100 protein-coding genes and 1 pseudogene (1 of these 101 only partly in view) are annotated in these 115,343 nt (G+C 43.6%); 76 read left to right on the top strand and 25 right to left on the bottom strand.

Going from position 1 to position 115,343, the window contains the following annotated elements; translation table 11 throughout:
* Both AC5W2J_RS00795 and AC5W2J_RS00790 read right to left on the bottom strand, forming a co-directional pair.
* On the bottom strand, nt 1-772 hold the beginning of the coding sequence (locus tag AC5W2J_RS00795) for an ABC transporter permease (RefSeq protein WP_496057577.1). 902 nt of this gene lie to the left of the window's left edge; 772 of the gene's 1,674 nt are visible here — the first part of the coding sequence; it begins with the start codon at nt 770-772; its stop codon lies off the left edge, out of view.
* 117 nt (nt 773-889) lie between these two features.
* A complete protein-coding gene (locus AC5W2J_RS00790; RefSeq protein WP_496057576.1) occupies nt 890-1,912 on the bottom strand; it encodes an ABC transporter substrate-binding protein in 1,023 nt (340 codons plus the stop codon).
* Nucleotides 1,913-2,297: 385 nt separating this feature from the next.
* On the opposite strand from AC5W2J_RS00790, the pseudogene AC5W2J_RS00785 reads away from it, so the two are divergent.
* Nucleotides 2,298-2,405: pseudogene (locus tag AC5W2J_RS00785) on the top strand (YkvA family protein); the annotation flags it as partial.
* Between the two features lie 121 nt (nt 2,406-2,526).
* Here AC5W2J_RS00785 and AC5W2J_RS00780 read toward each other — a convergent pair.
* The 4 genes from AC5W2J_RS00780 to AC5W2J_RS00765 form a co-directional block, all read right to left on the bottom strand.
* Nucleotides 2,527-3,324, bottom strand: a complete 798-nt coding sequence (locus tag AC5W2J_RS00780; RefSeq protein ID WP_496057575.1) for a sugar phosphate isomerase/epimerase family protein — start codon at nt 3,322-3,324, stop codon at nt 2,527-2,529.
* Nucleotides 3,325-3,431: 107 nt separating this feature from the next.
* On the bottom strand, nt 3,432-4,703 hold the full coding sequence (gene kynU, locus AC5W2J_RS00775; protein ID WP_496057574.1) for a kynureninase: 1,272 nt from the start codon (nt 4,701-4,703) through the stop codon (nt 3,432-3,434).
* Nucleotides 4,704-4,804: 101 nt separating this feature from the next.
* Nucleotides 4,805-5,704, bottom strand: a complete 900-nt coding sequence (locus AC5W2J_RS00770) for an LCP family glycopolymer transferase (protein WP_496057573.1) — start codon at nt 5,702-5,704, stop codon at nt 4,805-4,807.
* Nucleotides 5,705-5,799: 95 nt separating this feature from the next.
* The gene (locus AC5W2J_RS00765) at nt 5,800-6,738 is read right to left on the bottom strand and encodes an LCP family glycopolymer transferase (protein WP_496057572.1); all 939 of its coding nucleotides are present in this window, start codon (nt 6,736-6,738) and stop codon (nt 5,800-5,802) included.
* Between the two features lie 267 nt (nt 6,739-7,005).
* Here AC5W2J_RS00765 and AC5W2J_RS00760 point away from each other — a divergent pair, with 267 nt between their 5' ends.
* Together AC5W2J_RS00760 and AC5W2J_RS00755 are read left to right on the top strand one after the other, a co-directional pair.
* Nucleotides 7,006-8,334, top strand: coding sequence for a 6-phospho-beta-glucosidase (locus AC5W2J_RS00760; protein WP_496057571.1), 1,329 nt, complete (start codon nt 7,006-7,008; stop codon nt 8,332-8,334).
* A gap of 189 nt (nt 8,335-8,523) precedes the next feature.
* A complete protein-coding gene (locus AC5W2J_RS00755; RefSeq protein WP_496057570.1) occupies nt 8,524-9,507 on the top strand; it encodes an aldo/keto reductase in 984 nt (327 codons plus the stop codon).
* A 90-nt stretch (nt 9,508-9,597) separates the two neighbouring features.
* On the opposite strand, the gene AC5W2J_RS00750 is transcribed toward AC5W2J_RS00755, so the two are convergent.
* Nucleotides 9,598-9,885 (bottom strand): hypothetical protein, encoded by a 288-nt coding sequence (locus AC5W2J_RS00750; RefSeq protein WP_496057569.1) that lies wholly within the window; start codon nt 9,883-9,885, stop codon nt 9,598-9,600.
* 208 nt (nt 9,886-10,093) lie between these two features.
* Here AC5W2J_RS00750 and AC5W2J_RS00745 point away from each other — a divergent pair, with 208 nt between their 5' ends.
* The 5 genes from AC5W2J_RS00745 (at nt 10,094) to AC5W2J_RS00725 (ending at nt 16,671) form a co-directional block, all read left to right on the top strand.
* Entirely contained in the window at nt 10,094-11,395 is a 1,302-nt protein-coding gene (locus AC5W2J_RS00745) for an L-lactate MFS transporter (protein WP_496057568.1), read from the top strand.
* A gap of 146 nt (nt 11,396-11,541) precedes the next feature.
* Entirely contained in the window at nt 11,542-13,152 is a 1,611-nt protein-coding gene (dcuS, locus tag AC5W2J_RS00740) for a DcuS/MalK family sensor histidine kinase (RefSeq protein ID WP_496057567.1), read from the top strand.
* The gene (locus tag AC5W2J_RS00735; RefSeq protein WP_496057566.1) at nt 13,149-13,865 is read left to right on the top strand and encodes a response regulator; all 717 of its coding nucleotides are present in this window, start codon (nt 13,149-13,151) and stop codon (nt 13,863-13,865) included. Before dcuS ends, AC5W2J_RS00735 begins: the two co-directional genes overlap by 4 nt.
* 229 nt (nt 13,866-14,094) lie before the next feature.
* On the top strand, nt 14,095-15,756 hold the full coding sequence (locus AC5W2J_RS00730) for an SLC13 family permease (RefSeq protein ID WP_496057565.1): 1,662 nt from the start codon (nt 14,095-14,097) through the stop codon (nt 15,754-15,756).
* 243 nt (nt 15,757-15,999) lie between these two features.
* Nucleotides 16,000-16,671, top strand: a complete 672-nt coding sequence (locus tag AC5W2J_RS00725) for a type 1 glutamine amidotransferase domain-containing protein (RefSeq protein ID WP_496057564.1) — start codon at nt 16,000-16,002, stop codon at nt 16,669-16,671.
* Between the two features lie 66 nt (nt 16,672-16,737).
* On the opposite strand, the gene AC5W2J_RS00720 is transcribed toward AC5W2J_RS00725, so the two are convergent.
* Nucleotides 16,738-16,941, bottom strand: a complete 204-nt coding sequence (locus AC5W2J_RS00720) for a hypothetical protein (protein ID WP_496057563.1) — start codon at nt 16,939-16,941, stop codon at nt 16,738-16,740.
* Between the two features lie 355 nt (nt 16,942-17,296).
* Here AC5W2J_RS00720 and AC5W2J_RS00715 point away from each other — a divergent pair, with 355 nt between their 5' ends.
* The gene (locus tag AC5W2J_RS00715; protein ID WP_496057562.1) at nt 17,297-18,679 is read left to right on the top strand and encodes an MFS transporter; all 1,383 of its coding nucleotides are present in this window, start codon (nt 17,297-17,299) and stop codon (nt 18,677-18,679) included.
* Between the two features lie 89 nt (nt 18,680-18,768).
* Nucleotides 18,769-20,220, top strand: coding sequence for an aldehyde dehydrogenase (aldA, locus tag AC5W2J_RS00710; protein ID WP_496057561.1), 1,452 nt, complete (start codon nt 18,769-18,771; stop codon nt 20,218-20,220).
* A gap of 188 nt (nt 20,221-20,408) precedes the next feature.
* Here the strand turns inward: aldA and AC5W2J_RS00705 are convergent, their stop codons facing one another.
* Entirely contained in the window at nt 20,409-20,873 is a 465-nt protein-coding gene (locus AC5W2J_RS00705) for a tryptophan-rich sensory protein (protein ID WP_496057560.1), read from the bottom strand.
* Nucleotides 20,874-21,117: 244 nt separating this feature from the next.
* Between AC5W2J_RS00705 and AC5W2J_RS00700 the strand changes: the two genes are divergently transcribed.
* Entirely contained in the window at nt 21,118-22,002 is an 885-nt protein-coding gene (locus AC5W2J_RS00700) for a sulfite exporter TauE/SafE family protein (protein ID WP_496057559.1), read from the top strand.
* A 37-nt stretch (nt 22,003-22,039) separates the two neighbouring features.
* Here AC5W2J_RS00700 and AC5W2J_RS00695 read toward each other — a convergent pair whose 3' ends face one another.
* Nucleotides 22,040-22,897 carry a Cof-type HAD-IIB family hydrolase gene (locus AC5W2J_RS00695; protein ID WP_496057558.1) on the bottom strand — a complete coding sequence of 286 codons (858 nt, stop codon included), beginning with the start codon at nt 22,895-22,897 and terminating at the stop codon, nt 22,040-22,042.
* Nucleotides 22,894-23,670, bottom strand: a complete 777-nt coding sequence (locus AC5W2J_RS00690) for a DeoR/GlpR family DNA-binding transcription regulator (RefSeq protein WP_496057557.1) — start codon at nt 23,668-23,670, stop codon at nt 22,894-22,896. The genes AC5W2J_RS00695 and AC5W2J_RS00690 overlap by 4 nt, the downstream gene beginning before the upstream one ends.
* Nucleotides 23,671-23,850: 180 nt before the next feature.
* Here AC5W2J_RS00690 and cobT point away from each other — a divergent pair, with 180 nt between their 5' ends.
* Nucleotides 23,851-24,885: a nicotinate-nucleotide--dimethylbenzimidazole phosphoribosyltransferase gene (gene cobT, locus AC5W2J_RS00685; protein WP_496057556.1), complete on the top strand. Its 1,035-nt coding sequence runs from the start codon at nt 23,851-23,853 to the stop codon at nt 24,883-24,885.
* A 299-nt stretch (nt 24,886-25,184) separates the two neighbouring features.
* On the opposite strand, the gene AC5W2J_RS00680 is transcribed toward cobT, so the two are convergent.
* The gene (locus tag AC5W2J_RS00680) at nt 25,185-25,757 is read right to left on the bottom strand and encodes a superoxide dismutase family protein (RefSeq protein ID WP_496057555.1); all 573 of its coding nucleotides are present in this window, start codon (nt 25,755-25,757) and stop codon (nt 25,185-25,187) included.
* Nucleotides 25,758-25,861: 104 nt separating this feature from the next.
* Nucleotides 25,862-26,308: an Lrp/AsnC family transcriptional regulator gene (locus tag AC5W2J_RS00675; protein WP_496057554.1), complete on the bottom strand. Its 447-nt coding sequence runs from the start codon at nt 26,306-26,308 to the stop codon at nt 25,862-25,864.
* 159 nt (nt 26,309-26,467) lie between these two features.
* On the opposite strand from AC5W2J_RS00675, the gene AC5W2J_RS00670 reads away from it, so the two are divergent.
* From AC5W2J_RS00670 to AC5W2J_RS00655, 4 genes are all read left to right on the top strand, one after another.
* Nucleotides 26,468-27,016, top strand: a complete 549-nt coding sequence (locus AC5W2J_RS00670; RefSeq protein WP_496057553.1) for a chromate transporter — start codon at nt 26,468-26,470, stop codon at nt 27,014-27,016.
* Entirely contained in the window at nt 27,016-27,549 is a 534-nt protein-coding gene (locus AC5W2J_RS00665; protein ID WP_496058208.1) for a chromate transporter, read from the top strand. The genes AC5W2J_RS00670 and AC5W2J_RS00665 overlap by 1 nt, the downstream gene beginning before the upstream one ends.
* A 219-nt stretch (nt 27,550-27,768) precedes the next feature.
* Nucleotides 27,769-28,452, top strand: coding sequence for a response regulator transcription factor (locus AC5W2J_RS00660; protein ID WP_496057552.1), 684 nt, complete (start codon nt 27,769-27,771; stop codon nt 28,450-28,452).
* Complete coding sequence (locus AC5W2J_RS00655) at nt 28,445-29,866, top strand: HAMP domain-containing sensor histidine kinase (RefSeq protein WP_496057551.1); 1,422 nt, start codon at nt 28,445-28,447, stop codon at nt 29,864-29,866. Before AC5W2J_RS00660 ends, AC5W2J_RS00655 begins: the two co-directional genes overlap by 8 nt.
* A gap of 94 nt (nt 29,867-29,960) precedes the next feature.
* Here the strand turns inward: AC5W2J_RS00655 and AC5W2J_RS00650 are convergent, their stop codons facing one another.
* On the bottom strand, nt 29,961-31,472 hold the full coding sequence (locus AC5W2J_RS00650; protein ID WP_496057550.1) for a UDP-N-acetylmuramoyl-L-alanyl-D-glutamate--2,6-diaminopimelate ligase: 1,512 nt from the start codon (nt 31,470-31,472) through the stop codon (nt 29,961-29,963).
* Nucleotides 31,473-31,966: 494 nt separating this feature from the next.
* Nucleotides 31,967-33,025 (bottom strand): FUSC family protein, encoded by a 1,059-nt coding sequence (locus AC5W2J_RS00645; protein ID WP_496057549.1) that lies wholly within the window; start codon nt 33,023-33,025, stop codon nt 31,967-31,969.
* Nucleotides 33,026-33,189: 164 nt separating this feature from the next.
* Between AC5W2J_RS00645 and AC5W2J_RS00640 the strand changes: the two genes are divergently transcribed.
* The 7 genes from AC5W2J_RS00640 (at nt 33,190) to AC5W2J_RS00610 (ending at nt 42,096) form a co-directional block, all read left to right on the top strand.
* Nucleotides 33,190-34,206 (top strand): zinc-binding alcohol dehydrogenase family protein, encoded by a 1,017-nt coding sequence (locus AC5W2J_RS00640; RefSeq protein WP_496057548.1) that lies wholly within the window; start codon nt 33,190-33,192, stop codon nt 34,204-34,206.
* A gap of 171 nt (nt 34,207-34,377) precedes the next feature.
* The gene (locus AC5W2J_RS00635; RefSeq protein ID WP_496057547.1) at nt 34,378-35,757 is read left to right on the top strand and encodes an FAD-dependent oxidoreductase; all 1,380 of its coding nucleotides are present in this window, start codon (nt 34,378-34,380) and stop codon (nt 35,755-35,757) included.
* 195 nt (nt 35,758-35,952) lie between these two features.
* Nucleotides 35,953-36,963, top strand: a complete 1,011-nt coding sequence (locus AC5W2J_RS00630) for a zinc-binding alcohol dehydrogenase family protein (RefSeq protein WP_496057546.1) — start codon at nt 35,953-35,955, stop codon at nt 36,961-36,963.
* 16 nt (nt 36,964-36,979) lie between these two features.
* Complete coding sequence (locus tag AC5W2J_RS00625; protein ID WP_496057545.1) at nt 36,980-37,918, top strand: NADP-dependent oxidoreductase; 939 nt, start codon at nt 36,980-36,982, stop codon at nt 37,916-37,918.
* A 29-nt stretch (nt 37,919-37,947) separates the two neighbouring features.
* Nucleotides 37,948-38,391: a hypothetical protein gene (locus AC5W2J_RS00620; protein ID WP_496057544.1), complete on the top strand. Its 444-nt coding sequence runs from the start codon at nt 37,948-37,950 to the stop codon at nt 38,389-38,391.
* 146 nt (nt 38,392-38,537) lie between these two features.
* Nucleotides 38,538-40,268 (top strand): ABC transporter ATP-binding protein, encoded by a 1,731-nt coding sequence (locus AC5W2J_RS00615; protein WP_496057543.1) that lies wholly within the window; start codon nt 38,538-38,540, stop codon nt 40,266-40,268.
* Nucleotides 40,261-42,096, top strand: coding sequence for an ABC transporter ATP-binding protein (locus AC5W2J_RS00610; protein WP_496057542.1), 1,836 nt, complete (start codon nt 40,261-40,263; stop codon nt 42,094-42,096). Before AC5W2J_RS00615 ends, AC5W2J_RS00610 begins: the two co-directional genes overlap by 8 nt.
* Before the next feature lie 38 nt (nt 42,097-42,134).
* Here the strand turns inward: AC5W2J_RS00610 and AC5W2J_RS00605 are convergent, their stop codons facing one another.
* Both AC5W2J_RS00605 and AC5W2J_RS00600 read right to left on the bottom strand, forming a co-directional pair.
* Complete coding sequence (locus AC5W2J_RS00605; RefSeq protein WP_496057541.1) at nt 42,135-43,136, bottom strand: LLM class flavin-dependent oxidoreductase; 1,002 nt, start codon at nt 43,134-43,136, stop codon at nt 42,135-42,137.
* 15 nt (nt 43,137-43,151) lie between these two features.
* Nucleotides 43,152-43,481, bottom strand: coding sequence for a tRNA-binding protein (locus AC5W2J_RS00600; protein ID WP_496057540.1), 330 nt, complete (start codon nt 43,479-43,481; stop codon nt 43,152-43,154).
* Nucleotides 43,482-43,602: 121 nt separating this feature from the next.
* Here AC5W2J_RS00600 and AC5W2J_RS00595 point away from each other — a divergent pair, with 121 nt between their 5' ends.
* Entirely contained in the window at nt 43,603-44,637 is a 1,035-nt protein-coding gene (locus AC5W2J_RS00595) for an aldose epimerase family protein (RefSeq protein ID WP_496057539.1), read from the top strand.
* A 153-nt stretch (nt 44,638-44,790) separates the two neighbouring features.
* On the opposite strand, the gene AC5W2J_RS00590 is transcribed toward AC5W2J_RS00595, so the two are convergent.
* Complete coding sequence (locus tag AC5W2J_RS00590) at nt 44,791-45,342, bottom strand: GbsR/MarR family transcriptional regulator (RefSeq protein WP_496057538.1); 552 nt, start codon at nt 45,340-45,342, stop codon at nt 44,791-44,793.
* 263 nt (nt 45,343-45,605) lie between these two features.
* Between AC5W2J_RS00590 and AC5W2J_RS00585 the strand changes: the two genes are divergently transcribed.
* Genes AC5W2J_RS00585 through AC5W2J_RS00575 form a run of 3 tightly spaced genes read left to right on the top strand, consistent with a single transcriptional unit; the run spans nt 45,606 to nt 48,664 of the window.
* Entirely contained in the window at nt 45,606-46,835 is a 1,230-nt protein-coding gene (locus tag AC5W2J_RS00585) for a quaternary amine ABC transporter ATP-binding protein (protein ID WP_496057537.1), read from the top strand.
* A complete protein-coding gene (locus tag AC5W2J_RS00580; protein ID WP_496057536.1) occupies nt 46,795-47,634 on the top strand; it encodes an ABC transporter permease in 840 nt (279 codons plus the stop codon). Before AC5W2J_RS00585 ends, AC5W2J_RS00580 begins: the two co-directional genes overlap by 41 nt.
* Before the next feature lie 58 nt (nt 47,635-47,692).
* Nucleotides 47,693-48,664 (top strand): glycine betaine ABC transporter substrate-binding protein, encoded by a 972-nt coding sequence (locus AC5W2J_RS00575; protein WP_496057535.1) that lies wholly within the window; start codon nt 47,693-47,695, stop codon nt 48,662-48,664.
* A 65-nt stretch (nt 48,665-48,729) separates the two neighbouring features.
* On the opposite strand, the gene AC5W2J_RS00570 is transcribed toward AC5W2J_RS00575, so the two are convergent.
* Together AC5W2J_RS00570 and fdxA are read right to left on the bottom strand one after the other, a co-directional pair.
* On the bottom strand, nt 48,730-49,467 hold the full coding sequence (locus AC5W2J_RS00570; protein ID WP_496057534.1) for an SDR family NAD(P)-dependent oxidoreductase: 738 nt from the start codon (nt 49,465-49,467) through the stop codon (nt 48,730-48,732).
* Nucleotides 49,468-49,706: 239 nt separating this feature from the next.
* Nucleotides 49,707-49,946: a 4Fe-4S ferredoxin gene (gene fdxA / locus AC5W2J_RS00565; RefSeq protein ID WP_496057533.1), complete on the bottom strand. Its 240-nt coding sequence runs from the start codon at nt 49,944-49,946 to the stop codon at nt 49,707-49,709.
* Between the two features lie 233 nt (nt 49,947-50,179).
* Here fdxA and AC5W2J_RS00560 point away from each other — a divergent pair, with 233 nt between their 5' ends.
* Both AC5W2J_RS00560 and AC5W2J_RS00555 read left to right on the top strand, forming a co-directional pair.
* Nucleotides 50,180-51,955: an SLC13 family permease gene (locus AC5W2J_RS00560; protein WP_496057532.1), complete on the top strand. Its 1,776-nt coding sequence runs from the start codon at nt 50,180-50,182 to the stop codon at nt 51,953-51,955.
* A 37-nt stretch (nt 51,956-51,992) separates the two neighbouring features.
* Entirely contained in the window at nt 51,993-52,562 is a 570-nt protein-coding gene (locus tag AC5W2J_RS00555; protein ID WP_496057531.1) for a TetR/AcrR family transcriptional regulator, read from the top strand.
* Between the two features lie 270 nt (nt 52,563-52,832).
* Here the strand turns inward: AC5W2J_RS00555 and AC5W2J_RS00550 are convergent, their stop codons facing one another.
* A complete protein-coding gene (locus AC5W2J_RS00550) occupies nt 52,833-53,228 on the bottom strand; it encodes a single-stranded DNA-binding protein (protein ID WP_496057530.1) in 396 nt (131 codons plus the stop codon).
* A gap of 298 nt (nt 53,229-53,526) precedes the next feature.
* Between AC5W2J_RS00550 and AC5W2J_RS00545 the strand changes: the two genes are divergently transcribed.
* The 19 genes from AC5W2J_RS00545 to AC5W2J_RS00455 all read left to right on the top strand — a co-directional run bounded on the left by AC5W2J_RS00545 (nt 53,527) and on the right by AC5W2J_RS00455 (nt 82,243).
* Entirely contained in the window at nt 53,527-56,646 is a 3,120-nt protein-coding gene (locus tag AC5W2J_RS00545; protein ID WP_496057529.1) for an efflux RND transporter permease subunit, read from the top strand.
* A 121-nt stretch (nt 56,647-56,767) separates the two neighbouring features.
* Nucleotides 56,768-57,646, top strand: coding sequence for a UTP--glucose-1-phosphate uridylyltransferase GalU (gene galU, locus AC5W2J_RS00540; RefSeq protein ID WP_496057528.1), 879 nt, complete (start codon nt 56,768-56,770; stop codon nt 57,644-57,646).
* Nucleotides 57,647-57,758: 112 nt separating this feature from the next.
* The gene (locus AC5W2J_RS00535; RefSeq protein WP_496057527.1) at nt 57,759-59,033 is read left to right on the top strand and encodes a nucleotide sugar dehydrogenase; all 1,275 of its coding nucleotides are present in this window, start codon (nt 57,759-57,761) and stop codon (nt 59,031-59,033) included.
* A gap of 66 nt (nt 59,034-59,099) precedes the next feature.
* Nucleotides 59,100-59,825: a WecB/TagA/CpsF family glycosyltransferase gene (locus AC5W2J_RS00530; RefSeq protein ID WP_496057526.1), complete on the top strand. Its 726-nt coding sequence runs from the start codon at nt 59,100-59,102 to the stop codon at nt 59,823-59,825.
* Between the two features lie 377 nt (nt 59,826-60,202).
* Nucleotides 60,203-61,990, top strand: coding sequence for an N-acetylmuramoyl-L-alanine amidase (locus AC5W2J_RS00525; protein WP_496057525.1), 1,788 nt, complete (start codon nt 60,203-60,205; stop codon nt 61,988-61,990).
* A gap of 80 nt (nt 61,991-62,070) precedes the next feature.
* Nucleotides 62,071-64,227: a S8 family serine peptidase gene (locus AC5W2J_RS00520; RefSeq protein WP_496057524.1), complete on the top strand. Its 2,157-nt coding sequence runs from the start codon at nt 62,071-62,073 to the stop codon at nt 64,225-64,227.
* Nucleotides 64,228-64,242: 15 nt separating this feature from the next.
* A complete protein-coding gene (locus tag AC5W2J_RS00515; protein WP_496057523.1) occupies nt 64,243-66,504 on the top strand; it encodes a cell wall-binding repeat-containing protein in 2,262 nt (753 codons plus the stop codon).
* 71 nt (nt 66,505-66,575) lie between these two features.
* The gene (locus AC5W2J_RS00510; protein WP_496057522.1) at nt 66,576-67,679 is read left to right on the top strand and encodes a glycosyltransferase; all 1,104 of its coding nucleotides are present in this window, start codon (nt 66,576-66,578) and stop codon (nt 67,677-67,679) included.
* Nucleotides 67,680-67,846: 167 nt separating this feature from the next.
* Nucleotides 67,847-68,905 carry a glycosyltransferase family 4 protein gene (locus AC5W2J_RS00505; protein WP_496057521.1) on the top strand — a complete coding sequence of 353 codons (1,059 nt, stop codon included), beginning with the start codon at nt 67,847-67,849 and terminating at the stop codon, nt 68,903-68,905.
* Nucleotides 68,906-69,009: 104 nt separating this feature from the next.
* Nucleotides 69,010-70,542 (top strand): murein biosynthesis integral membrane protein MurJ, encoded by a 1,533-nt coding sequence (murJ, locus tag AC5W2J_RS00500; protein WP_496057520.1) that lies wholly within the window; start codon nt 69,010-69,012, stop codon nt 70,540-70,542.
* Nucleotides 70,543-70,547: 5 nt separating this feature from the next.
* Nucleotides 70,548-71,435, top strand: a complete 888-nt coding sequence (locus AC5W2J_RS00495; RefSeq protein ID WP_496057519.1) for a PIG-L deacetylase family protein — start codon at nt 70,548-70,550, stop codon at nt 71,433-71,435.
* A 31-nt stretch (nt 71,436-71,466) separates the two neighbouring features.
* Entirely contained in the window at nt 71,467-72,909 is a 1,443-nt protein-coding gene (locus AC5W2J_RS00490; protein ID WP_496057518.1) for an O-antigen ligase family protein, read from the top strand.
* Nucleotides 72,910-72,962: 53 nt separating this feature from the next.
* Entirely contained in the window at nt 72,963-74,078 is a 1,116-nt protein-coding gene (wecB, locus tag AC5W2J_RS00485) for a non-hydrolyzing UDP-N-acetylglucosamine 2-epimerase (RefSeq protein ID WP_496057517.1), read from the top strand.
* Nucleotides 74,079-74,468: 390 nt separating this feature from the next.
* On the top strand, nt 74,469-74,759 hold the full coding sequence (locus AC5W2J_RS00480; protein ID WP_496057516.1) for a hypothetical protein: 291 nt from the start codon (nt 74,469-74,471) through the stop codon (nt 74,757-74,759).
* A 257-nt stretch (nt 74,760-75,016) separates the two neighbouring features.
* Nucleotides 75,017-75,622: a hypothetical protein gene (locus AC5W2J_RS00475; protein ID WP_496057515.1), complete on the top strand. Its 606-nt coding sequence runs from the start codon at nt 75,017-75,019 to the stop codon at nt 75,620-75,622.
* Between the two features lie 41 nt (nt 75,623-75,663).
* Entirely contained in the window at nt 75,664-76,623 is a 960-nt protein-coding gene (locus AC5W2J_RS00470; protein WP_496057514.1) for a GNAT family N-acetyltransferase, read from the top strand.
* Nucleotides 76,624-78,432: 1,809 nt separating this feature from the next.
* The gene (locus tag AC5W2J_RS00465) at nt 78,433-80,226 is read left to right on the top strand and encodes an ABC transporter ATP-binding protein (protein WP_496057513.1); all 1,794 of its coding nucleotides are present in this window, start codon (nt 78,433-78,435) and stop codon (nt 80,224-80,226) included.
* A gap of 58 nt (nt 80,227-80,284) precedes the next feature.
* Nucleotides 80,285-81,319 carry a glycosyltransferase family 2 protein gene (locus AC5W2J_RS00460; RefSeq protein ID WP_496057512.1) on the top strand — a complete coding sequence of 345 codons (1,035 nt, stop codon included), beginning with the start codon at nt 80,285-80,287 and terminating at the stop codon, nt 81,317-81,319.
* Between the two features lie 30 nt (nt 81,320-81,349).
* Nucleotides 81,350-82,243, top strand: a complete 894-nt coding sequence (locus AC5W2J_RS00455) for a sulfotransferase domain-containing protein (RefSeq protein ID WP_496057511.1) — start codon at nt 81,350-81,352, stop codon at nt 82,241-82,243.
* 788 nt (nt 82,244-83,031) lie between these two features.
* Here AC5W2J_RS00455 and AC5W2J_RS00450 read toward each other — a convergent pair.
* The 3 genes from AC5W2J_RS00450 to AC5W2J_RS00440 all read right to left on the bottom strand — a co-directional run bounded on the left by AC5W2J_RS00450 (nt 83,032) and on the right by AC5W2J_RS00440 (nt 86,056).
* A complete protein-coding gene (locus AC5W2J_RS00450; protein WP_496057510.1) occupies nt 83,032-83,838 on the bottom strand; it encodes a hypothetical protein in 807 nt (268 codons plus the stop codon).
* 110 nt (nt 83,839-83,948) lie between these two features.
* On the bottom strand, nt 83,949-85,151 hold the full coding sequence (locus AC5W2J_RS00445; protein ID WP_496057509.1) for an LCP family glycopolymer transferase: 1,203 nt from the start codon (nt 85,149-85,151) through the stop codon (nt 83,949-83,951).
* A gap of 272 nt (nt 85,152-85,423) precedes the next feature.
* Nucleotides 85,424-86,056: a YigZ family protein gene (locus tag AC5W2J_RS00440; protein WP_496057508.1), complete on the bottom strand. Its 633-nt coding sequence runs from the start codon at nt 86,054-86,056 to the stop codon at nt 85,424-85,426.
* A 278-nt stretch (nt 86,057-86,334) separates the two neighbouring features.
* Here AC5W2J_RS00440 and AC5W2J_RS00435 point away from each other — a divergent pair, with 278 nt between their 5' ends.
* From AC5W2J_RS00435 to AC5W2J_RS00375, 13 genes are all read left to right on the top strand, one after another.
* Complete coding sequence (locus AC5W2J_RS00435) at nt 86,335-87,483, top strand: sensor histidine kinase (protein ID WP_496057507.1); 1,149 nt, start codon at nt 86,335-86,337, stop codon at nt 87,481-87,483.
* Nucleotides 87,484-87,559: 76 nt separating this feature from the next.
* Nucleotides 87,560-88,264, top strand: a complete 705-nt coding sequence (locus AC5W2J_RS00430; RefSeq protein WP_496057506.1) for a response regulator — start codon at nt 87,560-87,562, stop codon at nt 88,262-88,264.
* A 102-nt stretch (nt 88,265-88,366) separates the two neighbouring features.
* On the top strand, nt 88,367-89,215 hold the full coding sequence (locus AC5W2J_RS00425; protein WP_496057505.1) for a DegV family protein: 849 nt from the start codon (nt 88,367-88,369) through the stop codon (nt 89,213-89,215).
* Between the two features lie 344 nt (nt 89,216-89,559).
* Nucleotides 89,560-90,963 (top strand): ATP-dependent helicase ComFA, encoded by a 1,404-nt coding sequence (locus AC5W2J_RS00420; RefSeq protein ID WP_496057504.1) that lies wholly within the window; start codon nt 89,560-89,562, stop codon nt 90,961-90,963.
* A complete protein-coding gene (locus tag AC5W2J_RS00415) occupies nt 90,953-91,711 on the top strand; it encodes a ComF family protein (RefSeq protein ID WP_496057503.1) in 759 nt (252 codons plus the stop codon). The genes AC5W2J_RS00420 and AC5W2J_RS00415 overlap by 11 nt, the downstream gene beginning before the upstream one ends.
* Entirely contained in the window at nt 91,708-92,118 is a 411-nt protein-coding gene (locus AC5W2J_RS00410; RefSeq protein ID WP_496057502.1) for a TIGR03826 family flagellar region protein, read from the top strand. Before AC5W2J_RS00415 ends, AC5W2J_RS00410 begins: the two co-directional genes overlap by 4 nt.
* Nucleotides 92,119-92,195: 77 nt before the next feature.
* Nucleotides 92,196-92,456 carry a flagellar biosynthesis anti-sigma factor FlgM gene (gene flgM / locus AC5W2J_RS00405; RefSeq protein ID WP_496057501.1) on the top strand — a complete coding sequence of 87 codons (261 nt, stop codon included), beginning with the start codon at nt 92,196-92,198 and terminating at the stop codon, nt 92,454-92,456.
* Between the two features lie 28 nt (nt 92,457-92,484).
* Nucleotides 92,485-92,967, top strand: coding sequence for a flagellar protein FlgN (locus AC5W2J_RS00400; protein WP_496057500.1), 483 nt, complete (start codon nt 92,485-92,487; stop codon nt 92,965-92,967).
* A gap of 27 nt (nt 92,968-92,994) precedes the next feature.
* Nucleotides 92,995-94,605 (top strand): flagellar hook-associated protein FlgK, encoded by a 1,611-nt coding sequence (gene flgK, locus AC5W2J_RS00395; RefSeq protein ID WP_496057499.1) that lies wholly within the window; start codon nt 92,995-92,997, stop codon nt 94,603-94,605.
* A 21-nt stretch (nt 94,606-94,626) separates the two neighbouring features.
* Nucleotides 94,627-95,736, top strand: coding sequence for a flagellar hook-associated protein FlgL (gene flgL, locus AC5W2J_RS00390; RefSeq protein ID WP_496057498.1), 1,110 nt, complete (start codon nt 94,627-94,629; stop codon nt 95,734-95,736).
* Nucleotides 95,737-95,796: 60 nt separating this feature from the next.
* Nucleotides 95,797-96,258, top strand: a complete 462-nt coding sequence (gene fliW / locus AC5W2J_RS00385) for a flagellar assembly protein FliW (protein ID WP_496057497.1) — start codon at nt 95,797-95,799, stop codon at nt 96,256-96,258.
* Entirely contained in the window at nt 96,259-96,495 is a 237-nt protein-coding gene (gene csrA / locus AC5W2J_RS00380; RefSeq protein WP_496057496.1) for a carbon storage regulator CsrA, read from the top strand.
* 367 nt (nt 96,496-96,862) lie between these two features.
* Nucleotides 96,863-97,588: a response regulator transcription factor gene (locus AC5W2J_RS00375; protein WP_496057495.1), complete on the top strand. Its 726-nt coding sequence runs from the start codon at nt 96,863-96,865 to the stop codon at nt 97,586-97,588.
* A 76-nt stretch (nt 97,589-97,664) separates the two neighbouring features.
* Here the strand turns inward: AC5W2J_RS00375 and AC5W2J_RS00370 are convergent, their stop codons facing one another.
* Nucleotides 97,665-98,129: a competence protein ComK gene (locus AC5W2J_RS00370; protein ID WP_496057494.1), complete on the bottom strand. Its 465-nt coding sequence runs from the start codon at nt 98,127-98,129 to the stop codon at nt 97,665-97,667.
* Between the two features lie 296 nt (nt 98,130-98,425).
* Here AC5W2J_RS00370 and AC5W2J_RS00365 point away from each other — a divergent pair, with 296 nt between their 5' ends.
* The 15 genes from AC5W2J_RS00365 to AC5W2J_RS00295 all read left to right on the top strand — a co-directional run bounded on the left by AC5W2J_RS00365 (nt 98,426) and on the right by AC5W2J_RS00295 (nt 115,315).
* Nucleotides 98,426-99,253 (top strand): flagellin N-terminal helical domain-containing protein, encoded by an 828-nt coding sequence (locus AC5W2J_RS00365; RefSeq protein ID WP_496057493.1) that lies wholly within the window; start codon nt 98,426-98,428, stop codon nt 99,251-99,253.
* Between the two features lie 152 nt (nt 99,254-99,405).
* Nucleotides 99,406-100,014 carry a DUF8042 domain-containing protein gene (locus tag AC5W2J_RS00360; RefSeq protein ID WP_496057492.1) on the top strand — a complete coding sequence of 203 codons (609 nt, stop codon included), beginning with the start codon at nt 99,406-99,408 and terminating at the stop codon, nt 100,012-100,014.
* Nucleotides 100,001-101,881, top strand: coding sequence for a motility associated factor glycosyltransferase family protein (locus AC5W2J_RS00355; RefSeq protein WP_496057491.1), 1,881 nt, complete (start codon nt 100,001-100,003; stop codon nt 101,879-101,881). The genes AC5W2J_RS00360 and AC5W2J_RS00355 overlap by 14 nt, the downstream gene beginning before the upstream one ends.
* 316 nt (nt 101,882-102,197) lie before the next feature.
* A complete protein-coding gene (locus AC5W2J_RS00350) occupies nt 102,198-103,382 on the top strand; it encodes a DUF2920 family protein (RefSeq protein WP_496057490.1) in 1,185 nt (394 codons plus the stop codon).
* A 319-nt stretch (nt 103,383-103,701) separates the two neighbouring features.
* A complete protein-coding gene (locus AC5W2J_RS00345; protein ID WP_496057489.1) occupies nt 103,702-103,905 on the top strand; it encodes a YjfB family protein in 204 nt (67 codons plus the stop codon).
* 176 nt (nt 103,906-104,081) lie between these two features.
* Entirely contained in the window at nt 104,082-104,432 is a 351-nt protein-coding gene (locus AC5W2J_RS00340; RefSeq protein ID WP_496057488.1) for a flagellar protein FlaG, read from the top strand.
* Nucleotides 104,433-104,583: 151 nt separating this feature from the next.
* A complete protein-coding gene (fliD, locus tag AC5W2J_RS00335; protein ID WP_496057486.1) occupies nt 104,584-106,602 on the top strand; it encodes a flagellar filament capping protein FliD in 2,019 nt (672 codons plus the stop codon).
* 33 nt (nt 106,603-106,635) lie between these two features.
* Entirely contained in the window at nt 106,636-107,148 is a 513-nt protein-coding gene (fliS, locus tag AC5W2J_RS00330; RefSeq protein ID WP_496057485.1) for a flagellar export chaperone FliS, read from the top strand.
* Nucleotides 107,145-107,501 (top strand): flagellar protein FliT, encoded by a 357-nt coding sequence (fliT, locus tag AC5W2J_RS00325; RefSeq protein WP_496057484.1) that lies wholly within the window; start codon nt 107,145-107,147, stop codon nt 107,499-107,501. Before fliS ends, fliT begins: the two co-directional genes overlap by 4 nt.
* Before the next feature lie 240 nt (nt 107,502-107,741).
* Nucleotides 107,742-108,122 carry a DUF8042 domain-containing protein gene (locus AC5W2J_RS00320; protein WP_496057483.1) on the top strand — a complete coding sequence of 127 codons (381 nt, stop codon included), beginning with the start codon at nt 107,742-107,744 and terminating at the stop codon, nt 108,120-108,122.
* A gap of 242 nt (nt 108,123-108,364) precedes the next feature.
* Complete coding sequence (locus AC5W2J_RS00315; protein ID WP_496057482.1) at nt 108,365-109,789, top strand: NAD-dependent succinate-semialdehyde dehydrogenase; 1,425 nt, start codon at nt 108,365-108,367, stop codon at nt 109,787-109,789.
* 179 nt (nt 109,790-109,968) lie between these two features.
* Complete coding sequence (gene hpf / locus AC5W2J_RS00310) at nt 109,969-110,556, top strand: ribosome hibernation-promoting factor, HPF/YfiA family (RefSeq protein WP_496057481.1); 588 nt, start codon at nt 109,969-109,971, stop codon at nt 110,554-110,556.
* 235 nt (nt 110,557-110,791) lie between these two features.
* Nucleotides 110,792-113,326, top strand: a complete 2,535-nt coding sequence (gene secA / locus AC5W2J_RS00305) for a preprotein translocase subunit SecA (RefSeq protein ID WP_496057480.1) — start codon at nt 110,792-110,794, stop codon at nt 113,324-113,326.
* Nucleotides 113,327-113,415: 89 nt separating this feature from the next.
* A protein-coding gene (prfB, locus tag AC5W2J_RS00300; RefSeq protein WP_496057479.1) for a peptide chain release factor 2 occupies nt 113,416-114,520 on the top strand; the annotation gives its coding sequence in 2 pieces (ribosomal slippage) (nt 113,416-113,487 and nt 113,489-114,520; 1,104 coding nt in all).
* Nucleotides 114,521-114,535: 15 nt separating this feature from the next.
* Nucleotides 114,536-115,315, top strand: coding sequence for an SDR family oxidoreductase (locus AC5W2J_RS00295; RefSeq protein WP_496057478.1), 780 nt, complete (start codon nt 114,536-114,538; stop codon nt 115,313-115,315).
* Nucleotides 115,316-115,343: the final 28 nt, after the last annotated feature.

The raw sequence follows: 115,343 nt of genomic DNA, 5'->3' as shown, positions 1-115,343 counted from the left end.
CCAGTGCAGCTGCTCCAAGAAGAGACGCCAGGACAGCAGCACGTGAAAAAGCCTGTGGTCCAAATCCTGCTATTTCCTGATAAATAGCGGTGCTCAGCACAGGAATGTTGGCTGGAATTCCGAGAAAAGCAGGAATTCCAAAGTTGTCGAGACTTGCTAAGAAGGCAAGCAGTCCGCCGCCGGCCAGTCCGGGAAGTGCGAGCGGCCAGTATACGGTACGAAATGTTCTCCACTTCCCTGCACCGGAAACTCTGGCAGCTGCATCGAGTTCTCTTGGAATACGACGCAGGACACTTACGGTGAGCAGGTAAACTAAAGGAAAGTGGGAGATGCTTAATACAAAAATGATGCCTCCCATACTGTACAAATTAACAGGAGAGATATCACCGGGCAGCCGTTCCAGAAAAGCCGCCGCCCAGCCATTACTGCTGAAAAGCTGGGTCCATGCCAGCGTAATAATATAAGAAGGAATGACAAACGGCAGCAGAATAAAGAGGTGCATAGCCGTCTTGCCGCGGACATCACTATAAGCAACAATGATCGCTGCCAACAGTCCTCCTCCGGCGGAAAGTAAGGTGGAAGCCCCAACGATTACTACCGTATTCCAGAGAGTGGTCCAGGTGGAGGACTCCCGCCAGACTTCCTGGTAAACGGAAAAAGTAAACCCTTCTTCTCCTGAAAAGCTGAGTTCAACGAGCCGAAAAAGCGGAAGTACAAAAAAGATAAATATTAATAGAAGAGCCGTGCCGCCAAACAGTCTGCGCTTTGTCAAAACAGATAGGGGAAAAGAGAGGGGTGATGTTCCCCTCTCTTTTCTGAAAACAGTAGAACCGGACATAGGACAGCACCTTTCTTGTCTGAAAATAAAAACTGCTTGTTTTAATACGGTCTACTGCGCTCCTGTTACATCGCTGAAGGTCGATTTGTCTTCTTCCCGGGAGTCGAGCAGTGTACTCACATCTTCAGACATGATCTGCAGGTCATCCATTGTTTTCAGACCTTCCGGAACCTCCACTTCATCACGAAGCGGTGTATATCCCATATCCGCGGCAAGTGTCTGCCCTTCTTCAGAGAGAATAAAGTCAACAAACGTCTGGGAAGCTTCTACGTTATCGGACGCGGCTGTGATGCCGACCGGTTCCGTAATGACCGGGACGCCCTCTTCCGGATAAACAAGCTCAACAGGGGAGCCTTCTGCTTTTGCGTTAGCAGCGATAAAGTCAACGACCATCGCATATGATTTCTCACCGGATGCTACAGATTGAAGAGCACCGCCATTACCCTGAACAATCGTTACGTCGTTATCGGAAAGACCTTCAAAATACTCCCATCCGAGGCTGTCTTCCCGGCTCATTACGCCTGCATTATAGGCAGCAGCCCCGGAGTATAGGGGACTCGGCATAACGGTCTGCCCGTCAGCTTCACCGGCGGCGAGGTCTTTCCAGGAATCAGGCAGGTCATCCACTTCGTTTGTATTAACAGCAAGTATCGTAGCCATTGCTTTAGTGCCAAAATACATATGGTCCGGATCTACGAACTCTTCAGGTAGGTCTGCTGCTTCCGGAGACTCATAGGCTTGAAGGAGCTCCTGTTCTTTCAGGCTTTCAAATGTAACACTGTCCGCAAGAAGGAGAACATCAGCCTCTACGGAACCGGCCTGATCCTCCGCCTGCACTTTACTTACTACTTCCTCTGTTCCGGAACGGTACAGGCTGACATTGATATCGGGATACTCTTCATTAAAGGCTTCAACCAATGCATTAGCATCTTCATCCGGCTGGGAAGTATAAAAAGATATATCTCCTGCCGCCCCGCTATCACCGCTGTCAGCTTCTGAATCGGCACTGCCGCCACAGGCAGCAAGTGTTAAAAGAGCGGCCCCGGCTGTAAATGTAAAAAGAACTTTCTTCATATGTATAACCTCCTCGTTTATATTCATCATAAATGTGGAATATGTAGAGAAGGTTACGTTGATGTAAGGATTCATAAAGTTCACGTAAATATATAAAAATAAAAGAAGGTGCTAGGGGGCTGGATTCATGTTTGATCGATTTAAAGGCAAAAAGGAGAAAGACTTGAATAAAGAAGATTACCAAAAAGGATATAAGAAGTTCGAAGGGGAAGCAGAGGAATACTACGAAGATAAAAAGAAATCAAAAGGGCTTTTGAAAAAAGCAAAAAATAAGGCAGAGGACAAAAAGGAAGAAAGAAATCTGTCCGATGTCTGGGAAGATCTTCAGCTTATGCTGCAGATGTTTCGTGCCTGGATCAAAGGCGACTATAAAGAGCTTGATAAAAAATCCATTATTATGGTGATCGCGGGTATCCTGTATTTTGTGTCCCCGATTGATTTAATACCGGACTTTATTCCGGTTATCGGCTTCTTCGATGACGCAGCGGTTATTGGATTTATCATTAACCGCCTGACCGACGAAGTAGATCACTTCCGCCTGTGGAAACAAAAGCAGAAAAAATAAACAAAAAAGAACGCGGAGACATGTCTCCGCGTTCTTTTTTGTACTGAGACTAAGAGGATACAAAAGAGCGGCGGTGTTCCGGAAGAACGTGCAGGCCGGACTTTTGCAGGTAGTCCAGGTGTTTGTACAGTAAATCGTTGTTTTCAGATTGATCAAGTCCTTCCAGAACAACAGGAAGATTTGTTCTGGACAAAATGCTGAGCATATCCGGAAGGTGAAGTCTTCCTTCCCCGAGCGCGACATGGTATTTATCAAGCGACGTATCGCTGAGGTGTATTTTGTTGACCCGTTCTAATTTTTTTAAATAATCATAAGGGTTAATCGTTAAGGGAACATGAGCGGTATCAAATGTTATTTTCACTTCTTCGGGAAGGAAATGGCTTAAGGCATTCATCTGTTCGGGTTCACAGAACAGTTCCTTTGGCGTTTCCTCCATCTGCTCCAAAGAAAGCGTGCAGCCATGTTCTGCTGCTTTCATGGCAAGCTCTATATAGACGTTCAGGCTGTGATTCATCAGGCCGGGAGTGCTCTGGCGGCCGGGATGGACGGTCACATTGTGCGCGCCCAGCTGCTTAGCCAGAACAAAGGATTTGGAAATCTCACGAACGGACTGTTCCCGGATTCCTTTATTGATTGAATGAATGTTAATATCCCAGCTGCAGGCGTGCAGTGTTAATTCCAGGCCGAGTTCCTGTTTAAGGGAAAGGATATGAGCGGGTGATTCCTGCTGCAGCCAAAACTGTTCTGCCCAGATTTCAACCCCTTCCATACCGAGATAGGAAGCTTCCTGAAGAATGTCCGCGAATGGTTTACCCCACATTAATGAAGATGAAAAATAACATTTCATTCTTTTCCTCCTCCAACTCTAGTCTATCTTTCTAAAGCAATCATACAACGTAAATATCAAGCTGGTATGAAGAGGAGGTAAGGAAATATGAAGAGTTTGTAAAGGTATCAGCTGACGATATCGCGCGTATTGTCATACTGTTTATGTGCTTCTGTGCTCATGATGTTTTCCAATATCGTAATGGTGTGCCAAACGTCTTCGAAAGAAGTATACAGCGCAACCGGAGCCAGGCGGATGCCGTTAGGCATGCGGAAATCCGGGATCACGCCTTCATTTTTCAGAGCTTTGCAGATACCTGCAGCCTGCGGGTGTTCAATAAAAAGATGGGCACCGCGTCTTTTGTGTTCAGACGGGCTGACGATGGAAAAGTTACGGCCGGCCAGCTTTTCTTCTATCAAGCGGCTCATGTAATCTGTCAGCTGAAGAGACTTTTTCCGGATGGCATGAATGCCCGCCTCTTCTGTCACTTCAAGAGAACCAAGCAGCGGAGCCAGGCTTAATATGTGCGGCGTTCCAATCTGGTACGCTCCTGCGTCAAGTGCAGGCGTCATCGTATGCTCCATATCGAACTGCTTTTCTTTAGCGGATCCAAACCATCCGGATAGTCCGGGCATACGGCCGCTGTGTTTTTCATGAACAAATAGGGCACCGACACTTCCCGGTCCGCCGTTTAAGTGCTTATACGTGCACCAAAATGCAAAGTCAGCTCCCCAGTCATGCAGCTGATGAGGCACTGCGCCGGCAGAATGGCTGAGATCCCAGCCGATAATAATATCTTTTTCCCTGGCGGCTGCAGTAATTCGTGCCATATCAAGCACCTGGCCGCTCCGGTATAGGACTCCCGGCAGAATGACCACGGCTGTTTCGTCGGTCATTGCAGCAATAATGTCCTTTTCCTCCAAAGTGAATCCATCCCGGCTCTCTATGAGAATAAGCTCATCTTCCACCGCCAAGCCTTTCTGCTCAATTTGGCTTTGGATCGCGTAAATATCAGAAGGGAAAGTGAGAGAGTCTGCCAGTATTTTTGTTTTCCGGCCTGCCGGTTTATAAAAAGTAGCGAGCAGCTGATGGAGGTTGACAGTTGTTGACCCGGTAGCAATAACTTCGTCTGGAAGTGCACCGACCAGGCCTGCCATCTGCCGGCCCAGCTTTTCGGATAAATAAAACCAGGCATGATCGCCTGAAGTCCATCCGTTAATTCCCCGTGTTTTCCAGCTTTCCATCAGCTTCAGCGTTTTTATTTCCGCTCGTTTAGACATCAGGCCAAGTGAATTGCCGTCCATATACAAGACGCTGGGCTGAAGATAAAATTCATCCCTGAACGAATGCAGAGGGTCCCGGCTATCCATTTTTTTCGCATAGTCGAGGCTTAGATCCATCGAATCTTCCTTTCGGGTGCAAGTTGGTTTCAGTATAGCAGGAAACAGGCAGAGCAACACAAAAAACCCCTCTTTTCCAAGAGGAGAAGAGGGGCTGACAGCTATTCTGCGTTCAAGTGTTCATTTAATTCAGTAGAAATTTCCTGCACGGTTTCATCTGGGATTTCCATATAATAAACGCCGTCAATGGTTGCATCTTCTCCACGCATCTGCGTTTCTTCAAGATTGTGGCGTGCAGCTCTGTAGTTGGATTGAACTTGTCTCATTTCTTCAAAAGTGAAGCTTGTTTTCGCATTATCTCCCAGAATATCAAGGAAATTATCCACTTTTGTGATGTTGGAAATCTGTGCACCTTCGTTAATAACAGCATCAATGACCTGGCGCTGGCGTTCATTGCGTCCGGCATCGCCCTGCGGATCTTCATAGCGCATTCTTACAAAAGCAAGTGCTTCTTCCCCGCTGAGTTGAATTTCTCCTTCAGGAAACGTAAAGCCGCCGTATTCAAAGGAGAGTCCGTTATTTACGGTTACACCATCTACCATATCAACTGTGTCGATAAAACTTTCCATATTTACCGTGGCATAGTAATCGATCGGAACATCGAGAAAATTCTCAACGGTATCCATAGCAAGCTCGGCACCGCCGAACGCATAGGCGTGATTAATTTTATCCTGTCCGCGGCCTTCGATCTCCACGCGGCTGTCGCGGGGGATACTGACCATTTTAATCGACTCCAGTTCCGGATTGATCGTCATGACGATCATCGTATCGGAGCGGCCCGTAGTGCTTTCTTCCGAGTCAATCCCCAACAGCAGCAGGGAGATGGGATCTCCATTACTAAGGTCGGGTTCTCCTTCACGCAGTTCGCTTGATCTTCCAATAGGGTCATGCATCTGCTCGGCCGTATCGGCCGTTGATTGAAATAAATAAAAGAGGTAGGCTGCAATGCCAATGACAACAACACCAAATATAACAGCAGTAATAATTAAGAATTTTTTCATACGTTTCTCCTATTCGCTGATTTTTACCTGCTTTATTTCTATCATAATCTTTTAGGCACATTTTTCAATATGTTTCCAGAAATGCAAAGAAAATATTAAAGTTCCAAATGTCCCCGTAATTCATCGGATACCTGGTTTTTCAACTGCTCATCGAGCTCCAGATAGTAGATATCATCGCGCATTATGCCTTCTCCTTCGAGTTCGAGCGTATTAATCTCGTGACGGGCGTCCCTGTAATCAGACTGCAGCTCCCGCATGTCAGCAAAGGTCAAGCTGGTGCGTACGTTATCTTCTACGACAGTCAGATAGTCCTGAATACGTGTGACAGAGGAGATTTGGGCGCCTTCCTGAATAACGGCATCGAGTACCTGCCGCTGACGCTCCGTTCGTCCAAGGTCTCCCTGTGGATCTTCATAGCGCATGCGCACAAACGAAAGAGCTTCTTCTCCATCCAACGTAATTTCGCCTTCCGGATAAGTATGATTATCCTGTTCAAAGGCAAGATTATTGTCAACGGTCACTCCGCCCAGAATATTAACGATATCTTCGAAGCTCTGCATGTTTACGGTGGCAAAATGATCCACCGGTACATCGAGCAGTTCTTCGACGCTGTCCATCGCCATTTCGGCGCCGCCGAATGCATACGCATGATTGATCTTATCGTCGGTGCCGCGGCCAACCATTTCAGTCAGCGTATCTCTTGGGATGCTGACCATTTTAATAGATTCTTTTCCGGGATTAACGGTCAGCAGAATCATCGTGTCGGAACGCCCGCTTGTGGATTCATGATCATCAATGCCCATAATAAGAAATGACAGCGGCTGCGGATTCCCCTCATTGTCTTCTGAGGAAGCAGCGTCTCCGGTATCAGTGCTGTCTGCAGACTGCTCTCTGCGCTCGCTTTCCCGTGTTACCGGTTCATGAATATCATCAGCTGTTGTACTCAGCTGATCGTACAAATAAAGAGCATATCCGCCGCCGGCAAGCAGCAGCATCGCGAATATGCTTCCAAAGATAACCATAGGTCTGCTCATATGTAGTAATTACGCTCCAATCTAAAAATCTGAAAATATACAATAAAGGCAAGTATAATCTACTTTGTACTTAATGAAAAGATACGGCAAAGGTAAATAAAAGTTTCAATATATGGAAGGAACAGTAATCTGTACCTATATAATATTTCTCATATAACGGTTTCCGGTAGAAAGTGGAAAATAAATGTATATAGATTAAAGCGGTTTCCTATTAAACTATATATAAGAAAAGCGGTTATATTATGGATGATTTCGGGAGGTGTCTATATGAAAAGAGGGTTGAAAATAGCCGTAATTGGCGGGGGGTCAAGCTATACCCCTGAATTGGTGGAAGGGATGATTAAGCGGCACCATGAACTGCCGGTTCGGGAGCTGTGGCTTGTAGATGTACCGGAAGGAGAAAGGAAATTAAATATCGTGGGAGCTCTGGCCAAACGGATGGTAAAAAAAGAGGACATAGCTATGGATATTTATTTGACGCTGGATCGAAGGCAGGCGCTGAGCGGTGCCGATTTTGTTACAACCCAGTTTCGGACCGGGCAGCTGGCTGCCCGCCGGAAAGATGAAGCGATTCCGTTGAAATATGGCGTAATCGGTCAGGAAACCAATGGACCGGGCGGCCTTTTAAAAGGCCTTCGTACGATTCCGGTCGTATTGGAGATTACAAAAGAGATGGAAGAGCTGTGCCCGGACGCCTGGCTTGTCAATTTCACTAATCCTGCCGGAATGATAACAGAAGCAGTTCTGCGCCATTCCAATATAAAAAAAGTGGTCGGCTTGTGTAATGTTCCGATAGGAATGAAAATGGGACTCGCTGAAGTACTTGAAGTAGAAGCAGACAGGCTCGATATACAGTTTGCCGGCTTAAATCATATGGTGTACGGACTCGATATTTTCCTGGATGGTGTCAGCATAAAAGACGAAGCGCTGGCCGCAGCGGCAGACCCGGATAAGCAGGCGACGATGAAAAATATTGCCGCACTCGGGTGGGAGCCTGATTTTATTAAAGGACTTGGGGTGCTTCCCTGTCCCTACCACCGCTATTATTATAAGACCGATGAAATGCTGGCAGAAGAACTCGAGGCGTCCAGAACGACCGGGACACGGGCGGATGTGGTTAAAGGAGTAGAGTCCGAGCTTTTTGATCTGTATCAAAACGTGGAGCTGGAAACAAAACCAGAGCAGCTTGAAAAACGTGGTGGTGCCTATTACAGTGAAGCCGCCTGCAGCTTAATCAACTCCATCTACAACAACAAACAGGATATTCAGCCGGTAAACACGAAAAACGCAGGAGCTATTTCCGGGATTCCCTGCGATTCGGCAGTAGAAGTAAATTGTGTTATCACGAAAGACGGGCCTAAACCAATAGCTGTCGGAGATCTGCCTGCAGCAGTTAATGGACTCGTCCAACAGATAAAATCATTTGAAAGAACGGCAGTGGAAGCGGCCGTAACAGGGGATTACTATACAGCGCTGACTGCGATGGCAATTAATCCGCTTGTTCCGTCAGACACGATTGCCAAACGTCTTCTGGATGAAATGCTCGAAGCCCATAAAGAATACCTTCCGGCTTTTTTTCATTCGGAAAAAGCATAAGAAAGCCCTCATAACTGGTGGGGGTTTTTTCTGTTGATTATACGTGCTGCATTTTCAAAAAGAGAGTAGGTGGATAAATAGAAAAGAAGATTAATCTGGTGTAAACCTTCAGCGGCGTGATGTTTATTTTTCATAAGCAACGGTAATGAGGAGAAAAGATTGTTTTATAAAATAAAGGAGGAAACAAAATTGAAACACGATATAAAAGGAAAAATAGGACTAGGTACTGCTCCACTTGGAAACATGTACCGCAAGATCTCTGAAGAAGAAGCGGCTGCCACAATAGAATCGGCCTGGAACCAGGGAATCCGCTATTACGACACCGCTCCGTTCTACGGTGCCGGCCTTTCAGAAAGCCGGTTAGGGGATGCATTAGCTGCGCATAAGCGCGAAGACTACATGCTGAGTACGAAAGTAGGCCGTGTTATCTCTGATGAAACAGAAGAGAAAAGCGGGTTGTTTGAGCTTGGCAATCCAAATAAAATCATTACAGACTTCAGTGAAGATGCCACGCTTCGTTCGATTGAGCAAAGCCTGGAGCGTCTGAAAACCGATAGATTGGACTTTGTGTATGTACACGACGTATCTCCGGATTTTCTCGGTGATGATTGGAAGGAACACTTTGAGACAGCCAAAACGGGTGCATTTAAAGTTTTGACCCAGCTTCGTAAAGAGGGTGTCATTACTTCATGGGGACTTGGCGTTAATACAACAGAGCCTATTGAAATGGCTCTGGAACTTGAAGATACGCTTCCTGATTTATGTCTGCAGGCGACGCAGTATACGCTGCTAAATCATGATGGGGCTCTAGAGCGCCTGATGCCTGCGGCTGAAGAAAAAGAGGTGGGTATTGTAGTTGGAGCGCCTTATAATTCAGGTGCCCTTGTTGGAGGATCCCACTATAATTATCAGCAGATAACGCCCGACATTAAAAAGAAAGTCGAGCAGATGCAGGAAATAGCAAACCATCATAAAGTAGATCTGAAAGCAGCTGCTCTGCAGTTCTCCCTGGCTCATCCGGTAACAAAAGCAGTTATCCCGGGTTCAAGCCGGCCAGATCGTATGGCTGAAGATATTAAAGCAACAAAAGAAGAGATTCCGGCTTCTTTCTGGTCCGACTTAAAGGACCGCGGTCTTGTCTCTGAAAAAGCACCGCTCCCAGCTGGTAAATAAAAAATAGTATCCGGCTGATCATAGGAAAAAGCCGTCCCGTTCAAAACAACGGGACGGCTTTTTTTTGATGGATATCTTTCCTGGTGCTTCTTATCTTGATCTGGCAGCATCGATCAACAGAATACAGCCGGTGATAATATGCATTACCATGCCGACAAAAGGAATAACGGCAATGATAGAAGTGACAATACCAAATATGCTGCCCGTCGTACTGGTCATTTCTCTTCTGGCCAGCAGCAGGGTAATAATGTGAAGAATCAGCATAATGCCCAATGGGCTGTATCCGAATCCCAGAACGATCGAAGCTCCAAGTAAGGGGATTCCCAGCAGAAGCTCAAACGCTCCTGTCAGCCATTTCATCGTGTTAGATAAATCCAATATACTCACCGCCTCTTTTTTCTCTTACATGCAGTGTACTATTTTTTGTATAATGAGAACACTGCAGACACTTGGTTCCTCTGTTATTAAGAGTTTCTTTAAACTAAACGTCTCTTTTGTTAAATAGTTACGTCAAATGTGACAGAAACGTTTCAGTAAGCAGGATTTAGGGAAAGAAAAACTAGTTATCTATTAAGGGGGATGAAAGATGGAAACAAACAAGAATCGATGGCTGATTGCTTTATCAGCAGTAGCTATCCACCTGTCTATCGGATCGGTGTATGCATACAGCGTCTATCAGAATCCACTGAATGACACTGTGGGCTGGGCGATATCCGATGTGAGCCTGGCATTTACAGTAGCTATTTTCTTTTTAGGGATGTCCGCTGCATTTTTAGGATTTTTCGTAGAAAAATATGGCCCGAGAATATCAGGTTTTGTGGCAGCAACTTTATTTGGAATTGGAACCCTGGGAGCCGGCTGGAGTATTCAGCTTGAAAGTCTTCCTATGTTTATTGCTTTTTATGGCGTGATTGGTGGAATCGGATTAGGTATTGGATACATAACTCCTGTTTCAACATTAGTAAAATGGTTTCCGGATAGAAGAGGGCTTGCAACCGGTATGGCCGTCCTTGGTTTTGGTGCCGGTTCGCTTATTACAAGCCCGATAGCCGAGTTTTTAATGGGAGCCGTCAGCATTCCGGGCACCTTTTATATCCTTGGTATTGCCTACATCATTATGATGGTAGCCGGTGCCAGCTATCTGAAAAGACCGCCGGAAGGCTGGAAGCCGGCAGCAATGATTGAAAAAGAGAAACAGCAGAAAGAAGACAGCAAAGACGATACAGAAGAAGAAAAGAAAGAAAAGAAAAAGGCCGAACCTGCGGGAGATTTATCGCAGCTTAAAGCAAATGAAGCGATTAAGACGCTCCGGTTTTACCTCTTGTGGCTGATTATGTTTATTAATATATCAGCTGGTATCATGCTTTTAGCTGTTGCATCGAGCATGACGCAGGAAATAACCGGATCGACAGCCGCCACGGCAGCGACAATAGTAGGTATTATGGGTCTCTTTAATGGCCTGGGCCGGATCGTCTGGGCTTCTGCATCGGACTATCTGGGACGAACGAACGTATTTACTATATTCTTTGCGATACAAGTAGCCGCATTTTTCGTGCTGCCTCTCGTGACGAATGTCGTTTTATTCGCTATCCTGCTTTGTATTATCATTTCTTGTTATGGGGGCGGGTTTGCCTGTCTGCCGGCATATATCGGAGACTTATTCGGTACAAAGCAGCTTGGAGCCATTCATGGTTACCTGCTTACTGCATGGGCGATGGCCGGTATTGCCGGACCAACCATTGTATCTACAGTAGTGGAAGCAACCGATAGTTACGCTATCTCCTTTTATATTGTCAACATCATGCTTATTGTCGCCTTAGTATGTGCGATACTTCTACGCTTTAATGTGAAGAAAGTACGCCGCCAAAGCCAGGCAGAAGCAGCATAATATTCAGATACAGCGCCGGGTCTCTTATGACCCGGTGTTTTTTTTATACGCTTAGAAAGAGGAGTTCAAAACATGAGTTATTTTTCTCAAAGGAAAAATCCCCCGTGGTACAATAGAAGCATTATATTAGCAGAGGTGCGATAGATATGCTGCGTAAACCAAATGAAAGAAGACCCCTTCCGTTAACCACCTGGATTACGTTTCTTGTACTGGCGGTTTTAATATTATCTTTAAGTGTGACAAGTGTCCTGGTGGCAGTAGAAGCTGCCTCTACTACGAGAGAAGACCAGGCAGCGCAGGCTACGAACCTGGCCATTTCTGTATCGCGGTCGCCTCTTACAGTCGAAGCGCTTGTTTCCGGACAGGAAGAACATGCTGACTTGCAGCAGTATACAGTGGATGTACAGGAAGCGGCTGGAGTAGAGTACATAGTAGTAATGGATATGGAGCATATCCGTCTGACGCATCCAAATGAAAGCCGTATTGGAGAGCGGTTTGTGGGCAATGATGAAGATGCTTCCTTTAACGGGGAAACCTACACCTCAATTGCCGAGGGAACGCTTGGAGAATCGATGCGTGCTTTCGTTCCCGTCTGGGATGGAAGTACTCAGGTTGGAGTCGTAAGCGTAGGGATTTTAATGGATAATATTAACAGCGAAGTTCTTTCAAGCCAGCGTGACATTTATATTGGAAGCGGAGCAGGCCTCTTAATAGGCATAGCCGGAGCAGTATGGCTGGCCCGGAGAATAAAAAAGACCATGCACGGCATGGAGCCTGCGGAAATTTCCCAGTTGGTGGAAGAGCGTGAGTCGATGCTTGCATCTGTAAGGGAAGGCATTATTGCGATTGACCAGGACGCCACTATTATCTTAGCCAACCGGGCAGCAGCGACCATGTTTAAAAAAGCAGGCATCTACGGGGAGCCGGTCGGACGCCAGGTCAAAGAATTTCTTCCAAAATCGAGATTGCATGAAGTGCTGGAACACGGGCATTCAGAATTTGATGAAGCACAGGATTTAAACGGCATGGACATTGTCGTTAACCGGGTTCCTGTTTATGCAGAGGGCCGGCTGGCAGGTGCTCTGGCAACGTTTCGGGATAAGTCAGAACTTACCGCTGTCATTAAGCAGCTAAGCGGCGCAAAAGCTTACGCGGAAACACTCCGGGCTCAGACACACGAATTTATGAATAAGCTCCATGTGATGTCTGCTATGATTTTTACAGAATCGTATGAAGAATTAAAAGGGTATATTGAACAGATTTCCCATACGTATCAGACAGAAGTAGGCTGGGTTACCAGGTATATCAGCGATCCCGTGATTGCCGGATATTTGATGAACAAGCTGAACTACTTTCAGGAAACCGGCGTGATCGTTTCGATGGAAGGAGATCAGCCATGGCCGCTGCTCGAAGAACCGGAATATCTTGATACGGTTATTACCGTTATCGGAAATCTCACGGACAATGCGTATGAAGCAGTAAAAGGAGTAGAAGAAGGAGAGATCGTTATAGAAATAGACTACCAGAAAGACGTGCTCCATTTTTCTATAGAAGACAATGGTCCGGGAATTGAAGAAGAAGAGCTTGATGATTTATTTGTAAGGGGCTTTTCTACGAAGGGAACCGATAGAGGGTACGGGTTGTATTTGTTAAAAAATGCGCTGGATACTGTAGGGGGCACATTGGATGTTACTTCTGAGCCGGGTCAGGGATCTGTATTTCATGTGACAATACCATTTAAGGAGGCAGCTGTATGATTCAGGTCCTGATTATTGAAGATGACCCGATGGTAGCAAAGTTTAATAGAATCTACACAGAAAAAATACCGGGTTTTCAAGTGGCTGCCGAGGCTTCCGGCATCGAGCAGGGCTGGAAAGCTCTGGAGGAGCATGCCATTGACCTGCTGCTTTTGGATGTATACATGCCGGGGGGGAATGGTATCGACATGCTTGTCAGTCTGAGAAAAAAAGAGGTGCCCGTCGACGTGATTGTGGTTAGTTCCGCCAACGACCGGTCCTCTATTCAGCGGGCTCTCCGTTACGGAGCGTCGGATTACTTAATAAAGCCATTTGACTTTGACCGTTTCAAAACAGCTCTCGTCCGCTACAAAGAAAAAACGGCCTGGATGAAAGAGGCGCCTTCCCTGGAACAGGAAGCACTGGATCATTTCATTATTAATCAGAAAAATAAAAATAAGGACTCCCAGATGCTTCCAAAGGGCTTGACAAAAGTTACTTTTCAGCGAATTATAAAACAGATAGAGAATAAAAGCGGAGACTGGTTTTCCACTGCGGAACTTGCAGAGGATACCGGTATTTCCAGAGTGTCTCTCCGGAAATATCTGCAGTATTTAGAAAGCATGGAGGTGCTGCTTACTGATGCAAGCTATGAGGGGACGGGACGTCCACTCCGCCGGTATAAGGCAAATCCGGATAACGAATCCTTTTTTAACGACTCGAAGGAAAAGTAAGAATGTTTGCGCACTGTTGAAGAAAAGCGGAAGTTCTTCCGGTCAGACAGCGGAATGCAGGCATTCCTTGCAGCCCGTCCAGAATCCGGGAAACAGGACGCCTTCTTCCACTTTTCTTGCTTACTTTAGTTACATAAGGGTTCGTTTAGTTACATAAGGTATACAAAGAGGCTGCTATCCGGTAGATTTAAAGAAAACGTTTACATTTTGCAGAGAGAGGGTGGGTACCATGATTGAATCAGTACAATCCGTGTGGAGAAGTCTTTGGAAATCGCATCACCAGACGAAGCGGCTTTTGAAGTTCTCCCAGGTTGATAAAGCAGGAGAAATAGCAGGTTCTACAGACAGAAAAGATGGATCGTCAGCGCCGGCAGGCACAGGGGGGCCGGACGGGAATAACCCGAAATCTGCCTACACTAGAGCACAGCTCGTCGGCCTTATGCTTGGTCCTTTATTATTTTTAATGGCTATGTTTTTCTTTAACCCTGCCGATCTGGCTTATGAAGGCCGCGCAGTTTTAGCGGTAACGCTGTGGGTGGCAACATGGTGGATTACAGAAGCGATTCCAATTCCGGCAACATCGTTACTGCCTATTATTCTACTTCCGATTATTGGGGCAATGGACAATGAGACAGTCGTTTCCGCTTATGGTAATGATATTATATTCCTTTTTCTCGGCGGTTTCTTTATTGCTACAGCAATGGAAAAATGGAACCTTCATAAACGTATTGCACTTTTCATTATCAACTTAATCGGTGTCAGCACAAACCGTATTATTCTCGGGTTTATGCTTGCTACAGGATTCTTATCCATGTGGGTATCCAATACGGCTGCTGTTATGATGATGGTGCCGATCGGTCTTGCCATCGTGTATCAGGTAACAGAAGCATTAAAGCATGAGGAAGGCCATGATAGTGACTTAAAGAAGTTTGAGAAAGCCATTATATTTGGTATCGGTTATGCCGGTACGATCGGTGGACTTGGTACGTTGATTGGTACGCCGCCGAACAGCATTCTTGCGGGTACCGTTAATGAGTTATACGGGGTGCAGATTTCATTTGCAGGCTTTATGGCATTTGCTGCACCACTCGCTGTTATTATGATGTTTGGAACATGGGTATACTTAACCAAAGTGGTTTATAAAATTCAGCTGAAGCAGCTTCCAGGCGGACGTGAACTCGTTCACTCTGAAATTAAAAAGCTCGGACAGACAGCCTATGAAGAGAAAGCTGTGCTCTCCGTATTTATCTTCGCCGCCTTTATGTGGATTACACGCTCCTTTTTGTGGGACGGTCTTCTTCCGGAGCTGACAGACGGCATGGTAGCTATGATAGCGACTATACTGCTGTTCACGATTCCGGCGTCAAAGAAAAACGAAAGCAGAATTCTGGAATGGAAAGACTCCAAAGAAATTCCATGGGGCATCCTGCTTCTGTTCGGTGGTGGTCTTGCGCTGGCAGCCGGTTTCAGCGGCACCGGCCTTTCCGAATGGATCGGGGAGCAGCTCACTGTTCTTGAAGGAGCTAACCTGCTGTTAATCATCTTTGTTTCTGCTACGTTGGTGCTTTTCTTAACAGAAATCACTTCCAATACAGCAACAGCAACAATGATTCTTCCAGTAGTAGCCGCACTTTCAGTAGCATTGGGTGTTCACCCGTATGCATTGATGGTTCCATGTGCGCTTGCTGCAAACTGCGCCTTTATGCTTCCTGTAGGAACCCCGCCGAACGCGATTATATTCGGTACCGGAAAGCTAACGATTCTCGAGATGGTGAAAAACGGTTTCTGGATCAACATCGTTGCCGTTATCATTATTACGCTGGCCGTTATGTTCCTGCTTCCACTAATGTGGGGCATTGATTTATCAACGATTCCGTCAGAATTTCAATAATCTAAACTAAAAAAGAAGACGCCCCGGGGTGTCTTCTTTTTTTCAAACCAGGAGGATTTGCAGACAACCTGCCTGTAGAAAATGGATACGTGGCGCTTCCTGGTACTCCCGGTATTGGCTTTGAGGAAAAGGCCAATCTATATGAACTGCTTCAGTCCATTGCAAAGCAGAATGTTTTTTATTACGGCAAACAGGGTAATTAGATTTAATACGTAACGTATGATTTATAATGGAGGGTTTATTATGGCACGAGTACTTGCAGTATTATCAAGTGGACACAAAGATGAAGCAAATAATTACGAAACAGGCTGGTGGGCAGAAGAACTATTTGCCCCGCTTGAGCTTTTGGAAAAAGCAGGGCATACCGTCGAGATTGCCTCCCCGTTAGGCGGGAAGCCGGTATTGGATAAAGTAAGCTTATTGGAAGATTATGATCCGGAAGGAAAATATAAAAAAATATATGAATCCGGACGGGCGGATGACACGATGAAGCTATCCGATGTTGATCCCTCTTCCTATGATGCTGTTCTTATTGTAGGCGGTCACGGAGCCATGTATGATCTGGCCAAGGACGAATCTCTGCATGATGTTATTACGAGCATTCACAGCAATAAAGGCATTATTGCAGCAGAGTGCCACGGCCCCGCTCCGCTCATTTGGGCGAAGAAAGCGGATGGCACCAGCTTGATAGATGGCAAAACCGTCACGGGCTATCCTGATGAAATTGAACCGGAAGGCCTGCTCGACATCCTGCCGTTCAGTTTGGAGCAGGAGCTGACGAAAACAGCAAACTATGACAAAGGCAGCCTTGAAAAGAAAGCCCACGCTGTCTGGGCGGACGAGCAGATTGTAACAAGCCGTGATCCCTTTTCATCTGAACTGATGGGGGAAGAATTGGTAAAAGCACTCAAATAAACAGAGAAAAAGCCATTCCCTTTAGTTAGGGAATGGCTTTTTGTGTGTTAATAAACAACTGTTAAATTATGAAGACTTTAACTCTGGAAAAATGCTGTTGTCCGGCTGAAGTGCTTCGTAAGCAGCTAAAATACGCTTAATGATAACTAGACGCTGTTCCGGATCGATGTGATCCTGACCCAAAATAGCATTCGATAGTTCAATATAGCTCGTAGTCGGATTTTCCGAAGAGCGAAGTAGTTCTTCATACAATGATTGTTGATTTAACAATTGTTTATTACCCCCTTAATAGTATATGTCTGTGTGTTATGCCTGATTTAATAAATATATCTTATCATGGTATTTATATGGAAAAATGTGCTAATAGTCGCGATTGTTTTTACTGAAATAAGTGAAAAAAAGGGATAATACGTATAATATTCACCCAATAAGTAGAAAGTACCCACTATAAAGAACAAATATTTTGAACAAAAAACGGTATTTTTTATAGTAATAAATGGTTTTGCTGCCTATTAATCATGTTCTTCTGATACACTGTTTTGTGATTCGATTTGTTTAACTACTTTATGTATCAGGGTTTTAAATCCAATTAGCTGGCTTATTTGAATGAAAAGAGGGTTCTTGTATGGATGAAATGAAGCCCGATTCAATAGTTTATAAAAGAAAATTAGTTCTATTTGCCCTGTTTTTAAACGTCCTCATTATGGTGATGAACACTTCCATGTTTACGGTAGCTGTTCCGGTTATTACGGAAGACTTTCAAATTAATACGGCAGCAGCTTCATGGATTGTAACCAGCTACTCTGTCTTTTTTGCCATTGGGGTGGTTATTTACGGCAGACTTGGTACGAATGCCGCGATTCCTTTTTTACTGACGGTCGGACTGCTGCTTTTAGGAGCGGGCTCCATTCTTGGCATGATTGCACAAACATACCCGATGCTGATTCTTGCCCGGGTCATTCAGGCGGCAGGCACCTCCTCCGTCTCGGCTTTGGGCATGCAGATGATCACACGCTATTTTCCCGTGCATGAGAAAGCAAAAGCAATGTCTATCTATGCCTCGGCCTCTACACTCGGTTTCGGACTGGGTCCGCTTGTCGGGGGGCTGCTGACAGAGTACTTTGGCTGGAGTTTTTTATTTATGATAAGCGTGCTGGGGGCATTAATGATCCCTATTTACCGGAAAAACGTACCTGCTGAAGTGCCGGGTGGATCATTGTTTGATATTCCCGGCTTTCTGCTGCTGAGCACAGCAGCAGTCAGTGCGCTTCTGTTTGTCTCGACAGGAAGCCTGTTTTTCCTCGGAGGCGCGGCGGCGTTCGTTCTTTTTTTAATTCATATTAACAGGGTAAACGATCCTTTTATCGCACCGGCTCTGCTTAAACAGAGTATTTACATGTTGAGTCTTGCTATTGGTTTTTCTGTCTTTTTTATTCATTTTGCTATTTTATTTATCACTCCTTTACTGCTTGCTGATATTTACAGCTTAAATACAGCAGCGATAGGGTGGATTATTTTTCCCGGCGCTGCAGGATCCGCCGTGCTGATGATTCTTATCGGCAGAATGGCCGAAAAAACAGGCATTCTTTTCATTATTGGTGCCGGGACTGTATGTGTGACGGTCGCTTCTGTTTTGTATACCGGCTTTGGCGGCCATGCCCCTTGGCTGATGGGATTTTTCTTTTTGATTTCCAGTCTCGGATTTTCCTGCATTACGATGGGGGTGCCGAATTATTTATCCGGGAAATTAAACCCGGCCGCATTTTCGTCTGGATTTGGGCTGCTTCAATTAACTCAGTTTATTGGTGGTGCTTTCGGTGTAGCTGTTTCCGGCAAGCTGCTCGGCTGGAGCCGCATGGGTGAGAATCCTCTCTTACCGGTATGGAGCGGGGAGGGTGCCGCCTACAGCAACAGCTACGCTTTTCTTATTGCTATGGCCCTGCTGTCTGTCGTTTGTTTCTACTTCTTCTACAGACAGGCTGGACGGTTTCGGTCAGAAACGTTTTAATTTCGGGGCACGTGGTATATATACTAGAGCACTCTTATAAGAAGTAAGCAGCTGACGAACAAAAACAATACTGGGAGGTATTTATTAGTATGGACGTAACATACCAGCATTATATCAATGGAGAATGGGTTCCATCTGAACACAGCGACACTATAGATGTAATAAATCCAGCAACAGAAGAAGTTATTTCCACCATCCCATCCGGCACGAAAGAAGAAACCGAAAAAGCAGTAGCAGCCGCAGATGAAGCATTTGACAGCTGGGCCGCGACTCCGGTAGCGGAAAGAGCCCAGTACTTGTTAAAAATTGCGGATAAGCTCGAGTCCCAGAAAGACCACTTTATTAAAACCCTGACAGAAGAAAACGGAAAAACAATGGACACGTCAGAAGCAGAATTAACCGTGGCTATTGAGTACTTCCGTTATATGGCGGGCTGGGCCCGTAAATACGAAGGCGAAATTCTTGAGAGTGACCGCCCAAATGAAAATATCATGGTATTTAAAAAACCGATTGGTGTAGTCGGCGGCATTATTCCGTGGAATTTCCCTGTGTTTATTCTGGCGCGTAAAGTAGCACCTGCTTTATTAACAGGGTGTACGATTGTTATTAAGCCGGGCCAGGCGACACCAAATACAGCCGGTGAATTTGCTAAGCTTATCCACGAACTGGATCTGCCTAAAGGTGTATTTAATATTGTACACGGCAAAGGGTCTACAGTAGGAAATACGCTTGCCTCTCATCCAAGAATAGGCATGATTTCCATGACAGGAAGCTTTACGGCAGGATCTGCTGTAATGGAAGCAGCGGCAAAGGGCATTACGAAAGTAAACCTTGAGCTCGGCGGTAAGGCCCCGGCTATCGTATCCAAGCATGCCGATGTGGATCTGGCAGTGGAAAACGTGTACGCGTCCCGTACAATAAATAACGGACAAGCGTGTACCAACGCAGAGCGCGTATATGTGCATGAAGATGTGGCAGAAGAATTCACCCGTAAAATTACGGAAAAAATGAAAAATGCCAAAGTCGGTAATTCCATGAAAGAAAAGAATATCGATGTAGGTCCGCTTGTGAATCAGGATCAGGTTGATTCAGTAAGCGAAATGGTGGAAAATGCGGTGAAAGCCGGAGCGAAAGTAGAAACCGGCGGCAGCCGTACAGATTCCGATAAAGGCTTTTACTATCAGCCAACTGTTTTAACCGCTGTAAAGCAGGATATGGAAATTATCCAGGAAGAAATCTTCGGACCTGTTCTTCCAATTATGACGTATAAGAATTTTGATGATGCAATCAAGATGGCCAACGATACCGTATTCGGCCTGTCGTCTTCTATTTTCAGTGAAAATATTCATGAAATTATGAGAGCAGCCAATGAATTGAAGTTCGGTGAAACATTTGTAAACCGTGAAAACTTCGAAGCAATTCAAGGTTTCCACGCCGGCCGGAAACAGTCCGGACTGGGTGGAGCTGACGGAAAGCACGGATTGGAAGAACACTTGGAAACGCATGTTGTCTACATGCAGTACAAAAACGACATTAACTAATCAAACAACAAGCAAAAGCCGTTTCTCTAAAAAGAGAAGCGGCTTTTTTACGTGTCCGGAATTTGATTAGAGCTGTGTTTCTACACTCATTGCTTTTTTAATGAATCGAAACAGAAGAGTGGAAAATTAATACGCGGTGACTCCGCCTGGATAATTCTTTAGCATAAACATACGGATCCCTGCTCTATTTACCTGCCTGGATTAAGTTTCCATAAACCGTAGGTCCAGTACAAATCATACAAAACCCATAGAACATAAAGAAAAAATAAAAAGGCAGAAAGGTTGTCGAAACGCAGGAGGGCAATTAACAAAATAATGCAGGGGACAAGGTAAATAACGATACCCGCAAACCCGTTAAATGTGCTTTTAGGTTTGAAAAAAGCAATGTTCCATACTTCATTTAAGACCAAAATAATGATGGAAAAAACAACAATAAACGTACTTGACGCATCGAGGGCTCTATACAAAATGATCCCCATTACCATGTAATACAGTATTCCGACAATCATGAAAAGCTTTAGGGAGGCATTAAAAAATTTTGGTCTTTTTAACTGCTCAAACCATGAGAATTCCTGTTTGCCAATCAATAAATTTCCCAGTACGGCTGTAATGACAATGATGAAAAAGGTGAATATTAGAATTCCATAATTCATAAACACTTCCCTCCTTATTCCTGCTAATGAAGTAAATGATAGGCTGAGGAAAAGCTGTCGTAATACTGGTTACTAATAATATACCCGCATTATCTGGTTTCATACAAAAATTATTTTTAATTGCTTATTTAATAGATAATGCGAAAAAAGACCTATAGATATCTTTTAGTAATCCATATAAAATCATATAAACCCTATAAGGATAATAGGGATTAATCCAAAAATAGAATAGGAGTGCAGGACGTTGCGTAAATTAATTATCTTTTCCATTGTAGGTTTTCTGGCCCAGCTTATAGATGGGGCGCTCGGTATGTCGTACGGCGCAACGTCCACTACGCTTCTGCTTACGTTCGGTATGGCACCTGCCATTGTATCAGCTACTGTTCACCTTTCGGAAATAGCAACGACTGCGGCCTCAGGAGCATCGCATTTGTATTTTAAGAATGTGGATAAGGAAATGCTGTTCAAGCTTATTCTGCCGGGAGTGGGAGGAGCTTTTGCCGGTGCCGCCCTTCTCAGCAGCATTCCAGGGGACGTTATAAAGCCTTTTATTTCTATTTTCTTATTGTCGCTTGGTGTTTATATTATGTACCGGTTTCTTTTTAAAATGAATAAAGCGGTAACGGTAAAGCCGGGCCGGAACAAAACGGTATTTCTGCTGCCTCTTGGAGCGGTCGCCGGTTTCTTCGATGCTGTTGGAGGCGGGGGGTGGGGGCCTATTAATACGCCGGTTCTATTATCCCAGCGCGGGCTTACCCCGCGAAAAATAATTGGTACGGTCGATACGAGCGAATTTTTCATCGCTGTTTCTGCCTCTCTTGGTTTTCTTATCTTTCTAGGCTGGTCCCAGCTGAACTGGGCGCTGATCGGTGCTTTTGTTATCGGAGGCGTCATTGCCGCTCCGATTGCCGCCTACCTGGTGCGAATTGTACCGGCTCATCTGCTGGGAGTACTTGTAGGAGGGTTCATTATTTTGACAAATGCCCGTACGCTGTTAACGACCGTTCATGTGTCGGAAGAATGGAGTGTGGTGATTCATCTGGCCATTCTGGCTTTCTGGATCGGGGCAATTGCCGTGACCGTCAAAAAAGCAGGAAGTGGGAATCCAGGCGAGCCCAAAACAGTATAAAATAAACCCGGCGCACCCAATGCGCCGGGTTTTGCTGTTAATCGATAAGTTGATGAAGCACGTGGGCCACGCCGTGTTCGTCGTTGCTTCGCGTCACTTCTGTGCTGATATGCTTTACTTCTTCAAGTGCGTTGGCCATCGCAAAGCCCCGCCCGGCTGCAGTGAGCATCGATACATCATTCAGACTGTCTCCGATAGCGGTGGTCTGCTCCATAGGCACTCCGAGCTCCAGCGCAAGGCGCTTCAGCATTTTTCCTTTAGAGGCAGTATGATGTTCCAATTCAAAATTATGTTTGGAGGAACTTACCAGAGTGAGTTCCTTCCGGTCTTCAAACTCTTTCCAGCCTAGTTCAAGTTTCTGCGGCTCAAAAGAAAAGGCAAGAATATTGAACAGGTCAATGGATTCATCAGCGAGCTCCCTGTGGCTGTCAATGAAGGAAAAACCAAACTGACTGTACTGTTTGCGTGCCGACTTTAGAAGGGCATCCTTCTGTATTCCGGGGTTGGCACTGGCAATGCGGTCCATTTCAATTGTTAAAATATCGCGGCTGTCCTGCGCCGTGTAAATAGCATTATTGCTGAATACTTCATAGTAGAAACGATTTTTTTCCAGCCAGTCGAGCGCAGAGAGCGCTTCCTGCTTATCGAGCGGGATTTTTATATGCTCAGTATAATCAGGAGTGTGAAGGGTGGCGCCGTTGGCTGCAATAATCCATGTGTTAATGCCTGTGCCTTCAAACAAGTACTTTACGTCAAAATGGGCCCGGCCGGTTGCAATAACTACTTCTATATTGTTCTGCTGGGCTTTGCGGATGGCGTCCAGGTTTTCCGGGCTGATCCTGCTGGCACTGTTTAAAAGCGTTCCATCTAAATCAACAGCAACTAATTTTTTCATTGGTTGTCTTTCCTTTCTTCACTGACAAGAAGTTCCACCCGGTTTTGGCTCAGAAGCTTTTGAAAAGCCGGAGAGGGGGGCTTGTCGGTAATCAATACGTCCATTTCAGAGAGATCGGCAAATTTGTAATAAGACGTTACCCCTATTTTTGAATGGTCGGCAAGCGCAATCCGGCGCTTCGCCTGTTTGATCATTTTGCGCTTCACCATGCCGTCCTCTTCATGTGCAATAGTCAGGCCGTTTTCAGAAATGCCGACAACTCCAAGAAATGCCGTATCGGTGAAATACTCACTTAACTTATCCGTGACAGATTCGCCATGCAGAAACTGCTGCTCCTTGTGCAGCTCTCCTCCCAAAATCTGAATGCGGACATTCGGTTTTAACGAAAGGATAGCTGCCTGGTGGGTGGAATTCGTAATAACCGTGCAGGACTGATCGCTTATATACTCTGCGCATGCCTGCACCGTAGTGGAAGCGTCCAGAATTACCTTGTCTTCATCGTATACAAGAGAAGCAGCGATGCGTCCAATGTTCTTTTTTTCAGTAGACACTGTCTGCAGGCGCTGCTGGTAGTCGCCTACCTGGTTATGCCTGCTCGGGAGAATAGCGCCTCCCCGTGTACGGATAATGCGTTTTTCTTCTTCTAAGCGGACAAGGTCACGTCGGGCGGTATCTTTAGATACGTCGAATAAATCGCAGATAACTGCTGCCGACACACGCTCATGCTCTTCAAGGTAATCTATAATCGCAATCAGTCTTTCTTCTTGATACATGGCTGCCTCCTGGATAAGTGAAAGTAAGTGATACACTGATAATATCACAAGTTTTATTAAGTGGGTATAAGCATTTGTAATGATTTTTTCATTGTAAAAAAAGAAGCTCATCTAATAAGAAAAGGATTGCTACAATAAGAATAGAACATGTATACATAAAAAATGAGGAGCATGCCTGAAATGCAGACATTTACCATTCCACCTTTTAACAAAGAAGCAGCAGAAAAAGCATACACCTATATACAAACGTTAACGAAGCCGCCGGGAAGCTTGGGAAAGCTGGAAGATATAGCCGTTCAGCTTGCCGGTATTACAGGAACACACGGGGCGTCCGTAAAAAAAGCAGGCGTACTCGTGTTTGCAGCTGATCACGGCATCACCGAAGAAGGGGTGTCTGCTTTTCCGCAGAGCATTACCGGCCAGATGGCTAAGAACTTTCAGCACGAAGGAGCGGCCGTTAACGCCTTTGCCAGGGATAAAAACGCTGCGTTTCAGCTGGTTGATATTGGCATGGCGGCGGAACTCGATCCTCATTTCATCGGCATCAGCCGCAAAGCAGGGAATGGCACGAAAAATTTCAGGAAAGAATCTGCAATGACAAAACAGCAGGCAGAAGCTGCAGTCCAGATTGGCAGAGAGGAAGCCGCTGTTTTTATAGAAGCGAATGACCTGGAATGCTTCATTACCGGAGAAATGGGAATAGGAAATACCACGTCAAGCAGCGCGGTGCTGGCCGCTTTGTATCAGGTTGATCCGTCAGAAGTCACCGGTGCAGGAACAGGGCTGGATGACAAAGGCATTGCACAAAAGGAAACGATTATCCGTGAGTCACTGGCTGAAAGAAAACCGGACCCGGCTGACATATGGAGCGTTCTGGCTGAGGTAGGCGGCTATGAAATAGCAGGAATGACAGGGGCTATGCTGGAAGCAGCGCAAAGGAGGGTTCCGGTCATTGTGGATGGATTCATTAACACGACGGCTGCACTGGCCGCTGTGAAATTATGTCCGGACATCAAACCTTATTTATTTTCAGGACACCGTTCTGCGGAAAAAGGCCATGATTTTGCTATTGAAAAGCTGGGGCTGGAGCCGATTCTGGACCTTGGAATGAGGCTGGGGGAAGGAACAGGAGCGCTGCTTGCCCACGCTGTGCTGGAAGCTTCGGCAGCAATGATAAGAGACATGGCAACTTTTGATGATTTAGCCGGGTACTAAAAAAGACCGCCCTTAAAGGCGGTCTTTACAGGCTATTGAAAAGAGAGTAAGTGCTTATATTATTCAAAAAAATGATATCGGCGGAAGCTTTCGACAGGCCATGCCTCAGCTAAAGAGGAAAGAACGATCTCTTTATCTTCACCGATGGCTGGTCTGTCTGAGTCGCCGTCGAACTACTTTCTTATACGTATCATTTAATCCCTACTAAAAAGATACTGACATAATGTATAGATATACAAAATGGAATAACTTTCTCGAGAAGCTCAAAAGACCGCCCTCAAAGGTGGTCTTTTGCTTTATTATTCAATAACGCCGCAGGCAATGCGGTCTCCTGCATCACCAGCAGGCTGTGTTTCATAGTCGTCTTCATTTTCATGGATCACAAGGGCTGTATTGCCATCGTCAAATAAGGAATTATCTTCTTGACGATCTACAATAATATCATTAGAGGCATCAAGCTCCGTCGTTACTTCTCCATTTTCATCGGTTTCGATGTTTGGAAGGTCTCCTGCGTGAGGGCCGCCTTCTGATTCCGTGCCGTGCTCGGCATCAGTTGGATTGAAATGATCACCCGCTGATTCAAAGTCCGGTGCTGTACATTCGCCGGTTTCATGGATATGAATACCGTGCGTACTATCAGCTGGAAGACCGGAAAGGTCCAGCTGAACGGTTACATTTCCATCTTCCGACTGAACAATTTCTGCCGTACCGGCATCCGCTTCGTCACTTGTCATCAGATTAACTGATGCCGTGTACTGACCGCCTTCTGATGCAATTTCATCCTGTTCATCTTCTGCACCGCTGTTTCCGCAGGCAGCAAGAATGAAAATGAACGCTGCTGCAAAAAGAAACAGTATGTTTTTTCTCCACATGTTTTTCTCCCCTTTATAAGTATTCCTATGTTTATGTTTTCACTTAAATGGAGAGGTTTAAACGACAATTCACAAATATGCCACAACTTACAAGCATATCACTTTTAAAGCTTCAGGCCGGATCGGCTTTTAAATCGTCTTAAAAGGATATGGCTTTCCACGCGGGTGATGCCTTCGAGTGCATAAAGCTCTTCGTTTATAAATAATTCGAGCCGTTTAAAATCGTCGACGAGTACATGCATGTGCAGGGTGCTTGGCCCGGTCATTTGGTAACAGCTGGCAACATTTGGGTTGTCTACGAGCGTTTCTGCTACTTCCACGAGCGATGCGGGTTCACAGTCCACTTCAAAAAAAGCTGAGACCGTTTTTCCGATTTTTTCCGAATTGACTACTACGCTGAACCGTTCGATAATGCCTTTTTCTTTTAGCTGCTGGACCCGGTCTCTTACGGACACACGCGAAATATTTAAACGTCTGCCAATTTCCACATAGGACATGCGGCCGTCTTCGACTAAACAATCAATGATTCCCTGATCTAATTTGTCGAGCATGAGAACACTCCTTCTTTTTGCATACTATTATTGTTCATTTTAACATAAAGTAAATAAATAATATAAAAATCAAACAAAAAGAAGTTATTATTGGATAGAATACAGCCGTTAGTTATTCTGTGTTAAGATAATGAAAACAAAAGTAAGGGAGGTAGTTATATGCAGTGGCGGATATTTTTAGCTTTTTTTCGTGTAGGGATGCTTGGGTACGGCGGCGGCCCGGCCTCTATTCCTTTAGTACATAAAGAGGTAGTCGAGCATTATAAATGGATGACCGATGAAGAATTCGGGGATGTGCTTGCGCTTGGCAATACGCTGCCGGGACCGATCGTGACAAAGCTTGCCGGTTACATCGGCTATAAAAAGGGCGGAGCACTTGGCGCCGTGAATGGGGTTATCGCTATTGTAGGACCGACTGCTGTGTTGATGATTGCCCTGTTTGCTGTATTGGCCAACTTTCAGGATGCTGCCTGGGTGAACGGCATTACAAATGGGGTACTTCCGGTCGTTACCGTCATGATGGGCGTGCTTACGTGGAGCTTTATTCAAAAATCCACGAAAGACCTGGGCTGGGTGCGGGTGTTGTTTTTTATTCTATTCGGCCTGCTTATTATTAGTGTCCTTAATGTTCATCCTGCAATCGTTATCATTCTTTTGATTGCTGCAGCCTTGTTTCAAAAGGATAAAAAGAAGGAGGGGACCGCGTGATCATTTACTGGGAAATCTTTGTAGCTTTTTTTCTGCCGGGTATTCTTGGATATGGCGGCGGGCCGGCTTCGATTCCGCTGATTCAATATGAAGTTGTAGAGCGGTATGGATGGATGAGCGTAGGAGAATTCAGTGAAGTGCTTGCCATCGGAAATGCGCTGCCGGGACCTATTGCCACAAAAATGGCGGCTTATATCGGTTATGAAGCAGGAGGCGTGTTCGGGGCCGCTGTAGCTCTATTTGCAACGATTGCACCTTCACTTATTTTAATGCTGCTTCTAATGGGGCTGCTGTACGCATATCGGCAGTCACCGAAAGTGAAAAGGCTGACAACCTATGTACGGCCGATTATCGCTGTGCTGCTCGGTATTTTGACCTTTCAATTTCTGGAAAGTGCGCTGGACGGAGCCGGTACGGTGCAGACTATTCTTTTAATTATAGGCAGCTACCTGCTGATGGAGAAGTGGAAAGTGCATCCCGCTTTCGTTATCATTCTTTCTATTTTGTACGGTATTTTATTTCTGGGCAGCTAAAAATATAAATCTTTTTTTATTCGACATACACCGGACACATTAAGCCTTTATATTATATTCATACCCCCTTTTAAATAATATATAAGAGAGAGTCTCCGAACGCCATCGGAGGCTCTCTCTTTATATCTGCGTTCATTTAAAGAAAATTTTGATTTTACCCCGTTTATTTTTTACGTGTATAAAAAAGTTGGTATACTGGAAAAAAGTGAGGGGACCTATATGGAAAAAATACTTATAGTAGAAGACGAAGCTTCGATCAGCCAAGTATTAAAAGCCTACCTGCAAAAAGCCGGGTTCGAAACCGAACAGGTTTATCATGGGGATGAGGCCGTAAAAGCTTTTGATCATAAACGACCGGATCTGGCTCTGGTTGATGTGATGCTTCCGGGTCGTGACGGCTGGGAGATTCTTAAACATATAAGAGAAAAAAGCGCCTGTCCTGTGATTATGCTGACGGCACTGGGAGATATGGATTACCGCTTGAAGGGACTCGATGAAGGGGCGGATGATTACATACCAAAGCCGTTTGACGGAAAAGAAGTAGTAGCCCGTGTGAAAGCCGTTCTCAGGCGCTCAGGCACCACGTTGTCTGAAGAAGACGTTCAGCATTTCGGGAGCCTGACGGTCTATACGAAAGCACACCGCGTTACATTAAATGGGGTGGATATAACGTTTTCCCCGCGGGATTTATCGTTATTTTTATTTTTGGCCGATCATCCGAATCAAACGATGGAACGCGAGCAGATTATCTACCACGTATGGGGCATGGATTATGAAGGCAGCGACCGGGCCGTCGACCTTTCTATTAAAAGAATCCGCCAATCCTTAAAACACTGGCCTTCTTCAGAAGGAGAAATAAAGACACTGCGGGGATTGGGGTATCAGTTCTGTGTTTATGAATAAAAACCGGAAAGTGTCCATTCTCCGCTACTGGACGACTCTCTATTTACTGACCCTGCTAATCGGACTGCTTATTATTGCAGCGCTTTCTTTATTCTGGATCCGCCAGACGACCGTAGATCACCGGCTTAACGTAACGCAGCTGGTAGCTCAGGAAATGGCAGACCGTGTGGCGACAGAGGGGGACGAAAGCGGGACACTCCCGAGGGAGGAAGTGCCTGATTTTTTTCAGGACAGGCAGAGCGTACTTAATATTGAAACCAACCCGCTTATTTATATTGTAGATAACAACGGGGATTCGATTACCAGCAACGCTATCCGGGGATTTGAACCGGAGCTTGCTTTTCCCGCCAGCGTTCTTGAAAAAGAGGATTCGATCCAGCGGTTAAATATTGATATGATAGGAAACTCTTTTTTAGTAAAAGCACCGATTATTCAAGATGGCACGAATATCGGCTGGGTCGTTATAATTCAGCCGGTAAATGAAGTGGCTCAGTTAAATCAGGAATACGGCCTGGTAGCTATTATGGTTGTAGCGCTCGCTCTATTGGGCTGGCTGACCATATATATTTTATCACGCAGGCTGTCTTACCCTGTAAAGCGGGTCTCGGGTGCCGCGAAGCTCGTAAAGGAACAGAATTACAACTTTACGCTGCCGGAAAATATCCGGGAAAAAGAAATCCATGACCTGGTCGATTCTTTTAAAGAAATGTCCGCCAGGCTGCAGCGCCTCGAAAAGCTGCGGACAGAACTGCTGGCAGGGGTGACTCATGAGTTGAAAACCCCGGTTACTTCCATCAGCGGCCTTCTGCAGGCTGTAAAAGATGACGTAGTAACGGATGAAGAAGCTGTGGAATTCATTGATATTTCATTGAAAGAAACAGAACGGATGAAAACGATGGTGGCAGATCTTCTCGCTTTTAATACTTTTAGTGCCAATGGCGTCAACGTGGTAATGGAAGAAAGAGAGATGGGGGCTCTGGTACAGGAGGTCATTCATCAATGGAATATTACAAACAAAGAGAGCCGGACAACACTTCAATTAGATGTGCCGGAGGAGAATATATACGTTCAGATTGACTCTGCCAGGCTTCAGCAGATTATGATTAACCTGCTGAATAACGCGCAGCAGTCCTTTGGACCGGAAATGGAAGGTACGATTCACGTAAATGTGAAACAAGAAAACGGGCAGGCCTATATTGAAGTAACAGACAGCGGCAAAGGAATAGAAGAAAAAGAGAAAGAATATATTTTTGAACGGTTTTTCCGTGGAGAAAATAAAAAATATGAGACGCATGGACTTGGCCTTGGACTTGCTTTCAGCTTGATGATTGCCCAAAGTTTAAATGGAGATTTGATGCTGAAAAGCAGCCGGCCGGGGGAAACTATTTTTGTGCTGTGCTTTCCAACTGAATAAGATATAATAAAAAATCTGCATTAGTATGTACAAAAGGACGGTCCATAAAAACTGGACCGTCCTTTTGTATAGATGAAAAAATAAAAACATTTATTCATGAGCTTGAGACAATGTTTTGAGCTTTCTCTTTGTCGAAGAAGTCCTGAATAACCTGCAGTTCATCGTAAGGAACCTGCTCGCCATTGACATGCTGATAACCGCCGAAGCCTAAGCCGGTTATCAGTACGAGATCCCCTTCTTCTGAAAGCGAAAGGGAGCGGTGAATCGCATGTTCGCGGAGGGGCTCCTTGTAAACATTCGCAGCATGAGGGTCGCTGAAGCCGGATACTACATCATCAGCTACTTTTTCCCGGTCTGTAAAGCCGGGGTGATCAACGCTGACCACAAAAGCATCTGCTTTTCCCTCCGCGGCCTTTGCCATTTTAGGTCTTTTTAGAGGATCTCTTAGACCAATGCCGGTCAACATTAGGATAAGCCTGCGGTGTTTAAGCTTCTTAGCGGCTTCTATAACAAGTTCAAGTGCATCCGGGGTGTGGGCATAATCGAGAATTATTTTGTAGCGCGGGTAATGATCGATTATCTGGAACCGTCCTTCCGGGCCTTCAATGAAAGGAAGCTGGGCAATAATCTGCTCTTCTTCCATTCCTAAATGCATACAGGCGCAGACAGAAGACAGCAGATTGGAAATGTTGTAAGCACCAAAAACAGGAACATGAATGTCATACCGGTTGTTCCCGGTCACTACTGTCAACGATGTACCGGTTTCATCCGGTACAATATGCTCAGCGTATACATCAGCTTTCTTTTCGATGCTGTATGTTAGCAGCGGACCTTTAAATACAGCAAGAATATCTTCAGCCATGCCCTCGTCATCAAGGTTTACTACAGCTTGTTTGGACTGTTTGAACAATTTAAGCTTGGACTGCTTATATTGATTCATCGTGTTGTGAAAATCAAGATGCTCGGGTGAAAGGTTGGTATGAATACCGACATCAAACATAATACCGTGAAGACGCTGTTGTTCGATAGCAATAGACGTTGCTTCAAGTGAAACCGCTTTTGCCCCATTTTGGTATATTCTTTCAAAAATCGCGTGCAGATCAGGTGACTCCGGCGTTGTAGGTGTGTTCTGCTTGAAAGTGAGTTTGCTCTGATGGTCCCACATACCTGCTGTTCCCATAATGCCGGTAGGTACGGCTAAACGGTTAAGAAGAGTACGTGTATAGGCAGTTACGGTCGTTTTTCCATTTGTACCTGTAACGCCTATTGTTTTCAAGGACTGATGAACAAAATTATGGAAAAATATTGAAAATTCTGCCATTGCAACTTTCGAATCAGCTACGTGCAAAAACGTAACCGATGGATAAGTATTAGTTAATTTTTCCAAGAATGGTCCGTTTGAACCGACAATTATCGATGCGCCATTGTTGATGGCTTCCCGTGCATACTCATGTCCGTCCGCCTGAGAACCGATAATACAAAAGAAGGCAGAATTTGTTTCAGCCTCTGAAGAGTTGTAGCACAGGGAGTCGACCTCCGTCTGTTCTGGTCCCCATATAGACGTAATGGATAGGTGCTGCTGTGCAGTAGTTAGTGAGAAAAACATAGTCACGACTCCTTTTATGAATTAACGTGCCTTTTAAGCACTTTCCTGGTGTATAAATAACGTATACGAAAATAAAGAGCGATCGGATCACTTATTATGTATAAATTGTTTTTACTATACTGAATACCCTGTCCTACCCCTGTAAAAACGTTTTAGAAAGGTTATACAAAAAAACAGGACGTTAGACCGACACACGCTCAACATAAACCAGCTTTTCTAAGTATAAACGCTATCCCTTTAATAATCCAATGATTAAAAGTAAGGATTTTCGGCCTGTTGGATAAACTTTTCTCACATAAAGTTTACAAAAGAACGGGACTCAGGTATAAAAAGAACATACTGATACGATAAGGATAAGAAAATACCCGCTCATTTATCTGGAAAAGCCGTTCTTGTCTCGATTGTTTTTCTGCGGCTGGTCCGGATATCTATTTGTATATAGAAAAAAGCAGCAGTCCATTCGGGAAAAGGAGGCTGCTGCGCAGTAATGTCTATTAGGAGAAGGTGGACGTATCCAGGTCATACTGCTTGTGAATCTGTTCCAGCTCTTCGAGTACATCATGGATGGAAAGCAGTACATACAAAATAATAACTTCCCCGGAAAAGTGATGGTGGTAGGCGGATTCGTTTGTTTCCGGCCATTCGAGCTGCACCTGGCGGAACGTCCGGTCCAGCTGTTCGATAATCGTATAGTGCGCCGCTGGTATGTTTCTGCTTTTCTGCTCGAGGACGTTGGCAATCGAGTGTACGGCCCGGTTGACAACTTCCTGTTTTTCCGGAAATAGAGTAAATTCATCGTCTTTAACCATAAATAAACTGTGCGTATGGTAAATAATTCGTTCGAGCGCATAGAGCTGCTCTTTTTGATACGTGAAAAACATCATGTCCCGGTCGCTGTAACGGTGGTATTTCCATTCTTTTTTCTGATGGGAAATCAGTTCAATGGAAGCACTCAGCTGCCTCTGCATATCAGAAAAACGTTTTCTGGTGTAATTTTTAGATTCGCTGCTTTCAACAATTTCAGCTGTTTTCTCAAGGAGAAGCCGCCCGGACTGCGAAAACAGCACTTCATTTTTCTCGGCCACCATTCTTGAAAAGTGGGGTGGGAGAATCATAAGATTAACAATCGTGGAAACACTGATTCCAATAAGCGTTGTGCCGGCCCGTTGAATAAATTCAATGAGATATGGCGCTTCTGCGACAGGTATCATTAATACAGCTGTAAGAGTAGCAACAAGAATTCCGGCTTCGAGGCGGAGCTTATAGCATATGTAAATGGTCAGTACAGCAGCCAGAGTAAATGCAAGAGCCGTCTGGCCGAATAAAAACAAAGAACCAAGCGACAGCGCGGTACCGATTAAAGTAGCGGGAAAGCGCTGCAGTCCTTTTTGAACGCTGTCAGCCGCGGTTGGTTCCAACGTGACTATGGCCGCAATAACAGCAAAAGCCGGCGGGAGGTCAAAGAGCCGGCAGATAAGAACAGTGAAAAAAACGGCAAGTGCTGTTTTTATCATCCGCTCCCCTCGTATTTTGGAAACCCATTTTTTTATCATTGTAAAACGCCTTCCTGCACGAATATCTTTTTTCAGTATAAAGGAAAAAAATAAAGATGTCCCGTCGCTTTAAGGAAAACGGTTTCGGAATGTTCTTAAGTAAGGTACTCTAAAACATAAGAAAAGAATTGTTCCAGCAAATTTACTTAGATGGAGGGACAGCTATGAAAGCAGTAGGTTTTTATCAATATCTTCCTATAGAAGAAAAAGACAGTTTTCTAAATGTGGAGGTGCCGGACCCGGTACCGGGGACCCATGATCTGGTTGTTCGTGTAAAAGCAGTTTCCATAAATCCTGTAGACGCAAAAACACGAATGTCGAAAGGACCGGACGTTAAAGAAGAGGAGCCGCAGATTATTGGATGGGATGCATCAGGTATCGTAGAAGCTGTCGGAGAGCACTGCCAGATTTTTAAGCCGGGTGATGAAGTGTTCTACGCCGGAGATAAGTCACGGTCCGGAGCCTATGGAGAAAAACATATAGTGGATGAGCGTATCGTCGGCAAAAAACCAAGGCAGCTCAGTTTTGCCGAGAGTGCGGCCGTACCGCTTACCGCAATCACTGCCTGGGAAGGCATGTTCACCCGGCTTGGCATTGATTCGGAGAAAGACCAGTACAAGTCCATCTTAATTATCGGCGGAGCAGGCGGAGTCGGATCCATTGCGATCCAGCTGGCCAAATGGGCCGGAATGCAGGTTATTGCGACTGCTTCCAGGCCGGAATCAGTAGAGTGGTGCAGAAAAATGGGAGCGGATGAGGTCATCAATCATCGGGAGCCGCTTCTGCCCCAGCTGGAAGCCCTCGATTTGGAAAGTGTGCCTTATATTTTCTGCCTGAATGATACCGCCTATCATTGGAAGAACATGGTGGACTCGATCGCGCCGCAGGGGAAAATATGTTCTATCGTTGGAACGAAGGAAGCGCTCGATCTTTCCCAGCTTCAGCATAAAAGCGTAACGTTTGCCTGGGAGTATATGTTCACCAGGCCGATGCATCAGACAGACGATATGATTGCCCAGCACCGGCTCCTTACAGAAGTCAGCGAACTTCTCGATAAAGGAGCCCTGCAGACCACGTTGACAGAAACGCTGTCTCCGCTGGAGGCTGATACAGTGAAAGAAGCGCATAAGAAAATAGAGTCTGGAAAAATGATCGGAAAGCTTGTTATAGAAGTACAGTAAAAGGGGACCGCGGCATTGATTATGCTGCGGTTTTTTTCTATGTGTGAACTTTATGTGAAAACATTCACAAATACTTGCGGAACAAATAAAGGCGTACTATACTAAGGTTACAAATAAATGTGAATAACTTCACAATCTCATGTGAAAACATTCACAACAGGAGGAACTACAATGGAAATAGCAGTTATTGGCTGCACCCACGCGGGTACGGCAGCCATTACCAATATGATCGAAATGTATCCGGAAGCCGACATTCATGTATTTGAGAAAAATGATAATATATCCTTTCTATCCTGCGGCATCGCTTTATACGTTGGTGGAGTGGTGAATGACCCGGACGGATTATTTTATGCCTCTCCCAAAGGAATGGAAGACCTCGGTGTTCATATGCATCTTGAGCATGAAGTGCTCGACACGGATACCATAAATAAAACGCTGCTGGCCAAAAATCTGCAGACAAACGAAACAACAGAATATCAGTTTGATAAGCTTGTAATTACGACAGGATCATGGCCGATCACCCCGCCGATTCCGGGCCGGGAGCTGGATAACATTATGCTCTGCAAAAACTTCAATCATGCCCGGCATATTATTAAACAAGCAGAGTATGCAGAGCATATTACAATCGTTGGGGCCGGATATATTGGTATTGAGCTCGTGGAAGCATTTGAAGAAGCCGGCAAAAAGGTTACTTTGATTGACGGGGAAACGAGAATTTTAAATAAATACCTTGATCCGGAATTTACTGCCCCGGTACAGGAGTCTTTGGACGCACGCGGCGTAAATATGGTGCTCGGGGAAACGGTCCGCGAATTCAAAGGAGAAGAAGGAACGGTCCGGAAAGTAGTAACGACGAACGGAGAATACGAAACGGATATGGTTGTTATGTGCATCGGCTTTCGTCCCAACACGGATTTATTCCGCGGGGAAGTGGACATGCTCGACAATGGGGCAATTATTGTAGATAAGTATATGCAGACAAGCCAGCCGGATGTGTTTGCGGCAGGAGACTGCTGCACTGTTCCGTATAACCCAACCGGGGGCAATGCGTACATTCCGCTTGCTACAAATGCCGTCCGTATGGGAACGCTTGTCGCGCACAACCTGGAAGGTCCTGTGCTGGCACATCCCGGTACTCAGGGAACTTCCGGTTTAAAGATCTATGAGCACCAAATGGCATCCACCGGAATGACAGAGATGGCAGCCAGACAGGCTGGCTTCCATACCGGAGCGGCAGTAGTGGAAGATGATTACCGGCCGGCGTTTATGCCCGATAACGCAGTGATTAAGCTGAAAATCGTGTATGACATGGAAACGCACCGGCTGCTTGGCGCCCAGGTTATTTCCGAAGCAGACTTTACCCAGTCCATTAATACGCTGAGCGTGGCTGTTCAGCAGCAGATGACAGTAGAGCAGCTTGCAATGAATGACTTCTTTTTCCAGCCCCACTTTAACAAGCCCTGGAACTATTTAAATATGGCGGGTCTGCAGGCGATGAAAGATCTAAAGACGCAGGCATCCTTCCAAAAAACGGCGCAGGCCGCATTATAAGCACCTGTATTAAAATAAAGATAAAAAAGCACGGCTTCCGGCCGTGCTTTTATTTATGTCTAAATAAAGGCAGTATAAAAATTCATACTGTAAAGAATAGTCATTAAGGTTTCAACCTCCAGGAAAAAAGGTAAATTATTTAAGATGAACGAATGAAACAAATTGGAAATGCGCACAAGAGAAAGGATGTACATCATGAATGCAGTTGGATTTTTTGAATCTCTTCCTATCAATAACGATGATAGCTTACAAAATATAACAAAAGATAAACCGAAAGCCGAGGATCATGATATCCTCGTACGAATAAAAGCAGTATCTGTTAATCCGGTGGACACCAAAGTCAGAATGTCAAACGAAGAAAAAACCAGAGAGGCACAGGTACTTGGTTTTGATGCGGCTGGTATAGTGGAAGAAGTAGGCGAACGCTGCCAGCTTTTTAAACCGGGCGATGAAGTATATTACGCTGGAGATGTGAGCAGGCCCGGCACTAACAGCGAATTTCATCTGGTGGATGAACGAATTGTCGGCAGAAAGCCGAAAAGCTTAAGCTTTGCAGAGAGTGCGGCGATGCCTCTTACAACGCTTACGGCCTGGGAAGGCCTGTTTGAACGGATGGGCATCTCAAGTGAAACAGATAAGCGCCAGCCGGTACTGATTCTTGGAGAGGCCGGCGGTGTAGGTTCTGTAGCCATCCAGCTGGCCAAGCTTGCCGGACTGGAAGTGATCGCTACTGCTTCCCGGCAGCCATCCGCAGACTGGTGCAGAGAATTAGGCGCAGATCACATCATTAATCATAAAGAAGAGCTGCTTCCACAGCTCCAGCAGGCAGGTTTTCCGGACGTACCTTATATTTTCTGCCTGAACGATACAGCCGGTCATTGGGAAAGCATGGCAGAAATTGTGAGTCCGCAGGGAGTGATCTGCTCGATTGTGGAAACAGAAGAAAAGCTTGACCTTACACTGCTTCAGCATAAAAGCGCAGCTTTTGTCTGGGAGTTTATGTTTACGCGCTCCTCTTATATGACAGATGATGTACGGGAGCAGCACCGTATTTTAAACGAAGCTGCTGAAATGATGGATAAAGGAGTGCTTCGCTCGACCCTGTCGGAAACCCTTTCTCCTATAGACGCTGAACAAATCAGAGAAGGCCACCAAAAAGTAGAATCAGGAAGAATGATTGGAAAAGTAGTGATAGCAGAAGACTAGAAGGAGGGTGCAGGACATGAAAGCCATCGTAATTGAGCAGTATGGAAGTGAAAATGAATTTAAAGAAGTAGAGATGGATAGACCGGTGCCTAAAGCCGATCAGGTATTAATTGAAGTAAAAGCGGCTTCTGTCAATCCAATTGATTGGAAAGTAAGAGAAGGATATTTAAAAGACAGGCTTCCTCTTCGATTTCCAGTCATTTTAGGATGGGACGCAGCCGGAGTGATTGTGGAGACAGGAAGCGGCGTATCTGCTTTCAAAAAAGGCGATGCCGTGTTTGCGAAGACAGAAATGAATGAAAATGGAGCGTACGCAGATTATACGTGCATAGAAGAAGAAAAGCTGGCTAAAATTCCGGAGCGGCTGAGTTTCTCGGAAGCCGCTTCTGTACCGCTTGCCTGCCTTACCGCATGGCAGGTGCTGAATGATGTGGCGGATGTACAGGATGGCGATAACGTATTAATTCTCGGCGGAGCCGGGGGCGTAGGAAGCTTTGCCGTGCAGATTGCCAAGCATAAAGGCGCGTATGTAGCCGCGACGGCCGGCGGGGAAAACCAGGGATTTTTAAAATCAATAGGGGCAGACCGTCCCATTGATTACAAAAAGGATAACCCGGCTGACCTGCTCAATGAGGTGGATTTAATATTTGATCTTGTAGGCGGTCCGACAGCAGAAAAGGCCCTTCCTGCTTTAAAAGAAGGCGGGATGATTGTTTCTGTGATAGGAAATCCGGATACGGAAGCCGCCCGGAACAGAAACATCCGCACCGCGTATCATTCTATTCAAGCCAGCGGAAAACAGCTGCAGGAAATTGCCGCACTGCTTCAGCTTGATATGATTGTTCCGGTCGTAACAGAAGTGCTGCCGCTGACCGCTGAGGGAGTAAAACAGGCTCATCAGTCCAGTCAGGACGGTCATGTCCGCGGCAAGCTTGTCCTCAACAACCAGAAGTAAATTGTGTTACCACAACTAGGAGGGATTCCATGTTTGGACTAGATAAGAACAAAAACGCAGAAGGCGTTATTGCATGCAGTTTTCCGTTTGTTAAACCAAAAGCAAAAAAAGAAATGGACGGGCAGGTTCGGGTAAATTATGTCCCTGTTGAGGTCCGCATTGGAGAAGATTACACTATAGATGACGATGCCAGCCTGGAAGTGTATTTCTCGGAAGACGATGACCAAAAATCAATTGAAGACATGATTGAAGTGCTGTCCACCTGCGTGTACAACAGCATTATTAAACAAATGTATGTAAACGAAGAGCTGCCTGCGCAGGAGCATATTAAGTTTTTTGAAAAGCATACAGACAATACAATCGATACGAAAAAGGTCGTCAATGAAATAAAAATGTCATGGAACGAATCAGAACAATGCTACGGCCCCGAGGGTGAAGTAGAAAAGAAAGTGCGCGAAGACATGATGAAATAAGCATGAACCAGGCAGAATCCGTATCGCGGGTTCTGCCTTTTTTACGAAGAAATAAACCGCAGGTCTCTGCTTTTGAGGGATGCGAACGGGTATGGTAAAATACTTAGACACTCGAAGAGAATAAACAACAGAAGGGAGGAAGAAAAGTGCGCAGGATCCTGACGTTTTTAAAGCCTTACAAAATAGGCGTGGTCATTGCTTTATTTGTCATGCTTGTGGAATTGTCCGTGGAGCTGCTGCAGCCGTTTATTATAGCCAGGATTATTGACGAAGGCGTCATGCAGGAAGATCTGGGAGTCGTCTTTCAACTCGGGGCGCTTCTCGTCGGGATGTCCGTGGTCGCTTTTGCGGGCGGGATTATCAGTTCTTTTTACGCCGCTCATATCAGCCAGAGCGCGGGCCTTGATATTCGAAGCCGCGTGTACCATAAAGTCCAGGCCTTTTCTTTCTCCCACTTTGCAGCTTTTCAGACATCAACGCTTTTAACGAGAATGACCAATGACGTTACTTCCATCCAGCAGACGATCTTTATGAGCCTGCGCTTTTTTCTTCGTGCACCGCTTCTTGTAGCGGGAAGTGTCGTCATGGCGCTGATCGTAAACTGGCAGCTGGGACTGCTTTTTTTAATTACGGTTCCGATCATTCTGGGATTTCTTTTCTGGGTAATGAAGCGGGCGGACAAGATGTTCCGTTCGGTCCAGGCGAAGCTTGATACCGTAAACCGGGTGATGCAGGATAACCTGTCCCGTATCCGCCTGATCCGTGTCTTTTTAAGACAGAATGTCGAAAAAGGCCATTTTACCAAATCCGCTGAAGACCTGCGTTTTCAAACCGTATCGGCGCTGCGGATGGCTGAATTGACGATGCCGGTCATTCTGCTGATTATGAATGCCACCATTATCGGTGTCCTCTGGTTTGGAAATATGCAGGTTCAGGCCGGCGGAGCGACTACCGGAGAAATTGTCGCTTTAGTTAACTACGCGACAAGAATGACGGGCGCTCTTTCCATTTTCGGCTGGATCATTATGATGGTATCCAGAGCAAGAGCCTCTTCGGTGCGGATTGGGGAAGTACTCGATACCGAAACGAAGCCTTTTGCGGATACGAAACGAACGTCAGCTCCTGCTGCCGTCAGCGGAAGGCTTACTTTTGAAAATGTCTGGTTTCATTATCCGGAGACAGCGGTTCCCGTGCTTGAAGATGTGAATTTTGACATAAAAGCCGGTGAGAGGATAGCGATTCTCGGCGCCACCGGTTCCGGCAAAACGTCTTTGTTTCAGCTGATTCCGAAGCTGTATGAAGCCGATTCCGGCACGATACGACTGGACGGCAAAGACATCCGTGAGATAGACACGGCCGATCTGCGCCAGCACGTCGGCTACGTCCCGCAGGAGCCGTTTTTATTTACCGGCACGATGAGGGAAAACATCGAGTGGGGCAAAGAAAATGCCACCGATGAAGAAATCGAAACAGCGGCAAAGCGGGCCCAGATTCACGAGATGATCGCAGATCTACCGGATGGATATCAAACGCGGGTCGGGCAGAAAGGCGTCAATTTATCAGGAGGTCAGAAACAGCGGGTTTCAATTGCGCGGGCATTTGTCCGGGAGCCGGCGATCCTCCTGCTGGACGACAGCACAAGCGCACTTGATGCGGGTACGGAAAGAAAGCTCGTCGGAGCGCTTCAGGAATATGCCTGTACGACGCTGCTTATTACGCAGAAAATCAGTACAGCCATGAATGCAGACAGGGTGTTTCTGCTGGAGGATGGCACCATCTCCGCGCAGGGGACGCACAAAGAACTGTTACAGGAATCCGAACTGTACCGTAAAATCACAGAGTCGCAGCTTGGAAAGGGGTCGGTGTCTTATGTTTAAGCAGGTAAAGGACCCGTTTACCTACTCCAGGAAAAAGCTCGGAGCCATGTACGAGGAATATGCCCCGCGGGCCGACCGCCCCAAAATGCAGAACTGGCGGCAGACACTCAAAAGATTATGGGCCTACTTAACGTATAAAAAGTGGAAGCTGGTCGTTATTATTATAATGATTGCCTTAAGCTCCGCTCTGGCCCTGCTCGGGCCGCTTCTTGTCGGAATTGGTATTGACCGGTTCATAGTTTCGCAGGATGCCTCAGTCGTGGGCGTGTTTCTACTGACGCTTGCTGTTGTTTACATTCTGCATTCCGTCACGGTGCTGATTCAGCAGTTTATGATGATAAGCGTGGCGCAGGAGGCCGTGTTTCAAATGAGGCAGGATCTGTTTCACCATCTGCATGATCTGCCGATTCCATTTTTTGATAATAGGCAGCACGGGGATTTAATGAGCCGTGTGACCAATGATATGGATAATATCAGCACGACGCTGAACAGTTCCATTATACAAGTGTTTACGAGCCTGTTGACGTTGATCGGCACGCTCGTCGTTATGATCTGGCTCAGTCCGCTGTTGACGGTTATTACGCTTACCATTGTTCCATTAATGGCACTCGGACTGAAGTGGATTACAAAACGCACACGGATTTTATTTAAAGCGCAGCAGCGCCGCCTCGGTGACCTTAATGGATATATTCAGGAAACAATGTCCGGCCAGCGTATGATCAAGTCATTTTCCCAGGAACCGAGAGTGCTGGAGGAATTTCATCATAAAAGTACGGAGTTAAAGCAGGCCGGCTTTTGGGCACAGACGATTTCCGGATTCATTCCGAAGCTGATGAACACGCTGAACAATGTCAGTTTTGCGCTTATAGCCGGTGCCGGCGGTTTCCTGGCTGTACAGGGTGTTATTACGATAGGGGTTATCGTCGTGTTCGTCGAATATGCGCGTCAATTTACGCGTCCGCTGAGTGACCTGGCCAACCAGTTTAATACGATTTTGTCTGCGCTTGCCGGCGCGGAACGGGTGTTTGATATTATGGATGAAGAAAAAGAGGAAGAACCGGCAGGAGAATCGCCGTGGAAGACGATCCGGGGAGAAGTAGCCTTTTCTCATGTCAGCTTTGCTTATAACAAAGAAAGCGGACAGACGATCAAAGATATCAGCCTGCAGGCGCGGCCGGGGGAAACGGTAGCGTTTGTCGGGCCGACCGGAGCAGGGAAAACGACCCTTATCCAGCTGCTTTCCCGTTTTTATGAACCGGGGCAGGGGCAGATTACGCTGGATGGAGTCGATATTAACAAAGCCTCCCGGATTCACCTCAGGCAGCAGATGGGGTTTGTGCTTCAGGAAGCTTTCTTGTTTCAGGGGTCGCTTCGGGACAATATCCGCTACGGTCGTCTTGATGCCACCGATGAAGAGGTGGAAAAAGCCGCAAGAGAAGCGAATGCCCACAGCTTTATTCAGCGGCTTCCGAATCAGTACGACACGATTCTGCAGCAGGACGGAGATGGAATCAGCCAAGGGCAGAAACAGCTGATTTCAATTGCACGGGCGCTGCTGGCTGATCCAAAAATTCTCGTGCTTGATGAGGCAACGAGCAATGTGGATACCATTACAGAAGTGAAAATCCAGGAAGCACTGGAGCGTCTGTTGAAAGGCAGAACAAGTTTCGTGATTGCCCACCGGCTGAATACGATCCAGCAGGCAGACCAGATTATTGTTCTTCAGGACGGGTCTATCGCCGAAAAAGGGTCACACGAAGAGCTGATGAAACAAAAAGGTTTTTACCAGAAGCTGCAGGCTAGTCAAATGGAACATTATGTAAGCTGAAAACCCGGAAGCGCATATAAGCGTTCCGGGTTTTTTGGTTATTCGGATAAGCCGAATGCTTCGGCCAGAAGCGTATACGAACGCAGCCGGGCTTCGTGGTCGTAAATGTTGGTAATAATAAGGGCCTCGTCCGCCTGGTATTGTTCGGCCAGTTTTTCAAGCTTTGCTTTGACGAATGACGGAGTGCCTACAATCGTCCGGGCCCGGTTTTCCCTGATCCGTTTTTTATCCTCTTCGGATAAACGCTGCTGGAACAGTTCGTCCGGGGAAGGGAGCTTCGTGCTCGTCCCTTTTTCTACGTTTAGAAGCCATCTATCCTGGCTCAATGCGAGCTTGTCGGCTTCATCCTGCGTAGGAGCACATACGACAAAAATGCAGAAATTAACCGCTGGGGAAGGAAGCCGTTCGCTTGGAACAAAGCTTTCCATATAAGCTTCCGCCGCCTCCCGGCCCTGGGTTGGATTAATAAAATGGCCGTATGTAAAGCCGGCGCTGTTCTTTGCTGCGTGTTTGGCTCCACGGGTGGAAAGACCTAGCACCCAGGTTTCCGGAAGAAACGTGGTCATGGGAGAAGCTTTAATCGATGCGTAAGGGTGCCCGCTTGGCAGGCTGCTGTCGATAAATCCCTGCAGATCCGCCAAAAGGCGCGGGAATTCAATTAAATTTTTCTTCACGCCGTCGGTCAAAGCCAGACGGATCGTCTGTCCGCCTCCCGGGGACCGGCCGACCCCAAGGTCGATGCGGCCGGGAAATAAGGCTTCCAGCATTTTAAAGTTTTCGGCAACTTTATATGGACTGTACTGCGGAAGCAGAACGCCGCCCGAGCCGACCCGGATACGGCTCGTACAGGAAGCCAGGTGGGAAATTAATATTTCCGGCGAGGTGCTGGCAAGCCCGCTTGTACTATGGTGTTCTGCGACCCAGAAGCGGGTATAGCCGAGTGCTTCTGCATGACGGGCCAGTTCTTTCGTGTTGCAGAGAGCTTCATGAGCGTCAGAGCCGGAGGGGATGGGTGACTGGTCTAATACACTTAGTTTCAAACAAACGCAACCTTTCTATCCTAATTTGCTTCCGTTATTGATTGGTTTATCGGGCTGTATCAGTACGACGCCGTCTTCTGAATATAATCCTAATACGAGTACTTCAGAACGGAACCCGGCGATCCGGCGGACAGGGAAATTAACGACCGCCAGCACCTGTTTTCCGATAAGCTCTTTTTTTGTATAAAGGTCTGTCAGCTGGGCACTGGATTGTTTCCGGCCCAGTTCTTCACCGAAATCGATCCATAATTGATAAGCAGGTTTTACTGCTTCGGGAAAATCCTCTGACGCAGTGATCGTGCCGGCACGTATATCGAGCGCATTGAAGTCCTCTATAGACGCCATAGGTATCTCCTCCTGGAAAAAGTATAGCATGAGCCGGAGTAGATTTTTAGAAAAAAAGCATGAATCCGGAATAAAATGGGAATAAGAGGCAGGACGACCAAAACGGGAGGCAGACATTATTATGATAAAACAAAAAGAACTTGGCACATATTCAGGAAAAACGTTAACAGAAATAGAACTCACAAATGACAGCGGACTCCGCGTTACGGCATTAAACCTGGGGTGCCGGATCAACGGCATTTATTTAAAAAATGAAAAAGGGGAAGAAGAGAACCTGGTTCTTGCTTATGAAGATCCGGCTGATTATGTCACCGACGGCAATGCGCTCGGAGCTGTAGTCGGACGCGTAGCGGGGAGAATACCCAACGCCGAGGCAGAAATAGAAGGGCAGAAGTACCCGCTTACGAAGAACCATGGGGATCATCACCTGCACGGCGGAGACACAGGATTTGCCCAAGTATGCTGGGACGTGGAAATTCAGGATGATGAGAAGAGGCCGGCTGTTGTATTTTCCTATACATCCGAGGACGGCGAAGAAGGATACCCGGGCCGGCTCGATGTAACGGTCATGTACACATTGGAACAGGACATGCTCACCATTGACTATAAAGCGTCCAGCGATCAAGCGACGCTTGTCAGCTTAACGAACCACAGCTATTTTAATTTGAGCGGAGACGTGCAGAGCTCTGTGCTGAATCAGACGCTCAAAGGCCCGGCTGAAGGGATGCTCGAGCTGGACGGGGAAATGATCCCGACAGGCGAGGTACTTCCGGCAGCGGACATCTTTCCGATGCAGCAGGGAGAAGCGATCAACGCCGTGAAAAAAAATGATCACCCGCAGCTTCTTTTAGCCGGCAGCGGACTGGACCATTTCTTTATCTGGGGAAATAAAAAAGAGGATATCGTGTTTACAGGCGATACCGGAATCAAAATGACGGTGCAGACAACAGAGCCCGGGGCGGTTATTTTCTCCGCTGCCCAGATGGGTGATGATCTGAAGCTCAAAACCGGCGCCTCGTTTCCGTTTGCCGGTCTTTGTATTGAAACACAGCGCCTTCCTGTCGGCTTTTCCAGCCAGGGGAAAACCTGCGAATTGAAAAAAGGGGAAACGTATCAGGCATCTACGAGCTTTCACTTTGCTCCCCGGCTGAAATAAGAAAAACCGGGACTATCCCACTTACTTTTGTTATGATCCTTACCCTTATTAACAGCGAAATGAGAAAATAGACGATCAACCTCTTTTTTAACAAACTGAAACCGCAGCTCCCTTAACGGAGGCTGCGGTTTTTTTGCGTTATTTTACAATGGTTCAAGAAGGACGGCGCGGCACCCAGTCAAATATTTTACCGCTTTCAAAGATGAGAATCACTTCATCGAGCCATTCGTAGTATTCTACAGCTCCTTCGAGCTTATCTATATCCATATGTATCATCTCGACGTGCTCATCCAGCTCGCAGGAAAGCAGCAGCGTGCGCAGTTCCTTCAGCGCCTGAAGCGCTGCCCGGTGGTTATTATCCGTCGCTTCCCTCCAACGTGTGACAAACACAGAAGTGAATGACTTGTACCAGTCCTGTTCCGTCTGGTATAAATCCTTGCGGACTCCTTTTTCCCATACTCTTTCTACCATAGAAGCTTCCATCAGTGACCGAATACCCGTGCTCATACTCATTTTGCTCATACTGAGGGCGTCGCTCATTTCATCAAGCGTCATCGGCCGCTCGGCAAAAAGAACGGTCCCATAGAGGCGGCCATTGGTTTCCGATACATTATATAATCCCATGTTCTGGGCAATGACCGAGATGAACTGGTGTCTGATCTGCTCCAGCTGCGTTACTGCCGGCAGCTCCCCTTTTTTATCCATACGCACACTCCCTGATTAAACTGCACATTACGTTCAGAATAGCAGATAAGCAGTAAGCGGGATAATGAGATATAGGCAGGCAAAAGCAGGATACAGCGATTATCTATGTGAAAAGACAGCTGTAAAGAGCGTACAGTATATATTTTATAAAGAATACGCGCTTATATACGCGATTATCCGATTTGCGCCATTTTTCCCATAATTGTATAGTAATAGAGAAGCATGAAAAAGGGCGCAGGCTTGTATGGAAAGAGGGAAAGACGATGGCAGTGAAGATTAAAGTAGAAGAAATCACGAAGATCTTCGGGAAAAAGCCGAAAAAGGCACTGGAACTTCTAAACCAGAACGTGTCTAAAGATGACATTTTAAAAGCTACGGGAAATACCGTAGGGGTAAACAAAGCCTCTTTTGAAGTAGAAGAAGGAGAGATTTTTGTTATTATGGGACTTTCCGGAAGCGGGAAATCCACCCTGGTACGGCTATTCAACCGATTAATTGAACCAACAGCCGGCAGTGTCTGGATTGATGGAGAAGACCTGGCAAAGATGGATGAAAAAACGCTGCGTGATGCACGACGCAAAAAAATGAGCATGGTTTTCCAAAAATTCGGTCTTTTTCCATTCCGGACGATTCAAAGCAATGTGGAATATGGTCTTGAAATTCAAGGTATGGATCCGGCCGAACGAAAAGAAAAAGCATGGAAATCGTTAGAACTTGTAGGCCTGCAGGGATATGAGAACATGCATCCGGACGAGTTGTCCGGCGGGATGCAGCAGCGGGTAGGACTGGCACGTGCACTGGCCAACGACCCGGATGTGCTGCTGATGGACGAAGCGTTTTCGGCGCTTGACCCTCTTATTCGAAAAGATATGCAGGACGAGCTTCTTGATCTGCAGGGGAAAATGCAAAAAACGATTATCTTTATTACACATGACCTTGACGAGGCTCTCCGCATCGGCGACCGTATTATGATCATGAAAGATGGAGCGGTGATCCAGACGGGAACACCGGAGCAGATTCTGATGCACCCAAAAGATGACTATGTAGAAAAATTCGTAGAAGACGTGGACCGCTCGAAAGTGTTCACAGTAGAGCACGTGATGTCCCGGGCTGAAGCAATAAACATAGAAAAAGAAGGACCACGCGTTGCGCTGCAGCGTATGAAAGAAGGCAACATTTCCAGTATTTTTGTTACAAACCGTCAGAAAGACCTGCTCGGTGTTGTACACTCAGCTGACGTTTCCCGCCTGGTGCAAGAAGGAAAAGACAGCGTAGAGGAAGTTATTGAAAGGAATGTGCCAACTGTTGAAAAAGGAACCGTACTTAAAGAAATGATGAATCTGCTTACGTATACAAACATTCCTCTTGCGGTCGTAGAGGATAATAAATTAAAAGGTATAGTGTTCCGGGGTTCGGTTATGGCGGCACTATCAGGCGGGGAGGTAATCGAGCATGGAGCTTCTTCCGAAACTGCCGTTGGCAGCATGGATTGATGCATTTGTTGAATGGCTGACAAATGCAGAGTTTTTCTTTGATTCTCTGACAAACGGCATCGGCTGGATTATCAGTTCGATTGAAGGTATATTCAGCTTTCCGCCGGCCTGGCTGCTTATGATTATTATTGTACTGCTTACTTATTTCCTGGCAGGAAGGAAAATAGGGTTAACGCTTTTTGTGCTGCTGGGACTGTTCTTAATAGATAACCTCGGCTTCTGGAACGATATGATATTAACGCTTTCGATTGTTCTGACCGCGTCTATTATCTCGATTGTCATTGGGGTGCCTATCGGCATTTGGATGGCAAAAAAGGGATTAGTGGAAAATATAGTAAAACCTGTTCTTGACTTTATGCAGACAATGCCCGCATTTGTTTACCTTATTCCAGCGGTAGCATTCTTTGGAATTGGGATGGTACCGGGGGTTGTGGCCTCTGTTATTTTCGCCATGCCACCGACGATCCGCTTTACGAATCTCGGTATCCGTCAGGTTTCTACAGAAGTCATTGAGGCGGCGGATGCGTTTGGTTCCACCGGCTCCCAAAAGCTGTTTAAAGTCCAGCTTCCAATGGCTAAAGCAACGATCATGGCCGGTATTAACCAGACGATTATGCTTGCACTGTCGATGGTTGTTATTGCTTCCATGATTGGGGCCCAGGGTCTTGGAACGGCTGTATATTTTGCCGTAGGACGTAACGATGCAGGCGGCGGTTTTGAAGCCGGTATTGCGATTGTAGTGCTTGCAATCATTCTTGACCGATTGACGCAAAGCTTTGGAGCGAAAGCAAAACAGTAGTTTACCTCCGTTTGTTGGAGTAAACATATATTAAAACAAAAAGGGAGCGGATGAAGGTATGAAAAAGAACTTTAAGTATGTTGGCTTAACAGCAGGTCTATCCTTTACGATAGCCTTAGCTGCGTGCGGAGGCGGCGGCTCTGACGATGCAGAAGAGCAGGACGCTGAATCAGAAGGCGGAGAAGAAACGAGCGAAGAAAACGCTGAAGAAAGCGATGAAGAGAGCGCAGGCGGCAACGTTGGCGAAGAAATGGATTATACAATTACCGGTATTGATGCCGGAGCGGGCGTAATGGCCGCAGCCGATCAGGCAATAGAAGATTACGGCCTTGATGACTGGAATCTGCAGTCAAGCTCAGACGCAGCAATGACAAGTGCGCTCGACGATGCGATTTCCAATGAAGAGCCAATTGTTATTACAGGCTGGAATCCACACTGGATGTTCTCTGTACATGACTTGAAATACTTAGAGGATCCGGAAGGTTCCTTTGGGGAAGCAGAGGATATTCATACCATCGCACGTGAAGGATTGGAAGAAGATGCACCGGAAGCCTATGAAGTTCTTGATAACTTCGAGTGGGAAGGCGCACAGATGGAAGAAGTAATGCTCGAGATTTATGAAGGAGCCGATCCGGAAGAAGCAGCCAGAGCCTGGGTGGATGAAAACGAAGACCAGGTAGGCACATGGACAGAAGGCGTTGAAGAAGTAGACGGCGAGCCGTTAAACCTTGCTTTCGTAGCCTGGGATTCCGAAATTGCCTCGACCAATGTAATCGCGCAGGTATTAATGGATCAAGGTTATGAAGTAGAGACGACACCGATGGAAGCAAACATTATGTTCCAGGCTGTGGCACAGGGAGAGCAGGATGCTATGGTAGCAGCGTGGCTCCCGGCTACACACGAACAGTATTTTAGTGATTACGAAGATCAATTTACCGATCTCGGAGCTAACCTGGAAGGCGCCAGAATCGGCCTTGTTGTTCCGGAATATGTAGAAGCAGACTCTATTGAAGACTTAGCATCAGAATAACAACAAAAAAGGCAGAACCCGATTACACGGGGTTCTGCTTTTTTTTTAGGAGGTTTACGTAAGATTTACGCGAGCGAGTATCCGCCGTCGACGACCAGATTGTGTCCATTAATATAGGATGCTTTATCGGAGGAAAGGAAGTAGACGACTTCAGCAATTTCTTTTGGATCGGCCGCTTCCCCGCGGGGGTGTTTTTTCGAGGCTTCGTCAAAGTTGCTTTCTCCTCCATACAGGCGGTGGGCCAGACTTGTGTTGACCGGTCCCGGCGAAATGGCATTAAAGCGCATTTTTTGTTTGGCATGCCTCACAGCAAGTGATTTTGTCATAGCCACCACCCCAGCCTTGGCGCTTGCATAAGCAGGCAGAGCCGAAGGGTATTTTCCATTTCCTACGATCGCTGCGTTGTTAATAATAGAAGCGCCGGCTTTTTTGTCAAAAAGCGGGGTGGCATGCTTGATCATAAGGTAAACACTTTTCAGGTTAGCATCAAACAACGCATTCCAGTCTTCTTCTTTTACACGCTGCAGAGGGCCCAGCGCAAATTCGACCGTGCCGGCGTTGTTAAACAGTACGTCCACTGTTTTATCGGCATCGGCCAGCTCTTGAAAAAACGCTGTGACGTCTTTTTCGCTGCCGGCATCAGCCTGGTGGTAAGTAATGGAGAGATCGCTGTGCTCCTTTTCAAAAGCTCTGCCTTTTTCTGCATTCCGGCCGAGTACATGTACCTCGTATCCTTTTTCCGCAAATAGAACGGCGGTGGCACTGCCTATTCCTGAGGTTCCTCCTGAAATGACTGCTAGCATGGTTATCCATCCCTTCCCATATTTGTATAGTATGTATATACCTTTTGTACAGGAATTGAAAACCTGGCTGATCGATAAACACAAAAAATCCCCCGGCAGGGCCGGAGGATTTTCTGCTGTAGCACAATTACGGATGCAGATAATGTATCTGATCTATAATCGAGGTATGGGGTGGGTAATAATAGTATTCCCACTTTTCAAGAAATTAATCCTTTTTTTATCATATTCTCACATTTGTTTTACGTCGTTCCGTAGAATTCTTTTGCTTTTTCAAGAAAAGACTCTGTAGCGGGAGTCAGCTCATCTTCCTCCACAATGGCATCTACTGGACAGACAACAATACAGGCTCCGCAGTCGATGCAGACATCCGGGTCAATAAAGTACTGGTCCGGACCTTCTTCAATACAGTCTACCGGGCAGACATCGACGCAGTCGCCGGCTTTTTCACCAATACACGGGTCGAGAATAACGAAAGCCATTTTTCCACCCCCTTCATTGATCTTATTGTAACATGGAACATTACTATTTTATGCTATCTATATACCCTTTAACGGATAAAAACCATCTTCTTGTTTATTAGGTGATTTTTCTTTTCCACCCGGTTAAAGGGTTCTTTACATTTAGGAACGGAAAGGTATAATGATGGATACATTGTTAAATGCACAATACATATAAAATTACTTGGTTATTAACAAAAAAGGAGCTTAACGGCATGACCTGGGAAATAATCGCGCTTGCCCTGATCATCATCGTTATGATGGGGGCTCTCATAAAAGAATTAGCTCCTCCTGAAGTGATTTTGCTGCTTGCACTCAGTGTGCTTGTCCTAAGCGGCATTCTTTCTTTGCCTGACGCGTTAACCGGTTTTACGAACCAGGGCATGCTGACCGTAGGGCTGCTTTGTATCGTGGCAGGCTCGGTGCAGCGAAGCGGTCTGGTCGAATCCTTTATTAACCGGATTTTAAGCAAAGGGGAAACGCAGCGGCAGTCTCTTCTCCGTATATTGATTCCCTCTTCTATTTTGTCCGGTTTTTTAAATAATACGCCCATTGTGGCAACTTTTTCTCCACTTGTAAGGCAGTGGTGTGAGCGCCATGACGTATCTCCTTCGAAGTTTCTGCTGCCGCTGTCCTATGCGACAATTACAGGCGGTACGATGACACTCATTGGAACATCTACAAATTTAGTCGTGCACGGCATGCTCGTAGAAAGAGGGTATGACGGGTTTTCTTTTTTTCAGCTCAGTATTATCGGTATTCCTATTACGATTGCTTTAATCATTTTTATTGTGCTGCTCGGACCCGTGCTTCTTCCGGACAGGGTGCCGCCTTCTGATTTTCTTAAAGATGACCGCAAGCGTTTTATGATGGAGTTTATCGTAAAGAATACGGAAACGTATCATTTGAAAACGATCCGTTCCTCCGGTTTATGGACGGAAAAATCCATCGAAATAAAAGATATTTACCGGAAAAACAAACGCCAGCTGCATTGGGATGAGCAGTTTATCCTGCAGGAAGGGGACCGCCTCTGGATCAGAGGCACCCTGGATGCTCTGGCTGCAATGGAACGAAAAGAAGGCATCCGCCATTATTCTTCCGAACAGTACGGCATCGACAAACTAAGGGACGGGGAAAACCGCCTGCTTGAAGTAGTCGTGACCCACTATTCGTCGCTGCTTTTTCAGTCGATCGGATCGATTTCGTTTGCGGATCGGTTTGATGCGCAAGTGGCCGGCGTCCACCGCCACCAGGATGTACAGGAAAGCAGCCTGAATGATATTTCCGTAAAACCGGGAGACACGCTGCTGCTGCTGGCGGGGCCTCAGTTTGAAGAAAAAACCCTTCATCATAATGAATTTACCGTGCTTCTGAAAAAAGAGAACCCTTTTTTTACACTGCCTTCCTGGAAAGCGATCCTCCCGGTCATCCTGATGACGGGAATGGTGATGCTTTCCGCCCTGCAGCTCGTGCCCATTTTCTATGCCGCTCTCGCTGTAACAGGCATTCTGCTGCTGCTGCGCGTCATGACGGTTAAAGAAGCTGTGGATTATATTCCCATTCCGATTCTGCTGGTGATTTCTGCTGCATTTGGAGTGGGGGAAGCGATGCTGCAGACAGGGGCCGCCGCATTCGGAGCGGGGCAGCTGATTAACTGGATTCAGCCGTTTGGGATCATCGGCATCTTTATCGTGATTTATATTATTACCAATCTGTTTACTGAAATGATCACCAATAACGCCGCCGCTATCATTATGCTGCCGATTTCGATAGAAGCCGCAGGGCTTCTCGGCATTGACATTCTGCCGTTGGCAGTCATTGTGGCAATTGCCGCATCGGCCAGTTTTATAACGCCGATCGGCTATCAGACGAACCTGTTTGTATACCACCAGGCCGGATACCGGTTTACCGATTTTATGAGGCTCGGTATTCCCGTCAGCTTTTTTGTTATGTTGATCACGGTAACAATTACGTGGATTGTATGGGTGTAGTACAATAGAAGAACTAGACAAAAAGGAGACTTCATCCATGGCAAGACATCGTACCCTTGAAAAAGAACGGCTTTTCGAAGAAACAGAAAAGCTGCTGCTTGAAGAGGGTTATCATTCCTTTCATTTTCAGGCGCTCTCCAAACGGCTCGGTGTGGCACGGAGTACTATTTATAATTATTATTCAAAAAAAGAAGAGCTGGTCACCGAGTACATGATGTATGTCATTGACCAGATTATGCAGCGCATGGAAAAAGCAGCTGTTATAGAACCTTTCGAAGAAAAGCTCAAAGCCTTTCTCGCCGTATGGATTGATTATGCGGATATTCACCAATCCCTGCAGATTTTACCCGTAATGGACCATCATGCTTCTCCTTTAGTGGAAAGAAATGTAGAACGGCTGTTCAGCTTTTTCGGTGCGCTGAACCGCCATGTGCAACTGCTGATTGAAGAGGGAAAAGCGAGCGGACATATCGACCGGGAACTCTCCGGAACGGCACTGAATGCTATTATTATGTCTCTTGTGAGAGCCCCAAATGCCAGGCTGACCCGGGACGTATGGGTAGATACGATATATGCAGTACTTACAAAAGGAATGAGCCCGGGATAAAATAGTTTCCGCGGCTTCCTTTTTATGTTATAAATGACACAAGCGTCATATTTAAGCAGTCAAAGCGGCTGTTTTCTTTTTCGGAAAAAGGTGACACATGTGTCATTTAAAAGGCACCGCGGATAGAGGATCCGCAGTGCACTAATAATATGTGAGTGTATTGGGATGATAGTAGAGGGGGAATGTCGAAGATATATAGAGGGATTGCTGTCCAGATTTAGATAGGCACTCACATAGAAGACAGCAGAAGAATATCTGTTTAGCTGATGGTTAAGAAAAAACCGGATCTTCCATTGGTTCATCTTCATCTGCCGCAAAGTTATGCAGGACAGACGTTTCTTTTTGAGGCTGTAGTTTTAAAAACCGGACCTGTTCGGCATTTACTTCCACGACGTGTACGCGCTGCTGGTCTTTATTGTCATAGGAACGGGTATGTATCCGTCCTGTTACACCGACAGTGTCACCTTTATGGCAGTAGGATGCTGTGTTTTCTGCCTGCTTTCTCCAGACGGTAACGGGAACAAAGTCAGCTCCGTATTCTCCCTGCTGGTTTTTAAAATGGCGCTGAACGGCCAGGGTGAAACGGCAGACGGCAACTCCTTCTTTTGTATACAATAATTCCGGGTCCTTCGTGAAACGTCCAACCATCGTGACTTGATTAAACATACATAGCTCCTTTATGAAAGTATAGGGTGTTCTGCGTACTTAGATGAACGGATAAGGCAGCGGGTGGGTTCAAAGCTTTAATACTAAAGGGGATAAAATACAGGTGGCGTCCTGCTGGGGTAATACTTGAAGGGGTGGTGCATAGAAACTGCGGGCGCAATAAGGGGGAGGCGTCCGGCAGTACGAACATCAAGCGATAAAGCGTTAACGACTCTCCTTTCTTTTTAAGTTGTCTTTAATATACCAGAAGTTTGGGTAAAAAGCACTACATATTTAATAAAAATTAGGAGGTTTTTTCATGATTGAACAAATCATCAAAAAGCGGAAGATTACTATCCTTTTTTTCATTATGCTCTGTCTTGTCGGGGGGCTGGCGTTTTTGCAGCTCCCGCAGAAAGAAATTCCCGCTATTGATCCACCGGTCGGGCAGATTAACACAGTGTATCCCGGTGCTTCCGCGGAAGCTGTGGAATCGAGCCTCACTAATCCACTGGAGGAAGCAACGGCGGACGTACAGGGCATCGCCGAAGTAACGTCTGTGTCGAGTCCGGGCTTTTCTTCCGTCACTCTGGAGCTGGAGGAAGGCCGCAGTGACACCAGCGAAATATGGACAGAAATTGAAAGAAACATAAACGAAACAGCGCGCAGCTTCCCGGAAGATGCGGAAGCACCGTCCTTCAGCAACAGCACCGGAGGGCAGGGGCTGGCTATTTACCAGGTGACGCTTGATGAAGAGGCTGACCTCGCAGAAGTGCAGCGCTATATCGAGAGCTGGGAACGAAGCTTTACGCAGCTCCCATCCATTACCGAAGTGGGAGTGGAGGGAGACCTGGAGCGCGAGGTTCGTTTTACGCTTGATCCTGAAGCGCTGGCAGACGAAAGCCTTTCTGCCGGACAGGTTATTGGAGCCGTGAGCGGGGAAATGTCGACAGTACCGCCCGGTGAATGGGAAATAGATGGCAGAAATCAACGCGTGGAGCTTCAGAGTGCTTCTACAGCAGACGAGCTTCAGGAGCTTATTATCGGTGCAGACGAAGAAGGAAACAATCTCCTGCTCTCCGATGTGGGAAGCGCAGCGGATACGCTTGTGCCGGCTGTATCGACTGTTTCTCATAATGGACAGCAGGCGTTGTCTTTAACTTATTTCCTGGCAGAAGATGCAAGCGTCCCTGCAGCGCAGGAGGAGCTTGATCCTGTAATGGATGATTTTGAAGCCGGACTTCCGGAGGGAGCAGCATTGGAGGAGCTTTACACCCAGGCGGATCTGGTGTCCGAATTATTTGCTGATCTGGCACTTTCTTTTGCTTTGGCTTTTCTCTCTGTATTTCTTATCTGTGCGATTGGCCTTAATTTCAGTACGGCAGCCGCGGTGGGGATTTCTATTCCTGTATCGTTAACGATTGCAGCGATTGTGCTTCCTTTTGCCAACGTCGGGCTGGATCAGATTTCCCTGATTGCCTTTATTATCTCGCTTGGTATTCTTGTAGATGATGCGATCGTCGTAAACGAAAACATAGATCGGCGCCTGCGGCTGGGGGATTCTCCTTTTCGGGCGGCCACGCTTGGGGTCAGGCAGGTAGCGGTGTCCGTTATCGTATCAACACTGACCGTAGTGTTCACATTTTTCCCGCTGCTGCTGCTGCCGGGATCGGCCGGAGCCTTTATCCGTCCGCTTCCTGTCGTGCTGATTGCGGCAATTATTGCGTCGACTATTGTAGCGTTGACGATTATGCCTTTGTTTCGCGCCGCACAGGAAGAGCGGGCCCTGCGGCGTCCGAAGAAGCGGAAAAAGTATTCGTCCCCGGGTCTTCTCGGCTCATGGATTGATAAAGGGGCCGACATATACAGCGCGAACATACTAAAAAAAGTCGTCAAACGCCCGATATTGTTTTCAGCGGGAGGGCTTCTTCTCGGAACTGCGGCCTATGCGCTGATTCCGTTTACACCGATTGAATTTTTCCCGGACACGGATCGGGAAGAAGTATTTATCGAAGCGTCCCTGGAAGAAGGAACGACGCTTGCCGATACGGAGGAAAAAGCCGAAGAGATTGAAACGTGGCTGCTGGAGCAGGAAGAAATCCGCTCCGTCTCTTCCTATGCAGGAACCGAAGTGCCGAGAATATTTAATTCCGGCAACGGCGGCGGGGAACCTGGAGAAAATGATATGCAGTTTCTGGTGTATATTGATGGAAGCGAAGCGGCCGCCCGGGACATAATGAATACCTGGAATAACGACTGGTCCGGGGAATTCGACGGTATTGTATCAACGAGGGGATCTATCGTGGAGTCCGGTCCTCCAATAGGGGCTCCGATTGCGGTGGAAGTCTCCGGGGAAAACATGGATGATATTCTGCAGACAGCCGAACAGATAGAGCAGATTCTGGCAGACGCAGACGGCGTGCAGGAAACAGAGGCAGACGCTAATAACAATCTCTCTGCTTTGTCCTACGAGGTCGATGAAGAGGCAGCCGCTGATGCCGGCATTGATAAAGAAGCCATCAGCCAGGAGCTCCTTCTGCTTGGAGAAGGAGTGCCGCTTGGCACCATTCAGCAGGGAAACCAGCAGGTGGATATGAGAATATCCTACAATACAGAAGGGACAGTCAGCGAAGAAGACCTGGAGAGCATTGAATTTCCTCCGCAGGCAGAAGGCCCGCCCGCAGACGATGGCGCAGACGCTGTTGCGCTTTCCGAGCTGATTTCCGGGGAGCAGGAAACGTCATTCAGCGCGGTGCCTCATATTGGAACGGAACGGACGGTAACGGTTCGTGCCTATCCGGGCAATGAAAATGTAGAAGATGTGGAAGCTGCAGTGGAAGACCCTATTTTAGAAGCAGGGGAAGCGGCCCCGGGAGTAAACGTATCGATTGGCGGGGAAACATCGGAACGTACAGACGTCTTCATTGATATCGGGCAGATTTTTATTCTCGTCGTTTTCCTGATTTTTATTGTTATTGCGATCCCATTTTATTCGCTTCTGCTGCCGCTTATCGTGTTAAGCGCGGTGTACCTGTCCACAGCCGGCGCGATTCTCGGCCTGTTTCTCACACAGACGGGCCTTGGATTTATGTCAATGATGGGGGCGGTAAGCCTGGCAGGGATTGTTATTAGAAACGGGCTCGTACTGATTGATTTTATCGAGCAGCGCCTCAAGCAGGGGCTTCCGATTGATCAGGCAGTGCAGCAGGCAGGAAAAGAGCGGTTCCGGCCAATACTGCTGACAAGCTTAACGACAGCGGTCGGCCTGCTTCCGATTGCGTTTGGAAACAACCCGCTGTTTCAGCCGCTTGGTATTGCAATTGTGTCCGGCCTGGTCTTTTCGACAATGCTGACGCTGCTTGTTGTGCCGGCGCTGTATATGATTAAGTACAAAGTTGGCAGCAAAAGAAAGAAAAAGCAGGTACCGGCAGCAGATTGAAATATTTCCAAAAAAAAGGTGGTCACTACCGTACGGAAAAAGATATAATACAGAAGAATGCCTCCAGGAATTCACCTGGAGGTTACATAATAGAAAGAAAAAGTAAAAAGGAGGCCTATTCATGAAAGTAAGAAAAGCGATTATACCGGCTGCCGGTCTGGGCACGAGATTTCTGCCAGCAACAAAGGCGCAGCCGAAGGAAATGCTTCCTATCGTAGATAAGCCGACTATTCAATATATCGTGGAAGAAGCGATTGAGTCCGGTATCGAAGACATTATTATTGTCAGCGGGCGCGGCAAGCGCGCAATCGAAGATCACTTTGACAAATCCTACGAATTGGAAGAAACATTGGCGAAAAAGCAGAAATGGGAGCAGCTTGAAGAGGTCCAGGGCATTTCCAATCTGGCCAACATTCACTACATCCGTCAGAAAGAACCTAAAGGCCTCGGCCATGCGATTGCATGTGCGAGCAGCTTCATCGGAGATGAGCCGTTCGCCGTGCTTCTCGGAGACGATATCGTTAAATCAGAGGAGCCCTGCCTTAAGCAGATGATTGAAGTGTATAATGAATACCAGTCTTCTGTAGTAGGTGTCCAGGAAGTAGAAGACAAAGACGTATCCAAATACGGTATTGTAGAGCCGAAAGGCAAGGAATACAAGCCGGGCATTCTTCCATTAGCTGATTTAAAAGAAAAGCCGAAGCTTGAGGATGCGCCGTCAAACTACGCTATTATGGGACGCTACATTCTGAACCCGGAGATTTTTGAGATATTAAAAAATCTGGCACCCGGCTCCGGTAATGAAATTCAACTGACCGATGCCATTAAAGAATTAAACAAAACGCAGGAAGTACTGGCTTATGAATTTACAGGCCAGCGCTACGACGTAGGGGATAAGTTCGGTTTTGTAAAAGCGACCGTTGACTTTGCGCTCGAGCGTGATGATTTGAAAGACGCGGTCCAGGAGTATCTGGAAAGCATGATACCTGCCAGGAAATAGAATATTATAAGTAGTATTTATGCTTTACTACTTATAATTTAATTGAGTTTACATGGAAGCAAGCTACCTGTATAATTCATCTAGATTTAGCAAATTTCAAAGGAGTCCTACGATGAAGAGAATATGTGTAGTTGGTTTAGGATACATAGGGTTACCAACATCTGTAATGTTTTCAAATTATGGCTTTAACGTGCATGGAGTAGACGTTAATCCAAGTACGGTAAAAAGCTTATCTGAAGGAAAAGTCCATATAATAGAACCCGGTATAGAAGAACTTCTTGCAAAAGCCATTGAAAATTCTACATTTACGGTTTCGACCAAGCCCGAAATAGCCGATACTTTTATAATAGCAGTCCCTACTCCTATTAACGAAGATAAAACAGCTGATCTTTCGTACGTTATATCTGCTACAGAAGCGATTGTTCCTTATTTAAAATCAGGTGATCTTGTTATATTAGAGTCTACGGTACCGCCAAGAACAGTAAAAGATATAATGCTGCCGATACTAGAAAAAACAAATTTGATTTTGGGAGAAGAATTGTTTGTTTCACATTCTCCTGAAAAAGTTATTCCGGGTAAAGTAATTAAAGAACTTGTGGAAAATGATAGAATAGTGGGGGGGATTAACCATACCTCCGCAATAAAAACATCTGAACTATATAAAACTTTTGTTAAAGGTGAAATACATCTTACTGATGAAACTACAGCAGAGCTAGTCAAAGTAATGGAAAACACATATAGAGACGTGAATATAGCTTTTGCTAATGAAATGGCAAAAATTAGTGATGCAATTGGAGTAAATGTCTGGGAAGCTATTGAATTTGCTAACTATCATCCGCGAGTTAATATACATTCTCCTGGACCTGGAGTTGGAGGGCATTGTATAGCAGTTGATCCTTGGTTCTTAGTGGAAAAACAACCACAACTAGCTAATATTATCAAATTATCTCGTAATACCAATGACTCTATGCCACAATATACTGCTAAAAAAGTAGTAGATATTTTACGAGAAAATAACTTAAAAAGTGGAAAAGTAGGAGTACTGGGTCTAGCCTTTAAAGCAAATATTGATGACATGAGAGGAAGTCCTTCAATTGATGTTATTAATCATTTGAGAGAAGAATCAGTTGACTTCATAGCTTATGATCCTTATGCAAAAAAACTGGAGTTACCTGAACAAGTAGAAAGTATTGAAGAAGTGTTTGCAAATGCAGAACTCTTATTGATACTAACGGATCACCAAGCTTTCAAGGATTTTGATCCTCATAAACTTAATAAAAATATAAAAGCAAATATTATTTTTGACACTAAGAATTGTTTAAATAGAGTTGATTGGGAAGATAATGATTTTAATTTTTATAAATTAGGAGATTCAAAAGAGTATTAATAAAAATAAACTCGTATTCTCATTATGAGGTACGAGTTTATATCTTTTTATAGGAGGGATATTCAATTGAAAGAACAGATGTTAGGAGTAAACGTTAGTTCAGAGCCGATTGAGGTTTTAATAGAAAAAATCAATACAAACATCATAAAGGAAGAAAAAAGAAGAATTATCGCGATAAATCCTGAAAAAATAATGATGGCTCAAAATAAGAATCAATTTAAAGAACTATTAAATAGCTCTGATTATCAAATACCTGATGGTATTGGAGTTTCAATAGCTTCTAAAATACTAGGTGGAAATATACGCTGGAGAATTACAGGTATTGGAATGATGGAGAATTTATTAACTTTGGCAAACAATAATAAATATAAAGTGTTTTTTTATGGATCTAAAGATAGTATTCTAAATGTTGCAATGAGAAATGTGAAAAAACAATATCCTAATCTACAAATAGCTGGTTTCATTAATGGATATGAAACCGATGAAAACGTAATATTAAAGACAATAAATAATTCTGGAGCAAACATTCTTTTTGTTGCTTTAGGCAGTCCAAAACAAGAAATGTTTATTCAAAAAAATATGGAATTTCTTTCTCCCTCAATTTTTCAAGGAATAGGAGGCAGTATAGATGTTTTAAGTGGGGGCGTTAAAAGAGCTCCTATATTCTTTCAGAAATTTGGTTTGGAATGGTTATATAGATTAATTAATCAACCTTCAAGAATTAAAAGACAATTAGCATTACCAAAATTTTTATTCAAAGTAATAAAAGAATATAAATTAAAAAGAAAATAACTGGAATAAATTAATATATTAAGAATTGTGAAACAATTAAAGAATCTGTAACAAATTATTGAAAAATTGTATTTAAATAAGATGAAAAACGCCTGACGAGGTGTTTTTTTTTTTTTGTTCAATCAAAAATATCTCATATTCATTGCCATACATAAATAATTAACTAGATTAATATAGTGAAAATTGGAATTATTAAAATCTCAAAATTGAATTTAAAGTATTGGTAGTTTATACCTATTTTTGAAATACAGGACTATGAATTAGTTTAAAATAGTTATATCTTCATAGTAGCTGTTTCATTTGTATCATTTATTAGTACATATATTCTACATTCCAGCTATTTTTATAATACTTATGGAGCAGACTATACATAAGAAATGGAGAAAAGTATGATAAGAAATAGTTTTAAGGTTGTTCTTCCAATTCTTGTTGCTCTCATCTTGTTTATTCTTGTTCCTTTGCAAAGTTTCGCCCAGGATCAACGGGTAAGCGGCTCAGATCGTATTGGCACGGCAATTGAGCTTTCTAAGCACGGTTGGGATAAGAGTGGGAGTGTTATTATAGCGAGAGCCGATCACCCAGCGGATGCACTGGCTTCAGCAGGATTAGTAGCCAAAACAGGGGCGCCGGTTCTATTAACGAGCAAAGGCAGTCTGGATTCCCGTCTCACAGCTGAAATCAAGAGACTTGGTGCAAATCAAGTGTACTTGCTCGGTGGTACTGGAGCAATCAGCTCTTCTGTAGAAAGTTCATTAAAGTCACAAGGGGTTAATGTGAAAAGAGTTTCCGGTGATACACGTTATACAACGGCTCAAAGTATTAATAATGAAGCGGGTTTAGGTTCCTCATCTACTGCTATTTTAGTCAACGGGGAGACAATAGCGGATGCGCTAAGTGCTTCAGGAATTGCAGCAAATAAAAATATGCCTATCTATCTCTCACGCACTAACTCTACACCGGTTGCTCTTCCATCTACTGTTAAAAATGTAGTGATTTTTGGAGGAACAGCGGCAATTAGTTCCTCTGTAGAACAGAATTTGAAATCCCAGGGTAAATCAGTACAGCGCATTTCAGGTGCAGATAGATATGAAACAAGTGTCAATGCTGCTAAATGGGCTAATCTTTCAGGTAAGCACAATCTAGTAGTTAGAGGTACTTCAGTAAAAAGTGGAGCTGAAGATTATCCAGATGCTGTAGCATCTGCGGGTTTATCCAAAAAACTTGGAGCTCCTGTGATATTGAGCCACCACAACAGCCCATCTAGTGTAACTAAAAACTACATTAGTTCTTCAAGCAAAACAAACTTAGTTTTAGGCGGTACGAATGCTATTTCCGATAGAGCGTTAAACGAGCTTAACGTCTCCCTTTCCGACGGCGGAAATCCGAATCCAGGAAATGACAGCTCTTTAACTTCTGCAACTATTAATTCTCCATATGAAATCAACGTGCGAAGCGTCGCAAATTGGAGCGCTGATATTCTAGGCACAGTGAAAAACGGTCAAGGTGTCGAAGTATATGAAGTAAAAGATGGCTGGGCTAAACTTAAATTTGGAAATTCAGCCGGATTTATTCCAGCAAACTATGTTAATCTCACTGGGGGCTCGCCACAGCCTGAGCCATCTGTTTTAGCCGGCCAGGTCATCGCTATTGATGCAGGGCACGGTGGAAATGATCCCGGTGCAGTAGCTAATGGTCTTCAAGAAAAAGAACTTAATTTAAATGTAGCGCTTCGTGTCGAGAAAAGGTTAAAAGACCTTGGAGCAACGGTCATTATGACAAGAAAGACAGATACATTTATCGAACTTGGTCAGCGTGCCAGAATTGCAAATGACGCAAAAGCATCTTCATTTATCAGTATTCACGGTAACGCGGCCACTGCTGCGGCAAGTGGAACAGAAACGTTCCATCATCCAACAAGTACAGAAGGCAGAAAGCTTGCAACTGCTCTTCAAACAGAATTGATTGAAGAATTAAGCACTACAAACCGCGGTGTAAAAAACAACAATTTTGCCGTGCTTCGTCTTACAAACATGCCTGCAGCTCTTGTAGAATTAGGATTTCTAACTAATGCTGCTGAAGCACAAAGGTTAAAAACAAATGATTTCAGAGAAAAGTCTGCTATTGCAATTGTAAACGGTCTTGAGACGTATTACGGAAGTAAATAAAAGGCAGGAAAAGAGAGAAGCTGTCTGCTTCTCTCTTTTTTTATAATCATCAAGGTAGTATTTAAAAGGGTGGTAATTTATTGAAAAAAACAACTTGGCAAATAAGCGCAGCACTGACAGCAGGTTTCTTTTTTTTCCCAGCGGCAGCCGACGCAGAAGAAAAAGAAATTTACATAGAATATGAAGATCATGGAATAGAAGAATCGATAGGACTTGAATCTGTAGAACAACAAAGAGTAGAAACGGTAAGTGTTCCAGAAGAAGAGTATGAAGAAACGCTGGAAGATCTCGAGAATAGTGAAGAAATAAAATTTGTCGAAGAAGAAATTTACTACGACTACACAAAACTACCCAATGATCCTCTTCTTTCAAAGCAGAAAATCAACTTTGAAAAAATAGGCGGATACGGATCCTGGAAGAACTATACGCCGGCATATACGCCTACAATAGCAGTGCTTGATTCAGGTCTGCAGATTACTCATCCGGATATTAGTAAAGCAGTAGTAAAGCCATTCAATGTGGTAGACCAGTCAACAAATGTTAGAGATTTAGTCGGTCATGGCACTCATGTAGCCGGCACGGCAGGAGCAGCTACTAATAATGGAGTTGGCGTTGCATCATTAGTAAAAAATGCAAAAATTATGCCGATAAAAGTAGGAGAGGCTACTAATATTACAAATATGAATATTGCAAGAGGTATTCACTACGCTATTGATAACAAGGCAGATATTATCAATTTAAGTTTAGGAGGGCCTACTTCATCGGTAGTGGTACAGGATGCTTTAAATAGAGCAACCAATAACGGAATTCTAGTAGTGGCTGCAGCCGGTAATAATAGTTCATCTAATAAATTTTATCCGGCTGCCAATAATGGCGTGCTGTCCGTATCTGCTGTTGATGACAAAACAAACAATATTGCAGGCTACTCAAATTACGGGTCCTGGGTTGACGTTTCAGCGCCGGGCACGAACACCTGGAGTACTTGTACGAAGGGTTCCCTGTTTCCATTTACAAATTGCAGTCAGTCCTCCCCATACATTCAATCCAGTGGAACCAGCATGGCTGCGCCAATGGTTTCCTCTATGGCTGGAATGCTGATAAGCGAAGACCGTAAGCTTACTAACTACCAATTACGTTATTTGATAGAAAGCGCGGCTAATACAAAGATAGGGGATAATCAAAAAATAAAACACGGGCTTACAAGCGCAGAAAAGGCTCAAACTTTGTACAAAGATGAGAACAGGCTGTACGGAGCATCTTCTATAAAGACATCTAATGAAATCGCGCTGCAGGGATGGGATGGAGTAAGAGAAACCACGCTTTCTAAAGCCTCCGGCGTATTAGAGGGCTCTCCTGCACAAGGACGGTTTGCCATTATTGCAAACAATCAATCATTTGCGGACAGTCTTGCCGCAAGCGGACTGGCCGATAGAATTGATGCTCCGCTGCTTCTTACTTCCCCGCAGCGGCTGGATGCTTCAACGATAGAAACGATGAAAAAATTAAACATAACGAATGTGATCCTGCTCGGCGGGTTTAATGCTATTTCACCCAAAGTGGAAGAATCTATTCAAGCCAACGGATTTCAATCGATGCGCCTGCGTGGAAGTACCCGCTACGAAACAGCTTCGGCGATTAATGATTATGTAGCTGTGCCTGAAGGAGAAGTAATTGTGGCTTCCGGAGAAAATTTCCCGGATGCCTTGGCTGTATCGAGTTATGCTGCCAAAAAAGGGATCCCGATTGTGTTTGTGCAAAAGAATGCTGTCCCAGAAGCAACTAAAGAATTTTTAGATAAATACAACTTCAGTAAAGCCTACGTGATTGGCGGCACAAATGCTGTATCTGAAGCGGTGGCAGCGCAGCTTCCACAGGCAGAACGGATCTCAGGAAGCAACCGGTATGAGACAGCTATTAAAGTGCATGAATATTTTAAGGGCACGCTTACTTCAGATAATCTGCTGGTCGCAACGGGATCTAATTTCCCGGATGCTTTAGCTGGTGGAGTAATGGGAGCCAAAACAAACACACCTATGATATTTGTGGAAAAAAATAAAGTTCCGAAAGTTTCTTCTGATTTTATTGCGAATGACAGAACGTTTCGATCATTTACCGTTTTAGGCGGTACGGCGGCAGTCAGCTCCAGTACAAAGTGGGAAATTGATAAACAAATTTACAATAGTTATTACGAAGATAGATACGAAGCAGGCAGTGAAACACAGGCAGTGAAAAATTAAAGGGGGATATTGAAATTGAAAAAAGGAATAAAATGGACGGCCGCATGTGCTTCCGTCGCAGCTTTTCTTCAACTCTTACCAGCATCGGCACAGGCAGAAACGGCAATGGAAGAAATAACAATCGAACAAGACAGCTCCGAAAGTATGGAAAAAGGAGAAGCTTTTTCGCTTCAGGTACGTAATGTATCTAATAAAGGCATCTTGGAAGTCAATGGAGAAAACGTTCAAACAATAGAAAACGGCTATGTCGAAAAAGTTATTTATACAGAAGAGGAAGAAGCTTCATTTGTAACAGTGCTATCGCGTTATCAAGGGAATGGCAATATTATGAATGTAGATATTTATAAATGGAATGAAGAAAAGCTGGATTCTATTTATGAAGAAGAAGATATTATGAGCGGTTCTTTAGTAATAGAAGAGGATTCCATTGTAATCGGCAGACCTGATTTGGAGACAGCGGAAAGCCAGGCTGTACCTGAAAAGGTAGAAGCCAATACTATTACTTTCAATGAAGGAGAAATGAGTGAGTCCGGATTTGAAGAAATGAGTGTGGAAAGTTTTACTCAGTCGTATACAGAAGACGCCGGGGAGATGAATGCACTGGCTAATTACGAAAATCCATCTTTTATGGAAATTAATGCCCTGCTAACAAGAAAAGCCAATCAGCACGGAATTCCACCCGAGTTGTTAAAGGCAATCGCCTGGCAGGAGAGTACATGGAGACAATATGTGAATGGAGCTCCACTTATCGGCTTTGATGGAAAAGGAATTGGTCTTATGCAGGTGACACCGGGGTATACAGGTCTGCCCGAAGATGGAACTCCCGAGTTTGAGCAAAGGCTGAAAACGGATATTGAATATAACATTGACAAAGGGATTGAAATTCTTCTGCAAAAATGGAATTGGACAGGCAATATTATTCCAAAAGTAAATGACGGTTCCAAAGAAGTAGTCGACAACTGGTATTTTGCTTTAATAGCCTACAACGGTATTTCCAGAATAAATGACCCCCGGGAAAGATCTAATACGTATCAGGCAAAAATATTTGAACATATGAATGGAGATATGGGCAGCCTTGGATTAAAAGCATTTCCCGAAAACACGTTGAACATAAAATACACAAATCCCAACAGCCCAAATCTAATGATTTTTACCGATAAGATGCATTATCAGACTACGGCTCCATATACACGTTCTAAAGAAAACTATAAAAAAGACGATGTGGTGGCACCAAGAGCATCAGTAAACATGAGAAGTACTCCAGGAGGAGCAGTAACCGGCACACTTGGAGCAGGTCAGCTGGCTGTAGTAACGCAGCCTATTTCCTATCAGAATAACAGGTTAGTCCATCACGGCTGGTATCAGGTAAGAAATGCTTCCGGAAATACAGGTTACGTGCCTGCAAGCTATCTTTCTCCTCAGCGTCTTTCAGGACCAACAAGATATGATACGGCAGTAGAAATTTCAAAAAATGGCTGGATGCAGGCTGAAACAGTCGTTATTGCTACGGGACAAGATTTCCCTGATGCGCTTGCCGGAACGCCCTTAGCCTACAAATTAAACGCTCCTATTCTTCTCAGCGGCTCAAATGCCCTTCCCGCTCAGACAGAAGCAGAGATTAATCGGCTTAATGCAAAAAATATTGTGATTTTAGGCGGAACTCAGGCAGTGTCAAGCAGAGTGGAAACCAAGCTCAGAAGTATGGGTAAGTCTGTAGAAAGAATTTCAGGACCGACCCGCTACGCCACAGCAGGTTTGATTGCAGACCGCATAGGCAGCTCCAGCGAATACATCGTAGCGAACGGAAATTCCTATCCAGATGCTTTATCGATCGCTCCACACGCTGCACGTCAGGGAATTCCGATTCTACTTACAAGAGAAAATTCGGTCCCGTCAGAAACCTCAGCTAAATTGAGAAACAGCAGAAGCACAATAGTAGTCGGTGGAACAAGTATGGTAAGCAACAGTGTATTCAATTCTTTATCCAATCCTAAACGTATCAGCGGATCTACAAGATATGGGACTGCTGCTGCAGTAATCAATGAGCTGAACAGCCCTAAAGAAACAGGACTGATAGTTAGTGGAGAAAATTTCCCGGATGCTCTCACAGGATCAGTGCTCGCTGCCAAACAAAACGGATCACTCCTTTTAACAAGATCCAACAGTATCCCGGCAGAAACGTCTTCTTTAACGGGAAGCAGTTCTTTCCAAATGGTTAAAGCATTAGGCGGCACAAGTGCTGTAAGTACAAACACGGTTGTGAATTTCACAAGATAACCCAAATAGACTGCTCTTTATGGTAAATTAATAACATAAAGAGCAGTTTTTTTATGAGCGAATACATAGAAATGAGTGAAAAAATGAGAATTTTAATAATAAGCAATATGTATCCAACACAGGAATACCCGACTTTCGGGATTTTTGTAAAAAATCAAACAAAAGAACTTTCTGCTTTAGGTCATACTGTTGACGTTATTTCAAATAACAATCCAAAAATGGGAAAGAAAGAGCTGCTGAAAAAATACAGCACCTGGATGCTGCAATTTGTCGGACCCTATCTAAAAAAAAGCGGAAACTACGATGTCATTCATGCTCACTATGCTTTTCCGTCCGGGGCTATCGCAAGAATAATGGCAAAAAGGCTTAATATTCCCTACGTAGTCACCTGCCATGGCGGTGACTTGAATAAAATGGCTAATATTAATTCATTTTTAAAAAAACAGACAAGAAAAGTGTTGGAGGAGGCTTCGCAGGTTATAGTGGTCGGCGAAGATCTAAAAGACAAGGTTCTCAATGAATACCAGATTCCACAGAAAAAAGTTTCTCTTTATAGTATGGGAGTCGATTTAAAGACTTTTTATCCTGTTCCGAAACCTGAAGCAAAAGATAAAGTGGGTTTCACTAAAGAACGGCAGCATCTACTGTATGTAGGGAATTTAATTGAAGAAAAAGGGGTAATGGATCTTATAGAAGCTTTTCAGATTATTCATGAGAAAAACAACAACGCAGTTCTTCATTTGGTAGGACAGGATAAACAAGGTTTTTATCTGGAGTTGCTAAAAAACAAAGTATCAGCATATCGTTTATCGGAAGCTGTGCATTTTCATGGTCCTAAACCGTACGAAGAGCTTAAAAACTGGATGTCGGCCGCTGATGTATTTATTCTGCCTTCTCACATTGAAGGGTTTGGATTAGTAGCAGTAGAAGCCATGGCTTGTGAAACACCGGTCATTGGAACAAAAACGGGGGGACTTTATCACTTATTAAAAAATGGGGCAGGTATGCTTACTACTCCAAAAAAGCCGCAGGAGCTGGCAGAGAAGGTTAATTTACTTTTATCTGACCCAGTTTTAAAAGAAAAAATAATTAAAAAAGGTCTTTTGAAAGCAAAAGAAAATAATGCTGCACAAATTGCAGAGGAAATTGTTGAGATTTATAGAAATAATAAGTAAGTTGTGTAACTAAAATATTCATTTCCCGTCTAATGTAGTGGCTTCTGAAAAAAAAGATAAAATTCAATAGAGTGTTCTTAACAGCTCTGGGCCTATGTTACAATAAATAGATCTGTAAAAATTGATCTTAATACAACTTAAAATGTTTTTAAATGAGGAGGATCTTAATGATCACTGCCATTGCATTGATTAGCTGCTTTATGATTTCATTGCTCTTAACTCCGGTAGTGAAAAGAATTGCTTTTCGCATTGGGGCAACAGACAGTCCTAACCAAAGAAAAGTGCATAATAAAGCGATGGCAAGACTCGGCGGCATTGCAATATATGCAGCGTTCTTAATAGGCCTTTTAATTTTGCAGCCGGAAAGCACCTATCTTCCTTATATTTTAGCAGCTGGCGCTATTATAATTATCACCGGGGTGCTTGATGACATTATCGAGTTGTCAGCAAAGTATAAGCTTTTAGGACAGATAACTGCTGCCGTTATTGTGATCGTAGGTGGAGTTCAGATTGATTTTATCAATCTGCCTTTTGGAGGTTCATTGCAGCTTGGATGGTTAAGCATTCCAATAACGCTTCTGTGGATTGTAGGTATTACAAACGCCATTAACCTAATAGACGGTCTTGATGGACTTGCAGCAGGCGTATCTTCTATTGTATTGGCGACTATTTCTGTCCTGGCTATTATTCAGGGAGACATCTTTATTGTCGCTATGGGTATTGCACTTTTAGGTGGAACACTAGGTTTTCTCGTGCATAACTTTAATCCAGCAAAAATTTTCATGGGGGATACCGGGGCCCTGTTTTTAGGTTTTATGATTGCCGTTATTTCGTTACTTGGATTTAAAAATGTAACTATTTTCTCATTAGTGGTACCGGTTATTATTCTGGCCGTTCCGATTTCTGATACATTCTTTGCTATAATCAGACGGATTGTACACAGACAGCCGCTTTCATCACCAGATAAATCACACTTGCACCACTGTTTATTGAATCTGGGTTATTCCCATAAACAGACTGTTTTAATTATATATGGGATCAGTGCTATGTTCAGTTTGTCTGCTGTTATATTTACATTATCGACACTCTGGGTTTCTGTAGTGCTTATTACACTGATGCTGATTGCAGTAGAGATTTTAGCTGAACAAGTAGGACTTGTGAGCAAAAAGTATCGTCCATTTCTTAACTTAATGGACAAAATTTATAATTTCCCAAAAAAACTTTAATAAAATTTAACAGCGGCTTACGCTGTTTTTTTCTATGAAGATAAAGAATTTTAATATTCTATTTTGTTAAGGATTAGTTGCAAAAACACTTATAAATGAGGTAGTTGTATTTGAAATCTAAAATAAGATTGGCAAGTATATTGTTGTTACTGGCTACTTTAATATTGAAAATCTCAGGACTAATAAGAGATATATTAATAGCTTTTTATTTTGGAGACAGTTATATGGCTGATGCCTACTTAGCTGCTTTTGTTATCCCAAATATGTTAATACTTTTCTTAGCCACAGGAATGAAAAACACTCTAGTCCCAAGTTATATACAGTCTATAGAAGACAATAGAGCTTCGTATCATTTAAGCCAGGTATTTAAAGGTACTATAGTTTTATGTGTTTTTCTTTCAATAGCTGGCGTTTTATCAGCACCATTTCTTATTTCACTTCTTTATCCAAATTTTGGGATAGAAGCAACTGAGATTGCAGTTAAGGTTACTATAATCTTATTTTTGGCAGTGATTTTTGCTGGAGTAAATGCGGTTTTAGAAGCTTACTTTGACGCAGAAAATAAATATTCCCTTTCTGTAATTTCTCAAGTAATAGTAATTCTTTGTAGTATTAGCAGCTTGCTTTTATTTTCAAACCAATTAGGAGTATATTCTTTAGCGTATGGATATTTACTAGGAACAATTATATCTATTATATTTAAAATACCTTTAGCAAAACCTAATAAAATTATGAAATTACGTAGTAAGTTTGATTGGGAAGAAATAAAGAAATTTTATATAATATTTATCCCAGTTGGATTAACTGTAGCTGTAGGTCAAATTAATTTAACTATAGATAACGTTTTTGCCAGTTATTTTGATGAAGGAACTGTAACTTACATAAACTATGCAAAAAACTTAGTGCATTTTCCTCAAGCTATAGTAGGTGTTACAATTGGCACAGTCATTTTTCCGATTTTAGCAAAAGCAAAAGCAAAGAAAAATACTGAATTATTTAAAGAAGGAATTGCAAATGGTTTAATAATTATGTTTTTTATTTTACTCCCCTCATTGTTAGGTATGATGTTATTAATGCCAAACATTATTGAGCTACTTTATCAAAGAGGAGCATTTGATAATAATGCTACAAGAGCAACTAGCGAAGTTGCATATTATTATTTTGGATCTGTTTTATTTTTTAGCCTGTTAATTGTTATAAATAAAGGATTCTATATTTATAAAAAAGGTCATTATATTATGACATTAGGATTAGTGAGTATTTTTTTAAATAGCTTATTAAATTATCTACTCACAATTTGGATAGGGTATTTAGGTATTCCTTTATCTTCTTCTATAGTTGCCCTATTTTATGCAATAACTTGTTTGTTAATATTTTTAAAACTTTCTGGAGGATTGAATTTAAAATTTATTGGTTTAGAGTACATGAAGATAATCTTATGTACTACTATAATGGTAGTAATAATTCATTATTTAATGTTTTATACTGATAGCTTATCTACTTTTAGCGAGTTAATTGCAGTATCAATTGTAGGTTTAATAGTATTTTTGTTGAGTAGTTACATTTTTAAAGTAAACTCGTTAAAACTTCTACTTGGAAATTTCATTTCAAATAGATTCATAAGAAAGAAGGACTAAAAATAATGCATAAAAAATTGATTGAATTATTATCTAAGCCTTTTATTTATCCTGTTACTAGATTTATATTGAATAAATTTTATAGTTCAAATCGAAATTTATCTCCAATAGGTGCTTATAAAAATATTTTAGTTTTAGCTCCCCATATAGATGATGAAACAATAGGCGCAGGAGGGGTACTGAAAGAACATTCTTTAAATAATTGTACTGTGAATTGTATAGTAATGACAGATGGAGCTAAAAGCAATAGTAAGTTAAATGAAAAAGAACTAGCTTCTATTAGAAAAGAAGAAATGGAAGAGGTAAAGAATACCTTGGGATTTAACGAATTATATTATTTAAATCTTCCAGACAGCGCAATTAAAGTCGATTCTAATTCAAAGGAAAAATTAATAAATATTATTAATTTATTAAAACCAGAATTAATATACTGCCCACCTTTTGTAGATGCTCATGTAGATCATATTTCTACTGTTCAACTTTTATCAAATTGTTTAGAAGAGTTAGAGTACACTGGTAAAGTGAGACTGTATGAAATAAATTGTGCTGTACCAGTTAAAGATATAAATTGTGTTATTGACATTACAAATACATTTGGATATAAGAAAAAGGCAATTAACCATTTTAAATCTCAAAGTATTTCTTTTAACGGTTTTTTAGAATTAAACAAAGTGAAATCTAAATTAATTAATAAGAAAAACACAAAATATGTGGAAACATTTATTGAATTGAATGGTGAAGAATTTATTGAAAGAAGTAATAATATTAGATGTGAAAAAGAGCAATACAGTGTACTTTTTAAACAGATCAATAAAAGAATAACTCTTTTATGGGCTATTTTTAGAAATTACAATAAGAAAAAGAAGATTTATAAAAAAATTTTTTCTAACTGAAAATAAAATTATTAAATATTAGGAGTTTAAAATGAATATTAAAATGAAAGATATTCTGTTTTTGCCAATTGCTTTATTCGTATTGCTGATGAGTATAATGCTAACTAATACTTTATTAAGTTACATAGTAATCATAGTGACCGCTGCCTATACTTTTTATAATCACAAAAATGCTATGATTTTACTTTTTATATATTTTCCAATTAGACCATTTTTGATTGAATTTAATCCTACTTTAAAAATACTAGGTGATGTAATTATTATACTAGCTTTTATTAAAGTGGTATTTTTATATAGAAAAGAGTGGAAATCACTTATGAAATTTAGGTGGTTTGAGATAGCATTCTTTTCCTTTTGTATTATTGGATCTCTCTCTGCAGTTTTAACTGGAGTGTCAATTGTATCAATAATTTTTCAGTTGAGATCTTTCTTACTATTATATTTAATTTATTATATTGTTAAGAGACTTCCAATTACAAAAAATGATCTTATGAAACTTTCTTGGACAATTCTAACTATGGTAATTATAGTATGTATCCATGGGATCATAGAGAAGCTATCATTGAGAGGTTTTTTACTTCCTGATTCTTGGGCAGAATTGCCTCTCTCTTCACAAAATAGAATTAGAGTATATGGTTTAGTAGGTAACCCTAATATGCTTGCTGTATATTTATCATTAGCGTTAGTTTTTATATTTCCAATGAAAAAATATTTATCTACTAAACTAAATTTAATAAATAATTTATCATTAATCCTATTATTCGGAGTTTGGTTTTTAACTTTTTCTAGAGGAGCATGGATAGCTTTTGCAGTAACAATTTTATTATATTTTTTAATGACTAGAAATTGGTTTTTAATGAAAAAATTAGTAGTGACCATGGTTTTGGGGATCCTGCTAGTAGGTTTACCGGTTAATACGTTGGCTGAATCTCTTGAAAATGCAGGTTTTAACAGTGAAAAGAGAGAAGCCCAAAGTCAATATGACCAATCTAACGGAGGTATATCTGAAAGAATGGAAGGTACTTTTGATGAATCTTTTGTTGAAAACAGTCAAAGTTCAGGCAGGTTATTTATTTTATCTAAAGGTTTTGAAATCTATTTAGACAACCCTATAATTGGAACAGGTTTTGGTACTTTTGGTGACTCTGCAACACTTAGCTATGGCTCACCAATATATGATGAATATGAAATTAATCACGAAATATATTCTGATAACCAGTACATTCAAATTATTGCGCAAACAGGGATAATTGGCGTAGGGCTATTTGGTTTATTTTTATTAAATATGTCATATATTATATGGAAAAAGAGAGAAACATCAAAGGTTGGGCCAATCCTATTTAGTATACTCGTAGGAGCTATTTTTCTTGGACTATTATATAACGTTTGGGAGAATTACAACTTTGCTTTATTTTATTTTTCGATTTTAGGTTATTTATTGAATGAAAATGTAGAAACAACTCTAAGAGAATAAAAAACAAGTTCTTAGAATAAAACAAGTCTAATATATATTTAAGGGAGTTAAAAATGAAAAAAAAAGTTAATGTAATGACTGTATTTGGAACTAGACCTGAGGCAATTAAGATGGGACCCCTTGTGAAAGAATTTGAAAAAAGAGACGAAGATTTTAATTCTAAAGTAGTAGTAAGCGCTCAACATAGAGAGATGTTAGATCAAGTTTTAAATCATTTTGATATAAATCCAGACTATGACTTGAATTTGATGAAGCAAAAACAAACTCTAGCAGAGTTTACGGCACAGGCTTTGATAGAAATAGAAAAAGTGATCGCAATTGAAAAACCTGATATTGTATTAGTCCACGGGGATACTACAACAACTTTTTCGGCCAGTTTAGCTGCTTATTATAATCAAGTAAAGGTTGGTCATGTTGAAGCAGGATTAAGAACATGGAATAAATATTCTCCATATCCGGAAGAAATAAATAGGCAACTGACTTCAAAATTAACTGACATGCATTTTGCTCCTACAAATAAATCCAAAAATAATTTAGAGAGAGAGGGTCTTGATACTAAATCTATATATGTAACTGGTAATACGGTTATAGATGCTTTAAAAACTACAGTACAAGATAATTATAGAAACGAAATATTAGATGAAAACAAGGATAAAAAAATAATATTGTTAACAGCTCATCGAAGAGAAAACTTTGGTGAACCTTTAGAAAATATATTTCAAGCAATAAAATGTATAGTTGAAAATAATAAAGAAGTGATAGTGATTTATCCAGTACATTTAAATCCAGAAGTACAACAGAAAGCACAATTGATACTTGGTGGTATCGAAAGGATTTATTTAATACCACCTTTAAATGTGATAGACTTTCATAATTTCGCTGCAAAATCTTATTTAATTTTAACAGACTCAGGGGGTATTCAAGAAGAAGCACCCTCACTAGGTAAACCTGTACTAGTTTTAAGAAATAATACTGAAAGACCAGAGGGAGTTGAAGCTAATACTCTTAAATTAGTTGGTACAGATAAAGATAAAATTGTAGATAATGTTCAATTACTACTTAAAGGTGGAAAAGAATATTTAGAGATGTCTCAAGCTTCAAATCCTTATGGAGACGGAGAAGCATCAAAAAAAATTGCTGACATTATTATTTCAATCTTTAATACTTAAACTAATGTAATCTGATAAAACACATATTAATAAGAGAGAGTGATGACTTTAATTGAAGACCATACTCATTATTAGCATCTGTTCTACAATAATTTTATGTAGTTTGTTTTTTTATATCGTAAAAGAAGAAGATGAAGTGTCATTAAACTAGATAGTAGTAATGAAATTATAGCCTTTTCTAAAAATCACAAATTAGTAAAAGATAATGTTACAAATCAAACTAAATTCGGAGTTGAAGATAAAGTATTCAATATAAATATTTAAAATAATTATAATGAAAAATTCGGATAAACAACTATAACTCTATGAACTTTACCTAATAAAGATGTATTTGTTTTTATTAATCTTGATTCGAAAAAAGAAAATATAGAAATAGTAATTGAACAAGAATTGGAAACCGATAAACTAACTTCTAATGTAGCAAACTTTAAATTAAAAGAGGTATATCCAAATCGAAAAGAAAGGTCTATTCCAGATCCCACTTCAAATAAATTTACATATTTAGAAAATAGCAGCGAACAATATAGCAATAGCGTATTTGTAGGTGGCCAATATGTTTTTAAAACCATAAGTTATATTCATGAGGATATTAATAAGAAGAGTGAAGTTAATGAATTTTTATTTGAAGAAGAAAATTTCCAAACTAAAAAAAAGATAATAATATTGATTTTTCTTTTATAACGAAAGCTAATGAAAATATGGCAGAAGGTTAGTTTTTAACAAGTGAAAAATCTTATGGTGTATCTACGATTTATCCTAATTCAGAGACAGCGTTTGTACGTTCTTTAGTACGGCAAAGTGGGAAAAAATCATTATTAGAATACGAAGAAAATAATTCAAGGTTTTATGAAAACATTAATTGGAATTCTTTTATTCAACTAGAAAGAATAAGAGGTGATGATGGACTTTGGTATAGTAACTATACAAGCACATGGTTAATGGACAATTACGGTATTCCTACTCATTATGTCGATTCCCGACATAATGACAATATATTTAGAGATCAGCGTAGAAGAGCTGAAAATTTAAAGATAGATAGCTATTCAGAAAATTATAAAATCTATGCAGATTTTCTTTTGAATAGTTTTGAAAAAAATCAAACATTGGAAACAGAAAATGGGAGATTTTTAGTGGATTATTTTTCTGAATATGGAGATAAGTTACCTCATGTTTCATTGAACCATGCTTTGAGTCTTATGAATTATCTTTATTTTTCTTATGAAGAATCCAATGATGTACGATATTTAAAAGCGGGAGACGATATATTAAAAGGAATACTAGATACTGGTGAGAACTGGATAAATTCTGAAGGGAATTTATATTATCAAATAAACCAAAATGGAGAATTCGAGGCAAATGATTACAGTTTAGTAACTTACTATGATTTATTGTATTCCAAGAAACTTATAAAAAGACACAAGGGAAAAGAGTATGAAGTAATTGAGAAAATGATAGAAGCTAAAATAGAATACTTAAATGATAAAAATATTAATTCTAAAGTGAATGTAGATCAAATCGAAGATGAAATTGGGTTAATTGAGTAACTATTAAGTAGATAATCACGTTAAATTAAAGGAGGATGTAAGTGAGTATACGGAATATTAGAAATGAAGATTCAGAAAAAATTTATTTGCTTTTTAATAAAGTTTTTAACAAACTACCAAGTACTGAGTATTATAATTGGAAATATAAGAAGGTTTTTTACGAACCATTGATTTTGGTTTGGGAAGAGAATGATTGTATTCTTGGTCATATTGCTTTATGGATAATGCCAGCGTATATTAAAGGAAAAGAAGGGAAAATAGCCTTAAGAGTTGATACTATGGTCGATCCTAAAGCAAGAGGCAAGGGAATTTATCGTTCTTTAAATCAAGAAATGTTAAAAAGAGCTAAAGAAAAAGATATTTCTTTTTTATACGGTTTCCCTGCGAATAGAGCAAAAGAAATGCTATTAAAATATACAAGAGCAATACATGTAGATGATATTTCAAGACAAATTCTTTTTTTTCCATTTTTAAAAAAAAGAAAAAAATCTTTCTTGAGTAGAAATATCAAGATAAAAAAAATCACTAATTTTAATCATGATTTTGATGAATTATCCAACGAGCTAAAAAATGAACATCAAATTCAAATAATAAGAAACTCTGCTTATTTAAATTGGAGATTTAATGAACATCCGTTAAATAAATACATGACTTATGGACTTTATGCAGAAGGTGTACTTAGTGGTTATATAGTAATTAAAAAAGAGATTAAAAAAGTGAAGGGAATATCAGTAAAAACAGGTAGTATTGTTGATATAGTGTATAAATCTAAAGAAATTCAAGATATTCTTCTAGAAGAAACGAAAAAGCAACTAAAATTTTGCTTTTTCATTCAAACTTGGGCTCTGCCAAATTCCTCTTATTTTGAAGGGTTACAAAGAGCAGATTTCCAAGAAAAAGATCGCCCCATGCCCTTAGTTGTGCACGATTTAAATCAAACAGAACAAAAAGATAATCAGAGTAGTTGGTATATTACACAAGCTGACGCTGATTCATTTTAATAAAGCGCTAAGTATTATGAACTGGTTCGGTATTGACCTTCAATGTCAAAGTTAAATCTAGTGTGTGCGCTTTTTTAACTACTTAGAATGTCAAGACCGTCCCATTTCTGGTTCTCTTGATCTTTTGATAAAAACTATTTAAAAGCGTAGTGATGATCTACCAATATAAGGGAGGTCGTCATGGATGTTAATAGACAGTTTTTGACCCATATGTCACTGGAGCTCTTCAAGTATCAATAGTTTTATTGAAGAATGTTGACAGATATATCTATAAAAAATAGATTTGTTGTTCATATCTTCGTGTTCGTAAGTCTTTAAGACGCCCCCCGCATGCAATTAATGTATCTTTATAAAAGGGCGTTCTTCCTCATGTTAGCTTCATATCTGAAAAAACGATCGAATTCTTTCTTTTCTTACGACGTTTGGGGTTTCCTTATTAGGATAATATTCTAGTCAATCTATTCCTTTTTATGGAGTACATGTTTCTGCTATATGTTTTGTCCTTGTTAAGAAATGAATTGATTCCTTTCCTGTCAGACTATTCGTTCAATGCCGTTGGCTTGAACGAATGGTCTGATCTTGACAGAAGCAAAAATTGGCAACATAAGGTCTTACTTAATGACATAGCCAACTTCAAAGGTTTTAGAGCAAGCCTGCTTAGGGAGGTGATAGATTTACCAAAGTTCTCTGATCAAAGGCTAGATCGGTCGTATTTCTCCTAGTCTAAAAAATTTAATTTATTCATTAGCAAGGAATTATAGCTTTTCCATTGTTTCAAACAGATTCGGAAAACTTCATTGAGGTTTTCTTTTTTAATTATAATTCAGCCTGATTTTTAGTGAATTCAGTCATAAGGATGTCCACTTTTCTATAGTTTAGCCCGGTAACTTCATTACACAAAAAATATTTCATATTTTTGAGTGAAACATGTTAATTAACAGTTATGATATAATGTAATTGATAATAACGTGAATATAAGTAATAGACAAATATTTTAATAAAGAATTGAACCGAATTAGAAGGAAACCATAGGTACAGCGATTGCTTTAATACATGTTATTCTGTAAAAAATTGCTTTTAAAATAAATGCCACAGATCAGCAGATCAAAGAAAAATCATATGGAAGCAATGACAAGACTTAGTATTATAATTATCATAGGAATTCTCGATGATATTATAGAGCTTTTTACTTAAAGAAAATATTAATCAGATTAGAGTAGCAGTTATCATTGGTGGAGTACACATTGACTTTATTAATCTGCCATTCGGAGGACTGTTGAGTCCTCTTAGCCTTCTAAATACATTTTTGTGGGTTATAAGAATCTTGAAAGCTATCAAACTAATTGATGGATTGGATGGGTTTGCTGCAAAGTATGATTTATCGGATTAGTAACTATTTCTGTGCTAGTTATTATTCAACAGACAAATTTATTGTCGATATAGGCATTACGCTGCCCGGAGGTACGTTATGGTTTTCTTGTTCAGAACTTAAATTCTGCAAAAATCTTCATGAGTATATGGAAGGCTTTTTTTCAGGATTATGATTTCAAATATTTAATTGCTTGAATTAAATAATGTCATCTTTTTTTGATTGTACCAATTATTGTGATGCTATTAATAGCTCTAGAAATCATGGTGAAAAGGAGAGGACTAATCAGTAAAGAATACAAACCATTTCTAAAACTCTATAATAAATTAACCAATTCCCCCCGAAGGATAAAAAAAGTGTTTTACAGGGTATACTGTAAAACACTTTTCTTATGAGTAATACATAATAAGGAAAGATCTTTCGATTAGGATGTGTCATAAATGATGAAGATAGTCAAAATGCTGTATGAATTATTTGGAAAAAGAGAAAAGAAAAAATTTATTCTTCTGTTTTCTTTTATGATAGTAGGAGCGGTGCTTGAAACCGCAGGAGTCGGTCTGATTGTTCCTTTTGTCGGTATTCTTACCAACCCCGATCAAATTACGGAAAATTCGTTTTTAAACTTTTTTTATACAATGTTTAATTTTGAATCCACGTCGTCGTTTCTGATTTTTGCAACGATTGGCTTGTTAGTTGTTTTTATATTCAAAAACGCCTACCTGGTGTTCTTTTATCACTTTCAATACAAAGTAATTTACAATGAGCAGATTAAATTATCTAAAAGAATGCTTACGGCTTATCTATTAAAGCCTTATATCTTTCATTTAGAAAGAAATACCGCACAGCTGCAGCGCAACGTGGACCAGGAAGTGAAAACCATCTTTAACCGGATTGTTATTCCGGGATTTGTGGTACTTACAGAGTCAACCGTTATGCTGTTTGTACTGATTCTGCTGTTATTTATTGCTCCGCTGCCTACTTTATTGGCAGGTGCGTTATTTGGGGGTGGAATATTTACCTTCTTTCACTTCTTTAAAACAAAAATTGCCGTTTTGGGCAAGGCGAGGCAAAGCGCCCTCGGCCAGATGATAAAGTGGATTAACCAAAGCTTTGGTTCGACAAAAGAAGTGAAAGTACTTGGAAAAGAAGCCTTCTTTATTGATAATTTCACAAATGAAAGCAAAACCTATGCGAAATCGATGCGTTTCTATCAGCTGATGAAACAGGCACCGAGAATGTTTGTGGAAACGATTGTAGTAGCCACCATTCTGATTATTGTCCTGGTCATCATGATCCAGACCGAAAATTTAACGACATTAATTTCTACTACAGCTTTGTTTGCGATGGCGGCTTTCCGTCTCATGCCTTCGATTAACCGAATGGTAAGTGCTATTACGGATGTCCGCTATAACAGGCCTTCCCTTGATATTGTGTATGAGGATTTGATTGTAAACAATGTTGAAAAAGATATTGATTTTGATTTCAGAAAACGGGATGCAACTGCCTTTTCAAAAGTAAATAAGAGTCAGCCGTTTAACGATAAGATTGAATTGAACCATCTTCATTTTAAATATCCGCTGAGTGACACCAATGTCATACAAGATGTATCACTTGAATTCCCTATAGGATCTTCGGTGGCGTTTGTAGGGCCTTCTGGTTCAGGAAAAACGACACTCGTAGATATTATGCTGGGCGTTCTTCAGCCGGACAGCGGAACGATTGAAGCTGACGGCATCAATATTAATGAAGAAGAATCAATGTGGCAGAACAAAATCGGCTATATTCCACAAGGGATTTATCTATTTGACGACACGATAAAAAAGAATATCGCTTTTGGCGTCCCTGATAACGAGATCGATGAAGAAGCTGTATGGGAATCGCTGCGGAAGGCGCAGCTCGATGAACATGTGAAGGGGCTTCCCGACCAGCTGGAAACGTCTGTAGGAGAACGCGGGGTTAAGCTCTCCGGCGGACAGCGGCAGCGTATCGGGATTGCAAGGGCGCTTTACAGTAATCCGGAAGTGTTGTTTTTAGATGAAGCCACTTCTGCTCTGGACAATGAAACAGAAAAGGGAATTATGAAAGCTATTGATGACCTTAGAGGAGAGAAAACCCTTATTATTATTGCACATCGACTCAGTACGATTGAAAACTGCGACATTATTTTCGAAATGGAAGATGGCAGGCTGAAGAGCCAAAAAAAAACAAAATTTAAAAAAAGAGTACATTTATAAAAGTTTAGACAGGATTAGCAGTGGAACCTGTTTAACTATTTAAAAGTGGGGTAAAAAAATGGCGAGTAAATATGATCTAGAACTGGTCAGCGTTATTATACCAACTAGAAACAGAAAAAGTTTGCTTAAGCAGGCTGTAGATAGTGTATTGAACCAGACATACAGTAACTTAGAGTTGATTATAGTAGATGAAGCTAGTACAGATGATACGAAAGAGTACCTTTCTTCTATTACGGATAAGCGTGTCAGCTATATTTATCACAAAACCCAACAGGGAGGAAATATTGCGAGAAATAATGGATTCCAACAAGCGACGGGAAGATACATTGCATTTTTAGATGACGATGACATCTGGGCAAAGCGAAAGCTGGAACTACAGTTTAAAGCTTTCCAAGAAAATTCCGAAGTTAGCTTAGTAAGTTGCAATAATATTGTTATTAATGAAAAGAATGAAATTATAAGAAAAAGTGACCGCGGTGATGATATTAAATATGAAAATGAAAAAGCCTTCGAAAAAATAATGCTCGGAAATTTTATTGGAGGCGCATCTTTTCCGCTCATAAAAAGAGAAGTGCTTGAAGAAGTAGAAGGCTTCCAAGAGCATTTAAAAAGCGCTCAGGAAACAAATCTTTATTTGCGAATTATTGAAAAAGGTCACTCTGTTTACATATGCAAAGAGCCTCTTTTGTTATACAGAGTGCATTCTCAAAATAGGATTACCGACAGCTACGAACCGAAGCTTCAAGGACTCAATCAGCTTTATAATTATAAGAAAAAAAACATTTTCCCGTATTTAACAGACGAGATGATCGATCAAGTAACGTACGAGCATTTGAAGAAAATAAGTATGGTATATATGCAACATAAAAAATATAGCGAGTTTATAGAAGTGAAAAAACGCATTATATGCGAGAGTTCAAAAAAGAAAGAAAAAAATTATTATATAAAAATAAGAATATATGTATTAAGAAATAAATTAGTCCGTACGTATCCGGGACGTCTGTTTAAAACCACTCGGCAAAAGATTGAAACAAAGAAGTTGAAAAAGCGGTGGGAGTATTATATAAATAGTGAATTTATTTCCTACCGTTAAAAGAAAGAAAGGAGTACAAAGATGAAAAAAATGCCTAATTTTATAGTAGTCGGTGCTGCGAAAAGCGGCACGACTTCTTTATATAAGTACATAACCCAGCATGAAGATGTTTTTGTTCCTAAAGGAAAGGAACTGCGTTTCTTCTCAAATATGACCGGGGATTACCAGGGACCGGGAGACGAGAGGTCCTGTAACCGCCGGATTATCAGCGAGGTCGAAGACTATCAGCGGCTTTTTGAAGACAGGCAGGAAAAAGCACTTGGAGATATGTCGACGGAATATTTGTATTATCATGAGGAAAGCATTAAAAATATAAAAAAGTATACAGATGATGATGTGAACATTTTTATTATTTTAAGAAATCCTGTAGAACGGGCTTATTCGCATTACCTGCATATGGTAAGAGATGGAAGAGAGGACCTTTCTTTTGAAGAGGCAGTGGAAAAAGAAGAAGAAAGAAAAAATAATAACTGGGCCTGGCACTGGGGTTATACAACGAATGGTTTTTACTATGAACAGGTAAAAGATTATCTGACTCATTTCCCTGATGCGACGGTGTATATCTATGATGACCTGAGAAAAGACCAGGAATCTATTATTAACGATATGTTCCACAAACTGGACGTTGAACCGATCCCGCTCAATACGAATCTGGAACACAATGTATCCGGTATACCAAAGAACAGAAAGCTGCATATGTTGTTAAATAAACCAAATAGATTTCTTGGCCTTCTCAAAAGAGGCGCTGGTCTGATAAATAAAGAAGATGCTTTGTTTGAAAGGCTGCAGAAAATCAGCAGAAACAACCTGGAAAAACCTAAGATGAAGGAAGAAACAAGGAGAGCGCTTGTAAAACGTTATGAGGAGGATATAACACAGCTTGAAGGTCTGCTGAACAGAGACTTAAGCAGCTGGAAGCTTTAGAAGAAAAGTATACAGCCACACTTCTTGCCTAGCCTAAAAAGTTGAAAAGTATGTAAGGTTATCTAGACTTGGAAGATAGCTAACTCAAAACTTAAAGTTACCCTAGGAAATGTAAAGACCTATCGATTTCTAATTCTCTCGATCTTTTGAGGAAAGCTTTTAAAGGCATAACAGTGACATAAAGATGAAAGGGAAGGCTGGTATCGATGAATATGTCTTCCTTGTCTTTTCAATGGAGTTTCTTACATGTTATTGTTTTTTCATTTAGCAAGCACTTTGATCTTCAAGGTTAAGCAATGCACAATTATTGGCCCATATATCACCCATTGTATCACTAGTTTTATTGCATCATACTGAAAACACATCCATAGGAAGTAGACTTATTATTCTATATCTTCGTGCTAACAAGTTATTTATGACGATTTGACATGCCGGTCAGTGTAACTTTGCAGAACGTTATTCGTTCTTATTTTTGTCCAATATTTGAAAAATCGAGCGACTTCTTTCATTATGAAGCTTGGATTTTCTTTGTCGATGAAATAATTGGATCTAAAATGTCTCATTGAGGAAGCTAAAGATGGCAATATTCAAACTATACAATAGCTTTATTTAATTTTAGTGATTTTTAGATTTTTGTTTCATTTTTTAGGAAAAAGCTCTAGTCACGATAACTCTCTAATTATTTAATTTCTATTAGTTTAAAGGGAACTTCTTTTCATTCATAAAAAGCCTGAATTCTAGATTTTTTATTCATAATTTGGGTTATTGTTCAAGTAGCTAGATTTTTTTCATGAAGAATTGGTAAAACGTTGGCAGTACAATGCAGCTTCCTTAAATTTTTCTACTTCCGTATGTTTCAAAAACCCTTCACAAGCCATTTTTTTGCTGCCTTCCAGGTAAATTCGGTTAAAAACATAGGAAAATATTACGTCATGAAGGGTAAGCTGGTGCCGGTCGAGTAGTTTATTAAAGTCAGGATGATCAAAAACATCCAGTTTAATCACTTCACTCCAGCTGAGCTTTCGTTTCATTCCTTCTTTGCGGAGCAGCAGGTGAAAAAGATCCAGAATGTAGGAACTCTGCTTTTTATAATGCTCCCAGTCAATTAATTTTCTTTCATTGCTTTTCGTGAACACAATGTTGTTCGTATGAAGATCGCCATGTGCATCAGAGACAGGAAGATGAATCCGGGAGGCATTATGTATAATATCTTCGCTCGTCTGAGCATCAAGTCGGCCAAATAACAGGTGATCAAATAAATGAGGCAGGTCAACAAGCTCGTTTAATGGTTTATTGTCAGGAGCGTCAGGCTGCAGCAGGGAAGTGAATGTTTCAAAAGATGCTTCATCTAAACTATTAATCGTTCGGCCTTTTTCTACAATAAGCAATGAACCTGGAGTGTGGAATTCCGGAATCAGGGAAGCAAGTGGGCCTCCTTGACGAGCAGCCTGTGTTAAGCCGGCTCTTTTATTGGAAACTTTCGTTTTCGTGACATGATTAAAAGGAATCTCCCACACATAAGAAGCACTTTTAATCATCAATGGACGTTTTGACTTATTTTTTATTGTTTTTTTTAGTACTGTGATCGATAACAATATTTCGATACCCCCCTAATAATACGTTCGTATGAAGACGGTTACCTGTAAGTATAAAGGAAAAAAAGGCAGGAGAAAAGACCCGGAAAACAGATTCCGGGTCTTTTTTGTTATTCATTTGTAGAATAGTAAGGTACTTGCTGCTGAGATGATTCTTCTTGAGGAGCTTCGTTGGAACTATCTTCCTCGTATTCATACGGTTCTTCTTCCGATAGTTCCTCTCCAGGAAAACCCTCCTGCTGGGCAGGCTGCTGTTCTTCAGCCGGAGCTCCATATTCATTAGATGAAGAAGATCCGGAAGTAGGCTGTTCAGGCATAGCTGCACTTGTTATCTCAATATCAAGGTGAGATTTTAGTTCTTCCGCAATTTCCTGGCGGGAACCTTCATCAATCTGATAATAATAAATACCGTCAATCGTAGCGTCTGTTCCCCCAAGCTGCAGACTCTCTACATCTTCAAGAGAACGGGAGTAGCCCTGAAGCGAAACGATATTTCCAAACGTGAAATTCATTCGCATGTTGGAACGGACGCTGTCGAACACATCATCAAACTTATTAATAGAAGAAAAAGAGGCTGATCTATTGATTAACGATTCAATCACCATCTGCTGGCGTTCGCCGCGTCCTAGGTCACCGCGTGGATCATCTTTTCTCATACGGACAAAAGCCAGTGCTTCTTCTCCGTTTAACATCTGTTCGCCTTCTTCGATTTGAATCGCATCAGGATTGCTTTCGCTGTCCTGCTCGGAAAAAGCGATTGGTGAGTCTACTTCAATGCCGCCAAGTGCATCTATAATTTCCACAAACGCGACAAAATCAAGCTTTACGTAATAATCGACAGGAATATCAAAGAGATTTTCCACGCTGGCAATAGCCAGGTCCGTGCTACCAAAAGCGTGGGCATGCGTAATTTTATCCTCGCCCCGGCCGGGGATATTAACAAGTGAATCCCTTGGTATGCTGGTCGTTTTTACAGTGTTTTCTTCTTTATTGAACGTAGCAAGAACCATGGCGTCGGTCCGGCCTTCCAGGTTGGTGCCTTCTCTGTCATCCACACCCATAATCAGGACGGAAAAATTATCTTCCTGTAAGTCAACGGCTTCTGTGCGGAGCTCTGATTTTTCTCCGCGCTCCAATTCTTCCTGCGTGTCGGCGGTAACGCTGCTGAGCTGAAAAAGGAAGTAGCCAACGGCTACTGCTACAGCGAGAATGCCAAGTACGCCCAGAACCCCGAAGATTTTGATTATTCTCCGGCGCCGGCGTCCTTTTTTGTTTCGACGCTGCAGCCTTGTTTCTTCATTTATATCTGCCATGTAATTAATTGCTCCCTCATATATAAAGTTCTAATAGTTAATGATGTTCTTTAATAGATGGAGCTTGCTTATCGGTGTCTATTCAAGGCCTGTGCTCCTTTACGGCTTGTTTCAAAGCAAACAGCCAGTGCTCTTCATTCTACAGAAAGAACCTCCGTTAGTAAATATAGGATACTTATATTTAGTCTCCTTTATGTAAGACGTTGTAACAAAATATTTGTTACAAAAAAAAGGAAGAATACTTAAATGAAGAGATAAGTATTCTTCCTTTTTTATAATGCTTTTTCAAGAAAGGCGGTTTCTCCTTCTGTTACAGCAGCCTGGCCGTTCGACAGTTCGATTATCCACGCAGTAAACGTTTCCGTTTCGTCAATGGGTACATACGTATCGATCAAGACGTTTTCTTCGTAGCGGATGTCTTTAAGCTGGTAGGCGGAACGTCGGATATCATTTTCAAGTTTTCCGAGCAGGGTGTAATCTGCGGTGGCTGTCATGATCCGGGTACGGATCCGTTCGACCATCCCGACGGCGGCGATGCCTTCGGTGACGGAAGTGCCGTAAGCGCGGATTAAGCCGCCGGCGCCAAGCTTGATTCCGCCGAAATACCTGGTAACGACCACAACGGTATTTTTCAGTGCCTTTTTCTTCAGGACATCCAGCATGGGAACACCAGCTGTGCCGCTCGGTTCCCCGTCGTCATTGGCTTTCTGGATGTGGTCCTGTTCGCCTATCAGATAGGCCGAGCAGTTGTGATTGGCATTTTTATGCTCCTTTTTAATCTCTTCAATAAAAGACTGCGCCTCCTCTTCTGTATAGGCCCGGCGGACAAAGGTAATAAAGCGGGACTTCTGGATAACAATTTCATGGCTGCCCGGTTTTTTAACGGTGTAATAAGATGTAAGCATATGGTAACTCCTTCTAGTTATGTCATCACACTATAATCATATTGTAAAACAACGTAAAAATAATAAATGTTATGATTTATAAAGACATTTTACGAGAATGTTTATCAAATAGGAACAAATTATTTTTTTAAAACCTGTAATAGGTAATTCAGAATGTGCTAAACTAATCATAGTAAAAGCGTTTTTTCTATTCAGGCTGATAAGTCTGTCAGAAAAAAGGCATGCTAAAAAATCATTCTTTCCCCCTTGTTATACATTAGGTAAAGGATGTAAAAAGGGTGAGGGTATCCTTGGTATGGAAGCCTGCTTTAGATGAAGTAGTAAAGAAAATGCTCGGTACCGTAGACCTAAGCAAACGTCAGCTTTTTGATATCGGCGAGCAGTCGCGGTCCGAATTTGATGCATTGAATGATGAATTAAGAGAGATAAAGAAAAAAGTAGCAGAGACAATTGAAGCTTCAGACAAAATGGAAGTCCGTGCCCGTATTGCAAGAAATAGATTAGCGCAGATGAGCCGGTCATTCAAGGAATACAGCGACAAAGATGTACAGAGTGCCTATGAGAAAGCGAATGCCCTTCAAGTGGAGCTTGCGGTCATACGCCAGGAAGAAAAACAGCTGCGGGAGCGGCGCGATTACATCGAACGCCGGCTCGTGCTCCTGCAGGAGCAGATTGGCAAGGCGGAGACACTCATTCATCAGGTATCGGTCGTGTATAACTTTTTGGATGGAGATTTAAAAGATGTTGGGGAACTGGTGGCAAATGCACAGGAACAGCAGCGTTTTAGCTTAAAGATTATTGAAGCGCAGGAAGAAGAACGGAAGAAAGTCGCCCGTGAAATTCATGACGGGCCCGCCCAGATGCTCGCCAATGTGATGCTTCGCTCCGAACTTGTGGAGCGGGTATACAACGACAAAGGTATAGAACCGGCACTGGAGGAAATAAGGGATGTGCGGTATTTGATCCAGGACAGCCTGGAAGAAGTGCGGCGCATCATTTATGATCTACGTCCGATGGCACTCGACGACCTTGGCTTGATTCCGGCGCTGCGGAAATACCTGCAGACGGTGGAAGAACGAACCGGCATGACGATTTATTTCCGGGAGCTCAGCACAGCGCTGCGCCTCCCGCCGCATCTTGAAATTGCGTTATTCCGCCTGATTCAGGAAGCAGTCCAGAATACGACCAAGCATGCAGAAGCCAGTATGATCCGTGTGAATCTTGAAGTGCGGAACGATTTTGTGACCGCTTTAATTAAAGACAACGGTAAAGGCTTTGAAACGGGCAGGTCAAAAGAAAATTCATTTGGCATTGTCGGCATGAAAGAACGGGTGCTGGCCCTTGACGGAGAAATACGTGTGCAGTCGGAGCCCGGTAAAGGAACTACGGTGATCATTAAGATACCTCTGGAATTAGAAGATGAATAAAAGTTTCGGCTGAAACATGCTGGACACATAGGTCTACTAGACTATGCCGAGGTATGTATTCGAAAGGATGAATGTGATGATACAAGAGCATATTAAATTAGTATTAATAGACGACCACCAGCTGTTCCGCGAAGGTGTGAAGCGAATCTTAAACATGGAAGACCATTTTGAAGTAGTCGGTGAAGGCGACGACGGCGAACAGGCTATTGCCCTTGTAGAAGAAAATGAGCCGGACGTTGTACTTATGGACATTAACATGCCAAACGTGAACGGCGTCGAAGCGACCAGACAGCTTCTCGACCGTTTTCCAAAAGTGAAAGTATTGATTCTTTCGATTCATGACGACGAAACGTACGTGACCCACGTCCTGAAATCAGGAGCATCCGGTTATCTGCTGAAAGAAATGGACGCTGATGCCTTGATAGAAGCTGTAAAAGTAGTCGGATCGGGAGGCGCTTATATTCATCCGAAGGTTACCCAGAACCTGATCAAGGAATACCGCCGTCTCGCTCTTGGCACAGAAGGCGAAATGGAGCCGGAGGAAATCGGCTACCGTGAGGTGGAGTACCGCAAGCCGCTTCATATTTTAACAAGACGCGAGTGCGAAGTGCTTCAGCTGATGACAGACGGCTACAGCAACCGGATGATCGGGGAAGCGCTCTACATCAGTGAAAAAACGGTAAAAAACCATGTAAGTAATATTCTTCAGAAAATGAATGTGAACGACCGCACCCAGGCTGTAGTTGAAGCCATTAAAAAAGGCTGGGTCAAAGTCAGATAAGGCAGCTGCTATAAACAAAAGAAAGCCGGAGGTGTCATGCATCTTCGGCTTTTTTCATCCTGCCGGAGAAATATCCATTCTATAAAAAAGCGAGGAACAAGTATGCCGCAGATTGCAATAGTTACCGACAGCACGGCCTATCTGACAGAAGACGTCAGAAAAGCCAATCACATATCCGTGATTCCGTTAAGCGTCGTTTTTGGCGATAAAGCCTACCGGGAAGAGATCGATATTTCCAAAAACGAATTTCTGGAGAAAATGAAACAGGCGGAAGATCTGCCCACTACATCGCAGCCGCCGATCGGCGAATTCACCGCGCTTTATGAAGAGCTCAGCAAGGACTACGGGGCTGTGATTTCCATTCACTTGTCGAGCGGTATCAGCGGAACGTATCAGACCGCCTGTGCCGCTGCAGAGCAGGTGAGCGATAAAGTGGAGGTCTACTGTTTTGATTCGGAAATCAGCTGTATGCCGCAGGGGTTCTACGCGATCCGGGCTGCGGAAATGAGCGAAGCCGGGCACACCGTGGATGAAATTCTCGATGTGCTGACCGGAATGAAAGAACGCACGAAGGCGTATTTTGTCGTGGATAATTTAAACCACCTGCACCGCGGCGGCCGCCTGAACGGGGCACAGGCTATTGTAGGAAGCCTGCTGCAGATTAAACCCGTGCTCCATTTTGAAGACACGAAAATTGTGCCATTTGAGAAAGTACGGACTTCCAAAAAAGCGATCGCCCGTATTTACGATATTTTTGCCGACGATATTAAAGACAGCCCCTCCGTCCAGGCGACGGTCATTCATTCCAACCGCGCGGAAAAAGCCGCACAAATGAAAGAAGAACTTTCCAAGGCCCATCCCCAGGCTGACATTGTAGTTAGTGAGTTTGGGCCGGTCATTGCCACCCACCTCGGCGAAGGTGCGTTAGCACTCGGCTGGTACAGCAAATAATCCAAAACGGCAGGCTTTGAAAAAGGCAAAAAAAATGTATAGGCGGCGCTTTCCGCAGGCCATGTCTCAGCTAAAGAGGAAAAGATCGACCTCTTTATCTTCACCGATGGCTGTTCTGCAGGAAACGCCGCCTGTTTACTTTTTCAATATTTAAGCAGCCTTTCTTAAAAAATGGCGCTATATATAAATAGATTGAACGAAACGGTTTTCCTCATCTAAATCCCTCATTTAAGGAGTGACCCCCGATACGTATCCATCCTTTTCTCTCCGGTTCCGGAGAAACACGTTACCTTCCTGTAACAAATGATTCCACCGCTTTACGAAGTATCGATATTCTTCCTGCGGTGTCCACGGTTACAGCGGACGCTGATTTTACTCATCCATCTTATGATTCACTCTGCGGCCAGCTTGCCGGCCGGGAGCTTCTGCTCGAAGAAATCAATGAACCGCTGGACGTGCTGCTTCCTTTTCTACAGGCAGGTCATATCGTCATGCGCGCCGGTTTATCGAAGCTGGATAAGCACTATCTCTGCCACCGCTGCCTGGAAACAGATCCCGGGTTGTTTGCGGCATTTTTCTGTGCGCGCTGCGGCCGGTCCTGCCATTACTGCCGTACCTGCCTGGATATGGGACGGATCGACACGTGCCGGGTGCTGTTCTCCTGGAATGGCAGAGCGGTCCGTTCAGCAGGAGACGCGTCCCTGCAGTGGCAGGGAGAGCTCTCCATGGACCAGAAGAAGGCATCGGATGCATTATGCCGGGCTGCAGCCAACCGGACGGAGCTGCTTATCTGGGCGGTGTGTGGAGCCGGGAAAACAGAAATCCTCTTTCGCGGCATAGAAGCGGCCTGCCGGAATCGGAAACGGGTGCTGTTGACGACTCCGCGCGCCGATGTCGTCATGGAGCTGCTTCCGCGGATCCGGACTGCTTTTCCGGGACTGATCGTTAAAGGCCTTTACGGCGGAAGTGAAGAACGCTTCGGGTATGCGGATATTCACGTCGCGACGACCCATCAGACGAGACGGTTCCGCGATGCCTTTGATGTGGTAATTATTGATGAAATAGATGCGTTTCCCTTCTCCTACGACCTTTCCCTTAAAGAGGCCGTTAATAAGGCAGCTAAAATGGATGCCGCCCGCATTTACTTAACCGCGACCCCGTCCCGCCTTTTAAAAAAACAGGCGCGGTCCGGGAAGCTGCCCTTTATCCAAATCCCGGTCCGCTACCACGGCTTTGCGCTTCCCGTCCCCACGCTCAAGTGGATAGGCAATTGGAAGAAAGCACTGAAAAAAGACCGGCTGCCGTCGGCCCTTCTCACCTGGTGTGAGGAAAAGGTAACGGCATCCATCCCGGTGTTTGTATTCGTGTCCTCCGTCGATCAGGCCGAAACGGTCTCCCGGCTGCTTGCCGAAAAGTGGGAGGGGACGATTGGTGTACATGCAGCTGACCCCATGCGTCATGAAAAGGTGCAGCAGTTCCGTGAGAAACAGGCGCCGATTTTAGTAACGACAACGATTCTGGAGCGCGGCGTTACGATAAAAGGAGCGGAGGCAGCCGTGCTTGGCGCGGAAGAAAATATATTTGACGAAAAGGCGCTCGTCCAGATTGCCGGCCGTGTCGGGCGGAGCGCGGACCAGCCGGACGGTGACGTGATCTATTTTCATTACGGCAAAACAACCGCAATGCTTGATGCGGTCCGGCACATCGAATCGATGAACAAACAGGGGAGGACAGAGGATGACAGGTAAGCAGCGCTGTTTATACTGTATGGAACTAAGGCAGGAGCGGCTCTCCTGGCGTGACCTCATCAGCCGTGACGACGATCCGGTCTGTGCGGACTGCCGGGCGCTGTTCACCGCGGTGCGTTCCCGGGACTGCCGAATCTGCGGCCGCGAAAAAGACGAGCGCAGCGCTCCGTTTTTCCGGGATACGTGCTGCGGCGACTGTATCGCATGGGGAAATAAAGACATTGGACAGGCTTTTGCCCATAATGTGTCGCTGTACCATTACGATGAAGCGATGCAGCAGTGGATGGTGCGCTGGAAATACCGCGGTGACCCGGCGCTAACGGCTGTGTTTCAAAAAGAATGGGTGCAGGCCTGGAGGCGCTCTTTCGCTTCCTGGAAGGTGATGGCACTGCCGGCGGGGAGGGAAAGAATGCAGGAAAGAGGCTTTAATCAAGCGGCGCTGCTGGCAGATCTGCTGCCAGCGGTTAGGATAAACGGACTAGAAAAGAAAGATGAGCCGAAAAAACAGAGCAAAAGTACTAAAAATCAAAGAGAAAGCTTGATCTATCAACCTTTCTATCTTACCGAGCAGAAAAAAGATATATTTCAGGGTGAAAAAATTCTATTGGTAGACGATATATATACTACAGGGACCACCGTCAGGAAAGCAGCGTCTGTTCTGCGCAGTGCAGGGGCTGAGCGGGTTGCTTCGCTCACGCTTGCAAGAAGTACGGGTACCCTTTCCAGAAAAGAGGAGAAAGCCCAATGAACCAGCTTGAAAACTGCAGCGTCTGCGAGCAGCTCTACGTACGAACCGTACGGAATGTCTGCCCGTCCTGCCATAAAAAACGCGAAGACCGGTTTCAAGCCGTCTATACGTTTATTCGTAAAAAACAGAACCGCCAGGCAACAATGGCCGATATTTCTGACGCCGTGAAGGTGGAAGAAAAGGAAATTATTCAATTTATTAAAGAAGGCCGGTTGGAGCTGAAATCTTTTCCACAGCTGTTTTATCCGTGTGCATCCTGCGGAGATGGCATTCGTGAAGGGAAAATCTGCACATCCTGCCACATCCGACTGAAAGCGGATCTGGATCAGGAAACGTACGAACAGGAGCGCTCGGACAGGCTTCGAGAAGATCATGCAAACATCTATCGGTCGAAACCGGTCCGGTAGCCATGTAATAATAGAAACAACAGCCGATATAAGAAAGAGAGCAGTACCGATCGGACTTATCAGAGGAGGCAGCAGTCATGAAAATCAATCCAAGCGGACCAATCAACAACCCATATCAAAAAACGGTAAAAGCGCAGGCCTCGGGACAGGCCGCGCCGCAGAAGACCGACAAACTGGAAATTTCAAAGGAAGCCAAGGATATGCTGAACAGCGATAAAATTGACCCGGCCCGCCAGTCAAAGGTGGACGCGTTAAAGCATAAAGTAGAAAGCGGCGATTACAAAGTAGATGCCGAAGAAACTGCCAGAAAGTTTTATGATTTTTGGACAAAGCAGTAACGAGGAATAGAGAAGGGGAGAAATGAGCATGTCGGTGAAAGAACTGGTAGAAAACATGGAACAATTGGCGGGCCTGCATGAGAAACTGCATGAGCTGAGCCTGGAAAAAACAGAGCTTCTGAAAAACAATGAAGCCAAACAGCTGCAGGAGCTTGTAAAAAAAGAAGCGCTCTGCGTCCGTGCCATTGAAACCGTGGAAGCGGGGCGCGCCGAGCAGGCGGCCGCCGTTGCCGGGGAATACGAGGCAGACGAGGTAACGATCCGCAGCCTGCTGGCCGTTCTTCCAGAAGCCGTGCAGGCAGAGCTCCACCGGCTGCAGGAGCGGCTTGGGGAAACCATCCAGAAGCTCCAGAAGCAGCAGGAACTAAACCGTATACTGCTTGCTGATTCTCTCTACTTTCTTCAGAAAAATATCGAATGGATGCGTCCGGCAACGGATCAGTCCCGCTATACACCGCCCGGACAGAAAAACCAGGCGCAGGCATATTCGTTTTTTGATTCAAAGGCGTAAACGCCATACTTAAAGGAGGTGTCATGTATGTATTCTACGTTTCACGGGCTGGAAACAGCCAAGCGGGCCATGACGGCCCAGCAGTCTGCACTGCAGACGACAGGCCATAACATAGCCAATGCAAACACTCCGGGATATACCCGCCAGCGGGTAACAATGGAGGCGGCACAGGCCTTCCCAAAAGCGGGCATGAATGCCCCGATGATTGCAGGGCAGATGGGAACAGGAGTCCACACGCCGTTTGTCGAACGAATCCGTGAGCAGTACCTGGACATCCAGTATCGAACGGAAACGAGCAAAACCGAATATTGGAGCACGCATGCCAGCGCGATGGAACGGATGGAAGACATCATGAATGAACCTTCCGAACACGGCCTGGCAAACTCGGTTACCCAGTTCTGGGAAGCTGCCCAGGACATGTCGGTCCAGCCGGAAGATGCAGGGGCCCGTTCAGTTATGCGCCAGCGCGGGGAATCCCTTGCGGAAACGTTCCGCTACATAGGAGATTCGCTTCAGGCTAATAAGCTGGATGTGAGAACAGAGCTCGATATTACCGAAAAAAACGTAAACTCGCTGCTATCACGTATTAACGAAGTAAACACCCAGATTGGAAAAGTGGAGCCGCACGGCCAGATTCCCAATGATTTGTATGATGTGCGCGATAATCTGGTCGATCAGCTCTCCGGTATGCTTTCGATAGAAGTGGTCCGCAACGAAGGCGGCGCCAACGCAATGGCTTCTGCGGAAGGCAAGATGAACATTTACGCTACAGACGGAGAAGGCGGCAGGCTTTTCACACTCGTGGACGGCCAGGCCGGAGCGTTTAAACAGATGGCTGTCACAACGAATCCCGAGCAGCAGCATGATCCAATTGACGGACTTACTTTCACATGGGCGAACGGGAACGCCGGAACCGAGCCGGAAAACGCAGGCGATCCCGGAGCAGTAGCCGTGCTGAACAGCGACGGCAAGCTCAAAGCACTCGTGGAAACATACGGTTACGTCGATCCAACCACAAACGAAGCCGCAGGCACGTACCCGGATATGATGAACGACCTGGACGTGATGGCGCTCACCTTTATGAACGCGTTCAATGAAGTACACCAGGCCGGCTGGAACCTGCAGGATATTGAAAACAAAACAAAAGGCAACGATATTCCCTTTTTCACGATTCAAGAGGACCGCGCCGAACTGGGAGCAGCACGTTCCATCGGGCTCAGCGCAGAAATTAAAGGCAACCTCGACCTGATTGCTGCCGCATCGCCGGTTGCAAACGCGGACGGAACGATGGCAGCCTTCAGCGGAGACGGCTCTAATGCCCGTGCGCTGGCAGCACTAAAGGACGTGAAGCTTGGATTCGGCGAAGGCCCGAACACAACACTTCAAAGCTTCTATCAGGGAGTAGTCGGGGAGATGGCGGTTAAAATTTCCGAAGCCGGCCAGAAAGCGAGCACGTCCGACTCCCTGCGGACGAGCGCAGATAACCGCCGCATGCAGGTAAGCAGCGTGTCGCTCGATGAAGAAATGGTCAGCATGATTCAGTTTCAGCACGCCTACAACGCAGCCGCCAGAAATATTACCGCCGTAGATGAAATGCTTGACCGGATTATTAATAACATGGGACTTGTCGGCAGATAACCGAAGAAAAGAGGAACGCGTATGAGAGTTACACAAGGGATGCTTGCCCAGCAGTCGCTGCGCCATGTGACCCAAAACTATAAAAACTTAAGCGAAATGCAGAACCAGCTTTCCACCGGTAAAAAGATCTCGCGTCCGTCCCAGGATCCGGTCGTCGCCGTAAACGGCATGCGCTACCGGGCCCAGACCGCCGAAGTGCAGCAGTTCCAGCGCAACGTCCAGGAAGCCCACACGTGGATGGATGCCGGAGACACTGCCTTAGGCGAAGCCACGCAGGTGCTGCAGCGGTTAAAAGAATTGACGACGCAGGCGGCAAACGATACGTATGACGCAGGGCAGCGGGACAATATCGCCAAAGAAGTCAAACAGTTGAAAGAACATATGGCTACAATGGCGAACTCATCAATAAATGGAAAATATATATTCAATGGCACGGACACGAAAAATGCGCCGGTCGATTCCGCCCGACTTGGGATTGCGCCGGATGAAATGCTTGCAATGGAAGCAGACGAGCTGGAAACAATCCGCGTGAATGTAGACGGAGCGGTGTACAGCAACGCTGTCCGCGTCGATGAAAACACAGTGCAGTTTACAAATGATGCAGACGAAACGGTGACCTTCACCCAGACCGAAGACGGGCTGGAGCTGAACGTAAACGGAACGCCTACCGATCCGCGTGCCGCTTTCGTTTATGACGAATCGGCATTATCTAATAACGAAGCCCAGGTGAACATTGAACTGCTTCATGATACAATGATTCCAGTGAACATTTCACCGGCAAGCGTTTTTAATCAGGAGCTGTTTGCCGACCTGGAACGGCTCGAGCGGACGTTAAGCAATCCGGATGCCGGCTCGGCCGACATAGAGAAATTTTTATCTAAAATAGATAATCATATGAATAACACGGTTAACGAGCGCGCGGAGCTTGGCGCCCGCACAAACAGGATTGAAATGATGGAGAACCGCCTGGGGAGCCAGGAGTTGATTGCTGAAAAAGTCATGAGCAAAAACGAAGACGTGGACCTGGAGAAAGTGATTATTGAACTGATGCTGCTTGAAAATGTGCATCAGGCGTCTCTTGCCACCGGCGCGAGAATTATTCAGCCATCGCTTATGGATTTTCTGCGTTAAAAAGAAAAGCGGGCGGAACAAAGCCTGTTTTTCTTTTTTATTTTGTAAAGGAGGATATATATGAAGATACATACGAAATACAGTGGTACAGTAACGATTTCACCAGAGGATAAATTTATTTTTGAGCATGGCCTTCCGGGCTTTGAAGAGGAAAAAGAATTTGCGCTGCTGCCATTTGACGAATCAGGACTTTTATATGTGTTACAATCAATTACAAGAGCGCAGACAGCACTGGTTATTACCGATCCATTTCCATTTTTCAAGGACTATGAGATTATGCTGAACGATTCGCAGACGGGGGAACTTGAGGCAGACAGCCAGAAAGATGTGGTCGTATTTACCGTGCTGACCGTGCAGGATCCGTTCCAGGAGACAACCGCAAACCTGCAGGCGCCTGTTGTACTGAACCCCGCAAAACAGAAAGGCAGGCAGATCATTCTGCCGGATACGGCTTACCGCACAAAGCATAAGCTGTTTCCCAATACCCCGCAGACAGCTTCTGCCGAAAGTGGAGGACGGTAAATGCTTATACTTACGAGAAAAAAAGACCAGACGATTAAAATCGGCGACGACATTGAAATTACCATCACCGCTGTGGAAGGGGAACAGGTAAAGGTAGGCATAAGTGCCCCTAAACATGTCGAAATTCACCGAAAAGAAGTATACGAAATGATTCAAAAAGAAAACAACCAGGCCTCTAATATTGATGTATCAATGCTTTCCCAGATTTCTGAATTAATGCAGAAAAACAAAAAATAAGCCAAACCTCCTTTTTTTGCTGCAAAAGTCTCAGAATTTTAACAAAATACCAAAAACTTCTTGATGCTTAAAAGTATGATACGGTATAATGTGTGTCAAAAGTACCGCGACAAATAATGCTTTTGGCGTTCTACTTAAGCGAACACAAGGTCTTTCGGTCGTTGTAAGAAATCGGCATTCAAGATAAAATTTGAAAGCATAGTCATCTTTACGAAACATAAGGAATTGAAAAGAACAACCGCTTGCATAAACGGCTACATATAGATATAGAGGGAACAGGGCAGCAAGGGGCAGCTTGGTGGAAGTGTAATCATGTACCTGCAAGAAAAAAATCACACTTTCAGAGATAGTTCAGGAGGAATACATAATGCCAAAAATGCTTAGACGTAAAGGTCCAGTCCACCGCCGGCCGGTATTGTTTATTGATACCTCCGGGGAAGCCATGGTTAGACGTGCAGTGGCGTACATGGGAAAATCAGTCGAAGCGGAAACGCCGGAGTCTCTTTCTCTCCTACCGCAGGAAGGAATCGCGAAAGACACGGTCTACTGTACCGAGTGCAAAAACGTAGACCTGCTCCAGCTTATGGAAACGATAGCCGAAATCGGGCTGCCGGTCCGCCTTGGAGTAAACGTGTCTTCTGAAGACTCCCACTTATTGGAGTATCTAATGAGTAAAGACGTATCCATCATGATGGCGGCGGACCGTTCCATGAAGGAATGGTGCGAGCAGTTTGAAAAGGCGGAAGCTTTTCAGACGTATATGGACCCATACTTCCAGCCGTATTTCATGGAGCGTTACCGCAGCCTTCACCGCCAGCAGGAACAGCCAAAGGAGCAGCAGATGCAGCTTGAAAGCGAGAAAGCCAGATCGGTTCTCTCTGACGCGGAAATCCGCATACTGGAGAAAATCATTGAAGGCAAAAGCAACCGCCGCATTGCGGAAGAATGCTACCTCGCTGTGGCGACTGTTAATAACCACGTGAGTCACTTAACGAAGAAAATGAAAGCAAACGACCGCACGCATACGATTAAGCGGGCGATCGAAGAAGGCTGGATTAATATCTCCCAGTCTCCTGACTCGAAACGGTACTAAAAACACATAACGAATCCCCCGGAGGCAACGCCATGGCTCCGGGGGATTTTTCGTTTCATCTAAGTACGACCTGTTTTCAGCCGATATCGGTAAAATGGGACATGCAGTGGCTCGTGCGGAGTAGCTGCTGCTGGATCGAATAGGCGCTGACTTCCGTTGGCATCGTGGAGCGGTCGCGGAATTCGATCACGCCTTCTATTTTTGCAGGCCGCACGTGCGAGTAGAACAGCCAGACGTTATCGGGCGAGCGCTGGGAGTGAATCGGAAAAGCAAAAATACGGCGCTTTTCATCTATTGGTATAGGTTTGCGGCGAATAAAGCCGGTAAGGTGCTTCACCGCGTCTCCCCGTCCCTGCAGGGAAGAGCCGTTTTCCAGGCAGGCGTAGCTGATAATTGCAGCCGGCGTCTGTTTAACGTAATACCGGGCTCCTCCTTCTTCCCGGACAAGAGCCTTTGCTTCCCCTTCGAAGCACGGCTCAATCGCCTGGGTGTTCGTTGTGATCTGATACGATGGTAAAATGTTCTGTAATGTTGTTTTCAAATGTTATTTATCCCCTTTTAAAGTATTGTGGCTGCAAAGCCCACTGCTCCGCGGTCACAAGACTAAATTACCATAATAAGAATAGGTAGTCCATCGATTTTAGGAGGATATACCTAATCGGCATAAAATTTCTAAAAAAACATCTAAAAAAACATTAAACATGTCAAAACCCCTGCCGATATAAACAGTGTAAGCAGGAAAGACAGACCGGTCAGCGATCGTAGCCGGTGTCCGAATGCCTTACATAAACGCTCCACAAGGATGTGGAGTAAAAAACAATATGGAGGTTTTATATTATGATTATCAACACGAACGTAAGTGCAATGAACGCCCACCGTCAACTTGGAGCAAACCAGGCAAACATGCAAAACTCAATGGAGAAGTTGTCTTCCGGTTCACGTATCAATCGTGCAGGAGACGATGCAGCAGGTCTTGCTATTTCTGAAAAAATGCGTGCGCAGGTGAATGGCTTAGATCAGGCAAGCCGAAATGCACAGGATGGTATTTCTCTTATTCAAACAGCAGAAGGCGCTCTTGATGAAACACACAGTATTCTACAAAGAATGCGTGAGCTTGCTGTTCAGTCTTCCAATGATACTAACACTGAGGGTGATAGAGAAGAAATCCAAAAAGAAGTAAACCAACTAGTATCTGAGATTGATCGAATTGCAGAAAATACACAATTTAACGAAAAGGATTTACTAACAGGTGATTTTTCAGGAGTTGGATCTGGTTTAGTATTTCATGTTGGTGCAAATGCAGGTCAAAATATTGAATTGACTATTTCTAATATGAGTTCAAGTGGAACACTTGCAGTAGATGATCTTGACTTGGAAAGTCAATCTGGAGCAGATGCTGCGATTACAATTATTGATGATGCTATTAAACTTGTTTCTTCTGAACGTTCGAACTTAGGTAGTACCCAAAATCGTTTAGAGCACACAATTTCTAACCTTAACAACTCCTCTGAGAACCTCTCAGCAGCTGAATCTCGTATTCGTGACGTAGATATGGCTAAAGAAATGATGGAAATGACAAAGAACAACATTCTTTCCCAAGCATCTCAGTCTATGCTTGCACAGGCAAATCAGCAACCGCAAGCAGTACTACAGTTACTTGGATAATAGTTGTAAAATATTTATAAAAAGGGGCGTCCTAAAAGGGGTGGCCCCTTTTTATTTCCCTTATTTCACAGTAATAATAGTCATTATTACTTTATAATTGTATAGATCAAACCGATACTATTTATAGAGAAAAGAATAAAGGGAGGTAGACCATGAAGTTTGTGATCCGGGAAAAAATTTATGAGTTTAATAATAAAAGTGAAGCATTACATTCTATGATAGATTTGGTTAATAGCGAATTAGAAAATAAAGATTATTATTTTAGTCATTTTAATGTCGATAATACGTTTGTTTTTGATGATTATGAACAGTACTTTGAAGAAAATTTTCAATTGATCGAAAGGGTCGAAGCTGTTTTTAAAACTGTATCTGAATTTTTCATTGAATCTTTACATTCAATGAAAAATTATCTTGAAAGATTATTACCAGAGATTAGAATTTTTGTGAATGAACTTTACAGTAGTGAAGCAGATATTGGATCAAATAAGACGCTCCAATTGCTAGAAGGCATTCAATGGATACATAGAACCATAAAAAATGTAGATCAGTTAGAAATGCGTCCTAAAGATTGGGATAGCTTACTGATTTCAGTTATAAGTTTAGAAATAGTTGTAAAAGAAATGGAAGAAGTATTTGAAAATCAAGATACGATTGTATTTGCGGATTTACTGAGATATGAAATTGAACCATTGTTAGTTGAAATAAAAAAAAAATCAACAACAATCATTGATAAGGTAGGAGTTAGATATGGTACGAATTGAAAATATTAATTACCTTAGAAAAAACTTCCCGATGGTTAGAACAGTTACCAAAGATCACTATAAACATAACAATATAAAAGTAATAAATTCTAAAATAGATCTTCCTACTTTAACTATAAAGAACGATGGACGTATACTCTATTTACATAGTAAATACGATCCTATTCAAGAAGCGGAAAAATTGGTTGAACAGTATTCTGAAGAATTAAGCGAAATAAAAAATGTATTTTTTTACGGAATAGGGTTAGGGTATCATATTGAAGCGATTAGAAAGCAACATCCAGATATTTCTATAACATTGTATGAACCTAACATTGATGTTTTCCAATGTCTGATGGAAACCAGATTAATTAAATACTTAGTTAATAAACCTATAAAAAATTTGTTTGTGGAAACTTCTGAGGAAAATAGAAATCAATTCCTTCGTAATTTTGCGAGTGAAGTAAATAACGATGTTCTTTTGATTACTCTGCCAAGTTATGAGCGAATATTTAAGGAAGAGTATCGAAGTTTTATTGAAATATTTACTGATGAGATCAAGAATAAAAGAATGAATTTACGAACAAACTTTGCCTATGAAAAACTTTGGACTATAAATAGTTTGATGAATTTAAAAGAAACAATTCGAACACCAAACATTTTACATCATGAAAACAAACATATATTTAAAGGGAAACCAGCAATTATAATCGCAGCAGGTCCATCTTTAAATGAAGAACTAGATCATCTTAAGCATATTAAAGTGAATGGGCTTGCATATATTTTTTCTGTTGGCTCTGCTATAAATACATTAGTGGAGTATGGTATTTATCCTGATGCTGCATGTACATATGATCCTACTTCACACAATTATAGAGTTTTTGAAAAAGCAATTAATACAGAAGCGGATTGGGAAATCCCTATGATATATGGAACGAGTGTTGGTTTTGAGACAATTCAAAAATATAGAGGACCTAAAGCGCATATGGTAACCAGCCAAGATACGGTATCTTCATATTTTTATCAACAAGATAGTCAAAAAGAATTAGTAAAAGTATCAGACGCATCCTCTATTGCTGTAGTAGCGACAGAAATGTTAAACAGGCTGGAGTGCGAGCCGATCATATTTGTTGGACAAAATTTTGCTTATTTAAATAATTCCCACTATGCAAAAGGAATTGAATATGAAGGAAGATCAAATGCTGTCTCTGAAAATGTTTTGGATAAATCGATAACTGTAGAAAATGTTCAGGGAGAACTCATATTAACAAATGAGGTTTTTTTAAAAATGAAGATGCAAATGGAGCTGGTTATCGAGGCTTTTCAAAGAATAAACAATTGTAAGTTTATTAATACAACTCAAGGCGGGGCAAAAATTAATGGAACAAAATTTTTGTCTTTGCAGCAAGTAATCGAACAGGAATTAACTAATAAACAGATTGTTGCAAATTGGTATGAATTTTTGGAAGAACCTTTAAAGCCTTATGAATTTATGAGTAAAAGACAAATAATGGATGAGAGTTTGAATGAATTAATCGATATTATTGACCATTTGCAGCAAATTATAACACAAATAAATAAACTAACTGATACTCAGTCGATTCAGTTAACTAACAATCTATTTAACAAATTCGATAAATTTTTTAAAAATCTTAAAAATCTAGATTTTTATAGATTGTTTATTTTGCCTATGATCCGTGTGCAAAATGAATTGGTAGCTAAGCAAGTAGAGGAATTTCGTTTTGAACAGGATACAGTAAAAAAGAGAGAAAAAATGGTAAAAGCATTCTCGAACTACTTTAATCATATTGAAAAAATTCTTGAGATGATAGTGCCTATTTATAATAATGTGATGACAGAGATTGAGGGAAAATCCAAAGAAAGATAACCAGAAATATGCTGGAGATTTGTTGGATATTACAAATAAAACTATTTCAATAACGGGTGGCACTGGTTCATTTGGCAAAATGGTCGTTGTTCGAATCTTAAAGCTAGATATAAAAAATTTATTATTTTAGATAGTAGGAAATGAATCAGTTTATTCTTTTATTATCCAATCAGATATTAGGAAAATATTGATGATTAAAACCGTAAGTATGAAATAAAAGCTAGATATTTTAACTCTATTCTTATAAAAAAATAAAAGGAAATGTCACTAAAAACCTCCCATAAAAGACGGGATTGTTAATTAGAATTTAATTCAAATGCCGAACTGTCGTTATTTGAATGAGTTGCTGCTTTTAACCTATTTATTAATTTTAGCTGTAGCCATTTTCAAATGTGTAGAGGAGAATAAAAAAACCATGTCGGAACAGCAAAGTTTTAATATTCCAGCTCATCACAATATATATACAGGGACTAGCGGTAGAGAGTTAAGAATTGATTTTTCTTTACCTCAAAATGGAGTGAATACACAAACAGGATTATTAATCTTTGTACCGGGTTTTGGTGGGGATATTGATTCAAAGGTGTACAAGAAGATGAGAGGAGTATTTGCAGATGAAAACAATATGGTAACTATCCAATGCGATTATTTCGGAAGTGAATTTATGCAAACTGCGAATAACTACTATATTCAAGACAAGCAAATTCTACATAATATCTTTACAGATGAAGAGTTAGAACAAATAAAAAAAGATTCTTCAATGCTATTAAATTCATTAAAAAATAAAAAAAAGATTCTGCCTGTAAAAGCAAAAATAGATGAAAAGGAAGAATTATTTAATGATATGAGTTACATGCAGGCAATAGATATTATTACTGCAGTTGAGGCTGTTAAAATGGTATTAACTGATAATGAATTGGAATTTAATCGAAAAAGAACAATAGGTTACGGTCACTCACATGGTGCATATTTGCTTCATCTATGTAATGTGTTAGTACCAAATTTATTTTCATATATTATTGATAATTCTGCTTGGTTAGAGCCGGTATATATAACAGGAAATAGGCATATTTATCATCAAATTGGTTACGGCATTCTTGATGTCGAGTTCGAATATCTAGCCAAAAAAATTATTAAAAATAAAAAAGACTTGAATCTAGATGTGTTATATGAGAACTATTCAGGAAGTACTCAAATTTTATCTTTTCAAGGTAATAACGATAATTTAGTAAATCATAAAAATAAACAAACTTTAATTGAAGGGTTATTCAACTCTCTTTTTATTCTTGTAACTGAGAAGGATATAGACGACAACAAATATAAATCAAATACCCACGGTTTAAATGCAGATTTTCTAAAATTGTTTACATACGCATTAGAGTATGAGTTATCCACTGCGGAAATTCCGTCGATTTTATGGGGACATACAGTTTCCTATGGTGGTGTAGAAATCACAAATCATAATAGGCTAGGATTGCCAGTATTTAAATTCAATTTCAAATAATATTAGAAACCGAATTGAAATATTGTAGAAATACATTCGGAAATCACAGGGCAACTTCCGAATAGTTTTAGATGAGCGAATAATTAACTTTCTAACAAAATATTTATTCATAAACAATTTCAAAGATTATTTGACTTAGAGTGATTAGAGAGTTGGAATTGCTATCCAAAGCCAATGCGGTGCACAAATCCTATATTTTTACATAAGTTTTGTTCATTCTCCAGTTCAAGCTTATTCCTAACATGAAAAGGCTAAAGAGGAAATGAAAACGTTATTTGATTGGCATATCGTTTTTTAATTCTAATTGAAAGAAGGTGCTATGGTGGATATTGCTGCATTATCTATGGCAATGAGTCAAGGAGAAGTGAAACAACAGGCATCGGTCTCGATGATGAAGAAAGTGATGGGGCAGGCAGGTGAACAAAGTGAAGCTCTAAAAAAGCTGATGGAATCAGCGGATGTGCAAAAGATAGAGCAAGCCGCTCAACCGCATCTTGGAGGACGTATTGATGTAAAAATATAATAAAGGGTGTGTAGAGCAGCCTATGCGAACAAGTATTAACAAGGTGGAGCAAAAGAAATAGAGTAAGTGACATATTGTTCATTAACTAGTACTTTTCGATTAGAAAATTATCATTTTGGTAGAAAAAAAGCATTTATTTCTCTCAAGATAAGATAAAAAGGAAGAAGGAATGACCTATGAACGAGGGGATTTCAGGATTCAGCGATGCGGTACAGTTTTGGAAAAAAGCAGTCATGGAAGAACAGAAAGTGACGTCTATTGAGCAGACTGATAAAAAAATTGTTCGTCCCGGTATTGAAAAGGGATATGACGCGATTCTATTATCCAATACTGTAAGCGAAGGAAATAAGCTGATGCGGCATACAAGCCTGCAGTTTTCCCTGCATGAAGACCTGCATCGCCCGATTGTTAAAATAGTAGACCGTGATACAAAAGAACTTATTCGGGAGATTCCACCGGAGAAGTTTATGGACATGGCAGCTGCCTTTATGAAACAGGCAGGATTAATAGTAGATAAAAGTGTGTAAAAGTTTATGGAAGCCTCGGCCGATCAGCTGGGGTTTTTATTATGTGAAAAATACATAAACACCTTAATAAAATTTTTCAGCAAAAGGTTTAGTTTATCGTTGTACAGGCCGATAAAGAGAGTAGAGTTCGAGAACGAGAGGATGAAAACAGATGGCGATGAACCGGGTTACCGGCTTTGGCTCCGGAATGGATATAAATCAAATGGTAAAGGATCTCATGCGCGCAGAGCGGATGCCGATGGATAAGCTCACGCAGAAGAAAACGACGATTGGCTATCAGATGGAAGAATACCGAAGTGTAAACCGCATGTTCAACGATTTCCGGACAAGCACCTTTGACACGGTTATGAGAGGGGCACAGATGCAGGCCCGTACGGCAGGCTCTACGAATGATGCCCGGGTGACAGCGACGGCCAACTCTGAAGCCGGTAACTCCAGCTATCAACTTAGTGAAGTGCGGGAGCTGGCAAAAGCAGCGTCGTTAACTACTTCGACGCGCGTGGGAGATACGACTTTTAAAAGCACTACCAGTCTCGGTTCACAGAGCTATACAGCTAATCCGCCGGAATGGAAGTCGGGCGTGACGCAGAAAGAAACGCTGCGCGGCAACGGTTCCCAAACAACATTTACGGTATCAAAAGACAATCTAAAAACAGATGCAGCCGGCGACATGATTATAAAAGGTAGAAATCAAAATTATGAAGTTGTAACAGGAGACGGACCGCTTTCAGCCAATCAGGTTCGTGTCACTTTCGCCGGAGACGGCAGCAGTATGGATTTGGAATTCGGGAAAGCACCGGCTAGCGGCGACGTGACCGTTGATTATTTTACAACGAGCGCCACCCAGTCATTTAATCCAACCGCAGCCCAGTCGACTTTTTCTCTTGGGAAAGGTTCGATTGATCCGGCAACGCTCGATATACGGGTAGGTGGCGGAGGTCCGCTCACAATTATTACGGATGCCAACCATACGCTGCAGGCAGGCGAAGCGTACCTGAACAGCGCAACCGGCCAGATCCGCCTGGCGGAGGGTACGACGGAAGCCGTCGAAGTGAACTATACCCAGCAGTATGAAACCGGGGCAATCTCTACCTTCAACGCGGAAGGCCAAGAAGTGAAGGAACAGTTCATTATCCAAAGCGGGCAGTCGCTGGATCAGGTCATGACGGCAGTCCGTAATTCCAAAGTCGGCGTGCAGGGCTTTTATGACCAGTTTACCGGTAATATTTCCATGAACCGCTCTGAAACCGGAAAGTTTAATGAGGATGGGCCGGAAATGATATTTGAAGGGAACTTTTTTCAAAATACATTGGGGTTGGGTAGTGCCAACTATAACGATGGATCAAACGCAAAATTTACGCTAAATGGCCTGGAAACAGAACGTACATCCAATACCTTTACCGTTAATGGTATGACGATGACACTTAAGGATACATTTACCGCTGCGGAAGGTGCGGTTACACTTTCTTCCACCGTCAATACAGACAGCGTATTTGATACGGTTAAAGGCTTTGTGGATGAATACAATAAAATGCTGGAGACGATTAACGGCAAACTGAAGGAAACCGTGAACCGCGATTATCCACCTCTCACCGACGAACAGCGCGCAGAGCTCAGCGATTCGGAAATTGAAAAATGGGATAAATTGGCCCAAAGCGGCATGATCCGTAATGACCGCATCATTAGTAACGCGATGACAACGATCCGCAATGATCTCTACGGTTCTGTCAGCGGCTCCTCTTTTGGCAACCTGACGGCTCTTGGTATTACGACGACGAGCAACTATATGGACGGCGGTAAGCTTGAAATTGATGAAACGAAGCTTCGGGCAGCGATTGAGTCTGATCCGGAAGGTGTATTCAACGTGTTTGCTGCCAACGGTGCGACGAAGAACGAGCAGGGCGTTGCCCGTCGGATGCGTGACAGTCTCGATACCGCGATTACGCAGATTGCCGAGCGGGCAGGCGGTTTAAAAGGAAAAGTCCAGAACAACCAGTTTACGCTCGGACGTGAACTTACAAATACAGACAGCCGTATCAGCGATTTTGAGCGCAAGCTGACGATGATTGAAGACCGCTACTGGAAGCAGTTCAGTGCAATGGAAAAAGCGATGTCTGCAGCAAACAGCCAGTCTGATATGATCTATTCGATGTTTTTTAACAACCAATAATAAAATTGCAATACGTCTGGGAGGACAGCACATATGGCATTTAACCAAGCACAGGACCTTTATAAAAAAAATATGCAGGCTGCAGGCCCTTCTAAGCCGCTTGCTTCCGTTAGTACGATGGCAAGAGAAACAAAAGCCCCGGCTCCGCCTCTAAACGCTCCATCACAGGCATACAAAAGCCAGTCGGTGCAGACTGCATCCAAAGGCGATTTAACGCTGCTGCTGTATAACGGCTGCCTGAAATTTATCAGCCGGGCAGAGACCGCTATTGCGGCAAAAGATCCGGAAGAACGGCATACGTTTATTATGAAAGCCCAGGATATTATCCGCGAGCTCATGATTACGTTGAAAACAGACAGTGACGTCGGCAAAAATATGATGCAGCTGTATGACTTTATTTTATCCCGCCTCAAAGACGCCAATGTTAACAACGATCCACAGGCGCTGCAGGAGGCAGCCGGGCTTGTGACTGATTTCCGTGACACGTGGAAGGAAGTTATGAAACTCGACCGCCAGCAGCGTTTCGGGAGTGGAGGCCAGGCATGATTGAGGCGTTATATGAAGAAACAAAGCAGCTTCATGACTTAGTTACCGACAGCGATCCTGAAGGAGAGAGTGACCGTGAAGCTTATTTAGAGCGCGTGAATGAACATTTGTCCAAACGAGATGCACTTCTTGCCGAAGTCTCTACAGCTGGCACGTTTACATCAGAAGAACAAAAGCTCGGTGAAGAAATGACAAAAATGAATCAAGTCATTGATGCTCATATGGAAAATGTGCTCGAACGCTGGAAAAAAGACGTGCAGCAGCTTAAAGCGAAAAAGCAGTCCAACAAGCTTTACCAGAACCCTTATGCAGAACCGGCATCCGACGGCGTATTTTTTGACCAGAAAAATTAATAGAATTTTTATAAGTATAAAATAACGAAACAAACAGGCGGCGACTCAGGCAGAACAGCCATCGGTGAAGATAAAGAGGGCTCTTTCCTCTTTAGCTGAGGCATGGCCTGCCGAAAGCGTTCGCCTGTAAAATCTATATCTTTTCAACAACACAAAAAACCTGCCCATTCCAGAGCAGGTTTTTTGCTTTTTTTTCAGCAGGCAGGCGTGATAGGGTTAAGGCAAAGGGGGGATCAGGCGATGGCGAAATCATTGGAACGGGCGGAGCTGGATTTTCTGGCTACATACTCCGCTCTGCTTGATACGTTGGAGGATGGATTCAGTTCGGTAGCGTATTTCTACCGGGAAGGGTTTGAAGAAAGCGGGGACCGCCTTCTGCTGCAGATGCTCGACAGCGTACTGCCTTATTCACCGGAAAACATGACGATGGCGCATATTTTATCCGAACGCGGGGAGCATCAGCACGTATTAAAACAATTTTATCAGGCGACAGCGGAAGCGGAGAAAAAGCTAGAAGGAAAGAACCGTCATGAAAAGATCACGTACATGAGTACGGTGCTGCTGCCGGTATTCCAGCGCTGGAAGCTGTTAGTGGACGGTCTGCAGACGCAGGAGGATTAATCTATGTAATAGGGGAAAGATAGAGGCGCTGTCTGGTTTTTACTATAACAGGAAACAGAGAGTCTGCCTGTTTCCCTATGTAAAAGAAACGTTCCACAGTATCCTGCTGGCGTGTCCGTACGTTACGTACGGCGTCCGTTCGATGAAATTAAGACTCTTTCTAGAATAAACTTCCATCAATATGGGTATAGAGTACATGTGGTAACGAACGAAAAAACGTGATTTTAAAAGGAGTGTCCGTATTGGATAGTAAACTTTACATCAACGGAGAATGGAAAGAAGGCTCCAAGGAACGCTTTGACGTACTGGATCCCGGCACAGGTGAGAAAATCGGCACCGCAGCCAATGGCGGCAGCAAAGAAACAGACGAAGCCATTGAAGCGGCGAATGAAGCATTTAAAACATGGTCCAAAACAACGGCCGGCGAACGGGCTAAATATATGAAGAAAATTCATCAGCTTATGCTTGAAAAGAAAGATGAGCTCGGTGAACTGATTACGAAAGAAATGGGAAAGCCCCTGCATGAAGCAAAAGGGGAAATTGAATACGCCGCTTCCTTCATTGAATGGTTTGCTGAAGAAGCGAAACGCGTATACGGCGAAACAATTCCGGCGAGCTCCACGGAAAAACGGATTATGGTTATCCATCAGCCGGTCGGCGTTGTAGGTGCGATCACGCCGTGGAACTTCCCGCAGGCAATGGTCACCCGTAAAGTGGCGCCGGCGCTCGCTGCAGGCTGCACTGTAGTCTTAAAGCCGGCAGAAGATACACCGCTGTCCGCGTTTAAATTCGCAGAAATCTGCGAAGAAGCCGGACTGCCGAAAGGCGTATTTAATTTAATCAGCGCCGACAGCGGTTCGGAAATCGGCGAAGCGATGATGAGCAATAAAGCGGTCCGCAAAGTAACTTTCACCGGTTCCACCGAAGTCGGCAAAATCCTCATGAAACAGGGTGCGGATCATATGAAGAAACTTTCGCTTGAGCTGGGCGGCCACGCACCGATTATCGTACTCGATGATGCGGATGTGGATAAAGCCGTTACCGGTACAGTTGCATCGAAATTCCGCAATGCCGGGCAGACATGTGTGTGCGGCAACCGGGTTTACGTGCAGGAAGGCATTTACGATGAATTCGTAGAAAAATTCCAGAAGAAAGTCGCAGAGCTGAAAGTCGGCAACGGCTTTGACAAAGTCGATATCGGTCCGCTGATTAACAAAGACGGCTATGAAAAAGTAGAGCGTCACGTGAAAGATGCGGTCGAGCAGGGCGCCAAGGTCGTTCACGGCGGCGATGGCTACGAGCAGGACGGCGCTTATTTCTATAACCCGACCGTGCTGAAAGATATTAATCACGATATGGTGATTATGAATGAAGAAACGTTCGGTCCGGTAGCGCCGATCCAGAAAATCTCCACCGATGAAGAAGGCGTGCGTCTTGCCAACGATTCTCCGTTCGGTCTTGCTTCCTACTTCTTTACTGAAAGCATGAGCCGCGGCATGAAAGTAGCCGAAGGACTTGAATTTGGTATTGTCGGCTGGAATGACGGCGCGCCGTCTGCCGCCCAGGCACCATTCGGCGGCTGGAAAGAAAGCGGTATGGAACGTGAAGGCGGCCACCAGGGACTGGAAGCATTTCTTGAAACTAAATATATTTCCATGGGATTGTAAAAAAACCGGGCGCTTCGATCATGAAGCGCCTTTTTCTGTGTATAAGGTCCTGAGCCCTTGTTCCGAAGGGAAATTTTTAAAAAATAAATGCCCTTTTTTTAAAATTTCTTTTGGGTTTAAGAAGGTATATAAGAGTGGAATAGAGAAGTGTAGTAACAACCGAGAGGAGGAGTTTACTAGTGAATTACAACATTCGTGGTGAAAACTTAGAGGTGACTCCCGCATTGAAAACATATGTGGAGAAAAAAGTAAGCAAGCTTGAGAGGTATTTTGATACTACCCCGGTTGCAGATGTTCACGTAAAGCTTCAAAAGCAAAACAGCGACAGCATTATTGAGGTGACGATTCCAATGCCGCAGCTATTACTGCGTGCCGAAGAAAATCATGCCGATATGTACGCGGCTGTAGATCTTGTAGTGGAAAAGCTGGAAAGGCAGATTCGTAAGTACAAAACAAAAGTAAACAGAAAATTCAGACAAAACGGCAGCGTCAAGCAGCTGTTTAATAACAACATGGAAGCCCTGCAGGAGCAGGTATCCCAAAATGGGGACCCGTCCAACGCAGAATTTCCTGAAAATCCGGTCGATGATCTTGAAGTCGTCCGCACGAAGCGCTTTAATTTAAAGCCGATGGATGCAGAAGAAGCGATTCTGCAGATGGACATGCTCGGCCACAATTTCTTCGTTTTCTCCAACGCAGTAAACGGAGACACAAGCGTTGTCTACAAACGTAAAGATGGAAGATACGGGCTGATTGAGCCTGAATAAATAAACAGCCGGACAGCAGACATGCTTCCGCACAGACAGGAGTCCTTTCGGGGGCTCCTTTTTGCATACCGTTTTTAATTGTAAGCTCCTATTGAAACTGATAGAATAATATAAGGTATGAAGAAAAATAATTGATACTATAAGTACTCGATTTTCCTCTGCTACACAGGCAGGAAATATATATGGACAATCGATTCTATTTCCCAGAAGGGGAAGAGAGGACGATGATGAACAAATGATGGGCATGCTTAAAAAAGTAATAGGAGACACCGACCAGCGCCACGTAAAGAAAATGCAGAAAACAGTGGAGGCAGTGGAATCCTTTGCTGACGATATGAAAAAACTGAGTGATGACGGTCTCCGTACCAAAACGGAGCAGTTTAAAAAAGACTATGCGGACGGAAAGTCGCTTGACGATCTCCTCCCGGAAGCTTATGCCGTTGTCCGGGAAGCAGCAACCCGCGTCTTAAAAATGACGCCGTTCCCGGTACAGATTATGGGTGCGATTGTCATGCACCGCGGCAACATTGCGGAAATGAAAACCGGTGAAGGTAAAACGCTCGTAGCCACCATGCCGGTGTACCTGAATGCGCTCGCAGGAAAAGGCGTGCACGTGGTTACCGTGAACGACTACCTTGCCCGCCGGGACAGTGAAATGATGGCGCCGCTTTATGAATTTCTAGGCATGCAGGTCGGCCTTAACCAGAAAGGCATGACAAAGGACGAAAAGCGCGAAGCGTACAATTTTGATATTACGTACAGCACAAACAACGAGCTCGGCTTTGACTACCTGCGTGACAACATGGTTCTTTACAAAGAGCAGATGGTCCAGCGCCCGCTCAACTTTGCGGTTGTCGATGAAGTCGACTCGATTTTAATTGATGAAGCGAGAACGCCGCTCATTATTTCCGGTACCGCGGAGCAGTCTACGAAAATGTATGCAACGGCCAATACGTTTGTGCGCCGCCTGGAACTGGAGACGGATTACACGTACGATGAAAAAACGAAAAACGTTCAGCTCACAGAAGAGGGCGTGAACAAGGCGGAATCTGCTTTTCAAATTGAGAACCTGTATGACCAGCGCCACGTGCAGCTGATTCACCATATTAACCAGGCGCTTAAAGCACGTGTCGCGATGCACCGCGATTCCGACTATGTGGTCGAAGACGGCAACGTCGTCATCGTTGACCAGTTTACCGGCCGGTTAATGAAAGGCCGCCGCTACAGCGACGGGCTTCATCAGGCAATTGAAGCAAAAGAGGGAATGGAAGTTCAGAAAGAAAGCATGACGCTCGCCTCGATTACGTTCCAGAACTACTTCCGGATGTACCAGAAGCTTGCCGGGATGACCGGTACGGCCAAAACAGAGGAAGAAGAGCTCAAGGACATTTACGGAATGAGCGTTACCTCCATTCCGACAAATAAACCGATCGACCGGACGGACAGCCCGGATCTTATTTTCAAGTCCAAAGCCGGCAAGTTCAAAGCGGTTGTGAATAAAATTGAAGAATTGTACAAAACCGGCCAGCCGGTGCTCGTCGGTACGGTAAGCGTGGAAACATCCGAGCTTGTCGCAAACCACCTGCAGAAGCGGCGCGTGCCGCATCACGTACTCAACGCAAAGAATCACGAAAATGAAGCAAAAATTATTGAAAACGCCGGTCAGCGCTCCGCTGTGACCATTGCGACAAACATGGCCGGACGCGGAACCGATATTAAACTCGGTGACGGCGTACGTGAGCTCGGCGGACTGTTTGTGCTTGGTACCGAGCGTCACGAAAGCCGCCGGATTGATAACCAGCTGCGCGGACGTGCCGGACGCCAGGGCGATCCGGGTGCATCCCAGTTCTTCCTGTCTATGGACGATGAGCTGATGCGCCGGTTCGGATCCGACAACATGCGAAGCATGATGGACCGCCTCGGCATGGAAGAAGACCAGCCGATTGAAAGCAAGCTCGTCAGCCGTGCGGTGGAACAGGCCCAGAAGCGGGTGGAAGGCTCCAACTTTGATGCCCGTAAACAGGTACTGCAGTATGACGATGTGATGCGCGAACAGCGTGACGTCATTTACAAGCAGAGAATGGAAGTACTCGAGTCCGATAACCTCAGCGCGATCGTGAAAACGATGATCGGTACGGTCATTGAACGAACCGTCCATATGTACACACCGGAAAATGAAGTGCATGAAGACTGGGATCTGGAAGGTCTCACGCATTACCTGAGCGGTACTGTACTTTCCATGGATGATCTGAAAGTAAAAGACATCGAAGGACTGGATTCCGAAGAGATTATTGATAAAGTCAAAGGCATAGTAATGACGAAGTATGATGAAAAAGAAACAGAACTTTCCGCGCCGACGATGCGCGAATTTGAAAAAGTTATTATGCTGCGTGGAGTGGACCGTAAATGGATGAACCACATTGACCAGATGGACCAGCTCCGCCAGGGTATTCACCTGCGGGCGTATGGCCAGAACGATCCGCTCCGTGAATACAAGTTCGAAGGCTTCAACATGTTTGAAGACATGATAGCTTCAATCGAAGAAGAGGTAGCCACCTACGTAATGAAAGCCCAGGTGAACAACAACCTGGAGCGTAAAGAAGTGGTCTCCCAGAACCAGGCGGTTCACGGAGAAACAGACCGCTCCGACGCCGCCAAAAAGCGGCCGGCCCGAAACACCGAGGATGTAGGAAGAAACGACCCCTGCCCATGCGGCAGCGGGAAAAAATACAAAAACTGCCACGGCCAGGAAGATACGAAAGCTCAATAAATAATTCAAGGGGAGGAAAGGCGGACGAGTCTCCTCCTCTTTTTTTTCAGGCTTCTATAGAAACAACGATAAGGAAAAGGGGAATTACAATGGAAATCGCAGACATTCGTAACGAATTATCAAAAATGAGCAAGGTGCTCGACGACTTTAGGGGGTCTCTTTGACCTTGCTGCCAAAGAAGAGCGTATAGCAGAACTGGAAGAAAAAATGACGTACCCGGACTTTTGGGACGACCAGAACCATTCGAAAAAAGTCATTGACGACGTGAATGGTTTAAAAGAAACGGTCCATGGTTTTAAAGAGCTCGAAGAGGAGCTTGAAAACCTGGAAGTGTCGTACGGCCTCGTCAAAGAAGAGCCGGAAGAGGATTTAAAAAAAGACCTGGACGACGGCATGAGTGCCCTGCGCCGGGCGATCAGTGATTATGAGCTGCAGATGCTCCTCAGTGAACCGTATGATGAAAATAACGCGATCCTGGAGCTGCATCCAGGCGCGGGCGGCACCGAGTCCCAGGACTGGGCTGCCATGCTGCTGCGGATGTACAAGCGCTGGGCGGACCTGCGTCACTTTTCCGTCGATATGCTCGACTACCAGCCGGGCGACGAAGCCGGCGTGAAAAGCGTGACGCTTCTCATCAAAGGACGCAACGCCTACGGCTACCTGAAAGCGGAAAAAGGGGTGCACCGCCTCGTACGGATTTCGCCGTTTGATTCTTCCGGACGCCGCCACACGTCGTTTGTTTCGTGTGAAGTGATGCCGGAAATGGACGACGATGTAGAAATTGAAATCAACACCGAAGATTTAAAAATAGATACGTACCGCGCGAGCGGTGCCGGCGGACAACACGTCAACACGACCGATTCCGCTGTCCGGATTACCCACCTGCCGACCAATGCAGTCGTCACCTGCCAGAACGAACGCTCCCAGATCAAGAACCGCGAGCAGGCGATGAAAATGCTGAAAGCGAAGCTCTACCAGTTGAAGCTGAACGAACAGCAGGAGGAAATTGATGAAATCCGCGGCGAACAGATGGAAATCGGCTGGGGCAGTCAGATCCGTTCGTATGTGTTCCACCCGTATAATATGGTCAAAGACCACCGCACCAATTTTGAAGTCGGCAATACCGGCGGCGTGATGGACGGAAAAATAGATCCCTTTATTGATGAATACCTGCGTTACAGCATGAAAGCATAAAGGAGGACATTGGATATGGATTTAGGGCTGAAAGGAAAAGCCGTAGTAGTACTGGCTTCGAGTAAAGGACTTGGGTTTGCAACCGCCTCTTTGTACGCAGCTGAAGGTGCGAACGTTATGCTTGCCGGTCGCACCGAAGACAGCCTTGAAGAAGCGGCTGCCGCTGTAAAAGGAGAAGGTTCCGTATACTGGCAGGTGTGTGACGTGACCAGGCCGGAGGACATTAAGCAGCTGATGAAAGAAGCAGAGATGAAGCTGGGCGGCATTGATGTGCTGATCAATAACACCGGCGGGCCGCCGGCGGGCGACTTCGAAGACATGGAAGATGAAGACTGGCAGTATGCGTTTGAGCTGACGCTGTTCAGCTATATCCGTGCCATACGGGCTGCACTGCCGCTTCTCAAAAAAAGCAGGGGGCGGATCGTCAATATTGCCTCTTCTTCGATTAAACAGCCGGTCGATCACCTGCTGCTGTCCAATACGTTCCGCTCCGGCATTGCCGGTTTTTCCAAAAGCCTGGCGATCGAATTTGCGCCGCACGGCATCTTAATTAATACCGTCGGTCCGGGAAAAATAGAAACCGGCCGGATGAGAAGCCTGCTTGAAAAGAATGCCTCCCGACAGGGCGTGGCGGTTGAAGAAGTGAAAGAAAAAAGCGAAGCCGCGATTCCACTTGGGCGTTTCGGCATGCCGGAAGAGTTTGCCAGGCAGGTCGTGTTTCTCGGTTCGCCGGCCAATACCTATACAACCGGCCAGATCCTTCTCGTCGAAGGCGGAGCGGTCAGCGCTTATTAGTTCATGAAGATCCCCTGCGTTTTTATTA

Source organism: Sinobaca sp. SA16-1, assembly GCF_059510515.1.
The sequence above is the reverse complement of the archived record's forward strand: the minus strand, read 5'-3'. Positions and strand labels throughout refer to the sequence as shown.

Bases quoted from the DNA above. Each gene is read 5' to 3' on its own strand.
- AC5W2J_RS00790 (WP_496057576.1), bottom strand. From the start codon at position 1,912: ATGAAGAAAGTTCTTTTTACATTTACAGCCGGGGCCGCTCTTTTAACA.
- AC5W2J_RS00780 (WP_496057575.1), bottom strand. From the start codon at position 3,324: ATGAAATGTTATTTTTCATCTTCATTAATGTGGGGTAAACCATTCGCG.
- kynU (WP_496057574.1), bottom strand. From the start codon at position 4,703: ATGGATCTAAGCCTCGACTATGCGAAAAAAATGGATAGCCGGGACCCT.
- AC5W2J_RS00770 (WP_496057573.1), bottom strand. From the start codon at position 5,704: ATGAAAAAATTCTTAATTATTACTGCTGTTATATTTGGTGTTGTTGTC.
- AC5W2J_RS00765 (WP_496057572.1), bottom strand. From the start codon at position 6,738: ATGAGCAGACCTATGGTTATCTTTGGAAGCATATTCGCGATGCTGCTG.
- AC5W2J_RS00760 (WP_496057571.1), top strand. From the start codon at position 7,006: ATGAAAAGAGGGTTGAAAATAGCCGTAATTGGCGGGGGGTCAAGCTAT.
- AC5W2J_RS00745 (WP_496057568.1), top strand. From the start codon at position 10,094: ATGGAAACAAACAAGAATCGATGGCTGATTGCTTTATCAGCAGTAGCT.
- dcuS (WP_496057567.1), top strand. From the start codon at position 11,542: ATGCTGCGTAAACCAAATGAAAGAAGACCCCTTCCGTTAACCACCTGG.
- AC5W2J_RS00735 (WP_496057566.1), top strand. From the start codon at position 13,149: ATGATTCAGGTCCTGATTATTGAAGATGACCCGATGGTAGCAAAGTTT.
- AC5W2J_RS00730 (WP_496057565.1), top strand. From the start codon at position 14,095: ATGATTGAATCAGTACAATCCGTGTGGAGAAGTCTTTGGAAATCGCAT.
- AC5W2J_RS00725 (WP_496057564.1), top strand. From the start codon at position 16,000: ATGGCACGAGTACTTGCAGTATTATCAAGTGGACACAAAGATGAAGCA.
- AC5W2J_RS00715 (WP_496057562.1), top strand. From the start codon at position 17,297: ATGGATGAAATGAAGCCCGATTCAATAGTTTATAAAAGAAAATTAGTT.
- aldA (WP_496057561.1), top strand. From the start codon at position 18,769: ATGGACGTAACATACCAGCATTATATCAATGGAGAATGGGTTCCATCT.
- AC5W2J_RS00705 (WP_496057560.1), bottom strand. From the start codon at position 20,873: ATGAATTATGGAATTCTAATATTCACCTTTTTCATCATTGTCATTACA.
- AC5W2J_RS00695 (WP_496057558.1), bottom strand. From the start codon at position 22,897: ATGAAAAAATTAGTTGCTGTTGATTTAGATGGAACGCTTTTAAACAGT.
- AC5W2J_RS00690 (WP_496057557.1), bottom strand. From the start codon at position 23,670: ATGTATCAAGAAGAAAGACTGATTGCGATTATAGATTACCTTGAAGAG.
- cobT (WP_496057556.1), top strand. From the start codon at position 23,851: ATGCAGACATTTACCATTCCACCTTTTAACAAAGAAGCAGCAGAAAAA.
- AC5W2J_RS00680 (WP_496057555.1), bottom strand. From the start codon at position 25,757: ATGTGGAGAAAAAACATACTGTTTCTTTTTGCAGCAGCGTTCATTTTC.
- AC5W2J_RS00675 (WP_496057554.1), bottom strand. From the start codon at position 26,308: ATGCTCGACAAATTAGATCAGGGAATCATTGATTGTTTAGTCGAAGAC.
- AC5W2J_RS00670 (WP_496057553.1), top strand. From the start codon at position 26,468: ATGCAGTGGCGGATATTTTTAGCTTTTTTTCGTGTAGGGATGCTTGGG.
- AC5W2J_RS00660 (WP_496057552.1), top strand. From the start codon at position 27,769: ATGGAAAAAATACTTATAGTAGAAGACGAAGCTTCGATCAGCCAAGTA.
- AC5W2J_RS00655 (WP_496057551.1), top strand. From the start codon at position 28,445: ATGAATAAAAACCGGAAAGTGTCCATTCTCCGCTACTGGACGACTCTC.
- AC5W2J_RS00650 (WP_496057550.1), bottom strand. From the start codon at position 31,472: ATGTTTTTCTCACTAACTACTGCACAGCAGCACCTATCCATTACGTCT.
- AC5W2J_RS00645 (WP_496057549.1), bottom strand. From the start codon at position 33,025: ATGATAAAAAAATGGGTTTCCAAAATACGAGGGGAGCGGATGATAAAA.
- AC5W2J_RS00640 (WP_496057548.1), top strand. From the start codon at position 33,190: ATGAAAGCAGTAGGTTTTTATCAATATCTTCCTATAGAAGAAAAAGAC.
- AC5W2J_RS00635 (WP_496057547.1), top strand. From the start codon at position 34,378: ATGGAAATAGCAGTTATTGGCTGCACCCACGCGGGTACGGCAGCCATT.
- AC5W2J_RS00630 (WP_496057546.1), top strand. From the start codon at position 35,953: ATGAATGCAGTTGGATTTTTTGAATCTCTTCCTATCAATAACGATGAT.
- AC5W2J_RS00625 (WP_496057545.1), top strand. From the start codon at position 36,980: ATGAAAGCCATCGTAATTGAGCAGTATGGAAGTGAAAATGAATTTAAA.
- AC5W2J_RS00620 (WP_496057544.1), top strand. From the start codon at position 37,948: ATGTTTGGACTAGATAAGAACAAAAACGCAGAAGGCGTTATTGCATGC.
- AC5W2J_RS00610 (WP_496057542.1), top strand. From the start codon at position 40,261: ATGTTTAAGCAGGTAAAGGACCCGTTTACCTACTCCAGGAAAAAGCTC.
- AC5W2J_RS00600 (WP_496057540.1), bottom strand. From the start codon at position 43,481: ATGGCGTCTATAGAGGACTTCAATGCGCTCGATATACGTGCCGGCACG.
- AC5W2J_RS00595 (WP_496057539.1), top strand. From the start codon at position 43,603: ATGATAAAACAAAAAGAACTTGGCACATATTCAGGAAAAACGTTAACA.
- AC5W2J_RS00590 (WP_496057538.1), bottom strand. From the start codon at position 45,342: ATGGATAAAAAAGGGGAGCTGCCGGCAGTAACGCAGCTGGAGCAGATC.
- AC5W2J_RS00585 (WP_496057537.1), top strand. From the start codon at position 45,606: ATGGCAGTGAAGATTAAAGTAGAAGAAATCACGAAGATCTTCGGGAAA.
- AC5W2J_RS00580 (WP_496057536.1), top strand. From the start codon at position 46,795: ATGGAGCTTCTTCCGAAACTGCCGTTGGCAGCATGGATTGATGCATTT.
- AC5W2J_RS00575 (WP_496057535.1), top strand. From the start codon at position 47,693: ATGAAAAAGAACTTTAAGTATGTTGGCTTAACAGCAGGTCTATCCTTT.
- AC5W2J_RS00570 (WP_496057534.1), bottom strand. From the start codon at position 49,467: ATGCTAGCAGTCATTTCAGGAGGAACCTCAGGAATAGGCAGTGCCACC.
- fdxA (WP_496057533.1), bottom strand. From the start codon at position 49,946: ATGGCTTTCGTTATTCTCGACCCGTGTATTGGTGAAAAAGCCGGCGAC.
- AC5W2J_RS00560 (WP_496057532.1), top strand. From the start codon at position 50,180: ATGACCTGGGAAATAATCGCGCTTGCCCTGATCATCATCGTTATGATG.
- AC5W2J_RS00555 (WP_496057531.1), top strand. From the start codon at position 51,993: ATGGCAAGACATCGTACCCTTGAAAAAGAACGGCTTTTCGAAGAAACA.
- AC5W2J_RS00550 (WP_496057530.1), bottom strand. From the start codon at position 53,228: ATGTTTAATCAAGTCACGATGGTTGGACGTTTCACGAAGGACCCGGAA.
- AC5W2J_RS00545 (WP_496057529.1), top strand. From the start codon at position 53,527: ATGATTGAACAAATCATCAAAAAGCGGAAGATTACTATCCTTTTTTTC.
- galU (WP_496057528.1), top strand. From the start codon at position 56,768: ATGAAAGTAAGAAAAGCGATTATACCGGCTGCCGGTCTGGGCACGAGA.
- AC5W2J_RS00535 (WP_496057527.1), top strand. From the start codon at position 57,759: ATGAAGAGAATATGTGTAGTTGGTTTAGGATACATAGGGTTACCAACA.
- AC5W2J_RS00525 (WP_496057525.1), top strand. From the start codon at position 60,203: ATGGAGAAAAGTATGATAAGAAATAGTTTTAAGGTTGTTCTTCCAATT.
- AC5W2J_RS00510 (WP_496057522.1), top strand. From the start codon at position 66,576: ATGAGTGAAAAAATGAGAATTTTAATAATAAGCAATATGTATCCAACA.
- AC5W2J_RS00505 (WP_496057521.1), top strand. From the start codon at position 67,847: ATGATCACTGCCATTGCATTGATTAGCTGCTTTATGATTTCATTGCTC.
- AC5W2J_RS00495 (WP_496057519.1), top strand. From the start codon at position 70,548: ATGCATAAAAAATTGATTGAATTATTATCTAAGCCTTTTATTTATCCT.
- AC5W2J_RS00490 (WP_496057518.1), top strand. From the start codon at position 71,467: ATGAATATTAAAATGAAAGATATTCTGTTTTTGCCAATTGCTTTATTC.
- wecB (WP_496057517.1), top strand. From the start codon at position 72,963: ATGAAAAAAAAAGTTAATGTAATGACTGTATTTGGAACTAGACCTGAG.
- AC5W2J_RS00475 (WP_496057515.1), top strand. From the start codon at position 75,017: ATGGACAATTACGGTATTCCTACTCATTATGTCGATTCCCGACATAAT.
- AC5W2J_RS00465 (WP_496057513.1), top strand. From the start codon at position 78,433: ATGATGAAGATAGTCAAAATGCTGTATGAATTATTTGGAAAAAGAGAA.
- AC5W2J_RS00460 (WP_496057512.1), top strand. From the start codon at position 80,285: ATGGCGAGTAAATATGATCTAGAACTGGTCAGCGTTATTATACCAACT.
- AC5W2J_RS00455 (WP_496057511.1), top strand. From the start codon at position 81,350: ATGCCTAATTTTATAGTAGTCGGTGCTGCGAAAAGCGGCACGACTTCT.
- AC5W2J_RS00445 (WP_496057509.1), bottom strand. From the start codon at position 85,151: ATGGCAGATATAAATGAAGAAACAAGGCTGCAGCGTCGAAACAAAAAA.
- AC5W2J_RS00440 (WP_496057508.1), bottom strand. From the start codon at position 86,056: ATGCTTACATCTTATTACACCGTTAAAAAACCGGGCAGCCATGAAATT.
- AC5W2J_RS00430 (WP_496057506.1), top strand. From the start codon at position 87,560: ATGATACAAGAGCATATTAAATTAGTATTAATAGACGACCACCAGCTG.
- AC5W2J_RS00425 (WP_496057505.1), top strand. From the start codon at position 88,367: ATGCCGCAGATTGCAATAGTTACCGACAGCACGGCCTATCTGACAGAA.
- AC5W2J_RS00415 (WP_496057503.1), top strand. From the start codon at position 90,953: ATGACAGGTAAGCAGCGCTGTTTATACTGTATGGAACTAAGGCAGGAG.
- AC5W2J_RS00410 (WP_496057502.1), top strand. From the start codon at position 91,708: ATGAACCAGCTTGAAAACTGCAGCGTCTGCGAGCAGCTCTACGTACGA.
- flgM (WP_496057501.1), top strand. From the start codon at position 92,196: ATGAAAATCAATCCAAGCGGACCAATCAACAACCCATATCAAAAAACG.
- AC5W2J_RS00400 (WP_496057500.1), top strand. From the start codon at position 92,485: ATGTCGGTGAAAGAACTGGTAGAAAACATGGAACAATTGGCGGGCCTG.
- flgK (WP_496057499.1), top strand. From the start codon at position 92,995: ATGTATTCTACGTTTCACGGGCTGGAAACAGCCAAGCGGGCCATGACG.
- flgL (WP_496057498.1), top strand. From the start codon at position 94,627: ATGAGAGTTACACAAGGGATGCTTGCCCAGCAGTCGCTGCGCCATGTG.
- fliW (WP_496057497.1), top strand. From the start codon at position 95,797: ATGAAGATACATACGAAATACAGTGGTACAGTAACGATTTCACCAGAG.
- csrA (WP_496057496.1), top strand. From the start codon at position 96,259: ATGCTTATACTTACGAGAAAAAAAGACCAGACGATTAAAATCGGCGAC.
- AC5W2J_RS00375 (WP_496057495.1), top strand. From the start codon at position 96,863: ATGCCAAAAATGCTTAGACGTAAAGGTCCAGTCCACCGCCGGCCGGTA.
- AC5W2J_RS00365 (WP_496057493.1), top strand. From the start codon at position 98,426: ATGATTATCAACACGAACGTAAGTGCAATGAACGCCCACCGTCAACTT.
- AC5W2J_RS00360 (WP_496057492.1), top strand. From the start codon at position 99,406: ATGAAGTTTGTGATCCGGGAAAAAATTTATGAGTTTAATAATAAAAGT.
- AC5W2J_RS00355 (WP_496057491.1), top strand. From the start codon at position 100,001: ATGGTACGAATTGAAAATATTAATTACCTTAGAAAAAACTTCCCGATG.
- AC5W2J_RS00350 (WP_496057490.1), top strand. From the start codon at position 102,198: ATGCCGAACTGTCGTTATTTGAATGAGTTGCTGCTTTTAACCTATTTA.
- AC5W2J_RS00345 (WP_496057489.1), top strand. From the start codon at position 103,702: ATGGTGGATATTGCTGCATTATCTATGGCAATGAGTCAAGGAGAAGTG.
- AC5W2J_RS00340 (WP_496057488.1), top strand. From the start codon at position 104,082: ATGAACGAGGGGATTTCAGGATTCAGCGATGCGGTACAGTTTTGGAAA.
- fliD (WP_496057486.1), top strand. From the start codon at position 104,584: ATGGCGATGAACCGGGTTACCGGCTTTGGCTCCGGAATGGATATAAAT.
- fliS (WP_496057485.1), top strand. From the start codon at position 106,636: ATGGCATTTAACCAAGCACAGGACCTTTATAAAAAAAATATGCAGGCT.
- fliT (WP_496057484.1), top strand. From the start codon at position 107,145: ATGATTGAGGCGTTATATGAAGAAACAAAGCAGCTTCATGACTTAGTT.
- AC5W2J_RS00320 (WP_496057483.1), top strand. From the start codon at position 107,742: ATGGCGAAATCATTGGAACGGGCGGAGCTGGATTTTCTGGCTACATAC.
- secA (WP_496057480.1), top strand. From the start codon at position 110,792: ATGATGGGCATGCTTAAAAAAGTAATAGGAGACACCGACCAGCGCCAC.
- AC5W2J_RS00295 (WP_496057478.1), top strand. From the start codon at position 114,536: ATGGATTTAGGGCTGAAAGGAAAAGCCGTAGTAGTACTGGCTTCGAGT.